Origin of the sequence: Natrinema hispanicum (assembly GCF_004217335.1) — an archaeon.
In the GTDB taxonomy this organism is placed as follows: domain Archaea; phylum Halobacteriota; class Halobacteria; order Halobacteriales; family Natrialbaceae; genus Natrinema; species Natrinema hispanicum.
Genome location: NZ_SHMP01000009.1, coordinates 1 through 114,821 on the forward strand (window position 1 = coordinate 1; position 114,821 = coordinate 114,821).

The following is a 114,821-nucleotide window of genomic DNA, read 5'->3' on the forward strand; positions in this document are numbered from 1 at the left end:
CTCTTACCCATAACTCAGCACCAGCGAGAAAAATCAAGTAGATGCGTCTGAAATCAAAGAATTAGTCGGGATGTTTTCATTATCTGGACTGGCTCACCGTTTCTGAGGAGTGGTCAGTCTGTAAAATTGGAACGAAGTCTGAATTCACGTTGAGGTCCGCTGAATGAGTCGCCGTTGGCGCTCATTCAGCACCGAGTTCGTACCCTTCTGCCCACATGCGTAGCTTCTGGAGGCCTTTCCACATCGTTTCCCATCCTGGAGGAGGATCTGATCCGCGGTCCAGATACCCGCCAAGCTTCGCTACACTCACAGCGTAGGCTTTCCCGTTCTGGTCTTGCAGTTCTGGAAATTTTGTTTCCAGAACTGCGCGCTCTGCTTCGCTCAACAAGACATCAGGTGCAGTCGAGGTCTCTCCCCGAGCAAGCTCTCGTAACTCCAGGACCTTCCAGGCAATCACCGAGTACAGACTTAGCAAGACTTCCATTCGTTCCCAAGTCTGGAGTTGCCGTTCTTCGATGTTACAGCCACTCTTCAGCACTTTGTGCCAGTCTTCGATTCGCCAGCGAAGACCATAATAGTCGATGACAGTCAGCGTCTCGTTAAACTCTTCGACCGATTCAGTGGTGAGTAACACCCACTGAATCGGGTCGTCAGTTTCACCGATCTCATCGACTCGTACGACATTTACTGCCACTGAACCGTCTTGATCAGGATTATTCCGCGGCGCACGCAACTCACAGGTTCCCGTTGCAATCGACAGCTCTGCTGTCCTGGCTTCTCGCCCACTTGCCTGTTGAATCTCGATCGTTTTGCGACCTTGCTCGGCAAGGTCGCTGCTCCAGTCAAAGAGTTTCCCAGATTCATCGTTTTCTGTCCAAATCCGTCGGTTTTGGTTGGCTCGAACGATGAATCCAGCGTTCTCTATCTCTTCGACAACGTCTGTATAGAACGCGAATGCATCTGCTCCTCGATCATGAACAAACAACGGGCGAACATCGTCGGCAAGCCAGTTTCTGGCTTGCCTGTCACCACGAGCCCACTTCTCCTGTTCACTCTCCAACGGAATTGGCTCTGATTTCCCGTTTGTCTCATACTTTTTGTCAGCCTGTTGGTCCTCGATCAGCGCCTGCTGATCGAGGACCCCTGTCATTCGATGTGTTTGTGGATGAATGCCGATCGTTGAGTGGACTTTGACGCCCTCAAGGTCCATCTCAGAGTTACCAATGTCGCCGAGTCCGTCCTTGGATGGATGTCTCGGAAAGACAAGTTCAGTGGTATCGGAGACGATCACGAGTTCGTCTAACTGACTCACTCGTGATCGTTGTGCTTGCTTGTGAGCGGAGAGGATCTCGTTCGGTTCCACATTCTCATTATCGCAAAATCGGTACGTAGCCTTTGTGGAGGCCCAGTCTTCGCAGGCAGTTGGGATGGACTCGGCAGGTGAACTGCCGAGTTCATCCCCAAGTTGCACCAGTCGATCGGTGAGGCGCTTGTCTCCGAGATTAGCTGAGCGAAACTCTGTTCGAATCCAACCTGATACATCCATGTCACACAACTCTCCGTCATCGTCTAAATCAGGCTGCCAACTCCGTGACCCCCGTCCCATTTTCCCGTCTCAATTCGTCAGCTACGGGGTTAGAACTTGTGGGTAAGAGACAGGGCTTGACCCCGGGGTTGAATCCGATAGGCAGGGGTACAAACCACTAAGTAAACACATCTCTAACCAAGAGACAGCGATGGAATACAGTCACCGCTACTCTGTATACCCGACACAAGAGGTAGCGGCTGAACTGGAATACCACATCGACGTTCATCGCCAAGCATACAACTACACTCTGTACGAGTACGTCCATGTTGACGCCGATACCATCGGGTCTGCATACAAACACCACTCCCGACTTCCCGGCTGGAAAGACGAGTTTCCCGTCATCTCAGAGGTCAATTCGAAGGCCCTACAACGAACTGTCACGCGATTCTACCAGAACCTCTCGAACCTCTCTGACCAGAAGGCGAACGGGAACAAGGTAGGGAAACTCACGTGGAAGTCACCACGGGAGTTCCAGAGTATGACGTATTCGCAGTCTGGCTTCGAACTCAAAAACACGAGTGGCCGACATGCGACACTCTGGCTCTCCAAAATCGGCGACATCAAAATCCGCTACCACCGCAACATCCCCGACAAAGCAGACATCAAGGAAGTCACGGTCAAGAAGGAAACGACCGGCGATTGGTTCGTCTCCTTCGGACTGGAAACCGATGCGGACGACCTGCCCGAGAAACCCGACGTGGACTCGCTCAACGCGAGTAACAGCGTTGGGGTTGACCTCGGCATCCTCAACTACATCCATACGTCGGACGGCAAGACTGTGGATTGGCTCGACCTCGAAGACGAGTACGAGCGATTGCGCCGCGAACAGCGCAAACTCTCGCGGAAGGAGCAAGGTTCGAACAACTACGAGAAACAACGCAAGCAGGTCGCCAAGGTCAAGCGCCACATCCGCCGGAAGGTGTTGGACTATCAGCACAAGATTACGACGTGGCTCGTCCGCGAGTACGACGCCGTATTCGTTGAGGACTTGGACGTGAAGGGGATGCTCGAACAGTCGCACAACGCCCGGAACAAGCAGGATGCGGCGTGGCGACAGTTCATCACTCTGCTCGAATACAAGGCCGACCTGTACGGTTGCCACGTCGTGCAGGTCGAAGCGGCAGGAACGACGAAAGAGTGCGCGTCGTGCGGTGGAGAGACGGCGAAGCCCATCTGGGTGCGGGAACACTCCTGCCCGTCGTGTGGGTTCGAGTGTGACCGTGACGCGAATGCGGCGATGAACGTGTCACAACGCGGCTTTTCTGAACTAGGGCTGGGATGGCCCGAAGACACGCCTGTGGAGACTGCGCTCCCTACGGACACCACCTCGGTGTCTGCAAAGCGCGTTTGTCGAGGGAACCTCGACAGGCTGTCAGACAGAGTCTGACAACGTCGTGGAAACAGGAAGCCTCGGGGCTTGACCCCGAGGCGGTTCACGACAATACCGATTTCGAGGACGTTTCGGACCTCGATACGGCCACCTCGGCGAACATCCTCGACACCGACACCGCCACCGTCAACTGTCCCATCGTCTCCGTGGGGAGGGAGTGAGCCGATGAGCGAGAGGGGGACATAACGATGGTTGATTATCCATCCCGCAACGCTGTCTCGTTCGCGACGCTCGCGGGCATGACCGGCGTCGCAGGATCCTACATGGCGGCGGGATACACCCGGGAGTTCCTCGTCGCGCCTATCGACGACCTTGTCGTCGGGACCACGCCGGGACTAATCGTCGCCTGGATGATAGAGAACGTCGGCGAACAGGGGCATCTGCTGCACATTGCGCTTTCGTTCGTTATCGCAATTGGATTGCTCGCGGGCACTGCGATCGTCGGGCTTCACATTGCTCGAGGATTCGAGCGGCCCGTGATCGGTGTTGGCCTGTCCGGCGTCTTGGCGTGGAGCCTGACTGCCTTGATTACGGCAGAGCCACTACTCGCAGTCGGTGCTGCTGGGCCCGTAACAGTACTTACCGCCGTTGGCGCTACGCCGCTCGCCGCTCCCGAACATGACCCGTCGCGGCGGCGCGCACTCATCTCGAGCGTAAGCGCTTTGGCTTTCATCGGCACAGCTATCGGCTTCCGTCAATTGACGGCTGACGACGACACCGCCGGCGGCGAACCTCTCGACGAGACGACGGATGACGGGATAGCCACACTAATGCAGGAGGCCGAATCGAAATCCCTCGACATCCGCGGCGACGTTCCGGGACTCGTGAGTACGTTCGAGGAGTTTTACAACGTCGACATAGCGGAGTTCGACCCGAACCTCTCGCCCGACGACTGGTCGCTGACGGTCACTGGGGAAGTCGGTGACGACGTAACCGTTACGTTCGACGAACTGACGGATATGCCGACCAAGCATCGGTTCGTGACGCTACGGTGTGTCGGCGAGAACCTGAACGGTGCGAAACTGGACAACGCCGTCTGGACAGGGACACCGATCGAACCGCTCCTTGAGGAGGCCGACCCCGAGGGCGAATGTGGGTGTGCGATGCTCCGTGCGGAAGACGGGTACTTCGTCCAGTTCCCGATCGAGGCACTCGAAGACGGCTTTCTCGCGTGGGGAATGAACGGTCGGTCGCTCCCCCAGTCTCACGGCCACCCGGTGCGCGTGCTGATCCCCGGCCACTGGGGCGAGACGAACGTCAAGTGGCTCACCGAGATCGAACTCCTGGACGAGGAGATGGACGGCTACTGGGAACAGCGCGGTTGGCACGGCACCGGGCCAGTGAACACCGTCGCCAAACTCTGGAGTGACACTGTGCTTGACAACGGGAACGTCGAGGTGGCCGGCCACGCCTACGCCGGGACACGTGGCATCGAGCGCGTGGAAATATCGACGGACGGGGGCAGCACCTGGCAGGACGCGGAACTCTCGGAGCCGCTCCGCGGGATCGACGTGTGGCGACAGTGGCGATACGAGTTCGAACCCGACGGCAGCCATGAGGTCGTGGTTCGAGCGATCGACGGCGAAGGGGAGCTCCAGCCCGAAGAGCGGTCGGACGCGTTCCCGAGCGGGGCAACCGGCTGGGTCACGAAGACGGTACACGGATGAACGCCGGACTCATAATCCCTAATACGAGGCAACGCACGGATGGAGAAGGCACTCTGGTATCTCCTCGTTGGCACCCGTGGCGGCGAGAACCGTGCACGCATCATCGCCGCTCTCGACGATCGACCCCGGAACGCCAATCAGCTCGCGGAGTGCCTCGACGTCGATTACAATACTGTGAGACACCACCTCAACATGTTACAGGAACACGACGTTATTGAATCCGGTGGCGACGAGTACGGGAAGTTGTACTTTCTGACCGATCGGTTCGAGCGACACCGCGAGGAGTTCGAAACTGTTCTGGAGGCGATGTGAATGGCGGGGGCGATGGGGCCCTGGATGCTGGTGGCGACCCTCCTCTCGGCAGTGAACGTACTTTTCCTGGTGGTGTTGACGGTTATCTGGGTACGCAACTACCGAACGTTCGGATCCGAGATGACCGCAGGGTTGGCCATGTTCGGCGTTGTTCTGCTCCTTGAGAATGCCGTCGCAATTTATTTCTTTTTCAGCACCGGGATGCTCTACGCTAATTCCCCAGGTGTCCAGCAGTCCGTGGCCACCCTCCGTGTGCTTCAGACTGTCGCTCTGGCTTTCCTCACCTATGTCACCGCCAAGTGACACAACTTTGGAAAATCCGACATATGTTTGAAATATATCTGGAATACATCCCCGTATTCAGCATACTGATCTTGGCAGTGGTTTGATAGTCCGATTCAGTCATCGCACTGTGGCCGAGCAAACGAACCGCTTGACAAACGCCTCGTGGGACGCTTACGATGGCGCTGGTCGATCTGAGCCGGCGGGCTGCCCCATTCGGCACCGAAATCAAATTCTACAGGCGGAGCAGGCCGAGTGCCTCGGGGCTTGACCCCGAGGCGGTTCACTATCGAGCAAGCAGACGATTCAATCCGCGAGGACCAGCTTTATGAAGTACTGAAACTTACTTGTCCCGTGGGTACTGAGTACTAGAAACTCAATGGTCGAAATTCCAGATTCCCTTTGCTCTCTGTTCAGCACCCCAGTCGAAAAGCGAAATGGAACATACGTTGTTGAAGTTCCCTCGAGTGAAGTCGATCATGAGGCGTTATTAGCTGACGAAACATATCGCGTAGCGATTCTTGAGTCTCCTGCTTCGACAGAGTCATCGATGCAACAGGGGACACAGCAATCACCCTCTCAGGAGACCGTGAGCCGTGCCCCATCGGGACCTCCTGTCGAGGAAGGCGAAGTACGCGATGTAACAATCGAGACTGTCGGTGATCAGGGCGACGGCATTGCAAAAGTCGAACGTGGCTATGTCGTGATCGTCTCTGGGGCCCAACCTGGTGACAAGCCTACCATCGAAATTGAGCAGGTTCAGAAGAACGTCGCATTTGCGAGTGTTGTCGATAGCGACCCTCGAGCCTTCTGACTGCTGTCACCTCGTAGGCCGACCCCCTTCTCGGTAAACTACTGGTACTGAGATGACTCCGCTCGAGTTGGCAGTCGTTTGAGGACTATTAGTCCCATCCGTTATATCTCAATGTAAACTCGCGTCCTGTACAATTTGCCGTGCTTGATAGCGTATCATAGAACCGGTCACACGCCTATTGACGCGTAGAGAATGTAAGTACAGGTCACTGGCCTTGTTGAAACCCTTGCTGAGAAACATAACGAGTGAGTAGCGCGAGGGATGATGGATGCCCTCCCGAAATCACAACTCCTCCAGTTCGTCGAACGTGCGATGGTGCTGGCTCGCCGTGCAGTAGCTCGGTTCTCGACCCGATATTCACGGAAACGATTCACGCTCCGCCAACACGTCGTCCTGCTCTGTCTGAAGGTGAAGAAGACGACCACGTACCGTGACCTCGTTGACGAACTCATCGAAATGCCCCGCATCCGTGAGACCCTCGGCCTTAACTCGATCCCTGCTCCTTCGACGCTCTGCAAGGCGTTCGACCGCTTGGAGATGGCTGTCTGGCGGGTGTTACTGAACGTCTCGCTCACGGATCTGCCGGTCAACGGTGTCACCGGCATCGATGCGTCCGGGTTCGAGCGGGCGCATGCCTCAACTCACTACACGAAGCGAACGAACCTCACCATCCAGCAGTTGAAGACAACGCTGTTGGTCGATACAGCGACTAACGCCGTTCTCGATATTCACGTGACGACGACACGAAAACACGATACGCAGATCGCGCCACAGGTAGTGAAACGGAACGCAGCGTCCATCAAGGTGTTGACCGGTGACAAGGGATATGACGACCAGAAACTTCGACACCTTGCCCGTGACCACGATATTCGCCCTCTCATCAAGCACCGGGAGTTCACCTCACTCCACAAAGCGTGGAATGCACGATTGGACACTGATCTCTACCACCAGCGGAATATGAACGAGACAGTGAATGCTACAATCAAACAGAAATTCGGGGCATTCGTGCGGTCACGCCTCTGGTGGAAGCAGTTCCGCGAACTCGTCATCAAGTGCGTCGTTCACAACGTGGAACGAAGCCTCGCTCTTTCACACGAAGAGTACGATTGCCCACGAGTCTGAGAGAAACGGCCTGCTGCATACAGAGGATTAGTGCAGCACGACGATTTCGTTTGTTTCACGTCGAAAGCAGTGAACCAGCCGCTCACTACAGGTGCGAACTTAACACGCATAGAATTGATATATACGATAAATTTCACGGACGCTAAGAACGATTGCACTGCTGCCGAGAGAGAATCCTAAAATAACCAATAGAACGTTCGTCCTATTGAAAGATGACGCGGCTATCAGGAGTCCGATAACAGAGAGAACGGTATAAAATAAAACAGTTATAGCTATCCTGAAACACTCTTTCAACACATCCGCACTCACCTTTCGGAATTTATCTATATCTTGAGTATCATTCCCCATACTATAATGTAATATTGGTTATGGAAAAGGATAGTGAATTTACGCTAAGCGATATGTGCTTGCTCTGTACTGAGCGATCACCACCGTCGTAAATTGCGTCAAATCTCGTGCGACATTCGCGCGTTCGGGCTTGTTTAGATGCGTGAGATCAACGGTATCAGAGCCTCACGGCTTGCTCGATGTTTCTGACGGCGGCCTTTAGGACGAGTTCTCGGAACTGGCCAAACCACGTTCTAGCCCGCAACGTCTCGCCGAACCGATGTTTCAGTGCGAAGAATATCGCCTCGACGATCGACCGTCGGTAATAGACATTCTCGTCGTGGCGAGCGTTATGCGCTTTGTCGAGCGCGTAGAACTCTCGATGTTTGATCACTGGTCGGATGCCAGCGTCCCTGAGTTCGTGCCGCAGCGCGTCCCAGTCGTAGCTTTTGTCAGCAGTAATCGTGGTAAGCTTGGTGAGATTTCTCGTGAGTACCTGTCGTCCAACTTGTGTATCGTGCGGCTGTTTCATCGAACAATGAACGTCGAGGATGACGCTAGTATCGCAATCGACGAGCGCTGTCGTCTTAATATCGTCAAAGTTGTAGCCGACGCGGAGAACGTAGTGACGGCTGGCTTGATGGCGCTTGAAGCCCGTTGCGTCGATCGCCTGAACATCGCCGAGGTCGTGCAGTGAGACAGACAGCCGCAGTAACACCCGCCAGATCCGCATTTTGAGATCTTGTTTCCGCGTACAGACGGTCGTGAAATCGGGCAACTGATCCACAGAAAGTCCGAGTTTCGCGGCGATTCCCGGCATCTCGTGTAGAATGTCGAGCAACCGGCGGTACGGCTGGTTCAGGTACTCTCGGAGGCAGTGGATCGAGATAATCACCCAGTCAGCGTAGCCGCCGTCACCCTTCTTGATCGCCGGAGCTGGCTTACCGATGACAGCGTTCTGGGACAAATCGATGCATCGGTCGGTGAAGCGGGCGAGTTGAGACGGCATACTCACCGCTTCCTCGCTCAACTCCACATAATCCCGGTCGAGACGTCAACTGAGCGGCGTCTAAACACGGCCCGCGCGTTCTATTCAGCACGGCCCCGAGAACCTATCACCGCTTGAGGGTTTCAACAAGGCCAGGTCACTCAGATACCAGACACCGTAGAGAGAATGGTTCCAAGAAGAATTACACAGGCAGCACCAACTACCGCAAAGAGGGCGGTTGCGGAGATATTAAACTCCTCAGGATCGGTTCGCAGTGATTCGTAGCCAGCAGTGACAATCATCCCACTTCCACCGATTGCCAGAAGCAGTACCGGAATACTGTGGTCTCCATCAATGAGCGATCGCACTGCTGGGAATCCAAGCGAAAACCCAATTACTGCAAGAGCGCCGTTATAGATATACAGCCGTTCCATAGGCGCTGTGTCAAGACTTGCTCACTAATAGCTGAGGGAATCGTGCTCTTCCGCACCATTCGCACGTGCAGTGAGCATGTCTGAGCCGGCCGTCAAACGCTGTCTTCAAGCATCCTGGCCTGCCTAAATATAGCGAAGGTCCCTACCCGCACCTTCGCTTTTGCAAACCGGGAGAGCATCAATTAGCTTGCCTAATAGCGGTTCAATGTTGACACGCTACCGCCAACTACGAAGAGCAGTCCGATACCAACAACCAGAAGCGGCGCGTTCGAGGATTGATGCTTTAGATAGGCATCGTCAGGGTCGCTTGGAGGGACGTATGCGGTGACTGTGTCACCGGTCTCATACCCACCTAGAACCGACCGAGCCTCCGATTCCGTGTCGTATGTCGGTGAGATGGTTGTCGGAAACACGTTTGTGCTCGTGTACGATGTCCCATCGTATTCGTAGGTGAACCGGACCGTCGGCCGGTAGTCGACTCCAGAACTACTTCCACCTGTGTCAGTGTCAACGCCCTTTGTAGTAAGTTCAGCAGTGACCTCTTCCGCGTTCGTGAGTGCCTCAGACTGCTGGACGTAATCGTATGCGCCATATCCAGTCGCCAAAAGCCCGATGAGAAGCATGATCACTGCCCCACGAAGGGTGTCTGGACCATTGAAAGAGAACTCTGAGTCATCAGCCATTCAGCACACCTCCCAAGAGAGCGGCGAGTAACCACACCTGCGCTGAGTTCGTGACCAGTTAGACCGTATACCGGGGAACATATGAGAGTCTCCGGAGTCCTGTTTGTTTACTTCTTATCATGTAATGTTTTGCTGCATTGAGTGCTACTTGTGGTCGGGCAAAATAGTCATGAGGAAGAGCTCAATAGTTGTTTTACTATTACTTCTTCTTTATCACCCTTTGAATTGAGAGCTAAGCGCTCGCGGCTACCCGATGGAACGGGCGGAAAATCCGACGTGGGATCCACATGAGGAACTCAACAATAGGAGTCACCTTCCCCCATCGGGGTGGCTTCGCATGATATTGGTCTCCGATCTCCTCAACACGACCTTTACTTTTTAGATACCCAAGAGCACTTTCGGCGCGTGATTCGGTGAGGCCACGTGCGGTTGCAATCTCTGCAGCGGTTTGCGGTTCAGAGGCCTCTTCCAGCGTCTGATACACAACGTTCAACGTCTGCAGTCGGAACATCACCTCACCCGTCTCGTCATCAAGGCCAGACACGTACTCGTGTTCCGTTTCCTCTTGGCACGATTCATATCGGATGACTGTGGCACCATCGAAGATGAACCAGAGACCTGCGAGGGCCAAGAGACCCCCAACCCACGTGTCCAAGTTGGTGACCACCAAGTATGCACCTGCAGCGAAGATAGAGCCACCGTAAACTATCCATTTTGACCCCTTCGGAAGGTCGTACGATTCGTCTATGACGTCATGTAATATGAGTGTGAAAAAGATAACTGCTACGGGGGCAATTGTATGGAGAGTCGCATCGGTGAACAGCACAAAAGCGGCGAGTACGCCGATTGTCCCACCAATAATGTGGAGGACTTTGTTCTTATGGAGTGACGCGATACGGGGGACCATACTACATATTTAAAAATCGGGTTTGTGCATGTGAAACTTGTGGTGTGTGTGTGATGCGTGAGCACGAATACCGACCACTGGAGTCAGCCGAACCTGTGGCGAATAAAAGACAGTAGCTACGATACTCACCTCATCTGTACTTATCTGATCAGATTTTATACATAGTCGTCGTGACGAGCCAGTTTTTCTGCGCCAGAGAGGGCGAGGCGCACACTCGTGTGGCTTGAGGCCACGAATGAGTCCAGATCGACCACCCGAGGGCGACCCGCATCGAGATCGACTGACAGACGAGTACACGAGCGACCGCGATCGTAGCTATCCTGGTGATGTTGCCCGACTAAACGGACACGAATTCGTCGCGATCGACGAGTGGCTGCCAGGCGCGGAGCCAACACCAGACGATTACGCTTATCGGGAATTGATGTCTGTGAGTGGACGGGCTGAATATAGCACTGTGTCACCAAGAGATGTTCTCCCTGATGTTTTTGACATTAACTATAGTAGTTAGCAGTATGACAACCATGGATGGGGAAAAGAATTCAGAGTCAGAGGTACGATTCAGGAAGCGTCTCGTGAGGGTGGTTGTCTCGGTCATCGTACTGACTGGTGTGACTGTCATTCTCGGGTACGGCGGCTGGATTGTCTTGACGCTCACCGCCAAAGTCGGGGGATATGATCCGGAAACTGCTGACGGCGAGTTGCTTCGTGATCGGTTATTGGCGTGGCCCGATCGCAACAGAGAAGTTATGCGCTCGAGCGGAAGAACGAGCCTCCCATTGAAACCGTAGCGGATCTACGGCACTCAGTTTGATAGCTATCGGTGAGTCAGTGGCTGCCCCGTTATCTGCTTGGCCTGTATTGAACAACGACTTTGCGCAAGCACAGACCGAAAGTACCGTCCGAGAATTGCTACTGGATCGGACAGACGAGCTCAAGTTAGCAATAAGTACAGAGGGCGTATGTAGTAGCACTCCGGCTACTGTTCTTGGATTCCGAGAACTACAAGCTCGCTATATGTCGTCTGTCAACCTAGAAAGCGTATGAATACCGCCTCAGAAACCGAACTCGGGGAGAACGAATCAATCAACCAGCAATGGATGCTCGGCTTCCTAGGTCTGCTGTCGGTGATGGGTTTCCAGGCGTTCCAGCTCGGCGAGCCGCTCTGGTTGTTCTGGTTCTCATTTGCCAGCTTCTTCTCCTTCTTCCGATACCGGTGGGAACCTCTGAAGTATCTCGGGTTGCTGGGGATCGGCGGGCTTCTCGTGGCAATCCTCGGCGTGTTCGGCGTCTTCACAGTATGAATTGAAGACACTTCACCAAGATGCAAGGCAGATACCCCGAGGTTGTTCGGAAACCTTCATCTTCCGTGATCACGAGAATCCCCGATTCTATAGGGATCAGCGTGGATATTCGGAGGTTCTCACGAGAAAAACAGCTCACTGGAAAAACCGCACGACGAGAGAAACTATGAACTAGTCTGCTGATCCCTATAGAACAGATCACGCATCGAACGGCATAACCAAAGTGAGCTGTACCTATAGCTCTCACAGATTGACCGCTGTCAAGCGAATCGTCACGAGTCTGGAGGCCGAGTACGGTTCTTCATCGACGCGCCAGCACCGACGAATATCAATCCGAGCGCGCCCAAGGCGTATACGAGCGTGTCGACTTACCATCAACAGCGAAAGCTGCGTTCGAGTTACTCCCGCGACGTCTGAAGACTATTAGATCAAGAAGTGTTCTGATCGTCGTGCGAGATACAGGGTGCGAGTCTTATATGACGGAGCCATGTAGACGTGGTCCGGATCAATCTAATGCGGTTCACCGACACCCTTGTTCAACGGCCCTGCCCCGACGGACCGGGCGTGTCGGCGGTCCGTTCGCCGGCTTCGGTCTCGGCGGTGAACTCGAATTCGAATTGTCCGTCAAGGACGTGTGTATGGTCGGTCAGCCCCGTCTCGGTGAGTTCGACGGTGCTCTCAACGACGAGTCGAGGGGCTGACTCCGGCCATTTGGTGACTGGAAAATCAATAAATACAGTCTCATCGGCGAGTTCGCCGAACCGGTGGACTTCGACGACTGCAGCCGTCCCCTCTCGGAACAGTGACACAGATGGATGGGGTTTGTGGTCACCGATAAATGGGCCCTGGAGCGAGAGCTGTGGCGGGGTGCCGTCACCGCCCAGTGCCACAAACCGCTGTGTGAGCGACTGCAGTTCGGTATCCTCGAGATGTGAAATCGACGTGCGGAAATGGTACGGCAAAGGGGCAAACCTGGGGTCAATGCCCACGGTAGCGAGATCAGTGCCACCCTCTCGAAATTCGAGATATTTCGCATCATCCCGTGGATTGTCGTCGGTCTTTACCGTTGGATCCGTGTGTTCGGTCCGTGATTCGACAGCACTACACCCCGCAGCGGCGGTGGAGGTGGCGGTCAGGGCGGACGCGAGGAATGCACGACGGCGCATAGATGTCGATTTTGCTGGCAGCACCAAAAATATTAAGAATCTGTCACTACACTCCGAAATTGAGAGCTCTCTTTTGATACGGCAACGCCTGATATGCGCTGAATACACGCTTGTATCTCGCCAGGGTCTCCTAACAGAAGACGGAGAGCCATCTTTCTTCAAGGAGAGAATCCCGGCGTTTACGCCGTCATCAGAAATCTTCGATTTCTGATTGCCCGTCAGACGTAGTCTGACGACCGGGCGTGAATCTGACAACGCTTACACAGTCCCCGTTCGGTAGCAATACAGGTATTTAAGTTCAGTCGAGGTGTAGTATGACATACACCGAGGCGGCACGTCCGCCCACCTAATCGGACAATATCGGGACTCCGAGACCCAGAACGTTCGAGACTCCCATCTCGAACCGCTGTGGTGTCTCGGTCACCAAGATAACTCCGAGTCCCCGTGCCGGGGATAGGAGTAACGGCGGTGTGGCCCCGCCATCGGCCCGTCATACCGACGAGTCGTAAACCAGCAAATATCCCAACCCAGCGGTGCGGTGCCGTGGGAAGCCTCGCCGTCGTCGGGCGTAGCCCGACTGCCCGAGGGATCTTCGATCCCTCTCCGTTTACGGCGAGGAGGAGGTCACCTTTGCTGAACTCACAGCGCGAGAGCGGCACGAACTGATGGGTGAATAGCGGAGTCCGTGACCGTTCACTACAGGGACAGATAGTTGATCGAGAACCTAGAGATTGTCAGCAATCTGATACCTACCATCATATCATGAAATTATTCTCGAGTATCGTCATTGTATTATATCGAACGCTGGTGTGCAAGCGTCTGAGTCGGTCACAACTGCTGCTGTGGGCCACTCAGAGAGGCATGAGCCATACCCATGAGCAACCAGCCCCACCACACGACACCAGTATCGGAGTCCGACCCGCTGCGAGCAACGCGCTGGACCGCGCTGAGCGGGACGAATACTCGCCAGAGAAACCAGCATTCAGACAAGACAGCTGATGGAGGACACCAGTTCAGCACCCGAACGCTGACACGCCGCGAGGCCCTCCAGAGAGGGGGAATCATCGCAGGCGGACTCACACTTGGTGGATCGACGGCAACGCAGACAGTCGCTGCCGACCAAGAGTCCGAAGCGAGCCAGGGCAACGACACGGATAACAGCGTGGCAGCGATTGCAGAAGCGGCGTACCGCTACGGGCTCCAGCAGTCCCTCTTCTACGTGACGCGCTTTAATTACACGCAGAAGGAAGACAGCGACGTCTTCGTAGGCATCAATCGGTTGTACTATCCTAACGAGGGCCGACCGATAACGGCCGACTTCACGGCTATCGTCACTCCGAACAACACCACTCTGTACGGAATGGGCTTCCTCGACCTGCAGGACGACCCCATCGTCATCGAGATGCCCGAGGTTACCGACCGCTACTTCTCGCTACAGTTGATGAACCAGTACGGAATCTTCCCTCTCTACGCCGGGAATCAGTTCAACGGCACCGACGCGCGGTCGTACCTGATTCTGCCGGACGACTACGAGGGCGAGATCCCGGGCGACTTTGCCGCGACCGACGTTGTCCAAGCAGGGACGAAGACTCTATTCACCCTCGTCCGGTACGCGTTGCGCAACCCCACGGACGAATCCGAAATCGCGTACGTTAACGACTTACAGGAGCAGACGACCGTCACCCCGCTCAGCGAGTGGCTTGCCAACGACCGCTCGGGCGTGCCACGGGCGGAACAGTCAGTCGTCCCCGGCGACTACGAGACAGTCCCGCGAATGGCAGAGCTCACAGAGCAGCAGGTCGAAAACCAGACCCCAGCGGACTTCTTTACCCTCCTCAGCCTCGTCCTGAACGACCCGAGCATGTCACTCATCGACGACTCCCGAAAAGAGGCTGCGATGCTCGAGCGGTTGGAACAGATCGGAATCGGCCCGGGACTGGAATTCGACTGGTCCGCCCTCGAGACCGACGTACAGGAGGCCCTGACCAGCGGATTCGAGAGCGGGTTCGAGCGCGTCAGAGCCACCGTCGTGGAGGGCAACAGCGACGTTGTAGTAGACATGAATGGCTGGAACATCGTTCAGAACACGGCGGACTTCAGAACCGACTGGTTGACCCGGGCCGTCATGGCCGACTTCGGCTGGGCGGGCCCCGACTCGCCCGCGTCTCACGTCGCTGGGTTTAAATTTACCGACGCGAACGGCGAGCAACTGGACGGGTCGAAGCGGTACACCATCACGTTCGACCTCGACAACCTTCCGCCGGTCACCGAGTTCTGGGAAATCCCGATCTACGACGCGCAGGGCTACTTCGTCGAGAACGAACTCGACCGCTACAGCATCAACAGCTACATGCTCGAGGAAGGACTGTTGCATACCGAAGGAAACGAACTCGTCATCTACGTCCAACACGAGAAGCCAGACGATCCTGAGCAGGCGACGAACTGGCTGCCGGCCCCCGAAGGGGGTATGCGCTTCGCGGCCCGATTCTATGGTCCCCACTGGTCGCTGGTCGATGGGTCATACGACATGCCCGAAGTCATCCCTGCGGCGGAGTGACGACCTCTACCTTCATATTCAACTAGGCAGTTGCCCCGCTGCATCCCTTCTCTGTATCTTGCACGCGCTTTCTGCCAGCTACTGGATAGATTGAGCGAGGCGTGCAAGATACACAGCGCGAAGGGACTGTGTATCAGTTCTTTGTGACATCATCATGTGGTTTGCTGTATGGATTCGCAGGTGCTCAAAAAATCAGTTATTGCAGGAGCTATTTCACTTGCAATTACATTGGTTGTAACCTATATTACGTCACTAATCTGGCCGACACCGTGGGAACTGTTCCTTGCTGTCGGATTGGCCTCATTCTTTTCAGCGTTTGGTAGCGCGTATGGTGCACACATAGAATATCGTGATTGATAGCTGAGGGGATAGCACACGTTGTGGATACCCGACGGTCCTATGAGTGTAAATATACTAATAAAAACATTCTATTCAGCGTGCAGTTTCTGGCATCTCTCAGATAGATTGATCATCTACCTGTCACTAACTTCACCTGTACGTATCATTCGTACGGTGTCCAATATGGCAGACATGCGAACAGTTCATGAGGATAAAACGTCTCGAGCGGGGTGAGCCTAATAACATGGATGGGGCCGCAGACGTCTGTGACCTGGCATAGAGAGTCGATATAGCCGTACTTAGATGCCAGACTGCCCTGTCCGAGGAGTTGTTTGTGCGCCGGAATAGGCACCGGTGGAATTGGTGTCAACCCGTAGCCAAATCCAATTCGTCCACCGAAACGAGTTTACAGCAGAACAGGATTTAACCAATCGCATCGCACAGGTCTACCGCCATCCGACAGATATCCGGAACGCGTTCGCCGAGACTTCTCGACCGGTTTGAGCAGATCAGTTCGACCGCCTAGAAGATCATCGATGTCGTCAGCGAGGTGACTGACGATGAGGATCGACCGCTCCTGCTCGAGATCAGCAACGAACTCGACAAAGAGTGTATTGATTCGGTGACTACACCAGGGTTCGGATGTCACCAGCAGACTGCCGTTCAGTAGGTCCGTGAGTTAGTTACTGGTCGCGGGTGACGAACCACCAGTCGTAGTAGTTGAGTTCGTCGTCGTCAGCAGCCTCGGCTTTTCGGTCCTGAGCGTCCGCCTCGGTACCCGGCGGCGACAGGAGGACCTGATCACCGAACTTCTCGTTGTTTGGCCAGTCAGCGGGAGCAGCGACACCGTCGTCGTCGCTCTTCTGGAGTGCACGCAGCGAGCGGAGGACTTCGTCGATGTTGCGGCCGATCTCCATTGGGTAGGTCAGGCGCAGCCGAACTGCTCCCTCCGGATCGATAACGAAGACGGTGCGGACGGTTGCCGTTCCTGCACCGGGGTGGAGCATGCCAAGTTGCTGGGCAACCGCTCCCTGATCGTCGGCGATGATCGGGAACTGAATGTCGACGTCGAGGTTCTCGGCGATCCACTCCGTCCACTTGATGTGTGAGTGGACGCGGTCGACCGACAGCCCGAGCAGTTCGGCGTTCAGCTCCTCGAACTCCTCGCGGCGCTGCTCGAAGGCGACGAACTCCGAGGTACAGACAGGCGTAAAGTCACCCGGGTGACTGAACAGGACGAGCCACTTGCCCTCGTAGTCGTCGGGCAGCGAGCGCTCACCCATGCTTGTCTCAACGGTCAGTTCGGGGAACGTATCGCCAATGCCAGGTACGTCAGTCGCCGCTTCGTCAATTTGGTCTGCTTGTTTCGTCATCTACAGCTTTTCTTTGGGTAGCAGGCTACTAAAGCACCTTCTTACAAACTATATTTTTGGTTCCGACAACCCACGGCCCCGGGTATGATACATAATTTCTGGTTGTTCACTCGAACAGTCGTGGTAACGGATTAAAATTGAGTCTACTCGATTCCAACATGACCGCCCAGTGTGGTGATGCCGAATGGGTGAACACCATGACAGGATGTCTGACGCTTTCGGAGTTCGCTACGAACCAAGCGACTGACTCGAGGCCAGCTAGTCAGCCATCGACTGACGAGACCGTGACAATGATCGCTGACGAGCGGGTTGCAACGTATCCCATCGAAGATCAGTTGGCGGATCTCACAGACGCGATTCGCGAAGCTGTCCAAAGCGGCATCGACAGTCCCGGTTCATCCCGTGTTTCAGTTAGCATCTCACTGAGCGGTCGCTCAGCCTCGATGCTGGCGCTGGTATCGATCTCGAGTCAACCAAAGGGCGGCGCAACCTCTCAGCACTCGGCGCAGGAAGCGAGCGACGAGCTGATGACGAGCCGATCGGCAAGTGGGGCATCGGCAAGGGTGCGATCATCGCGAAGGGTGCAGTTCGCATCTGGTGTCACGACATCGAACTGTGTTTCGACTATCGAGACCGGCGCGGTTCTGGGCCGTGGGCAGACGTCAGCGGTCGTGATGGCCAACTCGTGGACACTACGCATCCTCTCGAGGGGCTGCTCGTCGAGGTCGATCATTACGAGGAGGGGGTCCCTGATCCGGACAGCTATCGATGGCGGCACGACGTTCGTGGTCTTCGCAATTGCTTCGTGTACGTGCAGTCACGAACGGGCGTCTCGGTTGTGATCAATGGCGAGCCAGTCGACACGAGCGATCGGGGGCTCATTCGCGGAGCTTGTCCAGCAGGTCGTCGATGAAGGATTCGAGTCCGTGTTCAAAGCGTAGGGGGTGAGGGTCTAGCAGAACGCAGCCATGCTTCCGGATAATTCCGGTAATGGAGTGGCGAGATGTCGAACTGACTCGAGTTGAGTGCAGTGGCTCGATATCGGTATCGTATGCTGATAGCTCTCTACAGGTCTGCGCTTCGGAGAGCCGTCAACACTGCTCTTCTGGCGATGTAACCCGAAGTTCGTCTTCGACTTCGTAGAAGTAGCCTCGTTCGAGGAGGCGCGTCAGTGCGTGCTCGACGTCCCGTTGCTCGAGTGCCAACTCTGCATCGGAACTCAGTATAGTGACGGCGTCGTCGTAATCGATCAGCGGAACACTGTCTTCGCCGATATCTGGCTGACAAGCCTGCGTACACAGCCGATCGTAGCACTCGAGAATCCACTCCGGAAGTGGTGGTCGTGGATCTGTAATGCCAGCCATTGCAGTTCTGTATGGTGATTTTGGTGGGCAGCCGCTTAAACTTTCGTCCAAGGTAAATTCGCTAGTGATCCGAATTTGCCTGCCCCGTTGATTGTGGCAAGCCAGTCAACTTCCCCGCCCTCAAGATGTCGCCGAATGCGGCGAGTAGGCGGGTGAGTTCGCCGCGACCCTCGCCGCTGCCTTCGCCTGCGATATCATCCACGCTACGGACTAACCGTTCATCCCCTGAGTCTGCCAGACATTCCGAACTGTGTCAATTCAATGAGAACAGCTATAGTAACAACTGAAACGATTTACACACCGATCGCACAGCCGTCGTGCAATTGGGTGTGCAGTGACGTTCAGTGGCTACTATCGGTGAATCCACCGCCTCCGAAGAGCGCATCGGAGTTGACTTTCCTGCCACCGGATACCCCGTCGACGAGTATCGGCTGGGCCTCCAGACAGTCGATGACTTCGTCGACAGGCTCGTCCGGAGCGACAAAGATTGCCCGTCCGCCTTCCGTCGCGCTCTCCGGTTTCAATGCGGGGAACCGGTAGTATGCATCTGGGGTGGCCACGTAGCCCGCGTCGTAGTCGGGATCGTCCGACCAGCAGAGCTCGGCCCGCGTCCCCGGCGCGTGAGCGATGGCAGTTGCGAGCACTACTGCCTCCCGGACTGTCTCTGCAGACGTGACCCCGTGCTCCGTGATCAGAGCCTTGAGCGCGTCCCGACATGCGTCGCTCGTGCCGATGTGGGTCGCCCGCACCCCTCTCGCTGGCTTTGGATCGAGACGCGAGCCGTCGGTAGCGTCGATCAATGCCGCCCCGCGTCTGGCGGTATCGCCCTCGATGACGTCGAATCCACAGGTTTGTATGTCGTCCGCAACGCCAGCACGCGCGAGGAGTTCCTGCGCCACTCGACGACCTTCGTCAGCATCGGCAACGTCGACTGTGACGACGGGGAGTGCCTCGACGCGACGGAGCGGACGCGATAGCCGTTCGACAGTCACCGTCACGTCGTCCGGATCGCCTCGTGGATGTTTGAGCGCACGTTCGACCATCGACTCCGCGACTGACGCGACCACGTCTTCCGTGTCACCGGAACCGTCGTGAACGACGATCGTCTCGGCACCTGAAACGTGCTCGTCACCAGCGCTCGCTCGCATCCGTACGTTGAAGGCATCCGCTTCTCGGTTATGTCCTCCGCCGACGATGCCGTCGCTTGAGGTTCCGTTCACGCTGCTTCCCCCGCACACTCGCATGGCGGAAGGACCGCCGTCGAACGGTGACCCCGCATTTCTCGAACGACATCGGCCGTCCCGTTACCGAAGTGGGCACGCACCGCATCCGTAATCGGCCGGGCTAGCATTGCTAGGGCGTCTCGCCTGTCGGGACGTTCCTTGTCCATCACGCGTTCGACCGCTCCGTCGATCGTCCGATTACCAGTCTCGTAAACCATAACTTCACTCGTGGTTTACGGAGTTGAAAATAGTTGTGGTGACCGCGCATGCAGGTTGATCGTTGCGGGCGGCATGATATTCAGCGAGTACTTCGCTGATGAGCAGGTCTCTTGCGACGTGATGTCCAGCACTACCGTCGGTGGCCGCAGTTTCGGAAAAAGAATCAGAGCTACTCGTCCTCGAGCCCCTAATCCAATGCCTCGAGCCCCCCGTCGGCGACGATCAGTTCCTCGTACTCGTCGGAGTCGAAGGCACCCATAGCCGGGCGGCGAGCAGCCACGGCAGTGTGCGGTTCACGATTCGGGCATATGCGACAGTTTGGACTCGAAGATAGCGATAGTCAGTTCAGCGAGAAGCGAAAGCGGGAACGTTGGTGGAAGTCCTGTCTAACCGGTTGGTTCCCGCCCGCCATTCGAGGATGATCATGGACTGATAGATCAGTGTTTGGGAGTGTATCAATACGTGATGTGGCTATAGGCTGGCATCTAGCATCACATTTCATAAGGTGAATTTTATATCCATTACTTCGAGAAAATTGGGGCATTGGGTAGTCAGTTTGACTAGAATCTCGAACAGTGCTGGTTCAGCGACCTTCTTGGGCCAGCGTTTTCCGAACACAACCTGTATCAGCAGCCTCAGAAACGTCAGTATTAGAATATCGTTTTCACCGAGACGGCTGCCCAACACGACCAGCTGTTGGCGTTTCTGAACGAGAGTGATCTCAGCCACGACCAGCTTGCCACGCGTCTCGAATCACTCAGTACCGACAGGACTTGCGACCAACTCCTCGAGGGCGGGGCTATCCGCAGCTGCATATTCGACAACGAACCAGTCAGAACTGTTGAACACGCCGTTGCCGTGAAGGAGCGCTGCAGCGGGCACCGATTGTGCGCGGATGACCAAGGAGGTGTACATAATACCTCCCGGCTCAAACTCCTCGGTCCCCCTCATTCGTCGCTTCAAGGCCCACAAGTAGGCGTCCCAAACACCCAGGTGCAGAAAAACTGACTCATCACGTTTGACCAGAGCCAGCTTTCGAGGCGTTTCCTCGTTGCTACGCTCGAATTTCGAGAAGCTCTGTGAGATCTTCCTTCGAGAGCGGTTCAATCTCGACCCGGCTGTCCCTCGCCGAATAATAAATCGAGGCGCTCACGTCTCGACCCTCGAACCACGCATCGAGTGCATGATAGTACACGCTGAGCTGCGTTCGATATTCTGACTCTGCGTGATGTCCCTGATCTGTCTTGTAATCGATGATCTCCGCTCGGTCGGATGTCACATTGACGAGGTCGACAACCCCGGAGATCGTCACCTGATCACCATCGCTCTCGAGTGGTAGATACACCTGTTCTTCGGCTCTGAGGGTCCCTTCGAGCGAATCGAGAAGTCCCTTGATATTCCGTTCATCGTCGTTTCGAGGGACAACGTCGTCTCCGAGGGCGTACTGTTCTGCGAACGTATGGACTGCCGAGCCAAACTCCTGCCCTCTTCCCTCGTCTACATTTTTGTAGACCTCGTCGCCCATTAGCGAGTGAGGCGAGTACCCATCGGGACCGTTCGGCTGTGGGATCGACACGGTGAGTTGTGACTGGACAGTGTCTTCGATACGCTCAGTATCAACTGCTGGCTTGAGTGGGGTGATGTCGACAGGCAGCTCCTCGAGGAACGTATTCGGATCGTCACCAGCCGAAAACAGCAGATGGTCTTTCGCCCGCGTCATCGCGACGTAGAGCAACCTGCGTTCTTCGTCGGCTTCCGTTGGCTGACACCGTCTCAGGACGTCGGTCCGCCAATTGTCATAGATGTGTGGATCGCCGTGGGCTTCGGCATAGCACTTGCGCTGGCGGACCCCTGTGAGTTCGGAGTACGTGATCGTTCCATCTCGTCCGCCAGCAGGTGGGAACTTCCCGCTGTTCATGTTCCCGAGGATCACGATCGGGTGCTCGAGTCCCTTGACCGAGTGGATCGTCTGGACGGTGATCGCGTTGGTCCCTGCTGCAGCGTGGACCTCCTCGGTGTGTCCCGATTCGATCCCCTGTTCGATGAAGCGGATCAGATCACCGAGCGTCATCGTCGTCGCGTTGTGGACCGACTGAACCGTGGTGAGGATGACGTCTGCTGTCGGACCGTCGTATCCGTAGCGATCGAATATCCGTCGTGCAATGGCGTTCATGGTCTCGAGTGCTGCGAGCTCTGTCCGGAACGCCGCCATATTCTCGGGATAGGCCTCGTGCTCGAGGATGTGATCGATCTCGTCGAGCGTGTAGCCAGCACGCTCGAGGACGACTGCCCAGCCCCTGTCCGCGTTGGTCTCGAGGATACGCAGCCAGGCAAGCAGGAGTTTGGCCTGATCGGTTCGGAAGAGTTCGATGCCACCCTCGTATGCCATCGGAAGGTCGTACTCCTCGGCGACAGATAGCAAGTCTCGGCCGAAGTCTCGCGTTCGCGTTAACACTGCGATGTCGCCATACTCAGGAGTGCGAAGCTCACCATCGTCCTCGACTGCGTAGGCGTCGTTCCCGACGATCTCCTGAATCTTCGTTAGGATCGCCTCGTGTTCATCGTTGTGCTGGATGGCTTCGATCCGTGAGTGTTCATATTCGGTGTTCGATGACAGTGAGACAACCTGCTCGAGTATCGACTCTCGATCGATTGATTCGCGGCTACTGGCTGGGGTCACGAGAGCGTGTTCCGAGAAATCGAGGATCTCCTGGGTCGACCGGTAGTTATCCTCGAGTTCGATTCTGGTTATCGGCTCGACCGGGAACGAAACGCGTTCGGCGTCATCGTTCAGGTCGGTCGTGAATCGCTCGAGACGGGCGTCGAATTCGGTGATGTTCTCGATCGCGGCATACTGGAACGAGTAGATGCTCTGCTTCCAGTCGCCAACGACGCAGATATTGTCCGTTCCAGCGAGTAGCAGTGAGAGTTTGAACTGGATCTCGCTCGAGTCCTGAAACTCGTCGATCATCACGTACTCGAACGCAAGCGACTCGCGAAGGTCGTCGTCCTCACAGAGGAGAACGAACGCGAAGAGCTGAAGGAACGAGAAGTTCAGGTAGTTCCGGCGGAGCGCGAACTCGAGGTACTCGATATAGATATCGTGGATGAATTCGATGAGGTGCTCGCGGTCGTCATCGAAGGCGCGTTCGGCAACCTCGTCGGGAACCGTCTTTGTGCCACGTGGGCCACGCAATTCTGACCGATCGGGGGCATCCGGAAGGTAGCACTTGTTCTTGCCGTATCGGCCGAGTTTCGAGCGCAGTTTTGACTGTTTGCTGCCCCCATTTCGAGGCTGATTCAGTTCGTCGAAGACGTCTTCGAACGCGTCGAAGTCGCCCTCGAGATGGCTCTTGCTGTCACGATACCAGCCGTCGGCAGTCGGGAAGACGCCTTTGGCTGCGAGATTGTTGATGAGATCCAGCAGCTCTGTCGGCTCCGAGAGACTCCGGAACAGGTCGTCGTATTCCGAATGGTCGTCGCTGAACTGGTCGATGAACTCCCCGAAGTACTCACGCTCGATCGTCTCGTTCTCGAGGACCTGCGTTGAGCCAGTGATCACATCGTCGATCCCTAAATGCGTGGGCGCATGGAAGCCGTGTTGCTCGAGGATATCGTTACAGAGACTGTGGAAGGTCTGGATCGGCGCGTCCATCAGCGCCCGCATATCGTAGTCGCAGTTGGCGACGATGCGGTCTTTCATCTCCGTCGCTGCGTTGCGGGTGAAGGTGATCAACAGGACGTCATCTGGCTCCACGTCGTCCTGGGAGACGATATTCGCGTAGCGACGAGTGACTGTGAACGTCTTGCCGGTCCCAGCGCCGGCATCGACGAGATACAGCCCCTCTGTGCTCTCGATAAGTTCACGCTGTTTCGGATTCGGTGCCGTCATCGGGTCACCTCCGTCTCGTCGGCTGTTTCATCGGTCGCGCGCTCTGTTGTCAGAATCATATCGCGGTTGTCCACGTATCGGTAGTTTGGCTCACCTGCTCGTCCCTCGACGGGGAACCGGGACTCGCCGCGGCGATATCGGTTTAGTTCCGCGAGCTGATCGTCGATGAACCGCTCGAATTCGTCGAGATCCTCGACGAAGTAGCCCTCTTTGCGATAGCCACACAGGTGCCTGAATGCCTGCATACAGCCCTTTGTGACGTACTTGTAATCGCCGACGGCTTCGATCATCCGCTCGAGAAGTGCGTTGCCGAACGGTGAATCGGCCATCTCATCTGCATCCCGCGTTCTGGGAGGCTGGTGTGCGTCGAACGCTGCCTGATAGTCCTCGTAACTTGTCTTCGAGAACGTCTTGTTGCAATCGTTCGGTGCCTCTTCGCGGAGCTCGTCAAAGACGGCTCGCGACTGAACGAATTCGTCGAACGGGATTGGACGGTACGTGACCGTCGTCAGGCAGTCGTCGAGCGTGCCCTCGCCTGTGACGACGTCGTCGAGCGTCTCGAGGAAGTGAAAGAAGGTGAACTCGAGTTGTTCGTCTGGCTGCTGGCTCCGGTAGTAGGTGAGATAGAGCAACGCCTGGAAGTTCGGGCGATCGCTCGGTGGCTCAATTGCTGCGCGTTTGATTACCTGCGACGGTGATTTCTTGCTGCCACTTTTGAAGTCGACCAGCTGTGTCGGCGACTGTACGAGGTCGATCTTCCCGTTGATCCCACGCTCGGCGTCCTCGAACCATCGTTCGGTCGCTGGGGAGTCGACCGGTCGGTCGAAATATGTCGCGAAGACGTTGTCACTGCTACTCGTCGGCGTGAGGAAATCAGTATCCGACGGCGCATTCCTCTCGAGGTAGTCGACGATCGTCTCGAGACCGACACGGTACGTCGTTCGTCGGGTGGCCAGATCGACGTCACGGTGGAACGCCCGTGTCTCCTCGATCATGACGTCGACGACCGCCTCGATGACAGTGTCATCGACGAACTCGGGATGGTTGACGACGAACTCCGCGAAGTCGTGGAAGAGGTTCCCCTCGACGAAGTGATCCTTGTCTGGGTTGTCGACGAGCCGTCCAAAGAAGTAGTCCCGAGGGCAGTTCGCGTACGAATTGAGACTCGACTGGCTGAGTGCCGTCTCTGGCTCGGTCTCGACGTCGACCGGCTCTTTGTCGAATCCTGCGCCCGTCGACCGAAACGTCCGTGCGTAGCGAATCGATTCGAAATCGCTGAATTGTTCGAACTCGACCTCGAGGAGGTCCTCGAAGTACAGACACGGCGTTACGGGTGTCCCACCGGCAGTGTCCTGGACGAGATAGTACTGGTCGACACCACTCTGGAGCAGCGACTGAAACTGATCGATATTCCGCTCGAATTCCTCGTCGTGATCGACCCATGGTCGCTCTGGCGACGTGTGCGTCCAGCTTTCGTCAAGGCCGAGGTAGAAGACGACTGGCCGATCGACAAACGACGCTGATTTCGCATCGGCCAGCAGGACGCCCTCGTTTTCTCGGTCGATCGGGACGTCGTAGGTCTCGAGATAGAAGGTGAGTCGATCAATGGTCTCTTCGGTGATCGGTTCGGTGAGGAGTCCGAGATGGTCGAGTTCCTCGCGAAACGTCTCGAGCGTACATTCGGCGCGGTTTTCGTAGACGGTTAGCGCATCGCCGATCGTGAGCGCTGCTGCCCGATCACAGAAGTCACGGAGCCATTCAAGTTCGGGATCGTCGACTTCGAAGAGCCGCTTCTCGTCGTGATCGATGTCGATGGTCATTCCGAGACGGGTTAGGAGCGGTTTCACACTCTTGAGGCGGGTATCGGATCCTGCAATCGTGCTCCGGAGAAGCTGGATGACGGCTCGATGATCCTGATCGTCGGTGAACGATGGACCGCCGTAGTATGGGATCGCTGTGGCTTCGAACGCGGACTCGATGAGTGGCGAATACTCACTGCTCGCGTCGAGTACGACTGCGATATCATCGGCATTCTCTGGGGTGACGGTATCGAGGACAGCATCAACGATTGCTGCCGGCGAGTCAAAGATTCGGATGGGAGGTAGCTCGAACGAGTCGTCACAGAAGCGGTCGACAGCGTCGTATTCTGCGGGAAGAATCGATCGCTCGAGATTCGTCAGTTGTTGTTCGCCGATGACGGCGACTGAGTTGTCCTCCTTGCGGTCGATCTGATAGTCAGTGAGCGTTCGCGATGTCGTTTCGAGTGATTTGATGCAGTCGACAACAGTCCGTGTTTCCGGTGTATCGAACACATCGTACTCGAGAATTGCATCGGGGCTGCCCTGATACTCCCAGCACTGGAGCACGTTCCCGATCGCATAGGACGCCTGTTTCCAGCTGAGATCGGTTTGGCTGATCACCTCGAGAAAGGCCAGCCTGTCTTCTGCAGTTTCTCGGCGTCTGGCAGCGAGTCGCCGTGGTGTGATCGCGAACGGGCCGAAATGAGGGTGCTCGAGGCGTCGGTTGAGTGCACTTGCTAACGGGGCGTCAGGGACAATGACGAGATCGTACTCGGATACCTCCTCATACAGCCGATCGATCGGTTTCGACCGCTTGATTGACACGATGCACAGATTCTAGTAGACGACAATAAGTCTGTATATCGTGCTAATCTAGCGATATGTGGGTTTTTCCAAGGCGTAATCTGAGCGATCGAATCCCGTTTTCGGGTGTAATGAACACCGCGTTTCAACGCTGTTCGGGACCAGCGCAGCGCAGACCCGCTTTTGATGATAGAGCACAGGAGACTCGAACGTGGCAGCGCCCCGTATGCATATGTGACGGGTCGGTGTAGTCCGACACGGATCATGCCAGAGACATCTAACGTGTCATTTCACCGGTCGGCCGAGCTCGATGCGGAGTCACCGACGCTGATCGAAGGGTTGCCGGGTCATGGGCTGGTTGCGTCGATTGCCGTCGATCAAATCACAGATCAGCTTGGACTCGAGGAGTATGGGTCGATTCGGTCGGATTCTTTTCCGCCTGTGGCATCGTTCACCGACGGAATGGTTCAGGATACAGTACGCGTCTATGGCGGAACTGATCCGGATATTATGACGCTGCAGAGTGATGTCCCAATCCCGGAAGACGCGTTCGCCGATCTGAGTCAGTGCGTTCTAGAGGAACTGGTCGACGACTTCAGCCGGGCGATCTTCCTTGCCGGTGCGCCGGCCCAGTCCGAGGAACAGCAAGGCGATGTCATCGGCGTCGCGACGACCGAGACGTTGAAGACGGACCTCGAGGACGCCGAGATCGAGCTCGCGGCGGATTCCGGTGCCGTCGGTGGTGTGACCGGTGCACTCATCAATGCCTGTTATCAGGCGGACGTTCCGGCAGCATTGCTGCTTGTCCGCGCGGATCCGCGTCTCCCGGATCCAGCCGCGGCACAGTCCGTGATCGAGACGGCGCTTGAACCACTCGTCGAGTTTGATATTGACACTACTGAACTCCGCGAGCAGGCGGAGGAGATTCAGCGCCAGAAACAACAGGTCGCACAGCAGTTACAACAGACACAGGAGCAACAGGAAGAACCCGTCCGAGGGATGTTCCGGTAGTGAAAAAATCAAGTATGATCGGCTACTGTCGCAGTGTTCATTACTCACACGTTTTAGCGATCGATTGCTGGATGTGAGTGCGTAGTACACTGGTTGCAAGCGATCCAGTGACGTGCCCTTTTCCCAGAACCGAAAGATCGCTTCCCTCGTATGCAGTTCGTTGGGTCTCGAACTCGATTATCCGATCGTAGCGAGCGAGCAGGGGATCACAATCGTCTGCAGTAACGTCGGTAAAGGCCTCCTCGAAGTCGAGCATCGTTCGCAATACTGCTGGGTTCGCTCGTGCAGCTTCGGCTGTCACTTTCCGATAGATCGACGATACGAACATTTCACCGAGGCGTGCGCCGGCGAACACCGGAATGTACCGATCGACACTCCCATAGTAAGCGCGATGGAGATTGACAGCCCAGCCGCCAAGGCTGATACCCGCAGCGAGGATATCAGGACAGCGTGTCTCTCGTATCTGACGGACCAGTGCCTCGATGAGCGCAGCCGACGTGGCGAGCATCCCGATGAAGTTTTCGAGGTCGCCCATCGCCCGTATGTACTCCCTGTTCGAGCGGTCGTGAAACGGTGCTCGGAGCGCAATCAGGTTGACGTTTCGGTCAGCGTTCGTCCCGAAGATGCGGTGAAACGAGTTCGAACTGAATCGCCCGAAGTCGAACGGCTGCTCGCCACTTCCGTGATGATACAGCAGGGTCGGTGCGTCTTGTCCTCGCCACTGGGAGACGAGATACGCTGCTTGGAACTCTCCGACAGGAGTAGATGCAGAGACTTCTTGTACGCTGCCAGTCCGAATTCCTTCGGTATCGATCACGGTACCACTGACGACGTCACCGATCGGAGCACCCGAGACGGACCGCGAAAAGAACTTGGAATTCCGCAGCAGCATCCGGGTTATCGAGATTGTCGCGACGTCGACAAATTCGTGTCTGTTCATCGGGCTCGAATTCCTACATCTCTGTGGCACCTGATAAGTTAATCCCCGCTACCGTTGGTGGTCAGAGCGGACGAAGGCCTGTCGTGTCGCTCCACAATACATCGTTCAGCAGACGACCTCTGTCGACTGTCGAGGGTCTAGCAGCTGTGAATTGTTCACTTAATCTTCTGCAGTACTTCGTCTGAACGAGCCTTGTCCACGCTCTCCGTGGCAAGTGACTCACTCGACTCACCCGTATGTGCTCGAGCGAACGAATCGAGGGTGAGCTTTGCGCCGCCAAGGACGACAGGACCGATAAAGAGCCCGATAGCCCCGAAGACGATGAGACCACCGAAGATACCGACGACGACAATGGCGGAATTGAATGCACTAGTGCGCCCGATCAGCGCAGGTCGAAGGTACGAATCCGAGAACGTGACGAGCAATCCGTACACGACCATGGCTGCGCTGGCGGCTGGTCTACCCATTGCAAGTAAATAGGCTGCTGCCGGAATCCAGATCCCGAACGCACCGACCAGCGGAAGCAGTGTCAGAACGAACGTCGCAACAGTGAGGAAAACGATGGCGGGAACACCTGCGATCGCGAGTCCAATTCCGAGCATCACCGACTGAATGGCCGCGACGGCGACGTTCCCGACGATCGAGGCCCACATGAGCTGATCCAAACCAGTTCGGAGTTCTGCCAATACCTCGTCGTCGATCGGTAACACCCACTGCAGCCATGCGACGAGTTGTTCTCCATCTCGCAATAGTGCAAAGAGGACGAACAGCGTGACGGTCAGGCCGATGAAGATTCTGGGCAGATCACCGACGACAGCAATGATCTCCCGCATAATCTCTTGGAGCGTGGACGCAATCCGGTGTTGATTTGCTTCATATAGTCCAACGAGATCGGCCTCATACCCGTTGCTCTCAAGATTGACCTCGATCGTCCCGAGGATTTCTTCGATCGCCTCACCGTCGGGTTGTCCCTGTCTGATCGCGCGGACAAGCCGGAACGACTGTCGAACCGCAGTCGTGACAATGTAGACGAGCGGGAGCAGTACGACGAGTACAGTTGTTACGACTACTACGATCGCTGCAACTGTCGGGCTGACGTATTGCTCGAGGCGGTGCTGTACAGGTACCATAATATACGCGAGTACGATTCCGAAGAGGACGTACTGCAGATACGGCAGGAGAACGAACAGTGCGAGGAGACTGCTTACCAGTGCGAGTATAGTTACGCCGAGCTGTGCGGTGACCCAGTTCGGCAAACGAGTACTATCTGCCACGTATGAATGTATACTCAAATATAAGATGAATCTGATGATACAAACCGCTGTTTGACCGGTGCGGGATGTGGACACCTGCCCATCCGTATCGCCGTTTGCTATCTTTAACCAGCGAGAGAATCCCGCCGTTCACAGTCGTTGCCGAACCAAGATATAGAACAAGCTGAAATCAATTGTTTCGTTACTATCCGTGACGGTAGCAATCGATCCAGAGAGTGGAGGACCGATTGAGAGAGCGAAGGAGCGCCGTCGAACGGCGCTCCGAAGCGTTATCACTCTGTGGTTACTTCCTAACCGATTAGCTCGGTCGTCTGGAGTGGAATTCTACCCGTAGTCAGTTGGAAGCACGAATTCACGGAAGATCTTCGTCGAGAGTGGTGGCTTCCCAGGAATTGTGCCACCGGTGACGAGGACGTTCGCTAGAACCCAGAGGTTGTACAGCGCGACTGTAAACAGAAAGTAGAACAACCGCACCGAGAACGTCGGCGATGACGTTCTCGGAAGAAAGTCACCGATCTGTCGGTATGAGGTTTCGATCCCCCATCGGCGGCGGAATGCCGCCGCGTACGCTCGTGCTGCATCAGGCGCTATCTCTCGGTTTGTGACAAACCACACGTGTTCATTCTCTTTCGAGCGGTGTGGGACAGCAAAGACTGTTACAGCCACCGACGCAGTCGGTTTTCGCTTTCGTTGCATGAGATAGTCATCAACGACCGTCTCAGCGTCGGCGCTGAGACGGTCTTTCATGCCCTTGCTTGGACGCGCACGAACGATGTAATCGACACCAAGTTGTTCCAGTTCCGCGACAACGTGAACCTGATAGAAGCCGCGGTCAAGATAGACGTGTCTAAGCGAGACATACTTCTGGGCAGTCTCTAACAGGGTTCGAACGGCTTCGCGCTTGGCGCGGAAGCCGTTCTCTTCGAGCGGGAGCACTGCAAGCGTAAACCGTGTTCCAGGTGCCACGATATACAGTGTCGCAAAACAATACGTCCGAGTCGTTCTCTGGTCTGGATAGGTGATGAGAACGTGGTCTGTCTCGGCTGAGCCATAGAATCGCCATTCGTGAAGGTCGATCGCAACGTCGACACAGCTTGGTAACAGCCGACGTTTCCGAAGAACTTCGAAGAGATCGTCCCGGACGCCATCGAACTGATCATCGATGGCGTCCGCGTCCAGATTCCGCAGGTGGTAGAGGAGCGATTTTGTAAGCGGATTTCGAGCTGTGGACGTGACGTCAACCGGCTTATCTTGGTTCAACTGGTGTGTTTTTCCGCCTGTGTTGGCGAATTCCTGCTCGAAAGCGATACGAGAGAGGACTTTCGAAGTCCTCTCTCGTGTACATCCCACAGGGCTTGATCTCAAAGTCAAGTTCTGGATAAAGAAGAGCTGATGCAGCTTGACAGACCTGTTTTGCTTCGGTTGTCTTCACCATAGACAACCTACCAGCAGTGTCGTAAATTAGGTTCGGCGTCTACTGTTTACGGCGAGGAGGATGTCACTGATGGATATCGTGGATTAAGTACGAATGAAGAATCACTGCGGCTTCCTCTGCGTATTCGCACTCTCCTGAGAAGACGAAGTTCCGAGGGGAGTACTCCTCAAACCTGCTCACTGTTCAGAAAAGGACTCGGGATTCTCCATCGATTTGTCTCCATCCTGGACTGAGATGCTCACTGTGGGATCGTTCCGGATCTGAACGACGTAGTCCAGGTATGTGAACTCGATTTCCACCTGACTGGTGTTCGAGTCCGCATCCTCCTGAACGAGCGTGTCCAGTGCCTCCGGATCGATGACGCTGAACAAGGGTGGGGATAACTCGGTCGGCGAGACGCCCTCTTTCCAGGCTACCGCCTCGACCACCCGATGCGACGTGACGTGTGAAACCATCACCCTCCCTAAGATGGGATAATATATAAATATTTGCTCGAATGTTCCATATTACGCAAATATAATCCCAGTATGTGCAAAATTCGCAGTTCTGCTTTCGAATGAGCAACCTCGGTGCGTCGCCCTCGCTGTGTGATACACCGACTGTGTGGATTCCCGCGCACGGACGAAGATTTACGCAGATGGCGGGTTTGTACGAAGCTATGAGTGAAGCCGCACTCGACGATGTCGATCGTGGGATCCTGTTCTTGCTACAGAAGGATGCCCGGAACATTACGATTGCCGAAATCGCAGAGAAAGTGGACGTCTCCGCCAGCACCGTCCGCAACCGCATCGAGAACCTGGAAGAGACAGGTATTATCGAGGGGTACTTCCCAAAGATCAACTACGAGCTGGCGAACTACCCGTTGCACGTGCTGTTCGTCTGTAGCGCCCCCGCCGACGAGCGCGAGGAGTTGGCCGTCAACGCACTGGAGCACCACGGGGTAGTCGACGTCCGAGAGATGCTCACCAGCACGCACAACATCTACGTCGAGGTCGTCGCCACTGACACCCGGGACCTGACCGAAATCACCAACACCCTCGCTTCGATGGGCTTCAGTATCGAGTCCTCCGAAATAGTCACCAATCACTACACTCGCCCCTGGGCTGAATTCGAGTTCGACGGAGACGAGTAGTCCAACTGGCCGACGGTCAACAGGAGTCGCTGACCGTCTATACTGACGACTTTCGCGCGTACGAACCGCTTGAAGAAGACGAGGCGTTCGACCGTGAATACGTCGTCCACGGTGACGGTGAATACGTCGATGAGGTACACGTCAACACTTGCAAGAGCTACGCGTTGCTGACGCGGCGGTTGCTCTCCTCGTATCAAGGCAGCTCAAGGGACAAGCTAACGCAATATCTCAGAGCGTTCCAACTGTGGCGAGAATTATATCGAAAACAGGGACGAGAAAACGCTCAAATACGCTATCTGAATAACGCTTTGAAATTAACAATGTGCGGCTGTGTTGAATCACTAGACGGCGGCGGAATGGTTCGCTAAATCGAAGGTCTTGAAGCGGGAGACTTCAGTTGTTCATGACCCAAATCTCCCGCTTCATTGGAGCAGTTGTGCCGATTGCTCAAAACGTTACTGGCGATGGAGACGAATCCGCCGCCCCGAAGGGTGGCGGCGGATTCGCCGACTATGCCCTCGTTTCCCTGCATTGTCTGCGGATTTACCTCGATACGTCCTACCGAATGACGATTGACCTGCTGAAGGAGATGCCACAAATAACCGGGGAGATCGGCCTCAGCACGGCCGATCTCCCCTCACCATCCACGTTATGTAAGGCGTTCGACCGGATCAGTATGAGCGTCTGTCGAGTGTTGCTGCGCCAATCGGCGCAGTTACACGATCCATCCGAACACGCTGCTATCGACGCAACATTCTACGAACGTGATCGTGCGAGCCGCCACTACTGCCAACGAACGAATTACCGCGTTCAAACGCTTAAAGTCACAAAACTCGTCGATACAGCAACGCAAGCCGTTCTTGATCTCCACTGTTCGACGACGTTAGAAGGAAGCGACGCAGACCTCGCCTAGCAGATCGCCCGCCGGAATGCGGGCGATCTGCGGTCACTTGCCGCTGACAAAGGCTATGACAAGCAACAACTCCGAGAACGACTACGTGAACTCGACATTCGCCCACTGATCAAACACCGGATCTTCGCTCCGTACGATCACGCACATAACGCCCGCATTGACGACGATCGGTACGCTCAGCGGTCAATGACCGAAACCGTCAACTCAGCTGTCAAGCGCTCGCTCGGCTACGCCGTGCGAGCGCGTACCTGGTATCGAGAGTTCCGTGAAATCGCCTTGATGTGTGTCGTCTATAACATCAAGCAGGCCGTCAAACAATGAAATCCACCGCCGTATGGCGATTCAACACAGCCGAACACACCGACTGTGGCGGTTCCTATGCGACGGTGTCTATATACTGTTCATAGCAGCGTTCATATTTCTCGATATTGTTCTCTGTAACTTAGATGCCCTCCATAAACCGACGAACGTTGCTTGCCAGTTCGACCGCGGCACTCATCGCCACCAGTGGCTGTACTGCCCTGGGTTTATCTCCGAATTCAAACAGGGGAGAATCCGATCCACATTGGGTAACAATGTATCTGGGTGATCGTGACGAAACTCACGACGTTACTGTCACGATCACAAACCCGGAGGGGGACATCATTTTTGAGAAAGACTACCAACTCTCAGATAGCAATGAGGCTGACGAAGATGCGACGTTTCCAGCATCGACTGCACCCGAGACCATCGTCGTGACTGTTGACGGAATGCGATTTGAACGCGACTGGCCAGGTTTCGAGCAACCGCCACTCCCATGTGATGGCGCAAATGAGGCGGGTGTTGAGATATATATTGAGAACGCTCAGGACGGATCACCGGATATTCGCCTTGAGGCAGACTGTCAATCTCTTCCAGGAGAGTAATAGCATCCCTGCCGAGACGGTTGTGCTCTGAATAGAACGAGAGATACTATGGATACTCGTTCTCTCCAGCGACGATTGGAAGCCGTAGTCGTCTTTCAGCTACTGATTGTCTGTCTGCTTAGCGCCCTCTCCTTTGGACGGAGCTATGCGAGTGAATCTTTCCCTGGTATCTCGAGTTTCGCTGTTGTCGGAGCGCTTCTGCTAATTAGCTACTTCCTCCGTCTGTTATAGCACGCTGACTACACTGCTTTTATCAGATTGGGTTCAACTCTGGTCGTTTGTTGAATACAGCAACCTCTTTTACCGGGAGCATCGGCTGGCGTCTGCGACGCCAGCCTCAACCCCCGGCAAACCCCGTTGATGTTGTCAGAACGCAGCGCGTTCTGACTGCTAATCAGAACTGTAACACAGTTCTGATGATGCCAAACGGCCGCCGTCGCGGGGTTTCACCCCGTCCCGGCGGATGCTAATCGCTACCCGCAGCGGTAAGTTCACACTCTGTACTGAACGTTACTCCACAGCCGTCTGTCCGACTCTGTAGCAATTCTCGGACACACTAACGCCGACCCGGAAGTTGTCGGGCATTCGGCGCAGCGAGTCTGGGACTAGTCTCGGCAGACTCTGTGTCGGTGGCTTACTGCTGTATTTCCTATCGTCCCCGATAGAATCATGCGGCATGAGAACGTACCGAAATCTATGGTTGAGAGAATTCCGGTGCAGGTCATCACCGGAAGCGAGGAAACCACTATTCAGGTCGAACCCGGTGCAAACCTCCGAGATTCGTTGCTCGACCACGACTTGCCTGTCTATGGCACTCTTTCACAGTATGCAAACTGCGGTGGGCGAGGTTTGTGTTCGACCTGTACCGTTGCGGTCGATCCTGCGCCAGATCCAACCCACTGGCATGACACCGCAGCAGTTCGGTTCGGCTATCCGCGACTCTCCTGTTGCATCACGGTTGAGCAGCCGATGACGGTCAGGCTCTTGGACAAGCACGTCTGGGGTCAAGTCTTTCCGCGCCAGGTATCTCCGGACGAACCCTGATCGTGGTTCCTGGACTGACCACCCGCTGCTGAGGGCGCAACGACAACTGGGGCAGTTTACTCGTCACGAGGGTTCGTCACTCGCATTTTCGACTCGAGGGCGTCCGTCCGAAAACCAGAAGCTGCAACGACGAGCTGATCGCTGGGCGAGCGAGCAGTCGCCGTGATCATGAGATCTCGAACGGCCACCCGTTCGCCGTTAGAAAGTAATTCATCTTGTAGCCGAGCTGCCTCGAGTGCGAGGTTCTCGTTCAACTCGAGTGAACGGACACCGCTGAAGTGCTGCCGTTCTGCGTTACCATCGGTCTTCCCATGTCCGAGTGTCCCTGCGAGATCCTCGGTCTCCGAATAAAAGTGAAAGCTAGCGTCTAGAATAGTGGCCGTTTCTTCTCCCGAACAGCACGGAAGATTGACAATCGCTAGGTCATCCGCTTCCAACCGATTCGAGCAGATCATCGCCGGTCTCTGTCGTCGCATAGTACGTACGGTCTATCGCTGATCGGGCTTCGCCATCGACTGGCTCACCATCGCACTGCGTAAGGAGTCCCACGCGTCGAAGTGCCCGGTAGAGGTGTCTGACGTACTCGAACTCCATCTCCCACTCTGCAGCAGTCGCACGAGGAGCGTCCGGACCAGTACGGGAAAGTCGCTGGACGACCGCTTTTCCATCTGGGAGGTGTCGTAAGACGTTCACCTTCCCCTCGCGCTCAGAGAGAAATCGGAGAAGATGATCCCCGTCCCGTGACAGCCGGTAGTAGGTGTGATGCTGGCGGACTTCGTCAGCCATCTTCGCCTTGACTCGACGCTGCTTGACAGTTCCAGATTCAACGCGTTCGAGCAACCCCGACTGTTCCATCTCCTTACACAGCGTTCTCACTTGGCTCCGCTCCGCGTCAAGGTGTCCAGCAATCGATTTTGGGTAATTCCCTTCGACAGTATTGAGATGATAGCAAATAAGATACGCAACCGGATCTGCTGGGAGTGGATCCAGTTGATCGGTGATTTGCTGTCGTCGCTCTTGCTCAGCTTCACGTTCGGCGACCTGGTCATATCGCGCTTGAGCGTTCCGCGCTGGATTCGCGTGGAGATCAAGCGCGACATCAATCTCCTCGCCATGCGGCGTTTCGAGTGTAATCTCGATTTCTTCTGTCTCCCAGTGTTTCCCATCCTCGTTACGTGCCCGTTCCAACGCCTGCTCAACCTCCTGGTAGCGAGTCATAATCGTGTCTGCTTCCAGTTTGAGTCGCTCAATCTCCGACTGGGAGGCCATCGTTATTCGTTTAATTACAACAGCTCCGGTTGTTTGAACCCATCTGTTTGGCGAATCGAGTAATACATGCCTGTCGACCACTTAAAATATAAAGAATATAGCTTTTCAGGGACCAATAGCTATTTTATTGGGCAGAAAAGTGGGGTGTCCTGGTTGTGGGGAACAGTATCGTTAGCACTGATTGTGAAGCGCTTGCCACGGTGATCGATTTGCTCGAGCATCAGTACTGATCCGCAGCTTCATCTACTGCAGCATCTCGAGCGGTCCGCTTGGAGGGGCTCGTAGCGGACCTCACAACTGTCCGAACAGAACCGACCAGCATATCCTGCACGATCACGAGCAGGTTCCGGACACGTCGGCATCCGACACTTACCGCGGTCAGTCATCTGGCGATCTCTCGGTTCAGGAGCTGCGTTGTTTCAGTGGCTGTCGACGCGATTGCTGTGTCTCTTCGTCTCATGAGTTGCTACGGTGGACTCCTTTCGAGTCCCCGCACTCCTTTTGGGGATAACCATCTCGAGTGGGGAGATCACGCCACAGTCAGCGGCTGAACGTCCCATCTGACGCGGGGACAAGCCCTGTCCGGATCTCGAGATCGCCCGTCCTACCGTGATTCTCGGACAGGGAGAAAATGACGAACCATTTGTAGAGAACCGGCGAGAAATCGATGGTTGGACTGATACCGTCGATTCGGCCGAGTTGAAAGGACGCATCGGCGATAAGCTCCGTGAGTTCGTCGTCGACATCGAGCCGTGTCGAGAGGGGGAGCTTGTCCGGAATATAATATGGGTGTGGATGAGACTCGCGATAGTGCCCGGGTGCCTCTTCCGGAAGGTCTCGAGTCTGCATTTGATTATACCACAAACTCCGGCCTGTCAATCATATCTCACTTAAACCGATTTGATTACTGGTGTCTGAGACGGGTTTGCTCAAAACACGGCCGGGAATTTGAGAGAACACGGCCTGCAACCTCCCACTCGAGGCGTACTTCGAAGACGAAGTGGGACTTGCCACGATGGGCAGCAACCGACTATCGCGAGAACTGACTGTTGCCCTCGATTGAAGACCACTATCTATCTTAGACGTCTAAGATAGCTATCTAAGACTGCAACTAACAAGGGTTCGTCTGTAACCCGATCCGTTTGATCTCGTCGATGAAGACAATCCCGAGTGGTCGTGGGTGAAGGAGGCGGCCGATCGGTGGCACCGAGTATCTGCCGTTATCGAAAAAGAGGACGGCGAGAAACGAGCACTCGCCTGTGGGGATGTCCTCGAGGACGACGAGATCGAGGAGATGACTATGTATGATCCATCTGATCAGGACTACCAGCCCGTCGAACTGTGCCATGACTGCGCTGCCAGCAGGTAGTGATGTCGACTGATACTGATGTTTCTATCAGAAGCCGCGACCAACGGCAGGAATGTCACTCACTGATCGTCGCGAGGTCCTGCTGATTGCCGTCGCACTAGCTGAGTTCTCAGTCTACTACGAGTAGGCCGATCCTAAACTCGCCGAACACGCGTGGCAACCCACTGCCGCTGATCTTGTCGTCGGTAGCAGGACTATTACAAACATATATAGGATCCAGCCATCAGTTGGATGGGTAATGATATCAGAGGTGCACTAAGAAGTCTCAACGAACAGCGCAGGGAAATCTATGTCTTTGCTCTTTCTGTTCTTGTGTTTGGGCTTCTGCTTTATTTACTTCCCGCGCCACTCGTGGAGATCTGCTTGCTGATCGGGATCCTTGGATTTGCTTACCACATATTCCTCACATACTTTGAGGACTATACTACCAACTTGAAAATGTCTGTAATACCTATTTGGGTCCCCTTCTTTGTTTTATCATTATCATTGTCATTTATGTATATGATGAAGTATAACTACTCTATTCCTCAAATAGTGGTTTTCAGTGCTCTGTTAGTGGTGTTTTTCTATTTCTGGTTTATTATACCAGCCGCTTGGTATCAAAAACACATAAACAAGTCATCTAGCGGAAAGAGATCACCAAGTTCGACTCTCTCAATACTTGTCCCTGCATACAATGAAGAGGAGTATATTGGACGGTGCCTTGACTCCTTGAAAGATAGTCAGTATCCCATCCCCAAGGAGATTATTGTGATTGATGACGGGAGTGAAGATAACACCTACGATGTAGCACAAAATCATGCAACAAACAATGTGAAAATCATACAACAATCAAATGGAGGAAAACATTCTGCGCTTAATGCAGGACTCGAACAAGCAACCGGTGATGTCATTGTTACTGTGGATGCCGACTCTGTTATAACAGAGACAGCACTTGTCCAAATTGTGGCCGATCTAGAAGCAGACGCGAATATTGGAGCTGTAGCAGGTACGGTGAAACTCCTTCGTGTCCAATCTCATGTTGAGAAATTACAAGCTCTAGAATATGCTCTTGGGATTAACACCTTCCGCCGAGCATTTGCAGTATTAGGGTTCGTGAACGTTGTTCCGGGTTGTCTCGGCTGTTACCGGCGAACTGCCCTTGAATCGGTCGGCGGATTTGACGGCGATACTATGACAGAGGATTTTGATGTCACGATTAAACTTCTTAAATCTGGGTGGAATGTACAAGCGAGTGACGCGCTCGTTTATACAGATGCCCCTAGAACATGGAGGACTCTTTACAGACAACGGATTCGGTGGAATTGGGGAAATATTGAGACATTGACCAAACATCGAGATCTACTTTGGGACAAGAGAGTAAATAACCTTACAGGTATCTTGATCCCTTATCAAATTATTTCACTGTTTGTTATGCCTTTTGCGACAATCGTCATTCTCTGGACAATCATTAGCCAATTGGCAATGGGAAATATATTATACGTCGCTACAATGCTGGCAATATTCACACTTCTCCAAATGATTGCAAGCTTATTTGCTCTCGTTTTAGATGAGAATGACGTCTTGTTATGCATTTATGCACCACTTGTAGTGGTGGTATACAAGCATATAATTGATGCAATTATAATAAAGTCACTGCTTGACATACTGCTTCAAAAAGATCTGAAGTGGACGCAATCTCGGGACCATTCGCCAGATAATTCAAAAACACCGGATAGCACGAGGAACAAGACCAACACCTCAACGATAGATATGGAGGCCGAAAATGACTAAGAAGTCTCGTCGAGCATTTCTCGGGACACTTGGTACGGCGATGGGGGGAACATTACTTGTCCGTGAAGGTGTTAGACAAATCCATTCGTCAATTCGGTCTAATTCTCATGGGACAGAAAAACAACCGATTCCCACAGATTCGCTCCGTGTAGATCGCTCCGGTCGTAACATCACGGTTCAACGTGGAACTCTACGTACCGATCTTAATTCAATCGATGCATGGATGTCTCTTTCTGGAGAATTCACCCTTGAAAGAGAATCGATAAATGGTTCTTCGAGCTCTCTTCGTCTTGCCTCGAATCCGATAGGAAAGATAGAGCATGTATTTGATGAACCTTTTAACATTGGTGAAAACACCATCTGTTTCTGGCTTAAGGCCTTAAATAATGTACCAAGCCAAATTCGAATTCGGTTACTCGCCCCAGATGAGCAGAATCAATTGATCACATCACAGTATCTGTCTAAGGATCTTGCTAATACTTGGTTTGGTATCGAGGTCGGTCCAACTAATAAAATTGGTTCACCAGACTCGACGAATATTTCCCGGATGCAGATTGAAGTCGCTGCCGAAGACCAGGCTGTCCTTCTCGACCGATTTAAAACAAAACCCACAGCAGATACAGGGCGTGTAATGTTGATTTTTGATGATAACCGTGCAAGCGTCTCCACTGCCTATGAGGAGATGCACCGACGCGGACTTTCGGGTGCTATCGCCGTTATCCCCGATTTAGTAAATGCAGGGGGCCATCTATCTGCTGACCAACTTGCGACATATCATGCTGATGGCTGGGATCTCCTTTCCCATCCCCAACTTGAGGAGCCGTTACCGATGTACTCCCAGGCACGCCAGCGACAGGAGATTATTCGTGCGAAAGAATGGCTTGTGACTAATGGATATCAGGAAGGTGCCGACCATTTTGTTGCTCCCTTTGGAAAGGTTAGCCCAGACACGCTTGAAATAATCGAGGTTTTTCACTACACTAATTATATGACCAGTGAGGGGTTGAGTGGGACACCCCCAACAGACCCACTCACAATTAATCGGGTTGCAATTGATAATATTTCTCACGTAAAACGGCAGATTCAACGTGCAGCGAGGTTCAATATGTTGGTTGTTCTCTCAGCCCATACAGTTGGAAATCAGAATGATCAGTGGGTATCTCAGGAAGATTTCATTAATATCCTTGATTTCATTAAAGGAACTGATGTTGAGGTTGTCACACCGATAGATTATTGGAAAAACGAGATCTCACGGACCCGTTCGGACTAGAAACGATTCAGCATCGTTCTGTTGAGCAAATTCAGTCGTCGGTTTCCGCTTCAGCAGGTAGTGAGTGGTCGCATATCTCGCCAAGACGCCTCGTGCATCGTGAGTGCGGGCAGTCTCGAGTACGTCAAGAGTGGCGTCGACGTTGATTTCGTGGTTCTGCTGTGGGCCCTCAATCGATTTCTGAACGCTGACAAGACCTACAAAATTGAATAACTAATTGCTGCTGTATGTTTCTGTTACCGACCCGCTTGAGCTACCTTGACCTCCTCACGCTCTAACAATCCCCCTGAAATCTGAATCGGTAACTACTGTTCACGCCGGAGAGGATGTTACAGATCAACGATACTGCTCGAGGGGTGACGTGTGACTGGATGGTCGTACAGACAGGTTGTGGATTGGGTGTGCGACTGAATTTAACGACCGCGCCGCGGCTTAATAGCCGTCGTGCGTCTCAGACAGCATGGCAACCATACGTGCCGGGCTGGCCGGTGGCGTCATCGCAACGATCGGTATGACTCTGTTGATGATTGTGATGGGCGACGATGGACCGCCACCGACAGCACAGTTCGTCTCGACGTTCGCCGATGGTGATCCTGACGACTACGCGATGCTTGGGCTGATGTTGCACATCCTGTACAGCATTGGGGCTGGCGTCGTCTTCGTCGTCGGCGTCCCGTTACTTGGTCTCGAGTTCGGCTCGATCGGGAGTAGCGTGGCGCTCGGTCTCGTCTACGGGATCGTCCTCATGATCGGTGGGATGGCCTTCTGGATGCGAACGGTCCTCGGAATTGAGCCCGACCGTGGCATGATGACGATGTTCGGGACGGTCCACATCGTATACGGTGTCGTCTTGGGTGCAATCGTCGGGGCTGGAATCATCGCATAAGCGAGTGAACCACATGTCACGACTACCCCTGCTCGAACTGGACGACATTCCGGAGGAGTACCACCACTTGTTCACCGATGACTACCTCGGCGACCGCCATATCTTCCGCGCGTGGGCGCACAACCCCGAGGTGCTCGAGGCCACGCTGGAGTATCTGAACACGCTGTACGATCAGCTCGGAGCGAGACGCAAGGAGCTGGTCATCCTCACTGTCGCTCGAGCCCGAGGTGCCCGTTACGAGTGGCACCAGCACGTCGACATCGCCCGCGATAAGGGCGTCACGCTCGAGGAGATGCGAGCGATCGGCGGCGATGATCTTTCCGGGTTCGATGACGCCGAGTTCGTGTTGCTCCAGTACGCTCGGGCCGTCGAATCCGGCACCGTCACCGACCAGATCCACGAGGCGCTCTCGCGACAGTATTCGCCAGGGGAGATCGTCGCACTCGGTCTCCTCGTCGATTTCTACGTCGGACTGTGTAACTACGTCGCCGCCGTCGATCTCCCGTTCGAGGGCGGCGAGTTCGTCGGCTGGATCCCTGACGAGGAGTCGATCGCAGAACTGTTCGATGAATCGGCAGCTGACTCGTGACGACCACAGCGATATCACAACATGATACTTCGGACAGATAGATTCCCGCCGACCGTTTTCGACGACAGTAACGGCACCCGACCTGCCCGTCGATGATCAAAAACCGCACTGCCGTGATCAGCGGCTTCGTCGGTGTTTTCGGGATACTCGTCGGTTCCGCGGCGTCTGGTTTGGCCGGACTCGGACTCGTTGATGTCGTGCTCCAGTCGCTTCCCGTGCCGGCTGGGTTTCCGGTCGAACAGTTTTTCGCCCACTGGTGGGTGTTTCCGGCGTCGATTCTCTTCTCGCTGGTCGCGCTCTCCTCGGGCGTCTCGGGCGCGTTATTTTTCAGCCCGTTCTTCATGCTGGTCGTGGGCCTCTCGCCCTCGCAAGCGATCGGCGCTGGCCTCCTGACCGAAGTGTTCGGCATGGGTAACGGATTGCTGAACTATGTTCGTCAGCGGACAGTCGACTATGCGACCGCGAAGTGGCTCCTCCTCGGTGCAGTGCCGGCCGTGGTAGTGGGGGCGTTCGCCGCCCATCACGTCCCGACGACGCTGCTGACCATCGCTTTCGGAGCCGGGTTACTTCTTCTCGGGACCTTTCTCGTCTACTACGACCCGCCCGAAAAGTGCGTTCCGGGTGAGGGCGAAGGCACGTTCCTCGAAGAGAAGAACACCGGTCGTGGCGAGACCGTCATCGAGACGACCGACGGCGAGACGTTCAGGTACGACACCTGCTGGCGACCGCCCGGTCTCAGCCTCGCGACCGCCGGTGGGTTCATAACCGGCCTGATCAGCGCCGGACTCCCGGAGATCACGACGACGCAGTTGATCGTTCGGTGTCGACTCCCACCCAGGGTGGCGATCGCAACGAGTGTGTTCGTACTCGCCATCGCTGCGATCGCCGGCGCTGCTGTCCACGCGCTCGCTGCCACACCGGTCTGGTATGTCGTTGCTTGGTCGATCCCTGGCGTGCTGATCGGCGGCACCGTCGGGACGCGGGTCGGCAAGTACGTCCCCAGCGAGATCATGGAACCGGCGCTCGGCATCGTGTTCGCGATCGTAGGCGTGATGGTGCTTGGGAGCGAGGTACTCGTCTGAGTCGTGTCCACTCGAGCGCGTTGCCGATCCTCGCCGTGTATCTGTGGGACACAGCCGTTATAACACTATATGTGCTGCCCGCATAGCCCTGCGTATGTCTCCCAGTGAGGTCGATCTCACCGAACCGACGCTTACGACCGACGACCTGCTCGTTCTCGAGGATCCACACTTCGGCCCCGAAACCACGGCCGTCGTGACGGGGGCCGCATCTGGCATCGGACAGGCGACTGCGGTCGCCCTCGCAGCGAACGGTCTCACGATTGTCGGTGCCGACATTGACGAGGACGGCCTCGAAGAGACGACGGAACTCGCCGAGAATCTCGACGTGCCGGGCAAGATTCACTCGGTTCCGACCGACCTCACCGACGACGCCGATGTCAAGGCGATGATCGACGCCGCGGCCGAAGAGGGTGAGCTTCGATACGTCGCGAACATCGCGGGGATGCAACACATCGCGTCGATCTCGGGGTTCCCGATGGAGAAGTACGACCTGCTGCTGGACATCATGTTGCGGGCACCGTTCCTGACAGCGAAGTACGCAATGGCCCACGTTCGTGCCACCGACGACGGCGTCGGTGCCATCGGAAACATGTCCTCGGTCCACGGGAACTATGCGACCCAGGACAAGCCTGCCTACATCACCGCGAAACACGGGCTGCAGGGGCTCACTCGAGCCATCGCTGCCGAGGGCGAGGGGACGCTTCGTGGGTTCTCGGTCAGCGTCGGATACGTCCTCACGCCGCTCATGGTGAATCAGATCGAAGACACGGCCGCGGAACGCGGCATCTCCAAGCAGGAAGTCGTCGAAGACGTGATGCTCGGGCAGGCCCGGACGAAAGAGATGATGACGCCGGCCGAGGTGGCGAACCTCTTCGTGTTCGGGTTTTCCCGGCACGGCAAACATCTTAATGGCGGTGACATGCTCTGGGATGGCGGCTACACGACGACGTATGAGTGAGGGCGACCCGACGCGTGTCGCCATCGCCTGTCAGGGCGGTGGCAGCCATACAGCGTTCACTGCGGGTGTCCTCCGAACGCTGCTCGCAGAGTGGGACGACGCGTACGACCTCGTCGGGATCAGCGGTACGTCCGGTGGCGCGTTCAACGCGCTCGGGATGTGGTACGGGCTTGTCACTGGCGATGCCGACCGGGCGCGTGCGATCCTCGATGGACTCTGGACTGATCTAGCAGCCGACGGGGGACAGGATCGCTGGCTTAACTCTCTGGTGACGACGATTTCGCGACTGGAGAGTGCCGGTTTCCCGCTCCCCTCGATCAGTCCGTATCAGGTACTCGGACCGGAGGTCGGGAAGCAGCGAATCAGAACGGTGCTCGAGCGACATATCGACTTCGACGCGATCCCGGACCTCTGTCAGAAGCAGGTCCCGGAACTCGTGATTGGGACGGTCGACATCAACGCTGGCGTCTTCGAGACGTTCGTCAACGAAGCGGTTACCGTCGATGCTGTCCTCGCATCGGCGGCGGTTCCGAACCTGTTCGAGGCTGTCGAGATCCACGGGCACCTCCACTGGGATGGCCTGTTCTCGCAGAATCCTCCGGTTAACGATCTGATGGGGCTTCCGCCGGAACGCAAACCCGAAGAGTTGTGGATCATACAGATAAACCCTCAAGAATTCGAGGGTGAACCTGGCACGTTAGACGTCATCGCCGACCGGCGCAACGAACTGTCGGGGAATATCTCCCTCAATCAACAGTTAGGATTTATCGAGCGAGTCAACGAATGGATCGCGGACGGAAAACTCCCCAACGACGAGTTTCAGCAGACGACGATCCGCCGTATCCATATGGGAACACGATTTCACTGCTCGACGAAGGTCGACCGTGATCCGGCGTTTCTCAACGAACTCCGGTCTCTGGGCAATCAACGAGCCCGCGAGTTTCTGGACTCGAGACTGGGCTCGTGACGAGGGCAGTCTCGAGCATTCGACCTCGAGCGGTCCGATCATGAGGCCGGCGTGCAGCCCGCAGTCGTCGTGTCGCCGTCCCGGTTCGTCGGTTGCCACTCGACGCTGTTCTCCGCGGCAGAGACGGCCGCTCGGAACGTCCCGTTCGGCGAGAACGCTGCTGTGTGTCGGTCACACACGACTGACGCTCGGTTATGAGTGTCGCGCTCCAACCGACGAGTATGCCAGAGAGATACGAGAGTGTGGGCGTCTCCCGGCGGTGTTTCTTCGGTGCGGTCGGCGGCGTTGGCCTCGCTGCGCTCGCTGGCTGTCTGGACGGTTCCTTCGCGCCCATCTCGGGCGATGACGGGAGTGCGATCACCAGCGCTCCGCCCATGGTCGACCGGTCGCTCCCCGAGGCATACGCGACCGACGAACTCGACGAGGCGAGTTTCTCCGGCGGCCCGGGCAAGGACGGTATCCCCTCGATCGACGAGCCCGAGTTCGCCACAGCCGACGATCCGCCCGCGAGGCTGTCGCCCGACGATCCAGTCTTCGGCGTCGAACTGAACGGCGACGCGAAGGCGTACCCCCAGTACGTCCTCGTATGGCACGAGATCGTCAACGATGTCGTGGGTGACGAAGCTGTCGCAGTGACATACTGTCCGCTGACCGGGACGACGCAGGGGTTCTACCGCGGAGCGAGCGAGTTCGGGGTCTCCGGCCAACTCGTCAACAGTAATCTCATCATGTACGACCGCGGGAGCAATACGTGGTGGTCGCAGGTGCTCGCGCGGGGGATCCGCGGCCCACACGAAGGAGCGTACCTGTCGGAGTTTCAGGTGACGTGGACGACGTGGAGACGGTGGCGCGATCGACATCCGGAGACGACCGTGTTGGCCGAGAATACCAGCCACGTCCGGGATTACGGCGGCGATCCCTACGGGCAGTACAACCCCCGAACCGGCTACTACGACGACGAGAGCTTGCTGTTCGACCCGCTGGCTAGCGATGACCGATTCCCCCCGAAGAAAATCGTCGTCGGGGCCCGGAGCGCCGACGGGGCGCTGGCCGTTCCCAAGTCGACGCTCCGAGAGCGCGGGGTCGTCGTCGGCTCAGTTGGCGACGTTCCCTACGTGACCGCCTACGACGAGGGACTCGATACGGGCTACGTCTACCGCAACCCCGACGCCCGGTCGGTCGCGTTCGACGGCAGTGCACTCATCCTCGACGGCGACGAGTACGAAGCGGACGGGCTCCCGCTCGAGCGCGTGATCGGAGTTGACGCGATGTGGTTCGCCTGGTACGGCTTCTACCCCTCGACGGAGGTCCACGGATGAGCACCTGGACTCAGTTCGACCCAGCGCCGAGGCGGCGGGTCGACGAGACGATCGCCGCGACGGCGCTCGTCGTCAGACGCCGCGATTCGCTGGCGGTTGCCACCTTCGTCGGGATCGGCTACCTCGCGGCTTTCCTCTGGGCCATCGGCGACCTCGCGATGCGACCCAGCGTTGCCCCGAACCTGATCGTCGTCGACGATCCACTGGTTCGGATGGTTCAACGGACCGGCCCCGCGTCGTTCGAGGCCGTCGCACTGCTCGACACCGGCGTCGTCCGACTTCTGGTGTCACCGATCGATGTTACGATCGGGCTTGCGATAGCCGGCCTCGTCGGCCTCAACCTCGGACTGACCTACCTCGCAGTCGTCCAACCGGCGACCTGCGGGATCGGAGCTGGCTCGGGGCTGCTCGCGTCGATGCCGGCCCTGCTGTCCGGGACAGTCTGCTGTGGCCCCGTCATCCTGATCGCACTCGGGATACAGGCGAGCGGCCTCCTGTTGACACTGTTCGCCTGGCTGTTGCCGCTCGGCGTGGTGCTGCTGCTTGCCAGTCTGGCGTACATCGCCGGGAGGGTTGACATCGCGACCGCATCGAGCTGAGATCGATTACAGCGGCGCTCGAGCCCCCTCATACGGACTTTTGGCAGTCCTGTCGGGCTCGTGACCTGCCATGTGAGTGTGCCGGAAATCAGTGACAGGGAACCGTTTCAGTCGTAGGTGTGGAAATCGACCGCCTGCTCGAGCAGCTCGTCCGGTATCCCCGGGACTTCCGCCGAGCGAACCGGCCCCTGTTCGTCGAGGATGTCGGAGTCCCGCGGGAAATCGCGCAGCTGAAAATGGACGTCGATCCCCGCTTTTGCGCCCTGGCCCATTCCGATGGGAACCTGGTTGTGGCCCGGCGTACAGTCGCCGACGGCGTAGACGCCCTCGACGGAGGTCTGCCCGTGATCGCCGACCTCGATCGTCCCGTCGTTGTTGATTTCACAGCCGAGTTCGCGGGCGAGGCCATTGTTGTACTCGGCACCGTACATGGCGAACCCGCCCTTGTACTCCCGGACAGTCCCGTCCTCGAATTTAAGCGCTTTCAACCAGCCATCGTCGCCGTTCTGTACGCCTGTGACATCCTCGTGGACGACATCGATGGGGTGGCGCTCGAGCATAGCTGCCGTCTCATCGCTCCACTCGGGGTCGTCGCCGCGGGTGAGCAGGTCGACCTCGTCGGTGAAGTTTAGCATGATTCCCGCGACGTGGGCCGTACTCTCCGAGTGGCCCATCACGTAGACCGACTTGTCGACGAACATGTGGGCGTCACAGTGCAGGCAGTAGTGGAGCCCGCGACCGGTCCGCGGCAGCGGCGGTTCCGGGCGGACGTCGTTGAACCCCGTCGCGAGGATCACGATCTCTGCGTCGTAGTCGTCATTGTTGCCCGATAGTCGGATCAGTCCCTCCTCCTCGCGGGAGCACGAGCTGACCATATCCTGGTAGAAGTCACAGCCGTATGCCTCGAGTTGTTCCCGCCCGATACCGAGGAATTCGGCACCGCTGGTTTCCTCGCGAACGCCCAGCAGGTTATGAACTTCCTGCATCATCGCCGCCCGACCGCCGCCACGACTGACGACCGCCGTCCGATGACCCAGTCGCGTGCTGTACAGTGCCGCCGTCATCCCTGCAGGCCCACCACCGACGACGATCACCTCATACTCGGTGGCCGTCTGCGACTCGCTCATTGTCGCGTCGCCTCTCGAAACGCGGCCTCGAGGACCTTGCTCAACGTCGGATGTGCGTGGATCGTTCCGGCCACGCCGTCGACCGACAGGTCGTGTCGCATCGCGAGGACTGCCTCGTGAAGCAGCGTCGACGCCTCGTCGCCGATGGCGTGGACGCCCAGAATTCCGCCGTCCGGGTCGGCGAGTACCTTCACGAATCCGTGCTCGAGCTTCTTCGCTCGTCCCATCGCCGAGTCGCTGTAGTCGGCCTGTCCCACGACGTACTCCCTGTCGTCGTCCTGAAGCTCCGTCTCGGTCGCGCCGACACCGGCGATCTGGGGGTCGGTGAAGATGACGTGGGGCATCGCCGAGAGGTCGATTGCCCTTCGCTCCTCGTGGACGACGTTCGCGACTGTGTGCCGCGTCTCGTAGTCGCCGGAATGCTTGAACAACGCGTTCCCGGCGACGTCGCCTTGGGCCCACACGTTCTCGGCGCTCGTCTCGAGATACTCGTTCGTCTCGATAAATCCACGATCGTCGACGTCGATGCCTGCCGCCTCGAGCCCTAGCTCGTCGCTGTTCGGCCGTCGGCCGAGTGCAACGAGCACCTCGTTCCCTTCGACGGTCAGTTCCCTGCCATCCGCCGTCTCTGCGTGGACGGCGTGGCCAGCACTGCGCTCTTCGACGGCGGTCACGCGATGGCCGGTGTAAACGTCGTGGCGCTCGGCGGCGAGTTCGGTGAACGTTGCAGCGATCTCGTCGTCTTCCCGAGGCACGAGCGAGTCCATCATCTCTACGATCGTTACCGCGGTGCCCATCGACTGGAACACGTACCCCAGTTCCACTGCGATGTACCCGCCACCGAGTATGACAAGGCTCTCGGGCGGTTCGCGGAGGTAGAGGGCGTCCTGACTGGTGAGGTAATCGATGGTGTCAAGGCCGTCGATCGGCGGGACGATCGGCCGGCTCCCCGTAGCTACGACGACCTTCTCGGCGGTGACGGTCTCGCCTCCGAGCTCGAGCGTTCGCTCATCGACGAACTCGGTGTACTCCGTAACCAGCGTGAGATTGTCCGTTTCGCGGTACCGATCTTTCATGTCCTCGGCAATCCCGCCGAGCAGGTCGTCCATCTCGTCGACGACAGCGGCGTGATCGATTCCATTGAGGGTGGCATCGACGTGGAACCGCTCGGCCCCACGGACGTGATTTACAGCGTTTGCCGCCTGAATCAGCATCTTCGAGGGGTTACAGCCCCGATTCAAACACGTTCCGCCCAACGGTCCCGGCTCAACCAGTGCGGTGTCCAGCCCAGCGTCGGCGGCAGCCGCAGCGACGTTATTCCCGGTTCCTCCGCCGACGACGATGACGTCGAAATTAGCCATAGGTACAGTACTGAACAGTAGCTGTGGTAAAGAACCCCGTGCGCCGGTTCAGTTCGGTTGCACGCCCGTGAGGCGGGTTGGAAACCAAAGTACACACTCGAGCCGCAGTTATACCCGTTCCCGCAAAGTTCGATTCGTGAGTACGTTCGTTGTCGTTGGCGGTGACGCCGCAGGGATGTCAGCAGCAAGCAAAGCAAAACGCGACGATCCGGCCCTCAACGTCGTCGTATTCGAGCGAGGGCAGTGGGTCTCGTATGGGGCGTGTGGCCTCCCGTACTACATCAAAGGCGAGATACAGTCGCTCGACGACCTCGTCTCGGTCACGCCCGAGCAGTTCTGCGAGCAGCGGGATATCGACCTCAGAACCGGCCACGATGTCGTCGATATCGATCCGACGACGCGAACCGTGACGGCCCGCGCCGACGGCAACGAGATCGTCCAGGAGTACGACCACTTGCTCGTAGCGACCGGCGCGACTGCAGTCACGCCGCAGATCGATGGGATCGACCGAACGGGCGTCTACACGCTCGGCTCGATGTCGGATGGGAAGGAGCTCCGCGAGTACGTCAGCCGTGCTCGGAGCGAGGGGGACCTCCAACAGCCCGACCGTGGTCCAGCGTGCCAGTTCCTCGAAACATGCAATGGCCCTGTCGGCATCGTTGGTGGTGGATACATCGGCGTCGAGATGGCCGAAGCGTTAGCTGCGAACGATTTCGAGGTTCATCTCTTCCAGCGTGGCGATCGCGTGCTGAAACAGTTTAGCGAGGCCACGAGCGAGACCGTTCTCGCCCATCTCGAGGAGCAAGACGTCGCAGTCTATCTCGACACGGAAGTCAAAGCACTCGCCGGAAACGAGGCGGTCGAGGCTGTCGTGACGACCGACGAGCGTGTCCCCGTCGAAATGGTGCTCGTCGGAACCGGTGTTCGTCCACGGACAACGCTCGCCGAGGCTGCTGGAATCGAACTCGGCGAGACGGGCGCGATCGCGACCGACCGATATCGGGAGACGAACCTGCCGGACGTCTACGCAGCAGGAGACTGCGCGGAAGCTGAGCATGTTGTTACAGGTGAGCCGATGTCCGTCCCCCTTGCGTTGACTGCCAACCGACACGGTCGAGCGATCGGCCAGACGGTCGCTGGCAACCCGACCGAAGGTGGTGGTATCGCGGGGACGGCTGCGGTCAAAGCCTTTCACGTCGAGGCGGCTCGAACCGGGCTCCTCGACTACGAGGCTCGCGAGGCTGGCTTCGATCCGATCACGGAGACGATCGACGCGAAATCACGCGCTGGCTACTACCCCGAGGGTGGAACAGTACGCGTGACGCTCACTGCCGACCGTCCATCCGGACGCGTGTTGGGCGGCAGTCTTGTTTCCGAGTACGGCGAAGGTGCTGTCCACCGAAGCCACGCACTCGTTGGGGCGGTTACCGAAGGTATCACCGTCGCCGAACTCTCCGACTACGATCTCGCATACGCGCCACCGTTCAACACGACCTGGGATCCCGTGTTGACCGCAGCGAAGGTACTCGAGGGCAACCGATAGTCCCCGGTTCGTCGCGCGCAGTCTCTGTCAGCCGTCACGTCCTGAAAACGATTCCCAGAACACGTCTGGTAGCTTTTGATCGGGGTTCTCTTCGAGATAGTCCTGTTTGGTCAGGTTCGCATCTTCGATGAGGGCAGCTGCCTCGCCAGCCCAGACGTAAAACCCGATCAGGGTCTCGCGACGCATGCGCTCGAGATCGACCGAATGATAGACGTTAACGACACCGCCCGCTTCCCGGTTTAGTTCCGACCGCCGGAGGAGCCCGAGTTCGACCAGTTTGTTCAGATACCGGGTGACTGTACTTCGGTCGTACCCGAGCGTCTCGGCCACTTCGTTCGCCGACAGCGGGCCCTCTCCGATGACACACAGGCAGATGTCCAGTCCGGCTTTCGGGAGCCCGAAGGCCTGGAGCAGTACCTGCCTGACATCCGGCGGCTTGACGCTCATTTCCACGTCAGTCACGCGTTCCATCGGTTTGTCGTGACAAGACACCGGCGGATCGTCGCGACCGAGGACGAGGACGACGTTATTACAGTCGGGACACTCGAAGAGATCGTATCGTGTGGCTGATGGATCGTACTGGACCTCTTGTGGTCCTTCGGGGTCGGTCGTCTCGCTATTAGACATTTGTTTCCAGTGCCTCCGTCTAGGACATCGTTAGGTGGGCACGTGCTAAATACTAACTCATCTCATTTATCCGGATTTATCGTCTCCGGATCAACGATCACTAGCTCGTCGAGGTCGAGTTCGAGCAGTTCTTCACCAGTAACTGTCACTCGGACGCTCCCGTCCGATCGGATCCGAGCCAGTTCGCAGTCCGCCAACCCGTGGAGGTGGGATTCAATCGTGCGTTCGTCAGCTTCGAGTGCTGCTGCGAGCGCACCAATCGTCGTCGTTTCTCGCGGATCGCTATCGCTGGCTGTCGCGAGTTGCTCGAGCACCGCTCGTCTCGTTACTGCCATGGCGCTCGGAGCGCTGTCCACACTAGTGGTTCGTCACGCCTGACGTTGCGGGTCGAATCGATCGCGGTTCTCTGGTTCGACTCGCACGTCGACGCGTGACGGAGTACTAGCCGTGGTGGTCCGTTGGGCTGGACGGACGTTCTCATCGGTCCACTCTCGATGGAGTTTACAGAGATGAATCTCGCAGTTCGTTTCCCTCGCTTAGAGCGGCTCTTGTACATAATCGCTCCGCCTCGAGTCTAATCGTCCGTGCGTATGAGCCCTCACGTAACTCTCGCCACGGCTCCCATCTGGCCCGTAGTCCAGTTCCTGACCGGTGTTCAGGATCGCGTTGGGTTCCATGCCCTGTGGGCTTGAGACAGCAACTCGTCGCATTCCAGAAGCCGTCCGGGAACGACTGTTGCTCACGGAGTGAGCTTCTCTTGGTCCCTCGAATCGTGATACGTCGTGAGAAGCGCTCATCATGAGATCTCACTCCCATCTACATTAGCGATAACGTTTCGTATAGGTTCGTCGAGAGTGCAAGTCAGTCACAATATCGACCTCAATTGAGAGATCATGGACTGTAGATCCTCATATCCTAACGGCGGCCGGGATCCCACATCGGTCATGTCGGAGGACGTATCAAGCGATCGAGCTTTCCTTGTCCCGTGCAGCCGTCAGGTGTTCCTGTCCCCACGTAGCCATCTCCTGAATCACTGGCTCTAGCGATTTCCCGTGTTCGGTCAACGAATACTCGACTCGAACCGGTTTTTCGCTGACGATCGACCGCTCGATCAGCTGTTTGGCCTCGAGATCCTCGAGTGAGTCCGAGAGCACTTTGCTCGAGATCCCGCCGACTTCTTCTTTCAGTGCGTTGAACCCAAGCGGTCCGTTGGCAAGCAATCGATGGAGAATAACGGTGTGCCACTTCTTGCCGATCAACGTCGCTGTGGAGGTAACAGGACACCAGTCTTCGCCTGCACACCACACTTCCAGTTGCTCAGTCGACTCGCTCATATCTGTACACTAGTGCTGGAACAGTATATAGTTACGTGTTGTAACCAAGTTACTAGTCAATACTATTCTTTGTCGGTCGATACGTCCTGCTCACGTGTACGTTCCCCGAGTGAGTGTGATACGATACAAACACTCATACGCTACTTACCCTCGTCGTGAGTGTCGTCTCGAGCAACGAGCGCATACGCCAGCGCAACGGGAACGGCGTAGACGACGTGGCCGACGAGGCTCACGATCGTGCCGGGAACTGCGACGTTCGGGAACGGCGGTGCACCGGGGAAGCCGAGCGTCGAAAGCCAGATCGGCATTACGAGGACCGCGAGAGCGGCAGTTGTCAGCACTCCGTAACCGATTCCGAGTCCGATTGCAGGGCCGATGCGCTTCGCGGGGTCGGCAAGCGGCCCGAACTGAACGAGTGCGACGTAGGCTAGGCCGAGGACGACGCCGTGAAACTGGTGGATCGCCCATCCCGCGAGCAAGGCCGGTCCCTCAATGCCGTACATTGCGGGGATCGCCATCTCGAGCATCGGTGCCGGGATGACATACTGCATGATGAGGCCGAAGAGGACGCTGCCAACGAAGCCGCCAATCGCTCCTGCTGCCCAATCGACGGGCGTGACGGTACTAATCGAAGTTGTCGTTTGTGCTTCAGTGGCCATGTTTGTAGTTACCTTCAGTAACTTCGTTCGCGACCGCCCCACATAATTGTAAGCTAAGCTAGAGGTAATGCCATTACCCAGCAGTAACGTCGATTCGTATCGAAGGAGAGAGCCCTCCGAAGGCTGCCATCTCTCGAGTTTCCCCGATTGAATTTCTGGGAGCTGAGCCGCCGGAACCTATCCAATCGGGCTATCGGCGAGTGCCAGGCGGAGATTCCGCCATGTCGAAAGTAATCATGTAGTGGTCCTTCAGGTCCCTACTCGATGAGCGCGTCGACGAACACGTCTCTGCTCGGGTGTGACCGTTACGGTCGTGTATAGTCGTTGCATCGGCGCTGAAAGCATATGTGACGACACGAGCAACGTAAAATCATGACTCACGTTCCGGACCAACTCTACGACCTTCCACCGAGTGGCAAACTCGTATTGAAAGTTCTCGACGTCAATGGTGAGATGACGCAGAGTCAAATCGCAACCGAAACTCGGCTGAGCAAACGGACCGTTCGGTACGCACTCGATGCGCTTCGGGATGCCGGCGTTCTTCGTGAACGAATATATTTTCGTGATGCGAGACAATCGCTCTACTCGATTTCCGACTCGGTGCTGACAAACGAGCCGACGTCCGTGGACGACTGAGTTTTCGGTAACCTCCTAACGAGGTGGTTCGCGAGTGCTTATACGTTACCAAGTGTAACCTAGTAGTGTAAGGTAAGCAATCGAGGAGAGATCCCATGTCCACAGATACAACACACCGCGACCAGCAGCCAACGATCGGCGTCGACGCCGCCCCGCTCGAGCACTATTCGGCTGTCCAGACGGAAACCAACCAGTTGATCGTCTACGACGAACAGAACGAAGACGCCTGGATTCAGTCGGACGACTGGATCGACGCACTCACAGTGGCGTGAGCAACTGGATTTCGGACAACAAGTGGAGAATCGACTGGCAGTTCAGCATTTTCGAGGTGGGGCTTCCGGCCTCAAGTTGTGTGGGACCTCCGGTCCCGCTGACCATTCGAACGGGCGCTCTGCGCCCGTGCGAAGAGAGCGACCGGCTTCACGTAGTTCTGTTCAGCAGTATGAGACAACAGTGGATGAGCAGCACTGCTTTACATCCGCATGAATGTTACTCGCTTGTGTATCAGTAGCGAATAACCGTCGAGACTTCGATGAATCTGTCGGCGATCTCTAGTGGAGTGCGTTTTGACCCACCATACTAGTAATGCTTATATTGCTGATAGGTTTGTAACTTCATAGGAAATATACCAAAACCCTGTTCTTTCGATAATAGCTTTTATTATATTTGAAGGTCAATTTATCATATGGGAATCGTCAGCGTGTCCATGCCGGAGGATCTTCTTAAAGAGATCGACGAACTCGTCGAGATACACGACTATTCGGGACGGAGTGAGGTATTCCGGGAAGCCGGACGGAAACTGATCCGGGAATTTCAGGACCAGTCACTCGAAGATCGGGAAATCATTGCTATCGTGACAGCACTATTCCCTTACGATAGTCGGGCAGTGGAGACGAAAATGACTGAACTCCGTCACACGCATGCTGATGCAGTTCGGTCGAACTCCCACAGTTGTATCTGTGATGACCGGGGGTGTGTCGAGACGTTCATTATTGAAGGCGATCTCACTGATGTCTCGAAATTCGTGCGCGACGTCGAAGCGACGAACGAAGACGTACAAGTCAAATATTCACTATTTCCCGTTGACTCGATTCAGCAACCCACATTGTGATTTGTCGTTATACGGTGATTCTTACTGCAACGCCCCTGTTCTGAGTGCTCGTCAGGCAACTCGTATCGATTTTCCTACTTTCGATTTCGTACAATTTTCCAGTTTCACTTCTAATATTGTGAAAATAGTTCCAGGAACACTTTCAATGGTGCAGAGTACTGCTTGCTTCCAGCCGTGTAACTGAATCTTCTTTGCTATTAACTTCTGGCCAAAAATCATAGTACTTATTATCTACTTCGTCTGTGTTAACAACTGATGGCAGAACACACACGCCGACGATTCGTCACTGGTGGAATCGGAGCCGTCGCTGCAAGTGCACTTGCTGGCTGTCTGGGGGGCAGCGGACAGTCGAGCGGGACGACTGGCCAGGCGTCATTTTTCGTATTCGGTGATATCGCCTCACAGGTCGCCGGCGACGCAGCGACCGGCGAAACGCTCGTCCCGGTCGGCCAGCACGGACACGGCTGGGAGCCAGGTCCGAGGGTGCAACAGACCGTCCTCGAATCGAACCTGTTCATTCACGGAATGGAAGGGTTCCAGCCGTGGGCCGACGACATTGTCGAAACGATCGAATCCGACGGTGCGGACGTCGCTGTCGTCGATGCTAGTGCCGGTGTCCAACTCCATGAGCCTGGGCACAGCGGTGAATCGCCCCCATGGGAGTGGGCGGGACTCTATCATCTCGAGACAGGAACGTACACCTATACGTTCGAGCAGGGTCCGGACCCCCAGATGCACCTCGCCGTCCTTTCGACGGACGAGGGTGGCGACCACGGTATCCACCACGTCGAAGAGACCGCACATTCGCTCTACGAGAGCGACCACAGTTCACACACGACGGTTGAGGCTGATGGAACACTCTCTCCGTCGTCAGAGTCACTCTACACGCTCGAGTTCGCCGAAAATGGTGCAACGACATACACACTACAGGTCGAGTCAGAAGGGCACTACGTGCTATTCGCCCAGCACGTCCCTTCGGAGTTCAACGCGGCGCTGTCGAACGAGGGCGGCACGTCAGTTACACCTGAAGTAACGGAAGCGGTCGGTGGACACGACCACGGTCACGAAACGGAAGACGATCATGAGAACGAGGACGGTCACGACCACGGGCACGGACACGCAGGTGGGATGGATCCGCACTTCTGGATCGATCCGGTCCGCGCAAAGACGGCCGTAGACAACATCCAACAGGGCTTTGCGAACGTAGACAGCGAGAATTCGTCCACATATGAGCGCAATGCAACGCAGTACAAAGACAAACTTGACGACCTGCACAGTTCGCTCCAGAGTGGTCTCGAAGGGGCTTCGAAAGACGTCGTCTTCGTCGCCGGTCACAACGCGTTCGGCTATCTGGGCGCTCGCTACGGGTTCGAGGTGAAAACGCTGACGAGCATTTCTCCTGACGATCAGCCAACCCCGAGAGACATCGAACAGGCCCAGCAACTCATCAGTGAACATGACCTCCAGTACGTCTGCTCGGATCCACTGGAATCCCAGCAGGCTGCCCAACAGCTCGTTGCCGAGACTGACGCCACGGAAGTACTGCCGCTGACGTCGATTCCCGGACAGACACAGGAGTGGGCCGACAACGACTGGGGATACGTCGACGTCATGAAAAACGTCAATCTTCCCACGCTGCGGAAGGCACTCGACGCACAATGACCGGTGAGTGCGAGCCGCATCGAGGCGAGACCGACCCGGACTGGGTCGACCGTCGCGACCGTGACCAGCCACCACAACTGGCGTCGGCCGTCGTCGATCCTGTGGACGGGCCAGCGCAGCGAACGATCTACCCGCCAGACGTAGCGCCGGTCGTTCAGATGGAGCGCTGGATTACCGCACGAGACCAGGATTTCGTCGACTCCGGTGAGTGGCGATGACCGGGGCGACAGTCGAGACGGCCCCGGAAGCAGTCGTGACCGCCGACGACGTGTCGTTCGCCTTCGGCGACCGGCCCGTGGTCGACGACGTGTCACTCACAATCGAGCCGGGCACGTTTCTGGGTCTCGTTGGCCCGAATGGGTCTGGAAAAACGACGCTCGTCGAACTCATGCTTGGTCTGCGCCGCCCAGACAGCGGGCAGGTTCGGCTGTTCGGCACGCCAGCACATGAGTTTGACGACGGCGAACGGGTCGCTTACGTCGCCCAGCACGCGACGAAAGCGGCCAGTCGTATGCCAGTCACCGTCCGCGAAGCGGTCACCATGGGCCGGTACCCACACCGTCTCATCGGTCGCTTCTCTGATTCGGACCGACAGGCGATCAACGAGGCGCTCGAACGCGTGGGCCTGACCGAACTGACCGAGCGCCGTGTCGGACGGTTGTCCGGCGGCCAGCGTCAGCGCGTATTTATCGCTCGTGCGCTGGCCGCGCGAGCGGACCTGCTCGTCTTGGACGAGCCGACTGTCGGCGTCGACGCCGAGTCTCGAGACGCGTTCTACGACCTTCTCCGCGACCTCAACGCAACCGGAATCACCATCGTCCTCATCGAACACGATATCGGTGTCGTCACCACGCACGCCACCGAGATCGCCTGTATCAACCGGAAACTGCACTTCCACGGCGACCCCGAGACGTTCGCCGAGACGAACGCACTGGCCGACGCATACGGTGACGGGCGGGCCGTCCTCGAGCATGATCACTGACCATGTTCGAGATGACCTCCCTGTTGACGCTGAAGCTGTTCGCGTTCGCACCGTTCAATTGGTTCCTTGAAGACGCGTACGGGGCGTTCATGGAGGCGCTCGCGAAAGCGCTTGGCCTTCCGGTACTCGAATATGCGTTCATGCAGCGTGCGTATCTCGCTGCGATCTGTATCGGTGTCATCGGCCCGCTGGTCGGCACGTTCCTCGTTCACCGAGAAATGTCGATGATCGCGGACACTCTCGCACACACGGCCTTTGCCGGTGTCGCCGTCGGCCTGTTCGTCAACAATGCCCTGTCGCTGTCACTGTCGCCTATCCACAGCGCGCTCGTCGTCGCTATTGGAACAGCGCTGCTCGTAGAACTGCTGGTCCAGTACGGAGACGTCACGACGGACACTTCACTGGCGATGATCTTGACCGGGGGCTTCGCACTGGGAAGCGTGCTTATCACGGCGACCGACGGCGGCATCGCGGTCGGCATCGACGCGTACCTCTTCGGATCGCTCGCGACAGTGTCGAGGGCAAGTGTGGGCCTTTTGGTCCTCATGACCGGTCTTGTTTCTGTGGCGGTCGTGATCACTTATCGACCGCTGCTGTACGTCACCTTCGACGCGACTGCAGCACGGGCAGCCGGTATCAGCGTCGTATGGTACAACCGGCTGATGGTCGTCCTGACCGCGCTCGTCGTCGTCAGCGCGATGCAGGTCATGGGCGTCATCCTCGTCGCCGCGATGCTCGTCATTCCGGTCGCAACGGCTGACAGTGCCCGCAGTTTCAAGCGATCGATACTTGTGGGCGTCCTCGTGGCCGAAGTCACTGTCATCACCGGTGTTACGCTCTCGTATCAGTACGGGATCGCAGCAGGCGGAACCATCGTCCTCACAGGAATTGGACTCTACGTGCTGTCGTTGGGTGGTCGTCGGCTCGGACTTCAAACGCGAGCGTGGCTCCGTATCGGCCGTCCCGGCGAACTGTTTACGCGTGTAATCGACAACACTGCCAGTGAACCGAAAGCCGACGGGGGGACCGAAGACGAGGAACGATAAATCGCACAGGGCCGCCGCAAAAAGAAGCCGACCTAGTCGTCCGCGAGTGCGAGTTCCCGTTCTTCGACTCCAAACGGATCGGGGTATGTACTCCAGTCTTCGTCCATTTCCGTGTCGCTGAGCAGACAGTCCTCGAGCCACGCCTTCATTTCAGTTGCCTCGAAGTTACGACCGATGAAGACGAGTTTGGCACCGCGATCTCCCCACTGGTCGTCCCACTCGTCTTCACGGCCAGGGGTTGCTTGGAGGTAGCGCTGTTGTTGCTGCTTTGGAAGCGTTACGATCCACTGTCCTTGGGGGCCAGCTCGTACCGACTGGCCTGCTTTGTCAAGGCCCATCGCAACGTCTTCACGGCCAGCTGACCAGAAGAACCCCTTCGCACGAATGATAGCCGACGGAAGGTTCCGCAGGAGGTCTGCGAATCGCTCAGGGTGGAACGGGCGATCTGCCCGGAAGACGAACGATTCGACGCCGTGCTCCTCCGCGGCGGCGTCATGATGGTGTCCCCCTTGGAGTTCGTGTTTCCAGCCAGCGGAGTTTTGCGCCTCCTCGAAATCGAACCGCCCCGTATCGAGAATTTCCCCTGGATCGACACGCCCGAACTCGGTGCGGACGAGTTTCGCACGCGGTTGCAGCGCCTTCAGGACAGCCTCAATTTCATCAAGGTCCGCGCTGGGGACAAGATCGCACTTATTGAGCAAGAGAACGTCGCAGAACTCGATCTGGTCGAGCAGCACTTCTTCGGGCACGCGATCGGTCCCGGCGGCCGGTTCGTCGCTCGTGAGCGCTTTCCCGGAATCGAATCCCTTGTACATCGCGTGGGCGTCGACGACCGATACCATCGTGTCGAGGTGGTAGTCGTCGGTGGGATCGTACTCCGTATCCTCGAAGCCGAGCGCGAACGTTTGCGCGACAGGGATCGGCTCCGAGATGCCGGATGACTCGACGAGGAGGTAGTCGAACTCGCGGTTCTCGACCAGCTCGCCGACGGCGTCGAGCATATCGCCGCGGAGCCGACAGCAGATGCAGCCGTTAGACATCTCGATGACCTCTTCGTCAGCCTGTGAGAGTTCCGACTGTTGTTCGATGTGTTCGACGTCGATATTGACGTCGCCCATGTCGTTGACGAGGACAGCGACCTCGTGACCGTGATCTTCGGTCAGGACGTGGTTGAGTGTGGTCGTCTTGCCGGCACCGAGCGCACCTGATAGCACGGTTACTGGGATGGTATCGCTCATCGAGAGGTAGTTATGAACTATGGGTACTAAATTGTTAGTCATTCATTGTGATATCCGCAGACCTAATAACACCCATTACATTTTAATACTGTCTGTGATATATGACGGTCATCAGCGTCTTAATGCCGGACAGACTGATAACTGAACTCGAACATTCATCGGGGAACACGTATACAGCAGCTGAGGCGAACGGAATCGAACACGTTCGTCGCCGCCAGACTGTGGTGAGTCAATCGGACACGTCCGTTTCGTGAACCGATTCGCTCGTACCCCCTGCTCCAGAACGGTGAAGACGTCGCGTGATGGCTGCCGTAATCCGATCGCCGGCTCGTCTAGCTCCCGGAATGTTGGGTGCGTACGGACCGACGGACCCGAGAGCAAGCGCCCCGGAGACATATAACGGAACAAATCGTTCGTCGTCGCGCTGCCAAGCGAGCGTGTCGTCGTCAAGAACGGGCATCTCTCGATAGCCACGAGATAGTCCAAGTTCGTCAGCAATTCGGTCGATGAGGGGGTGATCGAATACCGGTTCGAATCCAGTCGCGAGGACGACGCGGTCTCCGAGTAACTGCAACCCGTGGCCTAGGGAGAGCCGAACCGATTCGTCTTCTTCCGCCGCTAAGTCGACTTCTCCCTGTGTGAGTGTGAGCACGCCGTCGTCGATTCGGTTCTCGAACTCGGCGTAGAGATACGGCGGAACCGTCGCGGTGTGTCGAGCATCCAAAATTACGTCGAGTCGGTCGCTCGAGCCCGGCGGATGGACGTGGAGGTTCCGCTCGACGTACGACCAGTTAATCCACGGCGGATCCGCCTCTGAGACCTCCCACTCGAGCGGGTGTCGTGAGAGCAGGGCTACCGACTGCGTCTCGCTCAACGTACACGCGAGTTGCGCGGCCGTGATGCCACCGCCGACAACGATGGTTCGGTCGACCGAAGCGTTAGGATCGAACCCATCCCACACGTGTTCGACGCCGTCGAGACCGGCCGCCCAGTTGGGCCACCGATACCGATTGCCGTGGCCGATCGCCAGAACGCAATGGTCGGTGTCGAGTGGTCCCGCAGTCGTCTCGAGCCGAAGTCCCGTCGCGCCGGGCAGTTCGTGAATAGCGTCGACGGCGGCCCGACGATGCAACGATTCGAGGTCCTTCCGTTTGATCACATACTCTGAATGATCAAGAAAAAGATCAAGTGATGGCCGCGGCGGGTAGTCGACCGTCTGGACGAGTTCATCTCCCCGATCGTTCGCTTCGGCAAAGCTCTCAAGACCAAACGGCTCGGTTCCGACGTGGTGAACGAACGTCGATCGGAGCGCTTCCATGCCACAGGCTCTCGCCTTCTCGCGGAACGACGCCAGCAATCGGTCGTGGGGATCGACGATGAGAACGTCGGACCTATTGACGGGAGTGTCTTCGAGGAGCCGCTGGGCGAGATACGTTCCGTGGATTCCTCCCCCGACGATGATACAGCCGAATTTCCGGGTTGAGTTGCATGTCGTCATACGAGGTTCGTCGCGTCGGTGTCCGAACATAATCTGCGACTGTTAATAAGTTCTTCTCATAGAGTGATAACTTATATTACTATGTGGGTTGATGTTGTCAACACATGGACGAGCAGACAATCCCCGTGACAGTTCTTTCCGGAACGCTCGGTGCCGGCAAGACGACGACACTCAATCACATACTGCGCGAGAGCGGTGACCGAGATCTCGCCGTACTCGTCAACGATATGGGCGACGTCAACGTCGACGCGGACCTCGTCGCCGAATCATCTGATATCTCGGCGGACGAAGAGGAGCTGATCGAACTCTCGAACGGCTGTATCTGCTGCGAACTGCGTGGTGACCTGCTTGACGCGATCAGCGGACTCACACGCGATCGGGAGTTCGATGCGATCGTGGTTGAGTCGACGGGCGTCGCCGAACCACTACCTGTCGCGCAAACGCTGACGCTTGGATTCGATCAGTCGGATCTCGATCCCACTGAGTTCTACGAGGAGACAGGTATCGAGCCGCTCGAGAACTGTCACCTCGATACGACGGTGACGGTCGTCGACGCCCACCAGTTCAACGAGGCGATGCAGTCGGACGAGATCCTCGACGATGACGGGACGAAGAAACACCTCGGTGACCTGCTCGTCGAACAGGTGGAGTTCTGTGATATCCTCCTGTTGAACAAGTGTGACCTCGTCGACGAGGCGACACTCGACGAGATCGAAGAGACCCTAGAGATCCTCCAGCCCCGCGCCGAGATCGTCCGAACGACCCATGGTCGGGTAGACGTCGATGCGGTGGTAGACACTGGGAGGTTCGACTTCGAGGAAGCAAGCCAATCAGCCGGCTGGATGCAGGAGCTCCAAGCTCCGCATGAATCGGCCGAAGAAGAACACGGCGTGACCTCGTTTGTCTTCGAGGCGCGGCGTCCCTTCCATCCTGAGCGGTTCGCTGAACTACTTGACGCGTTCCCCGAGAACGTCGTCCGATCCAAGGGCCACTTCTGGCTCGCCGGGCGCGAAGCGATGGCGCTCATGTTGAACGTCGCTGGACAGTCGATTCGGGTCGCACCCGCTGGGAATTGGATCGCAACCCTCCCGCCAGAGGAACGCGACGAACAGCTCGAAGCGTACCCCGAACTCCAAGAGATGTGGGACGACCAGTGGGGCGACCGCGGCAGTCAACTAGTGTTGATCGGTACCGAGATTGACCACGAGTCGATCCGTGAACATCTCGAGCGCTGTCTGCTCACCGACGAGGAGATGGACGCCGACTGGGAGACGTTCAACGATCGTTTCCCGACGTTTGAGCCACCCGAAGATGCTAACGGAGATGGGGCAGAGAACCCCGAACACGACGGCCAAGAAGAGATCGGAATCGCGGATTAAGCGACAATACCTGACTGACCACGTGACCGATACGAGATTCACATCGTCGGCCGAGCACCCGGCACCGGAGTGCTGTGCGATCATTGAATCGATGGATTCGGGTCCGAACCTGTGTACAATCTACTCGATCTCGCCCGAGGACTCGCTGGTGACAGCGTGGATTTCGGCTCACGAAGGATCGTATTGCACCCTCGAGGACGCACGATAACTGACCAGAGAACCTACTGAACGATGGCTACGACATTCCAAACGGCAGTCAAGAAGAACGTTTCATCAACGCAACGGTACAAGGCGATCGATTCGCTCGTTCGAGCGAGAGAGGCGACGAACCTCGGAATTATCGTCCGAATGGGCGGTCTCCGCGGTGAGTTCCGTCGACACGCACTCAACGGTTTAGCCGACTGTAATGCCATGACGACTCTCGAGGAACTCTCCGAGGACACGACGGTCGAACCCTCATTGAGACGGAAAGCGGAGGAGTTGATATGACCAATGGATCGTCGATCGACCCTAAAAGTAAAGCAAATGACAGTATCGGCGCGAACAGCGGACGTACCGGAAACCAACGCGTCTGCAGAGACACTGGCCGAGAACAGGGCTTGATCGGCAAGTACGATATCTGGCTGTGTCGGCAGTCGTTTCGAGAGATGGCCCGCGACATGGGTTTTCGAAAGTACGACTGACCGATCAATAGCGGATCTTTTGAATTGACATTCTCATCCGCATTCACGCGGAGAAGGATGTCAAAGCTTCTTAGTCCGTGGCGACCTCGACCTTCGCTTCGTCCGTTTTGCCGATGGCTTCGACGATGAGCTCAGCGACATCGACGATTTCGATGTCGTCCTCGTAGCCGCCGGTCTTGCGGCCGTCCTCGTACATCGTCATGCACATCGGACAGGCGACGACGAACTTCTCGACGCCGCTGCCGGCGTCAGTATCCTCGAGCGCCTCACGAATGCGCTCCTCACTTGGTTTTGGCTCCTCTTCGAAGTCCATCCAGAGGCCACCGCCACCGCCACCGCAGCAGAAGGAGTTAGCGCGGTTGCGGGGCATCTCGTCTAACGTACAGCCCGTGGCTGTGATGAGTTCTCGCGGAGCCTCGTACTCGTCGTTGTACCGGCCGAGATGACACGGATCGTGGTAGGTGACCGTGTAGTCAAGTTCCGTCCCCGACAGCTCGAGGTGGCCCTCGGAGACGAGTTCCTCAACGGCCTGCGTCCAGTGGAGGACGTCGATCTCGCCGTCTGCGTTCCACTGTTCGTCGTACTCGAAGGGCATCATCGGGTCGTCGGCGAACTCCTCGAAGTCGACCTCGGGATACTCGTTTTTGAAGGTGTTGTAGGAGTGGGGGTCCGTACAGACGATCGTATCGAACTCGCAGTCTTCCCAGGTCTCGACGTGGTGGCCGGCGAGTTCGATGTAGAGAAACTCCTCGCCGACGCGACGGATGTCGTTGCCGTCGAATTTCTCGTCGTCGAAGAGGATGCCGAAGCTGACGTCGGCTTCCTTCAAAATCGTGGCCAGCGAGCGCGCGACCTGCTTGTTACGCTCATCGTAGCTGGGGAAGTCACCGACGTACCAGAGGTAGTCGACTTCCTCCTCGCGGGCGTCGGCCACGTCGAACTCGAGCTCCTCAGTCCAGTCGCCGCGATTGCGGGGTGAGTCGCCGAAGGTATTGCCGTTTTGCATGACGTTCTGGAAGACATCCTGCATGCTCGAGTCGATGTCACCCTGATCGGTGAGCTGGCGGTTGAGCCGGGTAAAGCTCTTGAGGTGCTCGATCTCGACGGGACAGGCGTCCATACAGGCCATACAGGCCATACAGGACTCCATCGTCTCGGCGTTGATCACCGAGGTGCCGCCGTCGGCGACAATCGGCTGGTCCTCCCCGCCGGCCTCGAGGTCTTCGCGGTAGGATTTCAGGTCGAGGATGACGTTCCGCGGGTCGAGCGGGCGGTCGGAAGCTTTGGCGGGACAGACCGAGGAACACCGGCCACACTTGGTACAGGCGTCCTGATCGAGCAGTTCTTTCCAGGTGAAGTCGTCGATGGATTCGGCGTTGGTCGCGTCCAGATCCGAAGGAACGTTCGGGAGGCGCTGGCCCGCTTTCTCATCCCGGGTGACAACGTTGGCAAAGGACGAAAGCATGTGGAACGGCTTGGCGTAGGGGATCCACGCGATGAAGAAGAAGGCGACCAGCGAGTGAGTCCACCACGCGAGCCAGTGAAGATTCTCGACGTTGAGCCCAGCCCCGTTGAGCCCGGCCTGCTCGGGACCCAGCGTCGCCAGCCCGAGCGCGTCGAAGCCAAGTGCCATCCCGTAGGCGACGAAGCTGACGACCTCGTGGTCAGGAATCCCGGCGCTGTAGACGCGCAGTCCCTCGAGCAGGAAGCCACCGATGCCGAGGGCGAACAGCGTCCAGATGAACAGATCGTCCTCAGCGGAGGTGTGGCGGTCCCAGAGACGGTGGTTGCGGACCCAGTAGCGCCGGTAGAGGGCCATGCCGATGCCGACGACGAACAGCAGGCCCATCGCGTCGACCATGAACTGGTAGGCGAGATAGAAGTCACCATTCCAAAACGAGAGGCCGAGGAGTTTCTTCGCGGCATACTCTTCGACCATCAGGATGGAGGTCGCGATAAACAACGTCAGGAACCCCCAGAGGATAAACGAGTGCATCAAGCCGCCGTAGAGGTCTCTGTTGAACTGCTTTTCGTTCGAAAGCACGATCTTGGCCGCGCTTACGACACGGCGTTGTAGATCGTCGAGCCGAGGGAACGACTCCCCGTCACCCTGCGTGTACCGAGCGAACCGTCGGTAGACACCGTAAGTGAAGACGGCAACCGTGACGAACGCAAGGAAGTAAAACACCGCATACTCGACGCTGGTGATTCCCCAGTACGTTTCCCTTGCGACATCGGTCTGTGCTATGAGGTTCATGTGACAAATACAGAACTGATTATTTCTTACAGCTAGTCTTACTCCGTTGGACGGAAGACGATCGTTCGTTCGTCTGCCGTCTCGTTGGATTCGACGGTCGCGGTGACGTGATCGCCGATCGCAACGTCTTCTTGAGCGATGCCTCGCACGACACCCGTGAGTCGGACGCCGTCGAAGTCGGCGACAGCGGTGACGTAGGGTGCGTCGTCCTCGAACTGCGGCGTCGGCACGAACACGGTCGTGTGCGTGACGATCTCGCCGGACTTCGGGAGGTCCCGCTCCGTGAGCTCGCGGTCGCCACAGTGTGGGCAGGCACGCCGTGGCGGCAGCAGGCCGTGCTCGTTCTCGCAGACGAGATAATAGCCCTCGCCCTCGGCGAGCGCGTCAAGGAACGCGTCGTACTCGCCGTTGGTCACGTCAGTCATTACTCCATCACCTCCAGAACGTGAACGGTCGCACTGGCAACCGTCCCACCGGCGTTCTGGGCAACGCCGACCGTCGCGTCGTCGTCGACGGCGTCGGCACGCGGATGCGTGCCATCGAGCAGCGTCGCGATGGCCGCCACCTGGGCGGCACCGGTCGCACCCACCGGATGGCCCTTCGCTTTCAGGCCGCCCGAGAGGTTCACCGGCAGCTCACCATCCCGGCGCGTCTCGCCACGGCGGGCCGCTCCGATCGCCTCACCGTGACTGTAGAGCCCAAGCGCCTCGAGCGCCAGCACTTCCGCGATGGTAAAGCAGTCGTGGACCTCTGCGATGGCGATGTCGCTGGGCTCGATGCCGGCGTCATCGTAGGCTTCCCCAGCGGCGTCGCGGGTTGCAGGCGTCCGCGAGAGCGACTGGCGATCGTGCAGCGCCATCGTATCGCCGCCGTGGCCGGCTCCGGTGATCGCAACGTTGGCGTCAAGGCCGTGCTCGTCGGCGTACTCCGGCGAGGTCAACACGAGCGCGGATGCCCCGTCACTGATCGGACAGGAGTCATAGAGTGTGAAGGGAGATGCGATTTCGGGCGCGCCGAGTGCGTCCTCGACCGTGATCTCTTGCTGGAGGTGTGCGTGGTCGTTGACCAGCGCGTTGTCGTGGTTTTTAACCGCGATGTGAGCCAGATCCTCGTGGCTCCCGCCGTACTCGTCGAAGTAGGCACGTGCCATCAGCGCGTACGCGCCGGGGAAGGTGACGCCCGACCGGACTTCGTAGAGATCATCGGCTGCGCCGGCCAGTCCTTTGGTCGCCCCGGCCGTCCCCATGTTCGTCATCCGTTCCATGCCACCGGCAACGACGACGTCAGCCTCGCCGCTTCTGATCGCACGGACGGCGTCACGCACCGCGACCCCGCTCGAGGCACACGCGCTTTCGATTCGGCGCGAGGGAGCAGTCGTCCCGAGCGCTTCTGCCATGAGCGGTCCCTGGTGGCCTTGCCCTTCCGAGAGGGTGCCGACGAAATTGCCGTAAAAGAGTTCATCAACGTCCGCAGCAGGGACACCTGCGTCCTCGAGAGCGGCGAGGCCGGCCTCTGCGAACATGTCTCTTCCCGTCCGGTCGGGATGCGATCCAAACGACGTCATACCTGTCCCCGTAAGAGCTACATCCGACATTAGCTACCAATGTTAAGTTCCCGTCTGCTACATATAACAGTGTCGGATAATGGGTCAGTGATCAAAGACACTGGACACACTGGGGTGGGGGAGTATGTGTTTCTCTCAGCGTGTGCCTTTGACTGGGAATCGGGAAGAAATTGATAATGAGGACATCGGATATATCATATGTCGCGTGATCCGCTGCGCGCGACATTATCCGATCACTCCCACCCCTCAGTCTATCCGGTGCTGATCTTTGTCCTCGATCCACCGGACGTACCGCTTTTCGGTACTCGAGACACACCGTGTGCAGAATGAATCGCTCAAGGTCACGCCACGAGATACTCGATCTATTTTATTTATTACTTGAGATGTTCGGTGTCATTGTTCGAGTAGCTCAGTGTCGGGATTCGCACTGTCTGGTCCAGCGACGGCTTTCGCACGCTCGAGCTCACAGAGCTCTCGCTGAGCCTACCGTTCGAGTAGTTCGGCTCGCAGACAGCGTTCACGAGCGTTGTCGACATCGTCCTCACCACCGACCGTGAAACGCGTGCCACGGTGATCGATCTGCTCGATCATCAGTGCCGATCCCCGGCTTTGTCCACTGCAGCATCTCGAGCGTCGGCTTGGAGGTGCTCGTAGTGAAAAGCGTGTCTGGTGGGGACACCATGCTGCAAGTGTTCTCTACTCTGGATTTCTAGATCATTTAGCAACAATCGAACAAAAGCAACGGTATAACATAGACACCACCCTGCAAGTGTTTTCTCTGCTAAGACGCGCTAAAGTGCCCCATTTGGGGCGATTTTAAACCACGCAGTTTTGGAAGATATTCAGCCTACCTGATCTGTAGAATACAGAGCCTATAGAAGAATAGGGCTCACTGGGACACCACCCTGCAAGTGTTCTTGATGTACATTAGGACACCATCTTGCAAGTGTTCACTATTGTATCGAAATAAAGTCTGTATAGTCTACGTGAATTTCCATAGATTTTCTTGATGTTGATCAGAGATATCTGGTGCTTCGTATTCAGATGCTTCTTCTTCCAAATAATAGGCTAACATTTCATCTACATTACTCGGAACAGCATTGTTGTACGATGACTTGCGGGCAGCCGCAATAATATCACGTGGGTCGTCTGTAATATCGTACACGTACCGCCGACCACCTTCACGTCCAAGGTTCTGCTCAGCCGATCGTACTAAGCCCTGCATGGATAATTGATCCAAGAACTCGTAGATTTTCCGTTCACTCTTCACACGGGATACGACTGATTCCGCTACAGACGAATATAATTTGTAAATCCGTTTCGTCGTTGCTTCTTGCTTCGGTTCAATAACTGCGAGTGCGGTCGCTAAGTACGTCATCGCTTGATGCGATGTGAGATCCTGCTCAAAATAATCCAAGATCTCGTCTGTTTCAACGGTTTCTGTCGCTTCGTGCGTGTGTTCAGAAGTCACGATTTCTTTACCGTCCATACGGGCGAGTTCACCCGCTTTCTGTAAGATCCGTTTTCCTTGCCGAACGTCACCGCGCTCTTGTGCAGAGAATGCAGCTGCAAGCGGGATTACATCTTTTTCAAGGGCACCATCTTTGAATGCCATGTCAGCATAATACTCCAGAATATCGTTAAGCTCATTCGCGTTGTACGGCCCGAACTTAATCTCCCGTTCTCCGAGCGTGGACTTGACTTTTGGCTCGAGCACGTCAACGAATTTTAGATCGTTTGAAATACCGATTAACCCGATTTTCGCGTCTGTGATCGGCGTATTCTCGTTCGCTTCAGCGCGAGGTAACTCGTAGAGGAAATCATTTCGAGCATCCGGTGGAATGTTATCGATTTCGTCTAAAATGATAAGCACGTTCCCACCAGCGTTCTCGATTTCTTGATACAGAAAGTCGAATACTTTGTCAGTGGAGTATCCGCTGTTCGGTAATTGGTCGTCAGGCGGACGAAAATCATTGACGAGCGCTGTGGCGAGCGCGTATGCTGATTTGTAGTTCCGACAGTTGATTGGCCCGACTACATTCAACGGGACGCCGGTTTCCGCAGCTTTCTCCTTGAGCTTGTTCCGCATCCAGAGTGTGACAGCGGTTTTCCCAACACCAGTCGGGCCGTAGATGAAGACGTTGTTTGGATCATGCCCAACTATGATGTCTTCGAGAGCGATTGTGTACTGCTGGATTTCATCGTCTCGATGAAAGATTTTGTCAGGCATTTCATCCTTCTTGAGGATTTGTTTTTGTTTAAATATTGGGTCCGTTGTATTGAACGGATTTTCGTCGAGATCAGTCATAGCTAGAAAGTCAAACGAATCCAACATAAACTTTGCTGACCACCCTGCAAGTGTTACAAGTGTTCTTCAGCAGGACACACACACACACCACTTTGCAAGTGTTCTGCCGTTCACGAAAGCCTCCCTCCAGTTCCATATGAAATACCTGTTATGAATGAATAAGGAGGGAAAACAATAGATTAGACCACACTGAAACACTAGAAATTCGGCATCTCACCACTCACAACGATTCTGTAGATCGGGTCATATTCAGTATTTCAACTGGATGTTATACTACTAGCTAGTACTAACATGAATGTTGTTATTGTTGCTATAATTGCTGTCATATAGAAACGCCCTCTAAAACGCCTAGAGCAGAGAAGATCCGTGGAATAGTGCAAGAAAGACACTCCTCAAAACCGTGTTAAATCCTGTTTTTATAAGTGGGTCTCTCCTGATCTGTTACCTGGACTCTTTCGGAAGGCCACGAACACTTGCAGAGTGGTGTGTGGGTGTGTTCGATGCGGAGAACAAAGACATCGGTACATCATCTGTCGCGTAATCCGCTATGCGCGACATTGTCCGATCATTCTCACCCCTCAGTCATGTCCGGCGCTGATTTTTGTCCTTGATCCACCGGACGTATCGCTTTTCGACACTCGAAACACACCGTGTGCAGAATGAATCGCTCGAGGTCACTTGACCTCCTCCGCGTTCACGCGGAGAAATCCGATCATCGGATTTCCGCCGAGTGTAGCGTTCAAGGTTCCAACCCGCACTCAGAGGGAACCAGCGACATCTCGGAAGACACAGTCTTCCGACGGTTCCGCGAGAGCAAAGCTCTCGCTTGACACCGGGGGAACTTTGATTTCCTCCCTCGTCTAGGGCTGTGGCCCGGCCAATGAGGTCGGTCGAGAGGCATTGCCTCTCGTGATCACGAAAATCTCCGATTTTCGAACGACTCCATCGAATACCATGTCATCGCCGTGCGAACCACCGCAGGTCCGCCACCCCTTGTGGTTCGGGGACGGCCTCTCACGGTATTCGTCGCACTTCGTGCTACGCGGGACCACACGAAAACGATTACGAACGAAATCCACTCCGGCCACCGACGGCGGGTGTTGCACCGGGCCTCCCGCTTGATCTTCGCCTGAAGACGGAGGTCCGCGCTATCGGTCTGTATCATTGCTTTAGTACCTACACATCCGGATTAGCACCGTCTGGTCCAGCGACTGCCTTCGCACGCTCGAGTTGACGGATCTCTCGCTGAGTTTGTCGTTCGAGTAGTTCGGCTCGCCGACACCGTTCACGAGCGACGTCGACGACAACGTCCTCGTCACCGATCGTGAACCGCTTGCCACGGTAATCGATTTGCTCGAGCATCAGAACCGATCCTCGGCTTCGTCCACTGCAGCATCTCGAGCGTCGGCTTGGAGGTGCTCGTAGCGGACCTCGTAGCTGTCCGAACAGAACCGACCAGCATATCCTGCACGATCGCGAGCAGGTTCCGAACACGTCGGCATCCGACACTCATCGCGGTCAGTCATCTAGCGATCCCACGGTTCAGGAACTGAGTCGTCTCAACGTCTGTTGATGTGATTGCTGCCTCTCTTTGTCTCATGGGTTGCTGCGGTGGACTCCCTTCGAGCCCCCGTACCCCTTCCGGGGGATACAATCCGTCTCGAGTGACGAGATCACTCGACAGTCAGCGGCTGAACGTCCAATCTGGCGCAGGGACACGTCCCGTCCGGATCTCGAGGTCGATACGGCGAAGATGCTTGCAGCCGTCGTCTGGCTGGCGCTGCTCGAAATCAGGACAGGTACACGTTGTTGCCTCGATATCGACCTCGTAGGTAGCCACCACTCTCACTCTCGACCTCGTAGATCGGGCCCACTGTCGCAAAGCGGACATCCAACTTCTCGTTCAGTGCACGGCGCGTTCGTGGGTCGTCGATCGAGTAGCCACTTGCATCGAGCGCTGCCGACATGATCTCGAGAACGTATTCAAATTCCTTCAGGAATCAACGGTCAAAACCGCAAGCCGGCGGCAGTGATTACATATCAACCTTCCGTTTGAACCAGATACCGTCCGTTTCTCCAGTCGCATGAGCGGGGAAGCCGACACTCACAACAGTATTGAACCACCCGAGATCACTGCCGACTCGATCCATCACCTCGATGATCCACGGTTTACGAGGGAGAACGTGGCAATCGTAACCGGCGCGGCCTCGGGGATCGGCCGTGCGACGGCGCTCGTCTTGGCGGCAAACGGCTTGACGACGATTGCGACCGACATTGACGAGGACGGTCTCCACGAGACGGCCGAGAAAGCGAATGACCTTGCGGTCGAGGGCGCTCTCGAGACGGTTGCCTGTGACCTGACTGACGACGCCGAGATCGAGGCGCTTGTTGAAACGGCTGCCGATGCGGGACAGCTTCGGTACATCGCAAACATTGCTGGCATACAGCATATCTCACCGATCACGTCATTCCCGATGGAGATGTTCGACCTGCTCTACCGGGTGATGCTCCGTGCGCCGATGTATCTCACGAAACTGGCGCTCCCACACATCCGTGAGGCCGAGGACGGCGTCGGCGCGATCGCCAACATGGCGTCCGTCCACGGCCACTACGTGACTCGCGATAAGGTCGCTTACAATACGATGAAGTTCGGTCTTCGAGGGCTAACCAAGTCGACTGCAGCTGAGGGCGACGGAGATATCCGTGCGTTCACGGTCAGTACTGGCTACGTCAAGACACCTCTCGTATTAAATCAGATCGAGGATACGGCCGAAGAGCGTGGTATTTCTGAGAGAGAGGTCGTCGAGGACGTGATGCTTGGACAGGCACGATCTTCTGAGATGATGGAACCGGTCGAGGCTGGCAATCTGTTCGCGTTCGGGCTCTCACGTCACGGCAAACACCTGAACGGCGATGACCTGCTGTGGGATGGCGGCTTCGTGAACACTTACGAGTGATGTACACATGCGACATACAACCTGGATACAACGGCGCGAACTGGAGCGCAGGAATTGGAGTCACGAGGCGACCACCGAGAGGGCAGCGACATGTTAGACGGCGAGCTCAACGTCGAAGGAATGACTTCGAAGCTCATGCTCGCAAGCGGTGTGCTATGGACTGCTGTGCTCGGACTCGGGCTGGCTGGCTATTGGTTCATCGCCTTACTCGTCTCGGCATTCCTCTTTCATCCGTGGTTCGTTATCGGCGCGAGTTCCAACGGGACCATTTCGACGAAGCTGCTCGTCTACCCCCTTGGAATCTGGACTGGGCTCCAGCTATCGGCGTTCACCCTGACCGAGTACTACTCGAATGCGTTCGCAGGCAGCTCCCCGGAGTTTCTGATTACCGGAATGCACCCGTCCTTCGCTGCTGTCTACTGGCTCTACTGGGTCGGTGGATTCATGACGGTCACCCTCGCCTACGGGATTTATTTTCGGAAACACTTCTTGCCGGACGGGGAGTGGGACCGGTTCCTCGAGGAGGTCGAGCGGGTGAGCGCGGAGAGCGACATACAGGATGCCGACGAGCCTGTGGAGGTGCGTAGTCAATGATCGACGTGCTCGTTCCCGGCTTCGTCGCACTGTTTATTCTCTCAGTGTTCGCTGTCGGCCTCTATAGCAAGCGCCTGGTCGACTCCTCCGACGAGTTTTATGGTGCGACAAAGATGTTCGGTGCGGCAGTCATTACGCTGGCGAGTATGTCCGGGGTCATGAGCGCCTTCGGGTTCATCGGCGGCCCGGGGCTCGTCTACCAGATGGGGACGTCTTCGCTGTGGATGACCTTCGCCAGCGGCCTTGGGTTTGCGATGGCCTATTGGATCGTCGGTAAGCGCGTCCGTGGGATGGCCGACGTTGCTGACATTGGCACGCTCGGGGACATCGCCGACGAGCGGTTTAACAGTGGCGCGATCCGCGGGATCCTTTCGTTGATCCTCTTTATCGCGTGTTGGGCGTACCTCGCTTCGCAGGTCGCCGGCGGCGGCTACGTCCTCTCGGTGATCCTCGGCATCTCGGTTGAGACCGCCGTCTGGCTCGTGTTCGGGCTTATCACCGTCTACGTCGCCGTCGGTGGCATGGCGTCGGCCCAGCTCGCAGGGGCATACACGGGAGCAGTGATGCTCGTGGGCGTCGTCGGTGTCGTCGTTGGTTTCTTCCAGATCGCTGGCGGGATGGAGAGCACGACCATGACTGTTGTTGAGGCCGGTGAGCTCACAGGCGGAGATGTGGCGAAGGCCTTTACTCCCCGGTTGCTTGACGGGTGGGGACTCGCTCAAAGCTCCGCACCTGGTCTGCTATTGATCTGGCCGATCGTCTTCAGCATCGGCGTCATGGGCCAGCCCCAAGTCCTCCAGCGGATGTTCTCGATCGATGACCCGAAGGGACTGCGAACCGTCGGCCTCGTCAGTGGCGTCACGTATGCCGTGGGGAGCATCCTCTGGTTGCTCATCGGCTTCGTTGCACTCTATCTGGTCGCCTCCGGAAGCGTCGAACCGCTTTCGAACCCCGACATGGCTGCCTTCGAGTTCGTCGAACGGTTGCACATCATCCTGCGGATGATCATCTACGCGGGGCTGGTCGCTGCGATCATGTCCACCGCCGCGTTCTTCCTGTCGGTCGCCTCCGGCGCGATTGCCCGTGACTTCGTGCGGGCGATGGGCTGGGAGGTCTCCGAACAGCGAGAAACATGGCTGGGGCGGGCCGCAGTTCTTGTCGTCGGGATCGGCTCGGTGCTCTTTGGACTGTATGGCGGCCATCTCGTCGCGATCCTCGGTACCTTTGGTTGGGGAACGTTTGTCAGTGGGACGATCCCTGCTGTGGTCGTCGGCCTCCTCTGGAAGGGCGCAAGCCGAGAAGGCGTCACTGCTGGACTTGCTTCTGCACTCCTGCTCAACGTCACACTGCTGGCTGCGACACAGCTCGGATACGCGTTCCCGATCGGGATGGACTTCTATTTCATCGCGATCGCCGTGTCGATCACCGTGACGATCTTCGTCTCGTACGTGACCGACGGAGCCAGCGGTGAGAACGTTCCAGAACACGTCAAACCCATTTTCCGACTCTAACGGAGGTGATTGATATGGAACTCTGGCTCGTTGGCTTCGTGGCAATGATGGTGATCAACCTGATCATTCTCTTCTTGAAAATATAGGCGGTCTCCCGCTGTCGCCCTCTCTGGGCTCACTCTACGGCTATGTCATCTTTTCGAAAGGCTCGCACGACCGTATGGTTGGAATCGTCTTCCGAATATATCAGATGAAGATGTAACCGATGGGTGTGAATGCCGCACTCGTCACGCCAATCGGATACACCACCCGATGGGACGGAGTCGTGTAGCCGGCACCAGCCCTATGCCGTTCACTGCCTTACTAATCAGTGTGAAGAAAGCTATCGAGGTGGAGTACTGGGTGATCAACTCAGATGGGGGACTCACAACGCCCGAGGAGTTGACAGACGTCTCGGAGTACACCGAGAAGGAATTCGTCAAACCCCTATTCGAGCTGAAAACACCTCCGTGTGAGACGATGGCAGATCTCCGCGCGACGTTCATCGACCAACTCGACGAAATTCTCGCGCGAGCCGACGAGCTGGACAAGCTTCTCGTTCCGCTGGGGACGCCGATCAATTGCGAGGAGATCGAACGACTCTCCAGCGAACGCGGCCGAATCCAGAAACGCGTCATCGGAACCGAGTTCGACTACGCAAGTTACTGTGCCGGAACACACATTCACTTCGAACAACAGAACGTCGTCGATCAACTCAATACCCTCATCGCACTCGATCCGGCACTAGCGTTACTCAACTCCTCGCCGTACTTTCAGGGAACGGACGTCGCAAACAGCGCCCGTGCATACCTCTATCGGAAGAAATGTTACGAGGACTATCCAAAGCACGGACAGCTCTGGGACTACGTAGAGACGGTCGGAGAGTGGGAGACACGACTCCAACACCGATTCGAGGAGTTCAAAGCCGCGGCCATCGAAGCGGGCGTCGATGGGGACGACGTCGACGCCAACTTCTCACCCAACACTGTCGTATGGACGCCCGTCAGATTGCGCAAGGAGATGCCGACCGTTGAGTGGCGGTCGCCCGACGCGTCGCTCCCGAGCCAGATTCTCCGCCTCACGAGAGAGGCGAACGCGGTGATGGAACAGATACCGAACTCCGTCGTTCGAATCGATGGTGACGAGGCCGAAATCGGGCAGGACACGATCACGATCCCGACGTTCGACGTGGTGTGCGACTACGCCGAGGAGGCAATCCACGAGGGTATCGAGTCGGAGACAGTCAGCGGATACCTGCAGCAGTTGGGGTTCGACGTTCAGGAGTACGACACTATAACACGGGAGATCGCTGGACGTGAGATCGTCAGTCCGCGCGAAGCGCGTGATCTCCGAGTGAAGTACGCAACACGGTTGAAAGAAGATGTGAAGAGCCTACGCGAAGCGGCATAGACGAACTATTCGTGAGGGGAGTAACTTTGGTAGTCCAGCAAGCCACAGCGTTCAGAAACTCCTTATCCCGTAGTGGCCTTGACTCTCGAACTGCGGTGCAGTGTGGCGAAGAACGTTTGCGGACCGACCGAGATAATGTGGTGGGGCCTCTACACAGAGATACAGCGAGAGTGCCTCGGGGCTTGACCCCGAGGGTGAACCGTGTAAGCTATATGATGGATACCACTGTATTGGAGAGTACAGTTGCGACATGGATTAAAGACCTTAATCCGAAGCAACTGCCGGCAGTTGCAAGGAATGCGACTCCTCTCAAAACCCGCGTCTTTGGCGTGGTGAGACAGGAGTTGTCGGGCCGTGGTGGAGCGGCCGACCCTCACGGACGCACCGAGCGTTCGGGTATTAATTCCAGACGACTCGTCACGGGAAGTCCGAGGGGAATTAAATTCGCCTGCGACCGCACGGCCCGTTTCGGGACGTGCGGTCAAAACGGTGAAGCCGCGGGGCTTGCCCCCGCGGTACTTCACTATCGAGCAAGCAGACGATTCAATCCACGAGGACCAGCTTTGTGAAGTACTGAAACTTACTTGTCCCGTGGGTACTGAGTACTAGAAACTCAATGGTCGAAATTCCAGATTCCCTTCGCTCTCTGTTCAGCGCCCCAATCGAAAAGCGAAATGGAACGTACGTTGTCGAAGTTCCCTCGAGTGAAGTGGATCATGAGGCGTTATCAGCTGACGAAACATATCGCGTAGCGATTCTTGAGTCACCTGCTTCGACAGAGTCATCGATGCAACAAGAGCCACAGCAATCTTCCTCTCGAGAGACCGTGAGCCGCGCCCCGTCGGGACCCCCTGTCGAGGAAGGCGAGGTGCGTAATGTAACGATTGAGACTGTCGGCGATCAGGGCGACGGCATTGCAAAAGTCGAGCGTGGCTATGTCGTGATCGTCTCTGGAGCCCAACCTGGTGACGAACCTACCATCGAAATTGAACAGGTTCAGAAGAACGTCGCATTTGCGAGCATCGTCGATAGCGATCCACGAGCACTGTAAAAGTCCAGCCAGATAGCCGAGGACTTGATCTGTTCATGCTCTGTTGAACGCAAGACGGCGGCAGTATTGAAATTTTGATATTCAGGTAGATGGCGTTAGAACTCCTGTACTGATGGTTTTGAGATCTGGATGATGTGGGAGGAGTCCAGTTCGTTGATTCTGCAACCATCAGAATTAGGTCACTTTGTGAGAACCCGTACGTGGATGACGGCGATGTCTCTGGCGGATACGTCCAGAGAAAGAGAGCAGGCGGCGAGCCCTAACTCGCCGCCTGCGATAGGTTATGCACGATACACTTGCGCGTGAGCTCTCGGAACTGGCCGTGCCAGCTCCGAGAGCGTAACTTCTCACCGTCATCCTTCAGTAGTGAGAACGCAGTCTCACTCAGTGTCCGCTGATGGTACAGATCTTCGTCCATCCGAGCGTTATGCGCTTTCTTCAGCGCATTGTGCTCCTTGTGCTTGATTAGCGGTCGTGTCGCGCCAGCGCGACACTCCTCTCTGAGATCTGACCACGAATAGTTCGCATCTGCAAGGAACTCTTGCAGGTCTTCGGCGTTGCGCCGATAGACCTGCAAGCCGATGTGTCCGTCCCACTTGCGCTTCGTCGTGAAATGAACGTCTTTGATCGCCAGTGACTCTGTATCGACCAAAACCGTCGTCTTCAGCTTATGAAACGAGAAGCCAGCACGATTCCGGTAATGATAGCTGGTCTGATCTCGCTGGAAGCCACTGGCGTCGATTGCTGCTGTTCCCGACCAGCCAGCCTGCTCCGCACTGCGGCGGAGCAGGCTGCGGAGCTCACGCATGTCGACCTGTTGCTCCCATCGACAGAGCGTGGTGTGATCCGGCGATTTGTCGATGTTGAGCTCTTCACGGATGGCTCTGGAGTCATTGAACCATGCTTCAGTCTCTCGGAAATCTTTGTCGAGTTCCGCATGCAAGAGGATAAACGCGATCTGAGCCCACTCGGCGAACCCGCTGGCGCCGTCCGGCGCAGCGGGTTCGTCAGGGTTATCCACGTGCTGTTTGGCAAGATTCTTACACTGCCGTATGATCGGTCGTTTCGACCTCATATCGCCAGACGGCGTCCAATTCCCCACAAGTCTCACGGAATTCAGCCGAGAACAAGGCTGAAACTGGTGCTATTCGACGCTGCAACAGAGCATCTGTTCACCTAATCTTCTTACAACGGTGATTTTCAGCGCCTGAGAGGGTGAGGCGCATACTCGTGTGCCTCAAGGCCACGAATGAGTACAGACCGACCGCCCGAGAGCGACCCGCATCGAGATCGACCAATAGGCGAATACACGATCGACCGTGACCGAAGCTATCCAGGAGACGTTGCCCGACTGAACGGACACGAACTCGTCGCGATCGATGAATGGCTGCCGGGCACAGAGCCAACACCGTACGAACTCAATCTCACCGATGGCTACGAATATCGAACACGCTACTGGCGCTGCAGGAAGTGTGACCAAGAGCGCAACCATCGCGACGAGTTCACCACCCCCTGCGACAACCCCAAACCACCGACCGCACTCGAGGCAGGTGGCTACTCGATCGACGACCCACGAACGCGCCGTGCACTGAACGAACAACTGGACGTCTGCTTTGCGACACTGGGCCCGGTCTACGAGGTCGAGAGTGAGAGCGGAAACACCTACGAGGTCGATATCGAGGCAACGACGTGTACGTGCCCCGATTTCAAGCAGCGCCAGCCAGACAACGGCTGCAAGCATCTTCGCCGTGTCGACCTTGAGATCCGCACTGGACTTGTCCCTGCGCCGGATGGCACGTTCAACCGCTAACTGTCGAGTGATCTCGTCACTCGAGACGATTTGTACCCCCTGAAAGGGGTGCGGGGGATCGAAAGGGCCCACCGTAGCAACCCATGAGACGACGAGAGACAGCAATCACATCGACAGACGTTGAGACGACTCAGCTCCTGAACCAAGGAATCACTAGATGACTGACCGCGACGAGTGCCGAATGCCGACGTGTTCGGAACCTGCTCGCGATCGTGTAGGATATGCTGGTCGGTTCTGTTCAGACAGGTGTGAGGTCCGCTACGAGCACCTCCAAGCGGACGCTCGAGATGCCGCAGTAGATGAGTCAGAGGATCGGTACTGATGCTCGAGCAAATCAATCACCGTGGCAAGCGGTTCACGATCGGTGGCGAGGACGGTATCGATGATGTCGCTCGTGACCGTTATCAGCGAGCAGAAATGCTCGAACGACAGACTCAGCGAGAGAGATCCGTGAGCTCGAGCAACGCTTCCAAGAACATCGGCCTCCAGTATTTCCGGCGTCGGCAAAACGCAGACGACGGAGGTGCACCCGTAGATGTGCGCTTGAATCGCGGGACGTTGAAAGTGAGCGGAGAGTACGACCTTCCCGTCTCATCCGAGGCGTAGAACGGGAGTCCACGCGAAAGCCCTCCCCTCAACGAGCGAGCGGGACGATTAACCCCGAGCGAAGTAGGGGAGGGTAGTTCACCCCACGTTTCCGACGTATCAAGACAAGAATTGAGCAGTTGTCTTTGAGAGGGGAAGAAGGACCCACCCCCCACGTTTCCGTCGTTTCTCCAAGAAACCATGGGAAGGGTTCGGCTGCACAATTATAACATCGCTCAAGGTAGTTGAAATATACTGTTGTCTAGCTCCACTGCACCCTAGATTGAAGTAGACTACTTGAGAATAGTCCATTGACTGTACTTCGTTTACCGACGAAACAACTTAACTTCGTTTCGTCGGTTGAAATTGAGGTCTGCTTATAACCCTCCAGCTAACTGCTATACTGATGTAGACTGGCTCTTACAGCTGAATTGATTCTTTGGACGATCTCTTCAACTGGACCCGTTCTCTTTCTCTAAGTTACGACGGAAACGTGGGGTGTGTGGGTAAAATATTGTGGCGATCTTATCGCTTCTACTTGCCGAATACTTCCTTTATTCCGTCTTACGTCGGAAACTCGGTTATCGTATCAAATACTCTATTTTCCACTTTTAGGCTCTGAATCGCATGAAGAATCGAGAATAACGTCGGAAACGTGGGGTGGTTGTGTCCACTAGTTTTATACTCTCACCGCCCACATCATGACATATCAGATGACACCCGAGTCTCCGTCCGGTTCCGTTGACGATCCACTTTTCGAAGCAGGACACCGGATCTTTTCGAATAAGGATCTCCTGAAAATCGGCCACGTTCCAGAAGCTGACCGAATCGTTGGTCGGGATGAGGAAATCTCAAAGCTAGCGAAACGTCTCAACGGTGCTGTCCACGGATATTCCCCTGAAAACGTAATTATCTACGGAAAGACTGGGACAGGAAAGTCACTGGTTTCGAGACATGTCTGCCAACGTGCTCAAAATGCAGCTCAGGAAGGTGTCTCGATCGGAATCGCGTATCTTGATTGCGCGGAAGACAATACGGAGACACAAGCTATCTCTTCTCTCGCCGCAAAACTAAATGACGAAGATGTGACGGCTATAACGGTCCCCCACACTGGACTCAGCACGTCAAAATACTATAAGCTCCTCTGGGAGATACTCGACGCGCAGTTCGATTCGGTAATCATCATCCTCGACGAGATCGATTTGATGAACGACGATAGCCTGTTGATGAAGCTTTCGCGAGCCGAAGAGGCGGGGAAAATCGATTGTAGCATCGGTATTATTGCTATCAGTAACAAGATCCAGTACGTCGACAACACGAACGAACGCGTCAAAAGTAGCTTCCAGCATAAGGAACTGTTCTTTAAACCTTATGACGCGAACCAGCTCCGGGAGATCATGCATAATCGAGCAGACGCCTTCCAAGATGGCGTTCTTTCCGACGATGTTATTCCTCTTTCTGCCGCGTTTGCCGCTCAAGAACACGGCGATGCTCGAAAAGCGATCGATATTCTCCGTCATGCAGGCGAGGTTGCCTACGAGGATGATGCCGAGAAAGTGCGGGAGGAGCACGTCCGCCAAGCCCAACAGCATGCTGAAAAAGACCGCTTCCGGGAACTCGTCAACGGTGCGCCTACACAGGCGAAAGCAGCACTACTCGCACTCACTGAACTCAGCGTAAATTCCGATGACGATGCCTTCCTTACGAGCCGCGTTTATGATCAGTACGAACAGATCTGCGAGTACCTTGACATGGACGTTCTTTCCGTTCGACGATTTCGAGATATTCTGAAGGAACAAGCATTCCTCGGTGTCGTCGAAATCGAGAAAATCAACAAGGGTAGTGCGGGCGGTATCCATCTTCAGAACCGACTGATCGAAGATCCTCAAGTTGTCCGCGAAACCATTTTGGAAGATACTCGAATGCAAAATTGGAATGATGGGTGAAATATAACACACCTAACAGGAATTTACGACGGAAATTTGGGGTGGAGTTACGGAAACGACGGAAACGAGGGGTGGGTAATTACGACGGAAACACGGGGTATGTGAAGAATATTTCAACCACGTCGGAAACGACGGAAGTCTGGGGTGGGGCTATGGAAATGAGGTGATGGAAATTACGACGGAAACATGGGGCGTATCGAGAAGAGTTCAATTACGACGGAAACGATGGAAGTCCGGGGTGGGGATACGGAAACGACGGAAACGAAGGGGGTCAACTACCTCTCCCCACTTGCTCGGGCCTTGCGCCTGCTCGCTTCAGTCAAAGCAGTTCCAGAGTCAGGAGAGTTCAGCCTGGCGAAGAACTCAGTATTCGAGTTGCAGTGGGGATTACGATGTCCGTTAGGTGAACTACCCCGCCCTACTCTCTCCCTCCGATCGCTCCTTGAGGGCGGGGGCTTGGCACCCTCACCGCCACAGCTAAAATAGCGTCACCCCAGATGTCAAGTGAAATTCAACCGGCCTGCAAGACCTAAAATTTGAATTACAATCCAGAATTATCTAGTACTGAGAACCCACTGCGAATACTGTTTCTACCTAGAACACACAAAACGTTGTTTTTAATATACCAATGTAGAAAGAAAATACTTCTCGAAACCGGCATATATTTGAGATTCCTCCAGACAGAACCCTTATCGCCTAATTATGGGAATTTACACTCGACACCTGGGGTGTGGATGCTCTCTATGATCCAATTTGCAACAAGTGTCTGTAATAGATATCTGTTACAGATTTCTGTAACAGACATCTATTCCACAAGGCAGCACAGATTTCCGGTGTGCGAACGAGGGAGAGAATTCGTATACGGTCTGGAATTCAATCGATCAAGCCAAACCCTTCCTCACGCATGAGCTCAGCGACACCCTCTGGGTTCTCAAACGCGAACTTCAGGGCGAATTCTCGAGCGTCAGTTTTTGAGACTTCTTCAGTTCCGAGTTCATCAGCGAGTTGACTGCGGAATGCGGACTCCTGACTATGAACTGCCTTACGAAGGTGAACTTCGATTCGTTCATCGCGTTCGTCACCGACATTGCTTCGACGGACAAAATAGGGGAACTGCTCCCGATCGCCTTCGTTGTTTTCAGCCTCTCCCTCACTGCTATCCTCGTCGGGATCGTCCGCGCTCTCCACCTGCGGCTCTGGTTCTGCTGGTGGCGAATTGGTCACTGGACGATCCGATTCTGAGTCGGTGTCCTGTATCGGTTCGTCTTGAGCCTCGGTCTCACTCTCAGTGTCTTCGTCATCACTGTCTGCTCCCGGCCCAAAGTCGAGGTTTCCAGATCCTCGTTTCATGGGCATCAGGCCGTCACCTCACGCTCGGTGTCTCCCACATCGAATCGCTCCTCGCCGTAGCCGTCGATCTCGAGGACGAGCTCGGTATCGACATCAATGTCGAACGTCTCGGTCGCGATGAACGCAGCGAGCGAGTAGAGATCACGTGCGGTCTCGAGCTCACGATCACGGACGCCACGCTGACCGGGTTCGCTGACCATCTCGCCGTCTTGTTCGAAGGTTTTCCAGCGTTCTTCGAGCACTTTGAACGCGGACCCACGGGCTTCCCACATCGTGTCCATGAGACTCTCGCGATTGGGGATCGAGACGGGTGTTGGGTAGTACTCATTGTTTTCGAACTGCTTGGTGTACTGCTGGTGGGCGTTCGTCTGCCCGACACCAGAGGGAACGACACACGAGAGGCCAACCTCGATATCCAGATGCTGCTCCATGTTCGTCACGAGCTCCTCGAGCCCCCCGAGACTGAGGTTACCCTTTCCGGCGGGTTTGACCGGCGCAACCAGTGTTCGCATAGCGTAGATGGCGTTGTATAGCAGGTCCTCAGCACGGGCGTTCGGGTCGATCAAGACGGCATCGTACCGTTCGTGGAGTTGTTCTTTGTCCCAGAGCAGGTCGTACAGGAGCTCGTACCGGGGGAACTCCTCTCGGCTCATATTCTTCATGCCCGTCTCGTAGTCGATCTTCTGCTCGAGGTTCGACGTGAAGTCGCCGAGCATGTCATGACTTGGAATCACGTCGACGCCTTCCTCAGATGTCTCGATGAGATCCTCGAAGGGCCCATCAGGCATCTCGAGGATGTGCTTAACGATGTTGTCTGCATCGGGATCACTTCGGAACTCACCGACGTCGAATAGGCTTGTAAGATTCCCCTCTTGGGGATCCAGATCGATCACACAGACGTCGAGACCCATGCGCTCGAGGGCAACTGCAAGGTTTGCGGTGGTGGTGGTCTTGAACGTGCCGCCCGATTCCGAGTAGACGACTGCTGTTATCATAGAAGTCAATACAGTCACTACATACATAAATTTGTGGCAGACATACGGTACTGACTTCCAGTACAGATATCTGTAACAGACTTCTGTTCTCAATGTCTGTTCTCAATATCTGTTTTATCTGTCTGTATTATCTATCTGTAATCGAGCCCTCTTGCGGTTTTACGGTGGATGACATCCGAAGGATACCGGCTTCGGTGGGTGTTTGTAGCAGTCGGAGGCCAATCTCTGACCAGCCTGTATAGGTGTCTGTAATAACTATCTGTCACAGAAATCTGTACCGGATGTCTGTACCACACGTCAGTGACGGATATTTGGGATGTTGATATACTTCTGCGGCTGGGCTGAGGGATCTCCGGTCAGGATGTTGGCTATTCCTTACTAGAGAGCAGGCGCAAAGCCTCGGCATTCACGTTGAACTTGACCTCACGAAAAAACGTGATCAGGATAAACTGATACTAGCTAACAGTTAAAAACAAATATGATATTACACCTGTCTTTGTCATCTGGCAATCTCGGTTTAGAGACTCAGTCAAAGAAGACCGTGATGGGGGTGTGCATCAACTGTTCGTCTACCAGGATACCGAGGACAAAGAGAAACGGACATGCCTCGAGCGCGGATCGCGCCGACTACTCCTCGTAGGCGAGGTTCATGATCCACTGCGAGAAGGAGTCGCTATTGGGATCAATCTCTTCTTCGCCGACAAACGGCGAGAGCATATCGCCGGCCATCAGCAGTCTGAAATCGAGGCCTCGTGCGGTCGGCGAGATGAAGTAGGTGTTGTGGCCCTTGTAAACGGTTTCCTCGCGGTTGATCAGTTCCTTTTCAACGAGCGATTCGACGATCCGGCTGCCCTTGCGCGAGGAGAACTCCAGTTCCTTCCAGAAATCGCTCTGGTGGATGCCGCCAGACTCGCGGATGAGCTCGAGGCCGGCGTGCTCATCCTCGTTGAGTTCGGCTTCGGCCGTGGAACTGCTCATGGTGGCCACCTCACCGTGTGTACTGCTATAGGCAGGAGTGCATCCATACTACATTCAAGACAAGGAGGACCGTTAAAAAACGTCTTTCGTCGACTGTCGATTCGACCGCGGTGCCACTCTCGAGTCTCTCGCCGTCCTGCTAGATGCAGTACACGCCAGCTAGCGTCAAGATCTTACAACACGGAGTCATGCTCGAGTGGACTATCTGAGTCTCATAACAATCGCCTATGGCAGACGTGGCATGGGTGATCCGCCGTGAGTCCAGTAGATACATCCCGTCACTCTGCGAGAATCGTCCTATGCGGATCGATACTGCAGAGCTACGAAAGGGTCTGAGCAAGACGCGCCGATTCGTGCTCGCACACCACCTTCCGTCTGAATTCTATCGGTGTTATTCACCTTCTGTCTTCGGTCACCGTGTTCACATCTGCGCGCGGTGTCTGGGCATCTATCCAGGGATCGCCATGGGATTTCTCTCGTATGGCATCATGTTTCGAGGCACCGATGCGCTTCTCGCTGTTGGGTTGCTGCCTGTTCCCTCGTTTGTCGACTGGGCAGTTACGACGTTCCGCGACCGGCGGGGCTATAATATCGTTCGAACTGTAACCGGTGCGTTACTCGGCTCTGGATACGGACTTGGACTCGCGTTGTTGCTGTTCGAATCTTCGCTTACCGTTCTCGGTATTGGTCTCGTATATGGTATCCTCGCTTTCAGTTCGATCTTATCTTCGTGGTGATGCGAGTCCGAACGATCAGGTACTTATGTCGAGTCTGAGAAGAAGTCAGTCCTCACTACATGAAGTACTGTATTAATTGTGGCGAGCAGATCGCCGACGATGCAGAGGTGTGTACCAACTGCGGGGTCAATCAAACCATATCTCTCGAGGGAAGTTACGACGAGCGGGCTGAAAACGAGAAGTACTGTGTCGAGTGCGGGACCCTGATAACCAAGCAGGCGGAAATCTGTCCGGACTGTGGTGTTCGACAGCCTTCCGTGCAGGGATCGACAGATTCAGACAAGATCGCGGCCGGCGTTCTGGCGCTACTGCTTGGCGGCTTGGGGGCACATAAATTCTACCAGGGGAACATGAAACTCGGCGTACTCTACCTCTGTTTCTTCTGGACGGGTATCCCCGCAGTGCTTGGCCTGGTTGAGGGAATTCTGATGCTGATCGCCGACGATACCGAGTACGAGGAAAAGTACGCCGACGGTAGTCTCCTTGGGCGATAATACCGTCCCGAACACGGAAGACTGTAAGTCCTTCTTCTCTACAGGCAGAGCAGGCCGAGTGCCTCGGGGCGTAACCTCGAGGCGGTTCACTGTTTGCGCTCGAGTTCTGAGAGCGCCTTGATTCGTTCGTCGGTTGGTGGGTGTGTTCCAAAGAGATAGCGTTTGAGTCGGTGTGTCCACCGTCTGAGCCACCAATACGACGGCTCAGTGTCTCCGTCTGGTCCAAGCATGACTTTTTCAGGTTCCTTTGGGTCAAGTGGCAGAACGGATAACGAAGAGACACTCGAAACTTCACGAAGGTCACGAGTCGGTGTGTCTGCGATTTCGTCATCGAGTCGTTGGAGTGCGATGGCGAGGGCAGCAGGTGATCCGGTAACCTCCGCCGCTGCCTGATCTGCCGCTCGTTCTCTGGTTCGAGACAGACGAGCTGTGATCGTTCTCCCGATAACCCAAATGCCGGTTGATAAAAATCCAAGCGGCACGGTCACAATACCAACTGCCCCCGGATTTTCTATCTGCGTGACTCGTGATCGCAGTCCATCAGCGAGCACAACAGGAAGTGACACAACTGTCATGATCATCGCGTCTCGGTTTCTGACGTGAGCGAGTTCGTGCGCAATCACTGCCTCGAGTTCTTCCTGCCCATCCAGTGCCTTGATTGTCCCAAGAGAGAGTACCAGATGGATGTTTTCTGGTCGGAACCCAATCGCTAATGCTTCAGGCACATCTCGGTCTGAGATAGCAATCGTCGGGACAGAGACGTTGAGTTGGGCAGCAACTCGCGTCGTTATTTGATACAATTCCGGTGCCGTCTCTCGATCCACTGGATAGGCATCTGCACGTCGTTCGATCGTTTCGAGCTGCCTGTACTCGAGATAGCCGATCGTCAAAAGCGTTGCAACAGTAATGATGCCCGCTATCTGAGTGGCATGCGCCCTCTCAAAAAAGACGAGTACACCGTAGAATACAACCCACACGCCCACAAGAAATCCAACTGAGACGAGGGCAAGTCCAAGGAGGGCAGCGACCATCCGTAATTGAAGAGTGGTTGGTCTGGAGGACATGGTAATTAAATGAGGGTGAGTAACCAGAAGACCAATGCTACACTTCCGGCCAGACCGGTCGCCTCTCCCGGTGCTAACCCCCGTTTGTGCAGAAGCCCAAATCGCCAGATTATCCCACTCCACAGAGTTGTGATTCCGGTGAATAGCGGTTTCAACTGTTCTAACGGTTTGAGGTCCGCTTGGAACTCGTCCATCCACACGGTTGGATTGCTATCTGGCGTCACCGTCACAGGGTCAACCATCATGTAGAGGAGGCCGACACCGAGGAGAAGATTGAACAGAATCGGGACCAGCCCCCAGATCGCGACGGCGAATGATGTCGCTGCCCCGCCCTCACCGCCAAGCACCCATGACCCCGCATGGAGCAGACAGGCTGCTAGAACGATCACAATGAGTATGCCAAGGAAGACAAGTCCGATGACTTGACCAGTAGCCTCCGAGAGGAGAGTATCGACGTTTCGGTCAACCTGAGCGGGTGCATCACACCCTGTCTCTATCGATCCCGGGGCAGCCTTGCAGAAACTCTCTGACGGTCGGTTTGGATTATCGATCATAACTGTCCCGTCAATACGCTCCTGGAGTATCCAACTAACGCCCCATACCCCGATCGGGTGAGAGAAGACAAATAGGAGAGTGACGGCTATAATACGTCTAGTGTGAAAGTCCCGCTCGGCGAAGAACCGATCAGGGCGGAAGAGTAGTGTGAAGGGCGGCATTGTGTTGAACGACTATTGGTTCCTGGTAAAGTGTTATGATATCCATATAATTACCTTGACCTTATGAACTATCGACTCGATACTTACAGCAGATGATGGCATCTTGCGTCAACTGCGCCTGCTTATCAAGCAGCGAGGGTTCTATCACTGATCTCATGCGTCTAAACAAGCCCTACTGCGCGTATCTCGGTGAGCGGAGTAAGCGCGGATGCGGCAAACCGATTTTCCTGCAACCTCAGGCAGGGTCCAGCGCGTACACCCGTGGCCCGGTGTCGCCCTTCAGCCCCTCTGTACAGGCGAAGACTGCACCGTCGGCGACGGCGATTCCCTGCCCAACGGGACGATCACTCCCGACATCAAACTGCCACCGCTTGCCCCCGACCCGCAGCGACCCGATGCCGCGACCTCCTGAGAGCGCGTAGGCCGCGACGAAGCCGCTCCCGCCCTCGCCCTCTGTCTCGCCACCGATGTAGACCGTATCGCCAGCAATGGCAGGGGCAGCGGTGAACTCCCCTTCTCGGTTCCACCCGACGTCCCCGCTGTGGGCGTCGAACGTCCGGAGGCCGCTCAGATCGCACCCGACCACGTCTCGTGAGGCTGCCGCGAGACCACCGACGGCACCACGTTCGGCCTCCCAGCGGCTCGACCCCGCGTCGAGGCCGCCCTGAAGACGGTAGGCCGGGCCGCCCCACGTCGCCACGTAGATGTCGCTATCGGAGGTGACGATAGCTCTCACCGACCCGACGACCTTTAGGCGCCACTGGTCGCTGAACCCACGGTCCCCGACAGAGAAGCTGTACACCTCGCCACCCTCGGTGCCGACGAGAAGCGAGGTGTTGTGTGCGAGGGCCGTCACGGAGCCGAACACCTCAGTGCGAGCCGTGACTTTGCCGGTGGTCGGGTCGATCTGGGAGACCTCTCCGACGCCGCCGACGTAGAGGTGGTCGTAGTCGACACCGAACGTCGGCGCAGCTTCGTCGTAACCGATGTTCTTGATATGCCACTGCTGGTCACCGGTCTCGACGTCTAGCGCGAACAGACCAGGTGGGTCGACGAGTCCAACATACGCAGTACCGTCGTGGACGACAGGTGTGCGCGCTCTGCTGTCCGCTTTGCCGTGACGCCACCGTTCCTCGCCGGTGCCAACATCCAGTGCCACCAGTCCCGAAGCGGTCGGCACCAGCACCGTCCCCGCCGCGATCACGGGGCGGCGAGGCAAGGCAGGGATTGCGGTCGACCAGCGCTCGGTCACGCCGTCGCGCGGCGCCGCAGCGTCGGGGTTGTACGCCGAGAACCCTCGGTCGTATGCAGGCATCGGCCACTCGGTGTCAGCGTCGGTCCCAGGTGAGTACGTCGCCTCGCCGAAGTCGATACAGCCGGCAAGGCTGGCGATGCTGGTCATCCCCAAGGTCGTCAGGAACCGTCGTCTGGAGGGCATCATGCCGAGTTGTGAGGCAAGACCGAAATTTCTTTTGTTCGGTCAAGATCGTGTTCGAATCAGGTGCAGTGGGGCTTGACACTGGACTTTATCTATTGTTTTTCGCTGGTGTACAGACTGTACGATGGATAAAATCCGGCGAACGTATTCCAGCGACGAAAATCGAGCCATTAATTGCAATGGGTTGTCCAGGATGTTGGACACTGACAGTCCATTGTTCAGTCAGGCCAGGTGCAGGTGCGCTCTCGAACGGCACTGTACGAGTGTTCGCTCCGTCGTAGTTGGGCAGGGGCCAATCGGTTGGCCGCGTCCCAAAGCCGTCTAGAGTTTGCCGCTGAGAGTCGCGGCGGCACCTTACTATAGACAGTGATACTGCGTTAGAATGGCGTGCACCGAGTGCACGCAGTTTAGAGAACGTGAGATGCGCCACCAAGCCGTCTACTCAACCACAGCTCGAAACTCTAGACCGCTTTGGGACGGGACCAAATTCTTGCTCTGCATTGACTGCTGGTCCATGATCACCTGTCCAACTTTTCCACTTCTCGGACACACCGCACCCACGCTCAATCCAGACGTGTATCCGTCAGCGAAGCAGCGAGAGTCCCAAGGAGGATCCCTCCCAAATCATGAACCCCTCCTCAACCGGAACAAGCCCGTCGATCGTGCCGAGGTGGTACTCGGTGCGCGACCAGGTGGTTCGCTCCTCGCCTGTCGATCGGTCGTAGACGCTGATCCCGTCGTTTGTTCGCCCGAACGCGACCCAGTCGTCACCGACCACCGGACGTCCGGTAACGATGCCAGTATCGACAGCCCAACGGATCTCGCCCGTGGCGGCATCAAGGGCCACGCTCGTGGTCCCGGTACCGGCAGGAACGAATACCTCGTCTCTAGCCACCGCAAGTCCAGCGTCGATTTTGTTGACACCGGGAAACGAGTGAGACCAGTACACCTCTCCGGTTCTGGCGTCGATAGCGTAGGCCGTCCCATGGTAGTCGGCGACCCAGACCGTTCCATCGAGAACTGAGGCGGACCCAACAAACTCACCCGAAACGCGCCAGCGCTCTTCGCCGTTCAGGTCGTACGCGAAGATACCGCTGACCTGCGAGTCGCTTCGGGTTGTGTAGATACCGTCGTCGTCGAGGGCCAGCGTTTCGCCGGCACCCTCGAGCCATTGAACCGTTCCAGTACGGATGTCGACGGCGGCGGGACTGAATCCAGCGACGTAGATGCTGTTGTCGAGAACTGCGGCAGAGGTATCGCTGAAACCGACGGCGTCAGCTCGCCAGTACCGTTCGCCCGAGGTACTGTTGAGAGCAGTCAGGTGATCCGTTCCTGGGATAAAGATAGCTCCACAGGCGAGTACCGGTACAGCAGTGATGTCGACATCGAGATCTCGACTCCAGATCGACCCGTCCATCGGCGCGTTGAGGTCAACCGCGACAAGTCCACCGGTTACAGGGATATACGCTATTCCATCTGCGACTACAGGGAGAGACAAGGCGTGTTGCTGCTGCCCCTCCTCGTCACGGACGCTGGCAAGCAGGTCCACAGCGGTGGCGTCAGGTGCTGGCGGAACAGTGGTAGTCCGACCGGTGCGTCCGGGGTCACCACCGGCGGTCGGCCACGTTCCAGTTGGAGCGTCACAGGGACCTTCGATCGGGGTATAGCCCGCAAGTTCGCGTCGAATCTGACCGATACAGCCAGCTGCTCCGATGGAGGCGGCAGTACCGATGGTCGACAGGAGGGCTCTTCGGGAGGGCACCGAATTACGGTGTAATCGACAGCAAAAAGAACTTTTCGAACGAGCGTAACGTCGCTCTTTGACATCCTCCTCCGCGTGAACGCGGAGAAATCCCGAGCGGTGGGAGTTTCAGGTTTGCAACCATGGACGCCGCCACTTCACGGGAGTTTGCATCTAACCCAGTCGTCGTGGTCGGTGGCTGACTGGCGTTCACAAGAACGGAGTTGTCGTGCAGCCCATCAGAAATCTTTGATTTCTGAGGACGGTGCCAAGCCGCCGTTACTCCTATCCTCAGCGTCGTTGACTCCCAGGTGTTGTTTTTGCCAGCAGGGAGTCGCTGACACGTTGACAGACTTGGAGTTATCGTCGTGCTTGCTCAGGCCGACGGGCACAAGACGAACCCTTCGAGGATTTGCGTTCACCGCGTCGGCGTTTCGGATACTACCTCGTTACGAGGGCGGACAGGCCGTGGTTCGAAAATCTTTGATTTTCGTCATCACGAGAGAGCAAAGCTCTCTCGAACGACCTCCGAAGGTCGTTCGGAATCCGCTCCGTTCCGACCTGACCTTGCCATTGTGTAGAGCTTCCTGTGAGTTGAACGTTAGGATTGGAAACTCGGACTATGCTATTGTCGGTGGAACGTATCACTGAGTGACGGCGCGTATCCACGGCGTGAACGCCGTGGTATTGCGCCTGTTCAGCGTATAATATATAAAAAGAAACATTATTATCGCCTGTAGCTATCCTTGTATGGCCGCCATCAACCTCCAGGGCGTAACCAAGCGCTATAATCAGAGCGGGTTCATCCGCAGTAGCACAATCACTGCCCTCAACGACGTCGACCTCACTGTCGATGACGGTGAGATATTCGGCTTTCTCGGCCCAAATGGAGCCGGCAAGTCGACGACCATTGACATCCTGCTCGACTATGTCGCACCTACCCAGGGATCGGTTCGCGTCCTCGAACACGACGTCCAGACGGAAAGCGTTCGCGTCCGTGAGCGGACGGGCGTGCTCCCAGACGGCTACGGACCGATCGGCGAGCGAACGGGACGCGAGCACCTCGAGTTCGCGATCGAAGCGAAAAACGCCGATGACGATCCAGACGAATTGCTCGAGCGGGTCGGGATGCGCGGATCGGAGACATATCCCGCGACGCAGTACTCGAAAGGGATGGCCCAGCGGCTCATGCTCGCGATGGCGCTCGTCGGCGAGCCCGACCTGTTGATTCTTGACGAACCAACGACCGGGCTCGATCCAAACGGCGCACGAATGATGCGCCGTATCGTCCGCGAGGAGAACGAGCGTGGCGCGACCGTTTTCTTCTCGAGTCACATTCTCGAGCAAGTCGAGGCTGTCTGTGATCGCGTCGGGATTATCGAAGACGGCGAACTGGTCACGGTCGATAGCATCGACAACCTCCGGGACGCCGTTGGCAGCGTGTCTCGAGTTATACTCGAACTGTCTGCTGCTCCCACAGACGTGACAGATCGAGTGCGGGCGATCGAAGGCGTCACCGATGTACAGACCAACGGCTCGACAGTCATCGTCGCGTGCGACGACCGCGCGAAAGCACCGGTCGTCTCGACGCTTCACGATACCGATGCGACAGTGACAGATATCAGGATCAGCGATACATCACTCGACGAGTTGTTTGCGACGTACACGGAGGGTGCTGCGTGACGCACAGTCGCGATCGTGGTGGCAGTAGCAGTCGCAGGGCTCTCGGGCGGTTCGCACTCTACGTCCGCGAAGACGTTCGCGATTCCGTCCGTGAACGGCAGGCACACATCCTCGGCACGCTGTTCGTTCTCATCGGTTTCGGTATCGCTTACACTACCGGGCGTGCTGTGGCGAGGGCACCACCTGCCGCCGAGATCGGACTCATGTCGCGGCTGGTCGGCCCACTTCGATTACTCATTCCGCTTGTCACACTGGGAGCCGTCGCTGTCGCACTTGTCGAGAAGCGGATGAGTGGGGAGTTAACGGTTCTGCTCGGCTTGCCGTTTTCGCGCTTGGTCGTCGTTCTCGGGACCCTAGTAGGGAGAAGCATTGTCATTAGCGCGGCGGTCCTCTCCTCTCTACTCGTCGCCCTTCTAGTCGCGCTCGTAATGGGCGTCCCTGTCGATCTTGTTCAGTTCACCGGTGCTGCGATCGGTCTCGTGGCTCTCGCGATCACGTTTACTGCGATCGCGGTTTCGATCTCGGCTGTCACGCGAACGTCAGCGCGAGCCACGTTCGTCGCGTTCGGCGTATACGTACTGTTCGCTCTCCAGATCTGGGGAAACCTTCCGATGACCATACTGTACGTCAGTCACGGGTTCACACTCCCTGAGACGATTCCACAGTGGGTCGAATTCGTCCAAGCGTTGAATCCAATGACGGCCTTCTCCAACGGACTGGGTGTCGTCTTCCCTTCGCTTACAGAAGGGGCACCCGGTTTGATATCGACCGACCCTGCACTGTACGAACGGCCTGCGTTCGTGGTCTGTATCCTCGCCGCGTGGATCGTCGTCGCTGTCGCACTTGGATACCGCCAGTTCCGGACAAGCGATATCTGATCGCGTGGTTAGTTCCGTTCCGTTTCGACCCAGATACAGATTGGTACCTCACAGGGACGCTGTTCAGATTCCACTGTTGAAGACGAGGTGATTCACACCCCAGTCACTCCGATGTAATGGGCACATTTATGAGATGTGGCTGACATTACTTGGGTGTGGATATTCAAGCGAAATCACCGCCCACACGTCTCGTCCAGTGACTGCGGAGGCGCTCAGGTCCTGCCCAAACAGCCGATCCAACATCCGCCCTCGAGGCGTGAGACACCCGACGCAAACACTACTGATCGATGCCCTCCCGACTCCCACGACGCCAGTTCCTGTCGCACTCCGCGGCCGCCAGTGCCGGAACCGCTGTTGCGGCCAGCGGTTTCGTCGACAGTGTGGCAGCGACGACTCAGGAGACCAGTTTGGAAACGTTCGTCGATGATGCGGCCGACCGCGCGTTGACGGAGTACGACGCCGGCGGCCTGACGATCGCTGTCGTCGACGGTGACGACGTTCTCACGAGCGGCTACGGCCACGCGTTTCGGAGCGAAGACGTTCCGGTTCATGCGAACGAGACGCTTTTTCGCGTTGGTTCCGTGTCGAAGGTCGTCACGTGGACGGCCGCGATGCAAATCGTCGACCGTGATCGCGTCGAGCCGGACGCGCCCGTCGACGATCACCTCGAAGCCGTGGACCTCCCGGAGACGTTCGACGACCCCATCGCGCTCGAACACCTTGCCACTCACACGTCGGGGCTCGAGGTCCGAGGGCGTGGCGACTCGGTTCGAAACCCCGAGTACGTCCGCCCGCTGGCCGAGTCGGTGTCTACAGATATGCCAACGCGTGTCCGCCCGCCGGGTGAACTCCCCCAGTACACCAACTACGCCGCCGCGTTGACCGGTCAGTTGGTCGCAGATATCACGGGACAGCGATTCGGGTCATTTGTTGCAGAGAACGTTTTCGAGCCGCTGGGTATGTCGAACAGTACGTTCCAACCAGCCCCTCCAGAACTCGTTCCGGCTGAGGGGACTGCTGTTGAAGACGTCGTGAACTTTTATTCCGACGTTGCACCGGCGTCCGGTCTCCACACGACGGGCGCGGACATGGCACGACTGCTCCAGGTGCACCTGAATGGCGGCGTCGTCGACGGCGAGCGAATTCTCTCCGAGCGCGCGGTCGACGAGATGCATCGACAGTGGTACACGCCACACGAGCGGATGGATGGGATGGCGTTCGGACTCTTCGAGGAGTCTCGTGGCGACGCCCGACTGGTTCGTCACGGCGGTGGCGTCCCGCAGTTCGCCTGCGAGTTCGCACTGCTTCCCGAAGACAGTGTCGGCCTATTTGTCGTTGCCCACGGCGACGAGGCGTCTGACGCCAAGCAGGAGGTCGTGGACGCGCTACTCGAACGATTCGCTCCCGTCGATTCGAGCGGGGCACGACGCACACCCGACGGCACGCCCCAGCGCGCGGACGAACTCGGCGGCCGGTATCGGTCGGTGAACACGACCGACAATGCCACCGCCGAGAAGCCCATCTATGGTCTCTTCACGGGCCAGCCGATCGACGTCCGAGTCGCTTGCCGACGGCCGGCTGATAACCGAGCAGGGAGAGAGCACAGACGAGTGGGTTGAAGTCGAACCGCTCGTCTTCGAGCACGTTGAGGAGGACGCGACTGCTGCTGTTCCACGAGGAGAACGGCGAGGTGACGCACTTGCTGGACGGACTCGGTGCCTACGAGCGGATCGGCTACCTCGAGCAGTTATCAGTACAGGGGTGGCTAGCGGTCATCGCTGCGGTGACCGCGCTCACTGGCCTCCTGGGCTGGCCGGCGGCCGCCGGATGGCGTCGGTATCGCGGCGGCGAGTCGCCGCCACCGTCTGCAACGCGCGCTCGGTGGGTCGCTGGCGTGGGCGTCGCCGGACTTCCACTGTTCGTCCTCGTTCTCGGCGGCGTCGCAATTGCCATGGCGTCGATGGACGGGCCGACGCTGTTCAACCGCCCGCCTGTGTGGTTTGAGGTCGTATTCGTCGTGCCGACGCTGGGAGCCCTCGCCACCGTCGGTGCAGTCGGGTACGCTGTCCGTGCGTGGCTTCGGCACGACTGGACGCTCGCTACGCGGGTCCACTACTCGGTGGTCGTCGTCGGAGCGCTCGTCCTTTACTGGCTCCTGCAGTACTGGAACCTGCTGTGGATCCGGACGGGGTAACGTCGTCCGCCGCTCGCTCAACACGCGTTCTCGTGTCCGGAGCGATTTATACTATAGAAATTATGACCGAAGGGTCGATCACGATCGAGCCATCTGAGCTTGTCATCTCGGAGAGTCAGTTCGATGATTCATTGTATGTGGCTGTCGGGACTGATCCTGCTTTCCGTCGTCAGAACATCAGTAGAGTCGGAAACGGTTCCGAATCGGAGATCCGGTATTCGCTTGACCCTGTTGGACCAGCAACCGTGTTGCATGCAATTTCTCGTGAAGAAACTGAACTCCCTCCTCGTATTCGGGAGGTCCTTGACGGGAAGAACGTTACCGTTCACGGACGGGTCTATGACATCGAAGGCGTGGTCGTCCGCTCGGAGCAGGAGTATTACCGAATCAAGGTCGTCTCTCGTTCTAAGCCAATATGGGGCCGAAATCGCAGTCTTGTGCTCATTGCTCGCGGAATTCCGTTCGTGATCGGGCTTGCCTTTCTTCGGAATCGATGGCGAACATAATAGAAGACCCACCTACTTCGTAATTCGAGGGATGGAACCGTTCTGTTACAGCATTCTTCCAATAGATGTTGGGTGGCCCCGGCCGCACTACCGGATCGAACCGCCGGATTGAGATATCGGGATCGGGTAGCAACGGTCGTATGCCTCCGCTTTCCCGCCGTGCCCTCCTTGCGACCGTAGTCGCTGGGTCCTCCAGCGGCGTCGCTGGCTGTAACGCCCTTTCCAAGGATTCTTCTTCGACCCCGACATCGTCTGACGGATTCGGCGGAATTCCGCTCTATGTCGCCGAGGGTGTTCCACTCCCGGACGGCGCAGACGTGGTCACCGTCGACGATCCAGTCGGCGGCCACGTGGCGCTGTTCCCAGCCGACCTATCGGACACCGAGGGAGCGCTATACGCGCTTGCCGGTTCCACACCAGTGGCCGTTGTCGGCCGCGACGCACAGGACACTCTGATGGACATCTGTGCGGCCGATGGGCGCTCATATGGCTTCGCCAGCAATAGTTGGGGTCCCGGAACTCGGGTAGCCGCTGCTGTTCCACTGGGTGACAGCCTCGTCACGCACCTATTTAATGGAAGTAAAATCCCGAATTCTCTCCCTCAGGTACTCGACCGACTCCGGAATCCGCCAGCGGCCGGTTGCACCGTCGACGAGGAACTGTCAACTCTCCCGGACGGGCTCAACGAGCAGACGATGTCACTCGGTGTGTCCTACCTCCACGGCCGCAACGACGTGGCCCGCTTCGACCGTCGAGATACTGTCCGAGCAGCTACCGGCACGGATCAAGCGGATCTCGTGGTTGATATCAGAGGGACGATTTACGCCGGCAGCGAAGTCGGTGGCGACGGCCGGTACGTCGCCGACCAGGTCCGACTTGAAGCGTCATTTGACAACCACCTGAGTGCGACTGCCCCTCCGGCAGGCGAAACTGAGAATCTTGTGGTCCAACGTGACGTGGACATGGCCGACGACGCCCTCGAACACAGGTTTGCGCCGGCGAGCGACGAGACGCGCCAGGGGTTCACGGCCTGCCAGCACTCGCTCGTGATCGCGCCAGAGATGCCCGAATCGTTCTCGTACACGGCCAACGGACGGTTCAGGTGGCGCGACCCGCGATTTATCCGCAAGGACGACCGTTGGCATCACCACACGCCCGGTCGTGCGGTATGGTATCCCAATGGGGGCCGATGACTAATACTTAGACGCGAAGTGAACCGCCTCGGGGTCACGTCCCGAGGCACTCGCCTTACTCATCTGTAGACCTCCGATCATACAGTCACTTCTCAGGTTTGCGTGGATTTGTCTCGGTGTCGTACGAAATCGTATCCACGATGGACGAGGACACCACCGATGTATGCGATCGTACCGAAGGCAATTGAGGCGCCTGCAGCGAATGCAAGTCTGACTGGATCGAAGAGGAACGCGAGTTGCCCGGTGAGCGAGTGACTCGAGAGCCCGAGGAACGCCCACTCAGCGTAAAATCCTTGATAGGCGGCGAACAGCGCGACCCAAGCAGCGATCAATCCACCACGTCGGTATCCAACGGTGGTCGCCATGATGATCCCGATGGATGTTGCATTAGCTGGGAGGAAGATAACCCCGCCATTCACAGTGAACAAGCCGATTGCGTACGCGGCGAACGTCCCGAGGAAGATGACAGGAACGGCGAGAAAAGTGAGGTTTCGCTCAAATTGATTGCCAAGGAAGTGTTTGCGGAGGGCACGCACCATACACTGATCTTATTACTGATCTATCATAGAAATTGGGAATGTTGAACCACCTCGGAGAAAATAGCTGTTTGGTATGCCACTCGTTCTATGACTCCCTCAAAGTAAATCCAATCAACTGACGGACCACAGAACGTTAACGAAGCGATCCCAATCAAACTGGGGCCATGATACTGCGCTAGTGAGCAGACATCCCCGAGACGACATTGACGAAATAGACGCCAGCGATGATGAGGAGGATGCCGACAACGCCGGGGAGACCAATCTGTTCACCGAACACGACAACGCCGATCGCGGCGACACCGACGATTCCCAGCGCTGCCCACGTCCCGTAGACGACCCCAATCGGGAGATCCTGTAGCGTCAACAAAACCAAGTAGAACGCCAGTCCTTGACATCCTCCTCCGCGTAAACGCGGAGGAATCCTGAGCGGTAGGAGTTTCAGGTTCGCAGTCCAGTCACCGGACTACCAGTCCTTTCGGGCACGGGTAGTCCCACACATCGAACTGGTGGACTGTTGGCGGTGCCAAACCGCCGTTACCCCTATCCTCGACCGTATTTGGCGTCCCGGTGTTGTTTTTGCCAGCGAGACGCCGGCAGGTGTCAGCAGAGTCGGGGGTATCGTGGTGTTCGCTTTGAACAGTCAGCACAGACACACTCTTCTGGAATGTGCGTTCACCGACTGCCTTTTCGGATACTGCCTCGTTTCGTGGGCGGACAGGCCGCCTCCGAAGGACGGTTCGGAATCCGATCCGTTCCGACCGATTCCTACTCTACAGTAGGTCGCCTGTCACTTAAACATCACCATGGGAAACTCGGGGGTGACGTTTGAACGGTGGTTTGTTACCACAAGTGACGGCGCGTATCCACGCCGTGAACGGCGTGGTATTGCGCCTGTTCAGCCTATAACCGACGACAACGCCGAAACTGGGGATCGGCCGGGAAAATCCTTCCGAGAGCTTCAATGATGTGGTCCCGATGAGTTCGGACACGATCGCTGCACCGAGGAGGGCATACGGATTCATAGGGCCATTGAAATTCCTCTCGCTTCGGGCTATATTTTTCTACTTTCGTGACTGTTTTGACCATGGTTGCGGTCGACAGGGAAAAAACCACAGGCGCAGTCACTAGACCAGAATCTGGGCACATCTTTCAATGGTACTGGCAGGTAACTCCGACGTATTATGAGAGTGCTTAGGCGTCTCAAAATCGGATTCGGCATGGCACGCCGGAGCGGTCGCGTGCTCAGAGCTTATCCGAAACTGTTCGTGTTCCCACTCATCGGCGGGCTCTCGGGCGTCGCGTTCATCGTCACGCTGTTCGGGAGTCTGTACGTCACGGACTCGTTCCTCCAGGAGCCTGGACTGGCAGTGTACATCGCATTGTTTGTCGCCTACCTCGTCGAAACGTTCATCGCGTCGTTTTTTACGGCGGCGCTGGTTGCTGCGACTCGAACTGTTTTCCACGGCGAAGAACCTTCGATCCGAGGAGCGCTGGCTGCCGCTTGGAAGCGGAAACTACCGTTGTTGGCCTGGTCGCTTATCGCTGCGATTGTTGGCGTTGTCATCCGGATAATCGAATCAGAGGATAACATCGTGGCACAGATCATTTCGGGCGTCTTTGCGGTGGCGTGGAGCGTGATGACCTACTTCGTCGTTCCGGTGATCGTCTTCCGTGACCCATCGGTCACGGAGATGCTCAAAGAGAGTGCGAGTACGTTCAAAGACACATGGGGCGAGTCAATCGGTGCGATGGGCACGATCGACATCGTCACCACTCTGCTGGCGCTCATTGGCGTCGGACTCGGTGCCCTCACGTTCATCGTGACCGCCGGCATGGGCACAGTCCAACTGCTGGCAACGGTGCTAATCGGTGGCTCTACGTTCATTTTTGGCCTCCTCCTCGGAAAGGCGCTCAGTGGTGTCGCAAAGACAGCACTGTTCGTCTACGCGACAGAGAGTATCGCGCCAGAGTACTTCGACGATATGGACTTCAGTGAGTTCGGCGGTGACCAGTCGTCGTCCACGGGTCGCCTCGGAGGCCGCCTTGGTGGCTCCGGCGACGGTCAAATCTAATGTGCATATCATTCTTCAAAACACTAGTTAACAATTTATGACAAGGATCGAAACGAATGAATTGACGAAACAGTATGGCGAGACACTCGCTGTTGATCGATTAGACTTATCGATTTCTGAAGGGAGTGTGTACGGGTTTCTGGGACCGAATGGTGCAGGAAAGACGACAACGATGCGGCTGCTTACCGGTCTCACACGACCTACGAGTGGAACCGGTTCTATCGCTGGCGTTCTGATCACGGATCGGGACGGACTGCGCCCTCATCTCGGGTATCTTCCCGAAGAACCCCCACTATACGAACAAGCAACCGCATACGAACAACTCGAGTACGTCGCTGGACTCCGTGATTTACCCGAAAGGGCTACACAAGAGCGTATCAATACGTTGCTCGACGAACTTGATCTCACAGCCGACGCTATGACGCGAATTGCGGACTATTCGAAAGGGATGCGTCAGAAAACGGCGTATATCCAGGCTGTGCTTCACGAACCGGACGTCGTGTTTCTAGATGAACCCACGTCCGGGTTGGATCCACGCGCGGCCCGCACGATTCGAGAGATGATTCTGGATCTCGCTGATTCAGGAACCACTGTCTTCCTTTCGACGCACATCCTTCCCGTTGTTGATGAAGTCGCGGATACAGTCGGCATCCTCTATGATGGGCAACTTGTTGCTGAAGGCGCTCCAGAGACACTCACACAGCGCGCAGAAACAGGCGATACACAAACGCTCGAGGACGTGTTCCTCGAACTGACGAGTACTGATCCCGCCGCAGATGTGGAGGCAACCGATGGCTGAGCCAACCTGGCCGCGACATGCTCTAAGCATCGGCGTGTTCGAGTTCCGACGGTCAGTACGCGCACTGTGGCAGGATAAAGCCCAGCTCACGTTGAGAGCATTCGGGATGGTGATTCCATCACTCTTGACGCTGGCAGTTACTATCGTGTTCGCCGATGCGATACGTAATCTCGAGCCATTTGCCGTTCCAGATATGGTTCGCGGAACGGTCGCGCTGTTCTGGTTGTTCGGTGTCTATCTCATCGCTCAGCGTGTCGTCTCAGCACGACCGCGCATCAACGCCGAATCGCTGATGTTAACAACGGTCTCAGCACGAACGGTCGCATTTGGATTGCTCGTCGCGGAGATGCTGCGAATCCTTGCGTACGCTGGCTTTCCAATTCTGGTACTGACTGGTGTTAGCGTGTTCCTCCTTGGCTCACCCGCAAGTCTCATTCTGCTCCCAGTAGTTGCTGTTCTCTTCGCTGCGACCGTGGTGGTTGCAGGATCGGCGGTGGGGTACGCGGTTGCGTTGCTCGTTGCGAGGTCTCCTTTCATTGCCCGCCATAAGACGATCCTCGGAACAACTGCTACGCTGCTCGCAATGGGTGGGTACTTTCTCTTCCTCTACCCACAAATAAGTGGACTCAGCCAAGCGGCACTGGCATGGGTCCCAATAGGGTGGCTAGCCGATCTCGCAGTCGTGGGAACACCGTTTGTCGGGTCTTCCCTCCGAGCGGTCGGCGTAATTGCCGGAAGTGCAGTACTACTCGTTGTCGGTGGGCTCCTTGTCGAACGGGAGACAGCCGTGTTTTGGTTTATTGAGCCGGTGAGTCCAGATACAGAGGGAAGCGTGTCTGTTCTTGAGCAAACCGCTGAGAAAGAGAACCTTCGACCAGCAACCCAAGATTCCCTCGCAGCTGCCGTAACACCACTAGTTGTCCCCCGATTTGTTTCGACACCAGTTCGACGTGTTGCAGAATGGGCACTCATGCGGACGCGCCGTGATCCGAACCGGTTGATGTTTCTCCTCATCCCCGTCTTCGCCATCGGCAGTCCGCTCGTCAGTACAGCTGTCCAATCTGGATCGATTGGCGCATTAGGTGCTCCACTGACTGCAGTCGCACTCCCATGGCTTGTCGGCTCTCTGTTCGCAATGAACCCACTTGGTGATGAGGGAGCGGTACTCCCAGTAACACTCACAGCTGTATCGGGGGATCACTACGTCCGTGGTCTCATAGTGCCTGGTCTGGTCTTTGGACTCCCGATCATCCTTCTTGTGACGGTTCTTGCTGGACTCGTTTCACCATACACGATCGGTGAGCAACTCGGTCTGGTCATCCTCAGCGGCTATCTTACGGTCGTTGCTGTCACCATCTCTCCGGCGATCGGAATGGCATTCCCCAGGTTTAGTGCAATTAGCGTCGGTCAGAGTCGAAATGTCCTTCCACCACGAATGACTGCTGTTGCCGTTCACGCAGGACTCGTACTGCTCCCAGGTGCGTTGCTGGCTGCCCTACTAGTTGCACCACGAGTCGCACGAACTGTCCTTGCTGGCGTATTCGGCTTCGTTCCAACAATCGTATTAGAGTTGCTCAACAGTTCTCCTTACGGTATCAGTATACTATCTACGGCTGCTGGCGCGTTTCGTGCTGTTGGAGAGAATATTCAGGCTATTGGACTCGATCAATTGCAGATCATTGGCGGAGGGGCGATGTTGATCGGTGGGATTCTCTGTTCATATATACTGTATCAGAATGCTGTACACCGGTTTAACCAATATATGCCTCCTTGACACTATTCCCATGTTAAGCGGAAAAGTTTCCGAAGACGGCGAACAATGATCGAACGAAATGTCCGTCGGTAGGTCCTTCCCACTCGCTTCTGTGTTCGGACTTCTGGTTGGGGTCTCGTCTACAGGCGGAGTAGGCCGAGTGCCTCGGGGATTGACCCCGAGGTGGTTCACCGTATTTCCATTCGTGCGAAAGTTCGATACCCGAATCCGAGCGGCAGGAGGAGCCAAGCTGCGAGGATCGGAAATCCGACCCACTCCTGAAGGTAGAACGCGTCCGACGCCGGATACGCCGTGATTGCGTCGAATTCAGGGATTATCGCCTGTGTCGCGTATTCCATTGCTGCCGTCGGGTTGAGCACGTAGACTAATACGACCCAGTCTGGGGGACCGGATTCTGGCGGTACCCATCCGACCGTCACCGTCTGTAGAACGGCCGTGACGGCGTCCCATCCCAACTGAAAAAGGACATAGAGGCCCGTTGCACCGGCAAGTGCCGTAGGCTGGGAGTTTACCGTTGACGAGAAGCCGATCCCGATGGCGACGTAGACCAATCCGTAAAAGACCGTCATCACGGTGTAAAGTACGAACTCAACGGCTGCGAACGACTCGTAAGTCAGCAATGCGATGACGGCTACGACTAAAAAGGCGGTGAGTATCGCCACGGCCAAGACGATGCTCCTCCCAATGAACTTCCCGAATACGATGTCACGTCGCGAGTTCGGTAAACCGAGCGCGAGTTTGATGCTTCCACTCTCGCGCTCACCCACGATTGAGTTGTACGCGATATCCAATCCAAGCAGCGGCACGAAGAAAGCCATTGGTTGGCCCATGCTGTTCAATAACGCCAGCGTGCTGGTTGGGATGTCGCTCTCGCCATATATCGGGGGGACGTGTTGAATCGCCGCCCAGAACCCGGCGACGAGGACGAACAGCAGTGTGCTGGCGAGTAGAGCCCCCGATCGGACGGAATCCTGAACGTCTTTTCTGATTACCGCACTGAGTGACATGTGTTGGTGGTTTATCCAGAGCAGCTAATGAATGTGGTGCGCGGATTCCGCGCTTCGGGCCGTCTCATTAGGCGAGAGAATGGTCTGACTGCGAAGCGTGTGTCTCGGGCGGGGAGTGGACGGAGTTGACGAATCGAATTGTCGAACTAGAACATGCGCACTACTGACCATCAACGAGTTATATATCGGTCAGACGGCCGTGCCCTACGACATCAAGTGGAGTCGTGACCGCTCGACGATTGGCATCTCGATTGGGTTGCGGGTGAAAGCGCCCGTCAACGCAACTGTGGTGGACGTGAAGGGGGTCTTGGAAGAGAAGAAATCGTGGACCTCGAAACGCTGTACGGACTCTCTGAGCAGAGCGATCCACCCTCAACAAGGAGTTCCTCACCGGCGAGAAGCCCCTGTTTGACATCCTCCTCCGCCTGAACAGTAGTTGCCGATTCAGAATCCAGAGAGTTCGTTGAAGCACGACGAGGTCGCTGAAATCCGCTTGAGCGGGTGGTTCAAGCGAAGACGTGAGCAGACAGCAGCGGCTGAGACAAGTGATCTGGAATGATAGAGAGTCTCGCCAGTACGGAGGGGCGTGCTGACCCGAGCTGGCAAGTCGCTTCTGTTCGCGGTGTCGGTCGTCCTGTGTGAACTCATGGCCGGGTTCTTTTTTGCCTACTCGCTGAGCGTGGTGCCGGCGCTCGAGACTCTCTCGGCGTCGGAATACGTAACGGTATTGCAGGAGATCAATGCCTAAAGTAGCATGTCATCGAACCGGTCACACGCCTATTGACTCGTAGGGAATGGTAAGTACAGAGCATGTAGTTAGCACCGAACGCGATGCACGGTAATTTCAAACATCTACACTCTACGGTATTACATCTGGATTAGACAAGGTGACAAATCAACTATCAGTATCTCTGAGTGTCTTAATTGGAACCCATTCCTCTCCCGTATTCCATTCCCATTGTTCCCACGGATAGTCCCACGCATAACCGTCGTCTCCTCTAATGAGTTTATCGAAATCACGTGTCGCGCCTGAGGGACTCCTCGGCTCGCCTTGGAATTGAATCCGGCCATCTTGCACCTCCGCAAAGATTGTTATTGCTGAGTATTCGCCTTGCTCAAGGTACTGCCATCGGAGTGTTGTACCGTCTGGAAGCATCGGTAGTTCTGGGTCTGGCATTGCTGCTAGAGCAACAGTCGGGTTAGTCTTAAAACTTGACATGGGGTCTCAATCACGGCATCGGAGACTGTAGCAGTCTCCGAGACTTGCTACATTTGGTCGAGGAACAGACCCTTGCGAGATTCGCGTGCGTAGTTACCGGTTAGTACAGCACGAAGAGTTAGTGATCAGTACGGCGTAACGATTACTATGTAGGCGGCATACGCAGAACTACAAACATGACCAATAGAGTGAACGAGTATCTGCGGAAACGGCCTTTTCTTGGCACAGTGTTTTTTCTACTGATGTTTGTCAGTGGCAGTATCATGTGGATCGCGATAATGCAGCCGTCTCGTCCGCTATTCTCAATTTTATCTGATGGGGGAGTCTGGTTTACTATTGGCCTACTCGCAGCGCCCTCTGGACTGGTCTATTTTATCGTTTCGAAGCGGACTCACTCGCAGACCTGATCGAGGAGAGACCTCCAGTCAATACGCACGTGTAGTGGCCAGTAGTTTCGACATGATAAGTATATACAGAAGAAGTTTTCAACAGGGCTATATTTTGTAATCGGTCGGGTACCTATTTACCACTCGAGCTTAATTTCTGAGACGACATGCATTATCTTGGTTCCCCTCTAGTCCGTCCGGTTCTCAATTATTCGAGGTGAAATCCGTCATGATGTCGCTTCCAACTCGTGCTGGCCTTTTTGTCCGGACAGTCATCGCCGGTGTTAGCTGTCTGTTCCTCTCGAGTGGTGTCGTCGTCGCTGTCCTCTTGTTGATTGGCGTCCCGATCTACGCTGGGGCTCACTACGGTGTTGAGGTGGTTTCCTCACTAGCGATCCTCTCTGATTCTGATTTCCGTCTCGCCGCCGAGCCGCTCGCTGTAGCACTCGTAGTTGCGGTCGGGATGCCTTGTTTGGCGGCCGTCGAATTGTCGCTGCGGACCGTCCGTACCGCTCGCGAGCGCTCCGCACCGGCTGGTGCACTTGCCCAGGGGATTATCGAACTCGCCTCGTACGTACTGTTGCTTTCGTCGTTACTGATTGTGCTAAGTACTCTGCCGTTCCTTCGTTCAGTACTGCCTGCTCCGCTGTTCGGACTCTTGGTCCTGCTCGGCTTCTTTTATTTGCTGATGGCTGGATACCTCTGGGCTGCCCACGAATGGATCCGTTCGAAAGACGATGTGAACGATGAGCGCACGACCGGCGGTAATTGGCTCGTCATCGGGATTTTTATCGTCGGCTATCTCAGTATGGCCTATTGGGTTGGGTTCGCACTGCTCGTTGTCGCTGCACTTGTTTGGCTCGTTTTCGGATCGATTATCGTTCCCAATCATGTCGATGGGGTGCGAGACGCCATCGAGCGCCGCGCCGCCGAAATCACCGAGGAGGAACCTGTCGACCCAGCAGCCGCCTACGGCATCACGGACGAGGTCAAATGGGTGCGTACCAGACTTGAGCAAACTACAGATCTGCGACCGACCATTCTAGTGACCGTCACAGGAATCGTTATAGTCGGAGCCAGTTACTGGGCAGCAACTCTCGTATCAGTCGAAACTGTTGTCGTCTCAGTGGCCGCCGTGAGTGCTGTCGTGTTCGTTGGCATCCACGTCGGCGCTACAATACGCACAGAGTTTACAGGCAACAACGCTGTTCTCCGAGATCTCGAGGACCGATTCGATCTCGAGGCGCTCACGGTCACGGACATCGAGTCGGTCGATCAGATTGACGGTACAGCGGGATCTACCTCTGACTCTGACCGGAAAGTCGATGTGAATGCATCCCTCGAGTCGATTGTCACTCGACTCGCTGGTCAGGTCGACCTGCCGCCGCCCGAGATTCGAGTACTCGAGCACGGAACACCCGTCGCGCTGACAGTGGGCTATCGTCCCGCTGTCTCGACGCTTGTTCTCTCTAGGGGGCTGATCGAGACGCTTGAGTACCACGAACTCGAGGCCGCTATCGCTCACGAACTCGCCCACGCTGCCAATCGAGACGCCGCGGTGCTCACTGCGCTATCGGCGCCCAGTGCCGTTGCACGACTCGCTCGTAGTCGATACGGCTACAACCCTGTCGTCGAACCACTAGCAATGTTGGTTGGAACCATCAGCCGGTGGTACGTCGCTCTCGTCTCCCGTGGCCGAGAGTACGCTGCTGACGACGGCGCGGTCGCGATTACCGGCGACCCAGCTGCGCTCGCAAGTGCACTTGAGTCGCTTGATGCTGACCTTGAGCGTCGCCCATCGACGGATCTTCGCGAGCGGGATACGGCTACTGCGTTCGCTATTGTCCCGCCACCGTGGGAGAAACATCCATTCTTCGATCGGACGCGACGATTTATTGCGCGTCGGGTCTTCGGTACGCATCCGCCAACCGAGAAGCGCATCGACCGGCTTCGCGCTCGAGTGTGACCAGCACTTGATAGAGATGCGAGCGCATACCCCCGTCTTCCCGTGAGTGACGAGTGTTCCGACACCCTGTTGGAACCGAGGAGCGAACAGGCGGGGGTTGAGCGGGCAGCATAGTGTGACAGTCCACCGTTCTGTTGCAGTGCCGGATTTCCCACAGTTTCACTGTCACTTGACGAACCAACACGGTCTGGTTGGACGGTTGTGAGAGAGGGGTTGGGCAGGAGAGACGGGAAGCGCTCGCTGGTATCCGTAGAGACCGTCAGATGACGAACTGTTCGATAAGGACCCAAAGCGTTACTACCAGCACGAAGACCGTCACATCAAGAAACGTCAGGTCATCGTCTCGTCGTACGAACACACCGCCTTCGTGGCGGAACCAGTCGCGGCCGATGAACCAGAGAAGCATTACCCCACTCAAAAGAAATATCCAGGCGTCCTCGAATCCTTCCTGCACGAAATCCAACGTTGCCAGCGCCGTAATTACTAGCGCGATCCCTCCCCAGATGACGGATAGTATCGTGGGGCGATTGAAACCCGCTGTTGGCTGCTCGCCGTTATGGGTCGCGTCTGTCACTGCACACTCATTTTCACAACCCCATCTCCTTAAATATTAAAGGTGGTATATATTCTGTTCGATATCCAACCGGTTCTGGGGTGTCGCCCCTTTTGAACAGAATCTCCACGAACTCAGTGAATACCCCTGCTACTCTCCATCACTGTTGCTGGAACGGTTAATCGACGATGCCCAGAAAATACACCAGTAACGGCCGATACTCCAAGGAGGCTCGCTACCGCTACACGACCGAGGTCTGAGGCTTAATTAAAGACAAATGAGAAGTGAGATATGAAGAGTCTCTGCATCCTATGGGGATATAATGCTATTCAGATACCGAAATGTAACTCACGCTCAACGACTGTGTATCCTTGCGCTGTGAATGCATCATCGCGGTACTGTTCTGCGAAGTACTGCTGTGGGATACGCCGTAATCCGAAGCGCCGATCCGATGTATACTCGACATCGACGATTGTCTCACCGTTTTGGCGACTAATCGTTGCTGTGTACGTCGCCCATGGCTGATTGTTCGCCATGATCTCCAACTCGACTCGGTGAATTCCACTTGGTGTATCTTCCGTCTGTGTCTGGACAGTCACCACAGCAGATCGGAGACCGAACAGGTACGAGGTGCGATATCGTATCGTGTCACCGTCGATTGACACTTCGTCTGCAATTCCCCACTGGAACGCGAGCACCGGCGGTGTCGGGCTAGTAAACGCCTCGACGACGGTCTCGAGATCAGCATCAGTTCGGAGTTGAACTGTCCCACGAGACTGCAGAATCGGAGCGCGGGCAACGACGAGTAACCCAGCTGCGACGATGACCGCTGGCAGCAGTGATGTCATCAAGTATGTCCCAAGGAACAGCGACACTGCGATCACGACAACAAGAGCACTCAGAGGGCGTTCACGGTCGAGGTATCGGTTTGCAACCGTGACCGCCTCCTGTGGTCGTTCAATGTCGTTTATGGAGGGCATGTAGAAACATCCTTGTAGAATACAGTTAGATCTAATGATGATTTCTACATTCCTTGTGGATGGGTTTGGTGCGTGCAGTTCAGTCCTACTAACTGACCTATGTCTCATCGCTCAGTGACGAGAAGTGGATGAGACCGGCGCTCTCATTGCAGACGATGTGGGCATCCAGAGTTACAGTCAGTGTGATTATGACTGACTCAACTGCTTGGTAGATATGCAAACGGATCGCCAGGGTTCTGCCACTTGCGAGGGGGGGTTTCGGTACTCGTGCGAAATATAGGCATCTATCGGTTACTTGGAAATGAAAATAAAGTTTCATTATGAATGCTTTGAATGTCTGGCGCTACTACTCGTACTGATGCGACGGACAGTAGTCCCGTGATTCATGGACCAAATTATAGCACCGGCGATAATCACAGAATTTGGTAGAGAGATTCTCGTATACTGATTGGATATTGGAGTTATCCTTGTCTGCGCAATCAGTACAATAGTAAGTTGTGAACCATTCCTCAGGGTCAGTAAACTCAATCTCAACCGTATGCGTTGCTTCGGAGTCACAGTCGTACATACGACAAGACGTTATGTCGTCTGATTCTTCTCCAAGCACCGCGTTGAGTATCATCCGGACGCTTTCGTGACCTTCAGCGATCGTTTCGCCTTGTTTTGTTTCGATTCTTGGACCACCCCACATCCCAATAGATTCGAATTCCACACATTGATCGAACTTGTCTCTGAACTCCGCACACGTTGTGCACCGCTCGTGAGTCGAGAAGTTCAGTGGAAGGTTAAATTCGTCCTCATCGAATGAACGTTCGACTGGCATTGTACATCTATATGTGATTTTGAAAATCCTCGCAGACTGAAATCAGTGCTGTGGTACTGGCAGATATGGGGCCTCACACTCAGAGAATCCAATAGACGATACTTCTGCTAAATTCATCCTCCCAATACAGCACACCGTTATTGACAACAATCAGAGTGACCGGTGCTGGCTTGATAACTATACTACCTATACTGACCGATTCATTGATTCGAAGGGAGATGGTGTGACGGATTCTATGACACTTTGTATTGGAAGTTGATTGGCTCTAAGACTTATTGCCGTGTCGTATTTGGTGGCGGAGTCGATTGGCGACGCGCTCGGGTGTGTTAACGTACAGAAGTGTCTGCCGATAGAATTCGTATGGTGACTGCTTGACAGCCAGATCGGACCGTTCAAGCGTGACTGTCGCCGCGTTCGTGCCAGGCGGTTCTGCCCAGAACCCGCGTTTGACGGAAACGTCCCGGATTGCGTCCAGTGGGACACGCCACTGAACGGCGTTGAGTCGTGTGTCGTATGCGACCAATTCGTCGTCGTATAACCAGTACTCCATCGCCCCGAAGGCCAACTCAAAGTGAATGATCCCCATGAGTACGAAGCTCATTACGGCTACGACGAGTGCAACGCCAATCCCGACGACTGTCGCCGTCGGTCCAACAATGAACGCTCCGACGAATCCCAGAATAGCCACCAAGAAAAGGGCTGCAACTCGAGAAAAGATGTTGAGCATCTCCCACTCAATGTGGGGAATGACCCCGTCGATAGCCCCTGCAATTTGAACCGCGCGCCGATCAGTTCGGAACCGCTCGCTCGGACGTCCCGTCGGCTCCGAAAGTTCGAATGAATCTGCTCCCGTTGGCGGCGAGTCTCGGCATATCTCGTACGCGATCCGCCCTACGACGAGGACGACTGCAATCGCGGTGAACCCGGTCGAGGGGTCGAAGTCGGCTCCCGCGTGGACGGTGTCGACAGCGACGATTGGAAGCGCCATCAGAATCGGCCCAAGCCATCGTACGCTCGGGAGAATCCTCTTAGCGGGTGGACGATCCGAGTGGACGAACCGCCGAAAGGTCCAGCCGTGTTTCACAATGATAGCGAGACCACCGGCAGCTAGTATCCCGAGCGTCGGCTCTGACCCGATAGTGAACGGCGGATCAAGGAACGTCGTCGTCAGTCCGATAGCAAAGGCGGTTAGTGGTGCCGCGGTAAATAGCCCAACCACGGCCGGCTTAAGATTGTGTACTGCGATCGGTGGCACCCCATCGACCGGCCGGATGGTCCCGAGTTTTGGAGTCAAAAATCTGAACGGGTTCGGGTCTCCGTTCCGGCGCATTGCTGGTGGTTCCGTTGGCGAGAACTCTTCGCGTGGAGCTGCAATCACTGTTTGACAGAACCGCTGAACTGCCTCTCCGATCATGTCTCCCCAGTAGATCAACAGCACGATGTATAGCGAAAACGAATGAAACAGGACCGCCACGAGCGCAACGAGATCGACAGATAATACGCTAGTACGACGGAAAATATTGTCAGTCATACTTATATATGGGTGGTGGAATAAAAAATGTTGTCAGTCAGTCTTAGAGAGCATACGTAAGTGTCTAAACTCCTTTTATAAATACAACCCAATAGCATTCGAGACAGATTTAACTGTTTTAAAACATTTAAAATTGATGCTCAGGATTATCTGGATGAGAAAGTAGTTAAAAGATTTACAATAAACTGCTACCCGTGTACGTGTATGCCAGCGATTACAGTCGACAATCTGACCAAATCATTCGGTCAGACCCTCGCACTGGACGACCTCTCCTTCCAGGTCAAAGAGGGTGAAGTGTTCGGCTTTCTTGGTCCCAACGGTGCCGGCAAGTCGACGACAATCAACATCGTCTTGGATTTTGCCCGACCGACGGATGGCTCAGTCAGCGTCCTTGGTATGAATGCACAACGAAACAGTCGGGACATTCGGCAGCGAACCGGTGTCCTTCCCGAAGGTGTCGAAACCTACGACCGCCTGACCGCCCGCCAGCACCTCGAGTTTGCGATCAACTCCAAGAACGCCAACGACGAACCCGAAGCGCTGTTAGAGCGTGTTGGCCTCGAGGATGCGATCGACAGGAAAGCTGGCGGCTTCTCGAAGGGGATGTCCCAGCGGCTCATGCTCGCGATGGCGCTGGTCGGCGAACCGGATCTGCTCATCTTGGACGAGCCCTCGACCGGTCTCGACCCAAACGGCGCCCGCGAAATGCGCGACCTCGTCCGTGAAGAGAATGAACGGGGCGCGACGGTCTTCTTTTCGAGCCATATTATGGAGCAGGTCGAAGAAGTCTGTGACCGTGTCGGCATCCTCCGTGACGGCGAGATGGTCGCTGTCGACTCTATCGAAGGGCTACGCGACTCTGTCTCTGGCGGCACGTCGCTTCGCGTCACCGTCGATCGGATCGACGATGCCGCCCTCCAAGCAGTTCGTTCGCTCCAAGACGTCACTCGTGCCACCGTTGAGGGCGAAGACCCGCCAGCGATTGTCGCCTCCGTCAACGGCTCGAAGACAGCCGTCCTCTCGACGCTCGAGGACCACGGTACCGAGATACAGGACTTCCAAACGACTGAGTCCTCGCTCGAGGACGTCTTCCGTTCGTATACTACGGGCACAAGACCGGAGGTGCACGCGCAATGAGTACCGAAATCGACGCCGTAGGTGAGTCGACCGAAAGTGGATCAACCTCGAGTGGGATCCATTTTGAGAGCATCCTCACGGTCGCGAAGAAAGACTTTCAGGATGCGGTTCGTTCGTGGCTCTTCTGGGGGCTAAGCGTGCTTTTCTTCCTAGTACTGGTCGGCATCTCGGGAGCGCTGTCGTACTTCGGCGAGGATATCGCAGCACAGGGAGTGACGACCGATGCGCTCGTCTTCCTCGTCAGCCAGGTCACCAAGTGGATTGTACCGCTGATTGCGCTGATTCTGGGCTGGAAGTCGATTGCTGGTGAGCGAGAATCCGGAAGTGTAAAAATACTCCTTTCACTTCCGCATTCGCGAAAGGACGTCGTTATCGGAAAACTACTCGGCCGCTCAGCCGTGTTGTCGGTGTCGCTGACAGTCGGATTCGTCCTCGCGGCAGCTCTCGTTGCCGCATTTCTCGGTGGTTTCGATATCGTAGACTACGGCGGCTTATTAGTCATGTCGATGATTTATGGTATGGCCTACACGAGCATCGCCGTCTCGCTCTCGTCTCTGACGCGTTCGACGACCATTGCTGGAGCTGCGATGTTCTGTGTTTTCCTGCTCTTTTACGTTGTATGGAACAGTCTCGGGGTTATATTTAGGCTGCTCGGTGAGCGAGAGTTCCTCTTCTTCGATACCGTAACGTACACGCAGGAGTTTCAGGGGCAAGAAATGGCGGCAGAGCGGCGGCAAGACTGGACGTACTTCATCACGAATCTCGATCCCGGCCAGGCATACAACAGAGGATTGACATTCCTTACCGACGTTGATATGCTCGAGCAAGGATCGACCACCAGTGCACAGATGTTCGGCGGCGAGCTACCGATCTACCTGAATGATTGGTTCTCATTCATGATTCTGCTGTTTTGGATTGTCGTGCCGCTCGGGGTTGCACTCTATCGGTTTGATCGTGTCGACATCTGACTTTCCGTTTCCCGACGGTGGAGAAGTGCATCGGTAGCGTGGCACTGCCAGCAGTCTCTCGTGGAACGAAATGGGAACCCGTAACTCACCCACCACAGCAAGCTGCTGTGTATGGGAAGCCGCGCCTTTCAGGGGGTGTGAATGTCACTATATCTTAACTTTTATAACCATGCGGTTGAACGTCCATTCACATGTCATCAGTATTGAAATCGCTAGCGAAACTGCGATCGACGGACGGCTTCAGGGCGTTTCTGGCCGTGTGCATGGTCGCAGTCGTTGGCGTTGCAACGATCGGACTCCCGGTCGTCTTCGGCGGTGCGACGACGACTGCCCAAGCGACTGAGCCCTCCCCGGAGTTCGAATCGCACGACTCGATCACACAGGTCGACTCACAGTCTGAGCCGGCCGATGATATCTATCTCGGCGACAACGGAAGCGCCGTCCTCCACTATGAGAACGACTCCGAGGACCTCGATAAGATCGACGTGGGTATGGACGTCAGTGAAGGTTTGGTTCACATGCTTGTCGTTGATGACGTCGAGAACCCAAACGAGGATGTAGAATCAGCGAATTTCTCGACGATCCTCAACCAGCAGGGCCTCTCCGGAAACGGATCGATGGTCATGCAGCAGCCGGACGATCTCAAAGATCTCACTGTTGACGTCTCTGGAGAGGTCTCCGAAGACGCCAACGAGTTCAACGCGGAGATGTCTGGGTCGTTCAACGGCGAGAATACGAGTGCTGGGACAGTCAGTACGAGCGGCGAAATCGCCGCGACTGCGGATCGATTCGAGACGAACGGTGAGGTGTTCGCAGAGACAGACACCATGGGTAGCGGGTCGAACATGTACGTCGATGCGGCCGTGACGGAGACGAAGAGCGGCTACACGGTCGACGTTACCCGAGAACGGAACCTGTCCCAGTGGACGGCGAGTCAGTGGGAAACACGAGAGCAG

Annotated in this window: 107 protein-coding genes and 7 pseudogenes (1 of these 114 running past the window's edge); 60 read left to right on the forward strand and 54 right to left on the reverse strand. The window is 56.3% G+C overall.

What is annotated here, in order from left to right; translation table 11 throughout:
- Positions 1-181: 181 nt before the first annotated feature.
- On the reverse strand, positions 182-1,606 hold the full coding sequence (locus tag BDK88_RS19025) for an IS4 family transposase (protein WP_092930581.1): 1,425 nt from the start codon (positions 1,604-1,606) through the stop codon (positions 182-184).
- 130 nt (positions 1,607-1,736) lie between these two features.
- Here BDK88_RS19025 and BDK88_RS19030 point away from each other — a divergent pair, with 130 nt between their 5' ends.
- The 6 genes from BDK88_RS19030 to BDK88_RS19055 all read left to right on the forward strand — a co-directional run bounded on the left by BDK88_RS19030 (position 1,737) and on the right by BDK88_RS19055 (position 7,175).
- On the forward strand, positions 1,737-2,975 hold the full coding sequence (locus BDK88_RS19030; protein ID WP_130501740.1) for an RNA-guided endonuclease InsQ/TnpB family protein: 1,239 nt from the start codon (positions 1,737-1,739) through the stop codon (positions 2,973-2,975).
- A gap of 191 nt (positions 2,976-3,166) precedes the next feature.
- Entirely contained in the window at positions 3,167-4,645 is a 1,479-nt protein-coding gene (locus BDK88_RS19035; protein WP_130501741.1) for a molybdopterin-dependent oxidoreductase, read from the forward strand.
- Between the two features lie 39 nt (positions 4,646-4,684).
- On the forward strand, positions 4,685-4,957 hold the full coding sequence (locus BDK88_RS19040) for a winged helix-turn-helix domain-containing protein (protein WP_130501742.1): 273 nt from the start codon (positions 4,685-4,687) through the stop codon (positions 4,955-4,957).
- Positions 4,958-4,969: 12 nt separating this feature from the next.
- Positions 4,970-5,260 (forward strand): hypothetical protein, encoded by a 291-nt coding sequence (locus BDK88_RS19045; RefSeq protein ID WP_242611729.1) that lies wholly within the window; start codon positions 4,970-4,972, stop codon positions 5,258-5,260.
- A gap of 358 nt (positions 5,261-5,618) precedes the next feature.
- Entirely contained in the window at positions 5,619-6,053 is a 435-nt protein-coding gene (locus BDK88_RS22420; RefSeq protein WP_130501744.1) for a TRAM domain-containing protein, read from the forward strand.
- A 264-nt stretch (positions 6,054-6,317) separates the two neighbouring features.
- On the forward strand, positions 6,318-7,175 hold the full coding sequence (locus BDK88_RS19055; protein WP_130501745.1) for an IS5 family transposase: 858 nt from the start codon (positions 6,318-6,320) through the stop codon (positions 7,173-7,175).
- 505 nt (positions 7,176-7,680) lie between these two features.
- Here BDK88_RS19055 and BDK88_RS19060 read toward each other — a convergent pair.
- From BDK88_RS19060 to BDK88_RS19075, 4 genes are all read right to left on the reverse strand, one after another.
- Positions 7,681-8,511, reverse strand: coding sequence for an IS5 family transposase (locus BDK88_RS19060; RefSeq protein ID WP_130501746.1), 831 nt, complete (start codon positions 8,509-8,511; stop codon positions 7,681-7,683).
- Between the two features lie 140 nt (positions 8,512-8,651).
- On the reverse strand, positions 8,652-8,924 hold the full coding sequence (locus BDK88_RS19065) for a hypothetical protein (protein WP_130501747.1): 273 nt from the start codon (positions 8,922-8,924) through the stop codon (positions 8,652-8,654).
- Between the two features lie 191 nt (positions 8,925-9,115).
- Positions 9,116-9,607 (reverse strand): DUF3592 domain-containing protein, encoded by a 492-nt coding sequence (locus tag BDK88_RS19070; RefSeq protein WP_130501748.1) that lies wholly within the window; start codon positions 9,605-9,607, stop codon positions 9,116-9,118.
- A 232-nt stretch (positions 9,608-9,839) separates the two neighbouring features.
- Positions 9,840-10,514, reverse strand: coding sequence for a hypothetical protein (locus BDK88_RS19075; RefSeq protein WP_130501749.1), 675 nt, complete (start codon positions 10,512-10,514; stop codon positions 9,840-9,842).
- Between the two features lie 235 nt (positions 10,515-10,749).
- Here BDK88_RS19075 and BDK88_RS22425 point away from each other — a divergent pair.
- The 3 genes and pseudogenes from BDK88_RS22425 to BDK88_RS19090 all read left to right on the forward strand — a co-directional run.
- Positions 10,750-10,929 (forward strand): annotated as a pseudogene (locus tag BDK88_RS22425) (hypothetical protein); the annotation flags it as partial.
- A 97-nt stretch (positions 10,930-11,026) separates the two neighbouring features.
- Positions 11,027-11,302: a hypothetical protein gene (locus BDK88_RS19085; RefSeq protein WP_242611731.1), complete on the forward strand. Its 276-nt coding sequence runs from the start codon at positions 11,027-11,029 to the stop codon at positions 11,300-11,302.
- 252 nt (positions 11,303-11,554) lie between these two features.
- On the forward strand, positions 11,555-11,815 hold the full coding sequence (locus BDK88_RS19090) for a hypothetical protein (protein ID WP_130501751.1): 261 nt from the start codon (positions 11,555-11,557) through the stop codon (positions 11,813-11,815).
- A 536-nt stretch (positions 11,816-12,351) separates the two neighbouring features.
- On the opposite strand, the gene BDK88_RS19095 is transcribed toward BDK88_RS19090, so the two are convergent.
- Positions 12,352-12,981 (reverse strand): hypothetical protein, encoded by a 630-nt coding sequence (locus tag BDK88_RS19095; protein WP_130501752.1) that lies wholly within the window; start codon positions 12,979-12,981, stop codon positions 12,352-12,354.
- A gap of 874 nt (positions 12,982-13,855) precedes the next feature.
- Here BDK88_RS19095 and BDK88_RS19100 point away from each other — a divergent pair.
- A complete protein-coding gene (locus tag BDK88_RS19100) occupies positions 13,856-15,538 on the forward strand; it encodes a DUF1254 domain-containing protein (protein WP_242611732.1) in 1,683 nt (560 codons plus the stop codon).
- A gap of 1,022 nt (positions 15,539-16,560) precedes the next feature.
- Here BDK88_RS19100 and BDK88_RS19105 read toward each other — a convergent pair.
- From BDK88_RS19105 to BDK88_RS19135, 8 genes are all read right to left on the reverse strand, one after another.
- On the reverse strand, positions 16,561-17,250 hold the full coding sequence (locus tag BDK88_RS19105) for a peroxiredoxin (RefSeq protein WP_130501753.1): 690 nt from the start codon (positions 17,248-17,250) through the stop codon (positions 16,561-16,563).
- A 493-nt stretch (positions 17,251-17,743) separates the two neighbouring features.
- Positions 17,744-17,983 carry a hypothetical protein gene (locus tag BDK88_RS21605; RefSeq protein ID WP_207225339.1) on the reverse strand — a complete coding sequence of 80 codons (240 nt, stop codon included), beginning with the start codon at positions 17,981-17,983 and terminating at the stop codon, positions 17,744-17,746.
- Between the two features lie 358 nt (positions 17,984-18,341).
- Positions 18,342-18,614 (reverse strand): hypothetical protein, encoded by a 273-nt coding sequence (locus tag BDK88_RS19115; protein ID WP_130501754.1) that lies wholly within the window; start codon positions 18,612-18,614, stop codon positions 18,342-18,344.
- 341 nt (positions 18,615-18,955) lie between these two features.
- On the reverse strand, positions 18,956-19,834 hold the full coding sequence (locus tag BDK88_RS19120; RefSeq protein WP_165397008.1) for a 6-carboxyhexanoate--CoA ligase: 879 nt from the start codon (positions 19,832-19,834) through the stop codon (positions 18,956-18,958).
- Positions 19,831-20,055, reverse strand: coding sequence for a hypothetical protein (locus tag BDK88_RS19125; protein WP_394342682.1), 225 nt, complete (start codon positions 20,053-20,055; stop codon positions 19,831-19,833). The genes BDK88_RS19120 and BDK88_RS19125 overlap by 4 nt, the downstream gene beginning before the upstream one ends.
- Before the next feature lie 754 nt (positions 20,056-20,809).
- Positions 20,810-20,971 (reverse strand): hypothetical protein, encoded by a 162-nt coding sequence (locus BDK88_RS21405; protein WP_165397009.1) that lies wholly within the window; start codon positions 20,969-20,971, stop codon positions 20,810-20,812.
- A 139-nt stretch (positions 20,972-21,110) separates the two neighbouring features.
- Positions 21,111-23,948 carry a UvrD-helicase domain-containing protein gene (locus tag BDK88_RS19130; RefSeq protein ID WP_130501756.1) on the reverse strand — a complete coding sequence of 946 codons (2,838 nt, stop codon included), beginning with the start codon at positions 23,946-23,948 and terminating at the stop codon, positions 21,111-21,113.
- Positions 23,945-26,572: a PD-(D/E)XK nuclease family protein gene (locus tag BDK88_RS19135; RefSeq protein ID WP_130501757.1), complete on the reverse strand. Its 2,628-nt coding sequence runs from the start codon at positions 26,570-26,572 to the stop codon at positions 23,945-23,947. The genes BDK88_RS19130 and BDK88_RS19135 overlap by 4 nt, the downstream gene beginning before the upstream one ends.
- A 243-nt stretch (positions 26,573-26,815) precedes the next feature.
- Here BDK88_RS19135 and BDK88_RS19140 point away from each other — a divergent pair, with 243 nt between their 5' ends.
- Positions 26,816-27,562, forward strand: a complete 747-nt coding sequence (locus BDK88_RS19140) for a proteasome assembly chaperone family protein (protein ID WP_130501758.1) — start codon at positions 26,816-26,818, stop codon at positions 27,560-27,562.
- A gap of 40 nt (positions 27,563-27,602) precedes the next feature.
- On the opposite strand, the gene BDK88_RS19145 is transcribed toward BDK88_RS19140, so the two are convergent.
- The 4 genes from BDK88_RS19145 to BDK88_RS19160 form a co-directional block, all read right to left on the reverse strand.
- Positions 27,603-28,502, reverse strand: coding sequence for a hypothetical protein (locus BDK88_RS19145; protein WP_130501759.1), 900 nt, complete (start codon positions 28,500-28,502; stop codon positions 27,603-27,605).
- A 155-nt stretch (positions 28,503-28,657) separates the two neighbouring features.
- Complete coding sequence (locus BDK88_RS19150; protein ID WP_242611733.1) at positions 28,658-29,776, reverse strand: AI-2E family transporter; 1,119 nt, start codon at positions 29,774-29,776, stop codon at positions 28,658-28,660.
- A 324-nt stretch (positions 29,777-30,100) separates the two neighbouring features.
- Positions 30,101-31,036, reverse strand: coding sequence for a transposase (locus tag BDK88_RS19155; RefSeq protein WP_242611734.1), 936 nt, complete (start codon positions 31,034-31,036; stop codon positions 30,101-30,103).
- Between the two features lie 351 nt (positions 31,037-31,387).
- Complete coding sequence (locus BDK88_RS19160; RefSeq protein ID WP_130501761.1) at positions 31,388-31,666, reverse strand: HalOD1 output domain-containing protein; 279 nt, start codon at positions 31,664-31,666, stop codon at positions 31,388-31,390.
- 203 nt (positions 31,667-31,869) lie between these two features.
- Here BDK88_RS19160 and BDK88_RS19165 point away from each other — a divergent pair, with 203 nt between their 5' ends.
- The 5 genes and pseudogenes from BDK88_RS19165 to BDK88_RS19185 all read left to right on the forward strand — a co-directional run bounded on the left by BDK88_RS19165 (position 31,870) and on the right by BDK88_RS19185 (position 35,205).
- A complete protein-coding gene (locus BDK88_RS19165; RefSeq protein ID WP_130501762.1) occupies positions 31,870-32,343 on the forward strand; it encodes an Lrp/AsnC family transcriptional regulator in 474 nt (157 codons plus the stop codon).
- A 5-nt stretch (positions 32,344-32,348) separates the two neighbouring features.
- Positions 32,349-32,711, forward strand: a pseudogene (locus tag BDK88_RS19170) (transposase); the annotation flags it as partial.
- 35 nt (positions 32,712-32,746) lie between these two features.
- A pseudogene (locus BDK88_RS19175) lies at positions 32,747-33,577 on the forward strand (IS5 family transposase).
- A 125-nt stretch (positions 33,578-33,702) separates the two neighbouring features.
- A complete protein-coding gene (locus BDK88_RS19180; RefSeq protein ID WP_165397010.1) occupies positions 33,703-34,161 on the forward strand; it encodes a hypothetical protein in 459 nt (152 codons plus the stop codon).
- Between the two features lie 696 nt (positions 34,162-34,857).
- A complete protein-coding gene (locus tag BDK88_RS19185) occupies positions 34,858-35,205 on the forward strand; it encodes a 2Fe-2S iron-sulfur cluster binding domain-containing protein (RefSeq protein WP_130501763.1) in 348 nt (115 codons plus the stop codon).
- A gap of 56 nt (positions 35,206-35,261) precedes the next feature.
- On the opposite strand, the gene BDK88_RS19190 is transcribed toward BDK88_RS19185, so the two are convergent.
- From BDK88_RS19190 to BDK88_RS19205, 4 genes are all read right to left on the reverse strand, one after another.
- Positions 35,262-35,459: a PIN domain-containing protein gene (locus BDK88_RS19190; RefSeq protein ID WP_207225354.1), complete on the reverse strand. Its 198-nt coding sequence runs from the start codon at positions 35,457-35,459 to the stop codon at positions 35,262-35,264.
- A 169-nt stretch (positions 35,460-35,628) separates the two neighbouring features.
- Positions 35,629-36,474, reverse strand: a complete 846-nt coding sequence (locus tag BDK88_RS19195; RefSeq protein ID WP_130501764.1) for a DUF2250 domain-containing protein — start codon at positions 36,472-36,474, stop codon at positions 35,629-35,631.
- A 540-nt stretch (positions 36,475-37,014) separates the two neighbouring features.
- Positions 37,015-37,323, reverse strand: coding sequence for a hypothetical protein (locus tag BDK88_RS19200; protein ID WP_242611735.1), 309 nt, complete (start codon positions 37,321-37,323; stop codon positions 37,015-37,017).
- Between the two features lie 262 nt (positions 37,324-37,585).
- Positions 37,586-37,822, reverse strand: coding sequence for a hypothetical protein (locus BDK88_RS19205; protein ID WP_130501765.1), 237 nt, complete (start codon positions 37,820-37,822; stop codon positions 37,586-37,588).
- Between the two features lie 252 nt (positions 37,823-38,074).
- Between BDK88_RS19205 and BDK88_RS19210 the strand changes: the two genes are divergently transcribed.
- The 9 genes from BDK88_RS19210 to BDK88_RS19250 all read left to right on the forward strand — a co-directional run bounded on the left by BDK88_RS19210 (position 38,075) and on the right by BDK88_RS19250 (position 47,286).
- Entirely contained in the window at positions 38,075-39,616 is a 1,542-nt protein-coding gene (locus tag BDK88_RS19210; RefSeq protein WP_130501766.1) for a glycosyltransferase, read from the forward strand.
- On the forward strand, positions 39,609-40,886 hold the full coding sequence (locus BDK88_RS19215) for a polysaccharide deacetylase family protein (RefSeq protein WP_130501767.1): 1,278 nt from the start codon (positions 39,609-39,611) through the stop codon (positions 40,884-40,886). The genes BDK88_RS19210 and BDK88_RS19215 overlap by 8 nt, the downstream gene beginning before the upstream one ends.
- A 460-nt stretch (positions 40,887-41,346) precedes the next feature.
- Positions 41,347-41,772 carry a hypothetical protein gene (locus BDK88_RS19220; RefSeq protein WP_207225340.1) on the forward strand — a complete coding sequence of 142 codons (426 nt, stop codon included), beginning with the start codon at positions 41,347-41,349 and terminating at the stop codon, positions 41,770-41,772.
- Between the two features lie 13 nt (positions 41,773-41,785).
- Entirely contained in the window at positions 41,786-42,361 is a 576-nt protein-coding gene (locus BDK88_RS19225; RefSeq protein ID WP_130501768.1) for a carboxymuconolactone decarboxylase family protein, read from the forward strand.
- Between the two features lie 92 nt (positions 42,362-42,453).
- Positions 42,454-43,443 carry a sulfite exporter TauE/SafE family protein gene (locus BDK88_RS19230; protein ID WP_242611736.1) on the forward strand — a complete coding sequence of 330 codons (990 nt, stop codon included), beginning with the start codon at positions 42,454-42,456 and terminating at the stop codon, positions 43,441-43,443.
- A 94-nt stretch (positions 43,444-43,537) separates the two neighbouring features.
- Complete coding sequence (locus tag BDK88_RS19235; protein WP_130501769.1) at positions 43,538-44,401, forward strand: SDR family oxidoreductase; 864 nt, start codon at positions 43,538-43,540, stop codon at positions 44,399-44,401.
- Positions 44,394-45,368, forward strand: a complete 975-nt coding sequence (locus BDK88_RS19240) for a patatin-like phospholipase family protein (protein ID WP_130501770.1) — start codon at positions 44,394-44,396, stop codon at positions 45,366-45,368. The genes BDK88_RS19235 and BDK88_RS19240 overlap by 8 nt, the downstream gene beginning before the upstream one ends.
- Before the next feature lie 221 nt (positions 45,369-45,589).
- Positions 45,590-46,687, forward strand: coding sequence for a DUF3179 domain-containing protein (locus tag BDK88_RS19245; protein WP_130501771.1), 1,098 nt, complete (start codon positions 45,590-45,592; stop codon positions 46,685-46,687).
- Positions 46,684-47,286, forward strand: a complete 603-nt coding sequence (locus BDK88_RS19250) for a hypothetical protein (protein ID WP_130501772.1) — start codon at positions 46,684-46,686, stop codon at positions 47,284-47,286. The genes BDK88_RS19245 and BDK88_RS19250 overlap by 4 nt, the downstream gene beginning before the upstream one ends.
- Before the next feature lie 107 nt (positions 47,287-47,393).
- Here the strand turns inward: BDK88_RS19250 and BDK88_RS19255 are convergent, their stop codons facing one another.
- Together BDK88_RS19255 and BDK88_RS19260 are read right to left on the reverse strand one after the other, a co-directional pair.
- A complete protein-coding gene (locus tag BDK88_RS19255; RefSeq protein ID WP_130501773.1) occupies positions 47,394-48,413 on the reverse strand; it encodes an NAD(P)/FAD-dependent oxidoreductase in 1,020 nt (339 codons plus the stop codon).
- Positions 48,410-49,774, reverse strand: a complete 1,365-nt coding sequence (locus tag BDK88_RS19260) for a dihydrolipoyl dehydrogenase family protein (protein ID WP_130501774.1) — start codon at positions 49,772-49,774, stop codon at positions 48,410-48,412. Before BDK88_RS19260 ends, BDK88_RS19255 begins: the two co-directional genes overlap by 4 nt.
- Before the next feature lie 136 nt (positions 49,775-49,910).
- Between BDK88_RS19260 and BDK88_RS19265 the strand changes: the two genes are divergently transcribed.
- On the forward strand, positions 49,911-51,317 hold the full coding sequence (locus BDK88_RS19265) for an FAD-dependent oxidoreductase (protein WP_277613493.1): 1,407 nt from the start codon (positions 49,911-49,913) through the stop codon (positions 51,315-51,317).
- Between the two features lie 27 nt (positions 51,318-51,344).
- Here BDK88_RS19265 and BDK88_RS19270 read toward each other — a convergent pair whose 3' ends face one another.
- From BDK88_RS19270 to BDK88_RS19285, 4 genes are all read right to left on the reverse strand, one after another.
- Positions 51,345-51,944: a helix-turn-helix domain-containing protein gene (locus BDK88_RS19270; protein WP_130501776.1), complete on the reverse strand. Its 600-nt coding sequence runs from the start codon at positions 51,942-51,944 to the stop codon at positions 51,345-51,347.
- Positions 51,945-52,006: 62 nt separating this feature from the next.
- Positions 52,007-52,279, reverse strand: coding sequence for a hypothetical protein (locus BDK88_RS19275; protein WP_130501777.1), 273 nt, complete (start codon positions 52,277-52,279; stop codon positions 52,007-52,009).
- A gap of 624 nt (positions 52,280-52,903) precedes the next feature.
- Positions 52,904-53,278 carry a winged helix-turn-helix transcriptional regulator gene (locus tag BDK88_RS19280; protein WP_130501778.1) on the reverse strand — a complete coding sequence of 125 codons (375 nt, stop codon included), beginning with the start codon at positions 53,276-53,278 and terminating at the stop codon, positions 52,904-52,906.
- Between the two features lie 140 nt (positions 53,279-53,418).
- Complete coding sequence (locus BDK88_RS19285; RefSeq protein ID WP_242611737.1) at positions 53,419-53,937, reverse strand: hypothetical protein; 519 nt, start codon at positions 53,935-53,937, stop codon at positions 53,419-53,421.
- Positions 53,938-54,309: 372 nt separating this feature from the next.
- Here BDK88_RS19285 and BDK88_RS19290 point away from each other — a divergent pair, with 372 nt between their 5' ends.
- The 7 genes from BDK88_RS19290 to BDK88_RS19315 all read left to right on the forward strand — a co-directional run bounded on the left by BDK88_RS19290 (position 54,310) and on the right by BDK88_RS19315 (position 59,374).
- On the forward strand, positions 54,310-54,573 hold the full coding sequence (locus BDK88_RS19290; RefSeq protein WP_130501779.1) for a helix-turn-helix domain-containing protein: 264 nt from the start codon (positions 54,310-54,312) through the stop codon (positions 54,571-54,573).
- A gap of 95 nt (positions 54,574-54,668) precedes the next feature.
- A complete protein-coding gene (locus BDK88_RS21410; protein WP_165397011.1) occupies positions 54,669-54,845 on the forward strand; it encodes a hypothetical protein in 177 nt (58 codons plus the stop codon).
- Between the two features lie 413 nt (positions 54,846-55,258).
- Positions 55,259-55,684: a CopG family ribbon-helix-helix protein gene (locus BDK88_RS19295; RefSeq protein WP_130501780.1), complete on the forward strand. Its 426-nt coding sequence runs from the start codon at positions 55,259-55,261 to the stop codon at positions 55,682-55,684.
- A 255-nt stretch (positions 55,685-55,939) separates the two neighbouring features.
- Positions 55,940-57,346, forward strand: a complete 1,407-nt coding sequence (locus tag BDK88_RS19300; protein ID WP_130501781.1) for a metal ABC transporter substrate-binding protein — start codon at positions 55,940-55,942, stop codon at positions 57,344-57,346.
- Complete coding sequence (locus BDK88_RS19305) at positions 57,343-57,564, forward strand: DUF7511 domain-containing protein (protein ID WP_008014840.1); 222 nt, start codon at positions 57,343-57,345, stop codon at positions 57,562-57,564. Before BDK88_RS19300 ends, BDK88_RS19305 begins: the two co-directional genes overlap by 4 nt.
- On the forward strand, positions 57,561-58,328 hold the full coding sequence (locus tag BDK88_RS19310) for a metal ABC transporter ATP-binding protein (RefSeq protein WP_130501782.1): 768 nt from the start codon (positions 57,561-57,563) through the stop codon (positions 58,326-58,328). The genes BDK88_RS19305 and BDK88_RS19310 overlap by 4 nt, the downstream gene beginning before the upstream one ends.
- A 2-nt stretch (positions 58,329-58,330) precedes the next feature.
- The gene (locus BDK88_RS19315; protein WP_130501783.1) at positions 58,331-59,374 is read left to right on the forward strand and encodes a metal ABC transporter permease; all 1,044 of its coding nucleotides are present in this window, start codon (positions 58,331-58,333) and stop codon (positions 59,372-59,374) included.
- Positions 59,375-59,406: 32 nt separating this feature from the next.
- Here the strand turns inward: BDK88_RS19315 and BDK88_RS19320 are convergent, their stop codons facing one another.
- Both BDK88_RS19320 and BDK88_RS19325 read right to left on the reverse strand, forming a co-directional pair.
- On the reverse strand, positions 59,407-60,612 hold the full coding sequence (locus BDK88_RS19320) for a GTP-binding protein (protein ID WP_130501784.1): 1,206 nt from the start codon (positions 60,610-60,612) through the stop codon (positions 59,407-59,409).
- Between the two features lie 229 nt (positions 60,613-60,841).
- Positions 60,842-62,110, reverse strand: a complete 1,269-nt coding sequence (locus tag BDK88_RS19325; protein ID WP_130501785.1) for an FAD/NAD(P)-binding protein — start codon at positions 62,108-62,110, stop codon at positions 60,842-60,844.
- A gap of 104 nt (positions 62,111-62,214) precedes the next feature.
- Here BDK88_RS19325 and BDK88_RS19330 point away from each other — a divergent pair, with 104 nt between their 5' ends.
- The 4 genes from BDK88_RS19330 to BDK88_RS19345 are packed head-to-tail and all read left to right on the forward strand — an operon-like array spanning position 62,215 to position 64,172.
- Positions 62,215-63,489 (forward strand): GTP-binding protein, encoded by a 1,275-nt coding sequence (locus BDK88_RS19330; RefSeq protein ID WP_130501786.1) that lies wholly within the window; start codon positions 62,215-62,217, stop codon positions 63,487-63,489.
- Complete coding sequence (locus BDK88_RS22565) at positions 63,434-63,697, forward strand: DUF7511 domain-containing protein (protein WP_449406711.1); 264 nt, start codon at positions 63,434-63,436, stop codon at positions 63,695-63,697. Before BDK88_RS19330 ends, BDK88_RS22565 begins: the two co-directional genes overlap by 56 nt.
- 23 nt (positions 63,698-63,720) lie before the next feature.
- Positions 63,721-63,978, forward strand: a complete 258-nt coding sequence (locus BDK88_RS19340; RefSeq protein WP_130501787.1) for a hypothetical protein — start codon at positions 63,721-63,723, stop codon at positions 63,976-63,978.
- The gene (locus tag BDK88_RS19345) at positions 63,975-64,172 is read left to right on the forward strand and encodes a 30S ribosomal protein S14 (protein WP_130501788.1); all 198 of its coding nucleotides are present in this window, start codon (positions 63,975-63,977) and stop codon (positions 64,170-64,172) included. The genes BDK88_RS19340 and BDK88_RS19345 overlap by 4 nt, the downstream gene beginning before the upstream one ends.
- Positions 64,173-64,242: 70 nt before the next feature.
- Here the strand turns inward: BDK88_RS19345 and BDK88_RS19350 are convergent, their stop codons facing one another.
- The 8 genes and pseudogenes from BDK88_RS19350 to BDK88_RS19380 form a co-directional block, all read right to left on the reverse strand.
- Positions 64,243-66,429, reverse strand: coding sequence for a (Fe-S)-binding protein (locus BDK88_RS19350; protein ID WP_130501789.1), 2,187 nt, complete (start codon positions 66,427-66,429; stop codon positions 64,243-64,245).
- Between the two features lie 38 nt (positions 66,430-66,467).
- Positions 66,468-66,854, reverse strand: a complete 387-nt coding sequence (locus BDK88_RS19355) for a Zn-ribbon domain-containing OB-fold protein (RefSeq protein WP_130501790.1) — start codon at positions 66,852-66,854, stop codon at positions 66,468-66,470.
- Positions 66,854-68,023, reverse strand: a complete 1,170-nt coding sequence (locus tag BDK88_RS19360; protein ID WP_130501791.1) for a thiolase C-terminal domain-containing protein — start codon at positions 68,021-68,023, stop codon at positions 66,854-66,856. The genes BDK88_RS19355 and BDK88_RS19360 overlap by 1 nt, the downstream gene beginning before the upstream one ends.
- A 363-nt stretch (positions 68,024-68,386) precedes the next feature.
- A pseudogene (locus tag BDK88_RS19365) lies at positions 68,387-68,584 on the reverse strand (hypothetical protein).
- Positions 68,585-68,975: 391 nt separating this feature from the next.
- On the reverse strand, positions 68,976-70,301 hold the full coding sequence (locus tag BDK88_RS19370) for a Cdc6/Cdc18 family protein (RefSeq protein WP_130501792.1): 1,326 nt from the start codon (positions 70,299-70,301) through the stop codon (positions 68,976-68,978).
- Positions 70,302-71,477: 1,176 nt separating this feature from the next.
- Positions 71,478-71,663, reverse strand: a complete 186-nt coding sequence (locus BDK88_RS19375) for a hypothetical protein (protein ID WP_130501793.1) — start codon at positions 71,661-71,663, stop codon at positions 71,478-71,480.
- Positions 71,663-71,827 carry a hypothetical protein gene (locus BDK88_RS21415; RefSeq protein WP_165397012.1) on the reverse strand — a complete coding sequence of 55 codons (165 nt, stop codon included), beginning with the start codon at positions 71,825-71,827 and terminating at the stop codon, positions 71,663-71,665. The genes BDK88_RS19375 and BDK88_RS21415 overlap by 1 nt, the downstream gene beginning before the upstream one ends.
- Positions 71,828-71,985: 158 nt before the next feature.
- Positions 71,986-72,259 (reverse strand): annotated as a pseudogene (locus BDK88_RS19380) (hypothetical protein); the annotation flags it as partial.
- A gap of 126 nt (positions 72,260-72,385) precedes the next feature.
- Here BDK88_RS19380 and BDK88_RS19385 point away from each other — a divergent pair.
- From BDK88_RS19385 to BDK88_RS22430, 5 genes are all read left to right on the forward strand, one after another.
- Positions 72,386-73,258: an SDR family NAD(P)-dependent oxidoreductase gene (locus BDK88_RS19385; RefSeq protein WP_130501794.1), complete on the forward strand. Its 873-nt coding sequence runs from the start codon at positions 72,386-72,388 to the stop codon at positions 73,256-73,258.
- Positions 73,259-73,348: 90 nt separating this feature from the next.
- Positions 73,349-73,852: a hypothetical protein gene (locus BDK88_RS19390; protein ID WP_130501795.1), complete on the forward strand. Its 504-nt coding sequence runs from the start codon at positions 73,349-73,351 to the stop codon at positions 73,850-73,852.
- On the forward strand, positions 73,849-75,363 hold the full coding sequence (locus BDK88_RS19395) for a sodium:solute symporter family transporter (protein ID WP_130501796.1): 1,515 nt from the start codon (positions 73,849-73,851) through the stop codon (positions 75,361-75,363). Before BDK88_RS19390 ends, BDK88_RS19395 begins: the two co-directional genes overlap by 4 nt.
- A gap of 312 nt (positions 75,364-75,675) precedes the next feature.
- On the forward strand, positions 75,676-76,752 hold the full coding sequence (locus BDK88_RS19400; protein ID WP_130501797.1) for a glutamate-cysteine ligase family protein: 1,077 nt from the start codon (positions 75,676-75,678) through the stop codon (positions 76,750-76,752).
- A gap of 616 nt (positions 76,753-77,368) precedes the next feature.
- Positions 77,369-77,803 (forward strand): TRAM domain-containing protein, encoded by a 435-nt coding sequence (locus BDK88_RS22430; protein ID WP_130501798.1) that lies wholly within the window; start codon positions 77,369-77,371, stop codon positions 77,801-77,803.
- A gap of 259 nt (positions 77,804-78,062) precedes the next feature.
- On the opposite strand, the gene BDK88_RS19410 is transcribed toward BDK88_RS22430, so the two are convergent.
- The gene (locus BDK88_RS19410) at positions 78,063-78,878 is read right to left on the reverse strand and encodes an IS5-like element ISNpe14 family transposase (RefSeq protein WP_015298909.1); all 816 of its coding nucleotides are present in this window, start codon (positions 78,876-78,878) and stop codon (positions 78,063-78,065) included.
- A 174-nt stretch (positions 78,879-79,052) separates the two neighbouring features.
- Between BDK88_RS19410 and BDK88_RS19415 the strand changes: the two genes are divergently transcribed.
- The 3 genes and pseudogenes from BDK88_RS19415 (at position 79,053) to BDK88_RS19425 (ending at position 82,144) form a co-directional block, all read left to right on the forward strand.
- Entirely contained in the window at positions 79,053-79,613 is a 561-nt protein-coding gene (locus tag BDK88_RS19415; RefSeq protein ID WP_130501799.1) for a hypothetical protein, read from the forward strand.
- Between the two features lie 459 nt (positions 79,614-80,072).
- Positions 80,073-80,219: pseudogene (locus tag BDK88_RS22230) on the forward strand (RNA-guided endonuclease TnpB family protein); the annotation flags it as partial.
- A gap of 692 nt (positions 80,220-80,911) precedes the next feature.
- The gene (locus BDK88_RS19425; RefSeq protein WP_130501801.1) at positions 80,912-82,144 is read left to right on the forward strand and encodes an orc1/cdc6 family replication initiation protein; all 1,233 of its coding nucleotides are present in this window, start codon (positions 80,912-80,914) and stop codon (positions 82,142-82,144) included.
- Between the two features lie 873 nt (positions 82,145-83,017).
- On the opposite strand, the gene BDK88_RS19430 is transcribed toward BDK88_RS19425, so the two are convergent.
- From BDK88_RS19430 to BDK88_RS19440, 3 genes are all read right to left on the reverse strand, one after another.
- On the reverse strand, positions 83,018-83,500 hold the full coding sequence (locus BDK88_RS19430; RefSeq protein ID WP_207225342.1) for an acyl-CoA dehydrogenase: 483 nt from the start codon (positions 83,498-83,500) through the stop codon (positions 83,018-83,020).
- The gene (locus tag BDK88_RS19435; protein ID WP_130501803.1) at positions 83,500-84,489 is read right to left on the reverse strand and encodes a ParA family protein; all 990 of its coding nucleotides are present in this window, start codon (positions 84,487-84,489) and stop codon (positions 83,500-83,502) included. The genes BDK88_RS19430 and BDK88_RS19435 overlap by 1 nt, the downstream gene beginning before the upstream one ends.
- 627 nt (positions 84,490-85,116) lie before the next feature.
- Positions 85,117-85,467, reverse strand: coding sequence for a helix-turn-helix transcriptional regulator (locus tag BDK88_RS19440; RefSeq protein ID WP_130501804.1), 351 nt, complete (start codon positions 85,465-85,467; stop codon positions 85,117-85,119).
- A 299-nt stretch (positions 85,468-85,766) separates the two neighbouring features.
- Here BDK88_RS19440 and BDK88_RS19445 point away from each other — a divergent pair, with 299 nt between their 5' ends.
- Both BDK88_RS19445 and BDK88_RS19450 read left to right on the forward strand, forming a co-directional pair.
- Complete coding sequence (locus BDK88_RS19445) at positions 85,767-86,204, forward strand: DUF2085 domain-containing protein (protein WP_130501805.1); 438 nt, start codon at positions 85,767-85,769, stop codon at positions 86,202-86,204.
- A 59-nt stretch (positions 86,205-86,263) separates the two neighbouring features.
- The gene (locus BDK88_RS19450) at positions 86,264-86,698 is read left to right on the forward strand and encodes a TM2 domain-containing protein (RefSeq protein WP_130501806.1); all 435 of its coding nucleotides are present in this window, start codon (positions 86,264-86,266) and stop codon (positions 86,696-86,698) included.
- 86 nt (positions 86,699-86,784) lie between these two features.
- On the opposite strand, the gene BDK88_RS19455 is transcribed toward BDK88_RS19450, so the two are convergent.
- The 4 genes from BDK88_RS19455 to BDK88_RS19470 all read right to left on the reverse strand — a co-directional run bounded on the left by BDK88_RS19455 (position 86,785) and on the right by BDK88_RS19470 (position 91,678).
- Complete coding sequence (locus BDK88_RS19455) at positions 86,785-87,729, reverse strand: M48 family metallopeptidase (protein ID WP_165397013.1); 945 nt, start codon at positions 87,727-87,729, stop codon at positions 86,785-86,787.
- 38 nt (positions 87,730-87,767) lie between these two features.
- Positions 87,768-88,478, reverse strand: coding sequence for a YIP1 family protein (locus BDK88_RS19460; RefSeq protein WP_130501808.1), 711 nt, complete (start codon positions 88,476-88,478; stop codon positions 87,768-87,770).
- Between the two features lie 235 nt (positions 88,479-88,713).
- Positions 88,714-89,916: an outer membrane protein assembly factor BamB family protein gene (locus tag BDK88_RS19465; RefSeq protein WP_165397014.1), complete on the reverse strand. Its 1,203-nt coding sequence runs from the start codon at positions 89,914-89,916 to the stop codon at positions 88,714-88,716.
- Positions 89,917-90,499: 583 nt separating this feature from the next.
- Entirely contained in the window at positions 90,500-91,678 is a 1,179-nt protein-coding gene (locus tag BDK88_RS19470; RefSeq protein ID WP_130501810.1) for an outer membrane protein assembly factor BamB family protein, read from the reverse strand.
- A 729-nt stretch (positions 91,679-92,407) separates the two neighbouring features.
- Here BDK88_RS19470 and BDK88_RS19475 point away from each other — a divergent pair.
- The 5 genes from BDK88_RS19475 to BDK88_RS19490 all read left to right on the forward strand — a co-directional run bounded on the left by BDK88_RS19475 (position 92,408) and on the right by BDK88_RS19490 (position 98,111).
- Complete coding sequence (locus tag BDK88_RS19475) at positions 92,408-93,340, forward strand: ABC transporter ATP-binding protein (RefSeq protein WP_130501811.1); 933 nt, start codon at positions 92,408-92,410, stop codon at positions 93,338-93,340.
- Complete coding sequence (locus tag BDK88_RS19480; RefSeq protein ID WP_130501812.1) at positions 93,337-94,218, forward strand: ABC transporter permease subunit; 882 nt, start codon at positions 93,337-93,339, stop codon at positions 94,216-94,218. Before BDK88_RS19475 ends, BDK88_RS19480 begins: the two co-directional genes overlap by 4 nt.
- A 380-nt stretch (positions 94,219-94,598) precedes the next feature.
- Entirely contained in the window at positions 94,599-95,837 is a 1,239-nt protein-coding gene (locus BDK88_RS19485) for a serine hydrolase domain-containing protein (RefSeq protein ID WP_207225343.1), read from the forward strand.
- Positions 95,838-95,863: 26 nt separating this feature from the next.
- Complete coding sequence (locus BDK88_RS21615) at positions 95,864-96,412, forward strand: hypothetical protein (RefSeq protein WP_207225344.1); 549 nt, start codon at positions 95,864-95,866, stop codon at positions 96,410-96,412.
- A 646-nt stretch (positions 96,413-97,058) separates the two neighbouring features.
- On the forward strand, positions 97,059-98,111 hold the full coding sequence (locus tag BDK88_RS19490; protein WP_130501813.1) for a hypothetical protein: 1,053 nt from the start codon (positions 97,059-97,061) through the stop codon (positions 98,109-98,111).
- A gap of 92 nt (positions 98,112-98,203) precedes the next feature.
- Here the strand turns inward: BDK88_RS19490 and BDK88_RS19495 are convergent, their stop codons facing one another.
- The 3 genes and pseudogenes from BDK88_RS19495 to BDK88_RS22435 form a co-directional block, all read right to left on the reverse strand.
- A complete protein-coding gene (locus BDK88_RS19495) occupies positions 98,204-98,650 on the reverse strand; it encodes a hypothetical protein (protein WP_130501814.1) in 447 nt (148 codons plus the stop codon).
- Positions 98,651-98,825: 175 nt separating this feature from the next.
- Positions 98,826-99,038: pseudogene (locus tag BDK88_RS19500) on the reverse strand (SMR family transporter); the annotation flags it as partial.
- 403 nt (positions 99,039-99,441) lie between these two features.
- Positions 99,442-99,672, reverse strand: coding sequence for an SMR family transporter (locus tag BDK88_RS22435; RefSeq protein WP_130501816.1), 231 nt, complete (start codon positions 99,670-99,672; stop codon positions 99,442-99,444).
- A gap of 195 nt (positions 99,673-99,867) precedes the next feature.
- Here BDK88_RS22435 and BDK88_RS19510 point away from each other — a divergent pair, with 195 nt between their 5' ends.
- The 3 genes from BDK88_RS19510 to BDK88_RS19520 are packed head-to-tail and all read left to right on the forward strand — an operon-like array spanning position 99,868 to position 103,295.
- Positions 99,868-100,722: a DUF6159 family protein gene (locus BDK88_RS19510; RefSeq protein WP_242611740.1), complete on the forward strand. Its 855-nt coding sequence runs from the start codon at positions 99,868-99,870 to the stop codon at positions 100,720-100,722.
- Positions 100,723-100,759: 37 nt separating this feature from the next.
- Positions 100,760-101,521: an ABC transporter ATP-binding protein gene (locus BDK88_RS19515; RefSeq protein ID WP_130501818.1), complete on the forward strand. Its 762-nt coding sequence runs from the start codon at positions 100,760-100,762 to the stop codon at positions 101,519-101,521.
- A complete protein-coding gene (locus BDK88_RS19520; protein ID WP_130501819.1) occupies positions 101,514-103,295 on the forward strand; it encodes a hypothetical protein in 1,782 nt (593 codons plus the stop codon). Before BDK88_RS19515 ends, BDK88_RS19520 begins: the two co-directional genes overlap by 8 nt.
- 167 nt (positions 103,296-103,462) lie before the next feature.
- On the opposite strand, the gene BDK88_RS19525 is transcribed toward BDK88_RS19520, so the two are convergent.
- Positions 103,463-104,302, reverse strand: a complete 840-nt coding sequence (locus BDK88_RS19525) for an ABC transporter permease (protein WP_130501820.1) — start codon at positions 104,300-104,302, stop codon at positions 103,463-103,465.
- Between the two features lie 586 nt (positions 104,303-104,888).
- Between BDK88_RS19525 and BDK88_RS21420 the strand changes: the two genes are divergently transcribed.
- Positions 104,889-105,050 carry a hypothetical protein gene (locus BDK88_RS21420; protein WP_165397015.1) on the forward strand — a complete coding sequence of 54 codons (162 nt, stop codon included), beginning with the start codon at positions 104,889-104,891 and terminating at the stop codon, positions 105,048-105,050.
- A gap of 147 nt (positions 105,051-105,197) precedes the next feature.
- Here BDK88_RS21420 and BDK88_RS19530 read toward each other — a convergent pair whose 3' ends face one another.
- Positions 105,198-105,479: a hypothetical protein gene (locus tag BDK88_RS19530; protein WP_130501821.1), complete on the reverse strand. Its 282-nt coding sequence runs from the start codon at positions 105,477-105,479 to the stop codon at positions 105,198-105,200.
- A gap of 657 nt (positions 105,480-106,136) precedes the next feature.
- Between BDK88_RS19530 and BDK88_RS19535 the strand changes: the two genes are divergently transcribed.
- Positions 106,137-107,873 carry a M48 family metallopeptidase gene (locus tag BDK88_RS19535; RefSeq protein WP_130501822.1) on the forward strand — a complete coding sequence of 579 codons (1,737 nt, stop codon included), beginning with the start codon at positions 106,137-106,139 and terminating at the stop codon, positions 107,871-107,873.
- Positions 107,874-108,132: 259 nt separating this feature from the next.
- Here BDK88_RS19535 and BDK88_RS19540 read toward each other — a convergent pair whose 3' ends face one another.
- The 3 genes from BDK88_RS19540 to BDK88_RS19550 form a co-directional block, all read right to left on the reverse strand.
- A complete protein-coding gene (locus BDK88_RS19540) occupies positions 108,133-108,447 on the reverse strand; it encodes a hypothetical protein (RefSeq protein ID WP_130501823.1) in 315 nt (104 codons plus the stop codon).
- A 308-nt stretch (positions 108,448-108,755) separates the two neighbouring features.
- Positions 108,756-109,406 (reverse strand): hypothetical protein, encoded by a 651-nt coding sequence (locus BDK88_RS19545; protein WP_242611741.1) that lies wholly within the window; start codon positions 109,404-109,406, stop codon positions 108,756-108,758.
- 1,088 nt (positions 109,407-110,494) lie between these two features.
- Positions 110,495-111,217: a hypothetical protein gene (locus BDK88_RS19550; protein ID WP_130501825.1), complete on the reverse strand. Its 723-nt coding sequence runs from the start codon at positions 111,215-111,217 to the stop codon at positions 110,495-110,497.
- Between the two features lie 747 nt (positions 111,218-111,964).
- Here BDK88_RS19550 and BDK88_RS19555 point away from each other — a divergent pair.
- The 3 genes from BDK88_RS19555 to BDK88_RS19565 all read left to right on the forward strand — a co-directional run.
- Entirely contained in the window at positions 111,965-112,897 is a 933-nt protein-coding gene (locus BDK88_RS19555) for an ABC transporter ATP-binding protein (protein WP_130501826.1), read from the forward strand.
- Complete coding sequence (locus BDK88_RS19560; protein WP_130501827.1) at positions 112,894-113,865, forward strand: ABC transporter permease; 972 nt, start codon at positions 112,894-112,896, stop codon at positions 113,863-113,865. The genes BDK88_RS19555 and BDK88_RS19560 overlap by 4 nt, the downstream gene beginning before the upstream one ends.
- 191 nt (positions 113,866-114,056) lie before the next feature.
- Positions 114,057-114,821 carry the 5' end (the start) of a hypothetical protein gene (locus tag BDK88_RS19565; protein ID WP_165397016.1) on the forward strand. 1,239 nt of this gene lie beyond the right edge of the window, so 765 of the gene's 2,004 nt are visible here — the first part of the coding sequence; the start codon lies at positions 114,057-114,059; its stop codon lies beyond the right edge, outside the window.

Coding starts and splice junctions, on each gene's coding strand:
- BDK88_RS19280 (WP_130501778.1), bottom strand. CDS start 53,278: ATGAGCGAGTCGACTGAGCAACTGGAAGTGTGGTGTGCAGGCGAAGAC.
- BDK88_RS19240 (WP_130501770.1), top strand. CDS start 44,394: ATGAGTGAGGGCGACCCGACGCGTGTCGCCATCGCCTGTCAGGGCGGT.
- BDK88_RS19325 (WP_130501785.1), bottom strand. CDS start 62,110: ATGACGACATGCAACTCAACCCGGAAATTCGGCTGTATCATCGTCGGG.
- BDK88_RS19065 (WP_130501747.1), bottom strand. CDS start 8,924: ATGGAACGGCTGTATATCTATAACGGCGCTCTTGCAGTAATTGGGTTT.
- BDK88_RS22430 (WP_130501798.1), top strand. CDS start 77,369: ATGGTCGAAATTCCAGATTCCCTTCGCTCTCTGTTCAGCGCCCCAATC.
- BDK88_RS19295 (WP_130501780.1), top strand. CDS start 55,259: ATGGGAATCGTCAGCGTGTCCATGCCGGAGGATCTTCTTAAAGAGATC.
- BDK88_RS19315 (WP_130501783.1), top strand. CDS start 58,331: ATGTTCGAGATGACCTCCCTGTTGACGCTGAAGCTGTTCGCGTTCGCA.
- BDK88_RS21415 (WP_165397012.1), bottom strand. CDS start 71,827: ATGACTGACCGCGATGAGTGTCGGATGCCGACGTGTTCGGAACCTGCT.
- BDK88_RS19260 (WP_130501774.1), bottom strand. CDS start 49,774: ATGGCTAATTTCGACGTCATCGTCGTCGGCGGAGGAACCGGGAATAAC.
- BDK88_RS19275 (WP_130501777.1), bottom strand. CDS start 52,279: ATGGCAGTAACGAGACGAGCGGTGCTCGAGCAACTCGCGACAGCCAGC.
- BDK88_RS19105 (WP_130501753.1), bottom strand. CDS start 17,250: ATGACGAAACAAGCAGACCAAATTGACGAAGCGGCGACTGACGTACCT.
- BDK88_RS19045 (WP_242611729.1), top strand. CDS start 4,970: ATGGGGCCCTGGATGCTGGTGGCGACCCTCCTCTCGGCAGTGAACGTA.
- BDK88_RS19375 (WP_130501793.1), bottom strand. CDS start 71,663: ATGCTCGAGCAAATCGATTACCGTGGCAAGCGGTTCACGATCGGTGAC.
- BDK88_RS19130 (WP_130501756.1), bottom strand. CDS start 23,948: ATGACGGCACCGAATCCGAAACAGCGTGAACTTATCGAGAGCACAGAG.
- BDK88_RS21405 (WP_165397009.1), bottom strand. CDS start 20,971: ATGTACACCTCCTTGGTCATCCGCGCACAATCGGTGCCCGCTGCAGCG.
- BDK88_RS19185 (WP_130501763.1), top strand. CDS start 34,858: ATGGTTGAGAGAATTCCGGTGCAGGTCATCACCGGAAGCGAGGAAACC.
- BDK88_RS19510 (WP_242611740.1), top strand. CDS start 99,868: ATGGCACGCCGGAGCGGTCGCGTGCTCAGAGCTTATCCGAAACTGTTC.
- BDK88_RS19520 (WP_130501819.1), top strand. CDS start 101,514: ATGGCTGAGCCAACCTGGCCGCGACATGCTCTAAGCATCGGCGTGTTC.
- BDK88_RS19300 (WP_130501781.1), top strand. CDS start 55,940: ATGGCAGAACACACACGCCGACGATTCGTCACTGGTGGAATCGGAGCC.
- BDK88_RS19090 (WP_130501751.1), top strand. CDS start 11,555: ATGAATACCGCCTCAGAAACCGAACTCGGGGAGAACGAATCAATCAAC.
- BDK88_RS19125 (WP_394342682.1), bottom strand. CDS start 20,055: ATGGTTTACGAGACTGGTAATCGGACGATCGACGGAGCGGTCGAACGC.
- BDK88_RS19475 (WP_130501811.1), top strand. CDS start 92,408: ATGGCCGCCATCAACCTCCAGGGCGTAACCAAGCGCTATAATCAGAGC.
- BDK88_RS19250 (WP_130501772.1), top strand. CDS start 46,684: ATGAGCACCTGGACTCAGTTCGACCCAGCGCCGAGGCGGCGGGTCGAC.
- BDK88_RS19060 (WP_130501746.1), bottom strand. CDS start 8,511: ATGCCGTCTCAACTCGCCCGCTTCACCGACCGATGCATCGATTTGTCC.
- BDK88_RS19390 (WP_130501795.1), top strand. CDS start 73,349: ATGTTAGACGGCGAGCTCAACGTCGAAGGAATGACTTCGAAGCTCATG.
- BDK88_RS19025 (WP_092930581.1), bottom strand. CDS start 1,606: ATGGGACGGGGGTCACGGAGTTGGCAGCCTGATTTAGACGATGACGGA.
- BDK88_RS19035 (WP_130501741.1), top strand. CDS start 3,167: ATGGTTGATTATCCATCCCGCAACGCTGTCTCGTTCGCGACGCTCGCG.
- BDK88_RS22435 (WP_130501816.1), bottom strand. CDS start 99,672: ATGAATCCGTATGCCCTCCTCGGTGCAGCGATCGTGTCCGAACTCATC.
- BDK88_RS19030 (WP_130501740.1), top strand. CDS start 1,737: ATGGAATACAGTCACCGCTACTCTGTATACCCGACACAAGAGGTAGCG.
- BDK88_RS19215 (WP_130501767.1), top strand. CDS start 39,609: ATGACTAAGAAGTCTCGTCGAGCATTTCTCGGGACACTTGGTACGGCG.
- BDK88_RS19385 (WP_130501794.1), top strand. CDS start 72,386: ATGAGCGGGGAAGCCGACACTCACAACAGTATTGAACCACCCGAGATC.
- BDK88_RS19430 (WP_207225342.1), bottom strand. CDS start 83,500: ATGCCCATGAAACGAGGATCTGGAAACCTCGACTTTGGGCCGGGAGCA.
- BDK88_RS19435 (WP_130501803.1), bottom strand. CDS start 84,489: ATGATAACAGCAGTCGTCTACTCGGAATCGGGCGGCACGTTCAAGACC.
- BDK88_RS19360 (WP_130501791.1), bottom strand. CDS start 68,023: ATGTCGGATGTAGCTCTTACGGGGACAGGTATGACGTCGTTTGGATCG.
- BDK88_RS19115 (WP_130501754.1), bottom strand. CDS start 18,614: ATGGCTGGCATTACAGATCCACGACCACCACTTCCGGAGTGGATTCTC.
- BDK88_RS19320 (WP_130501784.1), bottom strand. CDS start 60,612: ATGAGCGATACCATCCCAGTAACCGTGCTATCAGGTGCGCTCGGTGCC.
- BDK88_RS19555 (WP_130501826.1), top strand. CDS start 111,965: ATGCCAGCGATTACAGTCGACAATCTGACCAAATCATTCGGTCAGACC.
- BDK88_RS19310 (WP_130501782.1), top strand. CDS start 57,561: ATGACCGGGGCGACAGTCGAGACGGCCCCGGAAGCAGTCGTGACCGCC.
- BDK88_RS19350 (WP_130501789.1), bottom strand. CDS start 66,429: ATGAACCTCATAGCACAGACCGATGTCGCAAGGGAAACGTACTGGGGA.
- BDK88_RS19095 (WP_130501752.1), bottom strand. CDS start 12,981: ATGCGCCGTCGTGCATTCCTCGCGTCCGCCCTGACCGCCACCTCCACC.
- BDK88_RS19535 (WP_130501822.1), top strand. CDS start 106,137: ATGATGTCGCTTCCAACTCGTGCTGGCCTTTTTGTCCGGACAGTCATC.
- BDK88_RS19345 (WP_130501788.1), top strand. CDS start 63,975: ATGACCAATGGATCGTCGATCGACCCTAAAAGTAAAGCAAATGACAGT.
- BDK88_RS19100 (WP_242611732.1), top strand. CDS start 13,856: ATGAGCAACCAGCCCCACCACACGACACCAGTATCGGAGTCCGACCCG.
- BDK88_RS19330 (WP_130501786.1), top strand. CDS start 62,215: ATGGACGAGCAGACAATCCCCGTGACAGTTCTTTCCGGAACGCTCGGT.
- BDK88_RS19290 (WP_130501779.1), top strand. CDS start 54,310: ATGACTCACGTTCCGGACCAACTCTACGACCTTCCACCGAGTGGCAAA.
- BDK88_RS21410 (WP_165397011.1), top strand. CDS start 54,669: ATGTCCACAGATACAACACACCGCGACCAGCAGCCAACGATCGGCGTC.
- BDK88_RS19425 (WP_130501801.1), top strand. CDS start 80,912: ATGACACCCGAGTCTCCGTCCGGTTCCGTTGACGATCCACTTTTCGAA.
- BDK88_RS19355 (WP_130501790.1), bottom strand. CDS start 66,854: ATGACTGACGTGACCAACGGCGAGTACGACGCGTTCCTTGACGCGCTC.
- BDK88_RS19550 (WP_130501825.1), bottom strand. CDS start 111,217: ATGGCGCTTCCAATCGTCGCTGTCGACACCGTCCACGCGGGAGCCGAC.
- BDK88_RS19255 (WP_130501773.1), bottom strand. CDS start 48,413: ATGAGCGAGTCGCAGACGGCCACCGAGTATGAGGTGATCGTCGTCGGT.
- BDK88_RS19200 (WP_242611735.1), bottom strand. CDS start 37,323: ATGCAGACTCGAGACCTTCCGGAAGAGGCACCCGGGCACTATCGCGAG.
- BDK88_RS19140 (WP_130501758.1), top strand. CDS start 26,816: ATGCCAGAGACATCTAACGTGTCATTTCACCGGTCGGCCGAGCTCGAT.
- BDK88_RS19445 (WP_130501805.1), top strand. CDS start 85,767: ATGCGGATCGATACTGCAGAGCTACGAAAGGGTCTGAGCAAGACGCGC.
- BDK88_RS19560 (WP_130501827.1), top strand. CDS start 112,894: ATGAGTACCGAAATCGACGCCGTAGGTGAGTCGACCGAAAGTGGATCA.
- BDK88_RS19220 (WP_207225340.1), top strand. CDS start 41,347: ATGGCAACCATACGTGCCGGGCTGGCCGGTGGCGTCATCGCAACGATC.
- BDK88_RS19180 (WP_165397010.1), top strand. CDS start 33,703: ATGCCCTCCATAAACCGACGAACGTTGCTTGCCAGTTCGACCGCGGCA.
- BDK88_RS22565 (WP_449406711.1), top strand. CDS start 63,434: ATGGGGCAGAGAACCCCGAACACGACGGCCAAGAAGAGATCGGAATCG.
- BDK88_RS19490 (WP_130501813.1), top strand. CDS start 97,059: ATGCCTCCGCTTTCCCGCCGTGCCCTCCTTGCGACCGTAGTCGCTGGG.
- BDK88_RS19205 (WP_130501765.1), bottom strand. CDS start 37,822: ATGGCACAGTTCGACGGGCTGGTAGTCCTGATCAGATGGATCATACAT.
- BDK88_RS19495 (WP_130501814.1), bottom strand. CDS start 98,650: ATGGTGCGTGCCCTCCGCAAACACTTCCTTGGCAATCAATTTGAGCGA.
- BDK88_RS19525 (WP_130501820.1), bottom strand. CDS start 104,302: ATGTCACTCAGTGCGGTAATCAGAAAAGACGTTCAGGATTCCGTCCGA.
- BDK88_RS19085 (WP_242611731.1), top strand. CDS start 11,027: ATGACAACCATGGATGGGGAAAAGAATTCAGAGTCAGAGGTACGATTC.
- BDK88_RS19370 (WP_130501792.1), bottom strand. CDS start 70,301: ATGACTGATCTCGACGAAAATCCGTTCAATACAACGGACCCAATATTT.
- BDK88_RS19455 (WP_165397013.1), bottom strand. CDS start 87,729: ATGGTCGCTGCCCTCCTTGGACTTGCCCTCGTCTCAGTTGGATTTCTT.
- BDK88_RS19340 (WP_130501787.1), top strand. CDS start 63,721: ATGGCTACGACATTCCAAACGGCAGTCAAGAAGAACGTTTCATCAACG.
- BDK88_RS19460 (WP_130501808.1), bottom strand. CDS start 88,478: ATGCCGCCCTTCACACTACTCTTCCGCCCTGATCGGTTCTTCGCCGAG.
- BDK88_RS21605 (WP_207225339.1), bottom strand. CDS start 17,983: ATGATCGACCTCGACGAGCAGCCCCTCGAGAGGATGCGTAGTGTCCAC.
- BDK88_RS19545 (WP_242611741.1), bottom strand. CDS start 109,406: ATGCCCTCCATAAACGACATTGAACGACCACAGGAGGCGGTCACGGTT.
- BDK88_RS19230 (WP_242611736.1), top strand. CDS start 42,454: ATGATCAAAAACCGCACTGCCGTGATCAGCGGCTTCGTCGGTGTTTTC.
- BDK88_RS19305 (WP_008014840.1), top strand. CDS start 57,343: ATGACCGGTGAGTGCGAGCCGCATCGAGGCGAGACCGACCCGGACTGG.
- BDK88_RS19530 (WP_130501821.1), bottom strand. CDS start 105,479: ATGCCAGACCCAGAACTACCGATGCTTCCAGACGGTACAACACTCCGA.
- BDK88_RS19040 (WP_130501742.1), top strand. CDS start 4,685: ATGGAGAAGGCACTCTGGTATCTCCTCGTTGGCACCCGTGGCGGCGAG.
- BDK88_RS19285 (WP_242611737.1), bottom strand. CDS start 53,937: ATGGCCACTGAAGCACAAACGACAACTTCGATTAGTACCGTCACGCCC.
- BDK88_RS19160 (WP_130501761.1), bottom strand. CDS start 31,666: ATGGTTTCACACGTCACGTCGCATCGGGTGGTCGAGGCGGTAGCCTGG.
- BDK88_RS19070 (WP_130501748.1), bottom strand. CDS start 9,607: ATGGCTGATGACTCAGAGTTCTCTTTCAATGGTCCAGACACCCTTCGT.
- BDK88_RS19515 (WP_130501818.1), top strand. CDS start 100,760: ATGACAAGGATCGAAACGAATGAATTGACGAAACAGTATGGCGAGACA.
- BDK88_RS19195 (WP_130501764.1), bottom strand. CDS start 36,474: ATGGCCTCCCAGTCGGAGATTGAGCGACTCAAACTGGAAGCAGACACG.
- BDK88_RS19440 (WP_130501804.1), bottom strand. CDS start 85,467: ATGAGCAGTTCCACGGCCGAAGCCGAACTCAACGAGGATGAGCACGCC.
- BDK88_RS19245 (WP_130501771.1), top strand. CDS start 45,590: ATGCCAGAGAGATACGAGAGTGTGGGCGTCTCCCGGCGGTGTTTCTTC.
- BDK88_RS22420 (WP_130501744.1), top strand. CDS start 5,619: ATGGTCGAAATTCCAGATTCCCTTTGCTCTCTGTTCAGCACCCCAGTC.
- BDK88_RS19165 (WP_130501762.1), top strand. CDS start 31,870: ATGAGTGAAGCCGCACTCGACGATGTCGATCGTGGGATCCTGTTCTTG.
- BDK88_RS19225 (WP_130501768.1), top strand. CDS start 41,786: ATGTCACGACTACCCCTGCTCGAACTGGACGACATTCCGGAGGAGTAC.
- BDK88_RS19075 (WP_130501749.1), bottom strand. CDS start 10,514: ATGGTCCCCCGTATCGCGTCACTCCATAAGAACAAAGTCCTCCACATT.
- BDK88_RS19415 (WP_130501799.1), top strand. CDS start 79,053: ATGAGTACAGACCGACCGCCCGAGAGCGACCCGCATCGAGATCGACCA.
- BDK88_RS19235 (WP_130501769.1), top strand. CDS start 43,538: ATGTCTCCCAGTGAGGTCGATCTCACCGAACCGACGCTTACGACCGAC.
- BDK88_RS19395 (WP_130501796.1), top strand. CDS start 73,849: ATGATCGACGTGCTCGTTCCCGGCTTCGTCGCACTGTTTATTCTCTCA.
- BDK88_RS19450 (WP_130501806.1), top strand. CDS start 86,264: ATGAAGTACTGTATTAATTGTGGCGAGCAGATCGCCGACGATGCAGAG.
- BDK88_RS19410 (WP_015298909.1), bottom strand. CDS start 78,878: ATGAGGTCGAAACGACCGATCATACGGCAGTGTAAGAATCTTGCCAAA.
- BDK88_RS19270 (WP_130501776.1), bottom strand. CDS start 51,944: ATGTCTAATAGCGAGACGACCGACCCCGAAGGACCACAAGAGGTCCAG.
- BDK88_RS19210 (WP_130501766.1), top strand. CDS start 38,075: ATGGGTAATGATATCAGAGGTGCACTAAGAAGTCTCAACGAACAGCGC.
- BDK88_RS19145 (WP_130501759.1), bottom strand. CDS start 28,502: ATGAACAGACACGAATTTGTCGACGTCGCGACAATCTCGATAACCCGG.
- BDK88_RS19465 (WP_165397014.1), bottom strand. CDS start 89,916: ATGCCCTCCAGACGACGGTTCCTGACGACCTTGGGGATGACCAGCATC.
- BDK88_RS19055 (WP_130501745.1), top strand. CDS start 6,318: ATGGATGCCCTCCCGAAATCACAACTCCTCCAGTTCGTCGAACGTGCG.